The 111306-nt window shown below is 67.7% G+C and carries 111 protein-coding genes, 3 tRNA genes and 4 pseudogenes (1 of these 118 running past the window's edge); 46 read left to right on the top strand and 72 right to left on the bottom strand.

Annotated features, from left to right (window positions below):
* From ACZYX4_RS00590 to ACZYX4_RS00570, 5 genes are all read right to left on the bottom strand, one after another.
* Window positions 1-289, bottom strand: partial view of an ankyrin repeat domain-containing protein gene (locus ACZYX4_RS00590; RefSeq protein WP_463872940.1) — the 5' portion only. It extends 107 nt beyond the left edge of the window; only the first 289 of its 396 coding nucleotides appear in the window; its start codon is at window positions 287-289; its stop codon lies off the left edge, out of view.
* Window positions 286-1368, bottom strand: a complete 1083-nt coding sequence (gene ygfZ, locus ACZYX4_RS00585; protein ID WP_463872938.1) for a CAF17-like 4Fe-4S cluster assembly/insertion protein YgfZ — start codon at window positions 1366-1368, stop codon at window positions 286-288. Before ygfZ ends, ACZYX4_RS00590 begins: the two co-directional genes overlap by 4 nt.
* Window positions 1369-1390: 22 nt before the next feature.
* Entirely contained in the window at window positions 1391-2107 is a 717-nt protein-coding gene (locus tag ACZYX4_RS00580; protein WP_463873190.1) for a flavodoxin family protein, read from the bottom strand.
* A 101-nt stretch (window positions 2108-2208) separates the two neighbouring features.
* Window positions 2209-2823 carry a nitrobindin family protein gene (locus ACZYX4_RS00575; RefSeq protein ID WP_463872936.1) on the bottom strand — a complete coding sequence of 205 codons (615 nt, stop codon included), beginning with the start codon at window positions 2821-2823 and terminating at the stop codon, window positions 2209-2211.
* 175 nt (window positions 2824-2998) lie between these two features.
* Window positions 2999-3733 (bottom strand): permease, encoded by a 735-nt coding sequence (locus ACZYX4_RS00570; RefSeq protein WP_463872935.1) that lies wholly within the window; start codon window positions 3731-3733, stop codon window positions 2999-3001.
* Window positions 3734-3998: 265 nt separating this feature from the next.
* On the opposite strand from ACZYX4_RS00570, the gene ACZYX4_RS00565 reads away from it, so the two are divergent.
* The 13 genes from ACZYX4_RS00565 to asd all read left to right on the top strand — a co-directional run bounded on the left by ACZYX4_RS00565 (window position 3999) and on the right by asd (window position 15487).
* Window positions 3999-4697 carry a winged helix-turn-helix transcriptional regulator gene (locus ACZYX4_RS00565; protein WP_463872934.1) on the top strand — a complete coding sequence of 233 codons (699 nt, stop codon included), beginning with the start codon at window positions 3999-4001 and terminating at the stop codon, window positions 4695-4697.
* Between the two features lie 287 nt (window positions 4698-4984).
* Window positions 4985-5968, top strand: a complete 984-nt coding sequence (gene mshD, locus ACZYX4_RS00560) for a mycothiol synthase (protein ID WP_463872933.1) — start codon at window positions 4985-4987, stop codon at window positions 5966-5968.
* Between the two features lie 114 nt (window positions 5969-6082).
* Complete coding sequence (locus ACZYX4_RS00555) at window positions 6083-8347, top strand: RNA degradosome polyphosphate kinase (protein WP_463872931.1); 2265 nt, start codon at window positions 6083-6085, stop codon at window positions 8345-8347.
* An 11-nt stretch (window positions 8348-8358) separates the two neighbouring features.
* Window positions 8359-9336 carry an NUDIX hydrolase gene (locus tag ACZYX4_RS00550; RefSeq protein WP_463872929.1) on the top strand — a complete coding sequence of 326 codons (978 nt, stop codon included), beginning with the start codon at window positions 8359-8361 and terminating at the stop codon, window positions 9334-9336.
* A 30-nt stretch (window positions 9337-9366) separates the two neighbouring features.
* Window positions 9367-10170 carry a thymidylate synthase gene (locus ACZYX4_RS00545; protein WP_463872928.1) on the top strand — a complete coding sequence of 268 codons (804 nt, stop codon included), beginning with the start codon at window positions 9367-9369 and terminating at the stop codon, window positions 10168-10170.
* Entirely contained in the window at window positions 10167-10754 is a 588-nt protein-coding gene (locus ACZYX4_RS00540; protein ID WP_463872926.1) for a dihydrofolate reductase, read from the top strand. The genes ACZYX4_RS00545 and ACZYX4_RS00540 overlap by 4 nt, the downstream gene beginning before the upstream one ends.
* 5 nt (window positions 10755-10759) lie before the next feature.
* A complete protein-coding gene (locus ACZYX4_RS00535; RefSeq protein WP_463872925.1) occupies window positions 10760-10987 on the top strand; it encodes an NF038396 family protein in 228 nt (75 codons plus the stop codon).
* 301 nt (window positions 10988-11288) lie between these two features.
* Complete coding sequence (locus tag ACZYX4_RS00530) at window positions 11289-12374, top strand: WXG100 family type VII secretion target (RefSeq protein WP_463872924.1); 1086 nt, start codon at window positions 11289-11291, stop codon at window positions 12372-12374.
* A gap of 9 nt (window positions 12375-12383) precedes the next feature.
* Window positions 12384-13037: a hypothetical protein gene (locus tag ACZYX4_RS00525; protein ID WP_463872923.1), complete on the top strand. Its 654-nt coding sequence runs from the start codon at window positions 12384-12386 to the stop codon at window positions 13035-13037.
* On the top strand, window positions 13024-13425 hold the full coding sequence (locus ACZYX4_RS00520; protein ID WP_463872922.1) for a hypothetical protein: 402 nt from the start codon (window positions 13024-13026) through the stop codon (window positions 13423-13425). The genes ACZYX4_RS00525 and ACZYX4_RS00520 overlap by 14 nt, the downstream gene beginning before the upstream one ends.
* Window positions 13426-13469: 44 nt before the next feature.
* On the top strand, window positions 13470-13874 hold the full coding sequence (locus ACZYX4_RS00515) for a hypothetical protein (protein ID WP_463872920.1): 405 nt from the start codon (window positions 13470-13472) through the stop codon (window positions 13872-13874).
* Window positions 13875-14065: 191 nt separating this feature from the next.
* Window positions 14066-14293 carry a hypothetical protein gene (locus ACZYX4_RS00510; RefSeq protein WP_463872918.1) on the top strand — a complete coding sequence of 76 codons (228 nt, stop codon included), beginning with the start codon at window positions 14066-14068 and terminating at the stop codon, window positions 14291-14293.
* 51 nt (window positions 14294-14344) lie between these two features.
* A complete protein-coding gene (asd, locus tag ACZYX4_RS00505; RefSeq protein ID WP_463872917.1) occupies window positions 14345-15487 on the top strand; it encodes an aspartate-semialdehyde dehydrogenase in 1143 nt (380 codons plus the stop codon).
* Between the two features lie 19 nt (window positions 15488-15506).
* On the opposite strand, the gene ACZYX4_RS00500 is transcribed toward asd, so the two are convergent.
* The gene (locus tag ACZYX4_RS00500; protein WP_463872915.1) at window positions 15507-16613 is read right to left on the bottom strand and encodes a winged helix DNA-binding domain-containing protein; all 1107 of its coding nucleotides are present in this window, start codon (window positions 16611-16613) and stop codon (window positions 15507-15509) included.
* 69 nt (window positions 16614-16682) lie between these two features.
* Between ACZYX4_RS00500 and ACZYX4_RS00495 the strand changes: the two genes are divergently transcribed.
* Window positions 16683-17171, top strand: coding sequence for a hypothetical protein (locus tag ACZYX4_RS00495; protein WP_463872913.1), 489 nt, complete (start codon window positions 16683-16685; stop codon window positions 17169-17171).
* A 13-nt stretch (window positions 17172-17184) separates the two neighbouring features.
* Here the strand turns inward: ACZYX4_RS00495 and ACZYX4_RS00490 are convergent, their stop codons facing one another.
* From ACZYX4_RS00490 to ACZYX4_RS00475, 4 genes are all read right to left on the bottom strand, one after another.
* Complete coding sequence (locus tag ACZYX4_RS00490; protein ID WP_463872912.1) at window positions 17185-18252, bottom strand: UDP-N-acetylmuramate dehydrogenase; 1068 nt, start codon at window positions 18250-18252, stop codon at window positions 17185-17187.
* Between the two features lie 50 nt (window positions 18253-18302).
* The gene (locus ACZYX4_RS00485) at window positions 18303-18440 is read right to left on the bottom strand and encodes a hypothetical protein (RefSeq protein ID WP_463872910.1); all 138 of its coding nucleotides are present in this window, start codon (window positions 18438-18440) and stop codon (window positions 18303-18305) included.
* A gap of 80 nt (window positions 18441-18520) precedes the next feature.
* Window positions 18521-18958 (bottom strand): MaoC family dehydratase, encoded by a 438-nt coding sequence (locus tag ACZYX4_RS00480; RefSeq protein WP_463872909.1) that lies wholly within the window; start codon window positions 18956-18958, stop codon window positions 18521-18523.
* Between the two features lie 2 nt (window positions 18959-18960).
* The gene (locus ACZYX4_RS00475; protein WP_463872907.1) at window positions 18961-19434 is read right to left on the bottom strand and encodes an FAS1-like dehydratase domain-containing protein; all 474 of its coding nucleotides are present in this window, start codon (window positions 19432-19434) and stop codon (window positions 18961-18963) included.
* A 144-nt stretch (window positions 19435-19578) separates the two neighbouring features.
* On the opposite strand from ACZYX4_RS00475, the gene ACZYX4_RS00470 reads away from it, so the two are divergent.
* A complete protein-coding gene (locus ACZYX4_RS00470; protein ID WP_463872906.1) occupies window positions 19579-19956 on the top strand; it encodes an ArsR/SmtB family transcription factor in 378 nt (125 codons plus the stop codon).
* Window positions 19953-21614: a SulP family inorganic anion transporter gene (locus tag ACZYX4_RS00465; protein WP_463872905.1), complete on the top strand. Its 1662-nt coding sequence runs from the start codon at window positions 19953-19955 to the stop codon at window positions 21612-21614. Before ACZYX4_RS00470 ends, ACZYX4_RS00465 begins: the two co-directional genes overlap by 4 nt.
* Here the strand turns inward: ACZYX4_RS00465 and ACZYX4_RS00460 are convergent.
* The 5 genes from ACZYX4_RS00460 to ACZYX4_RS00440 all read right to left on the bottom strand — a co-directional run bounded on the left by ACZYX4_RS00460 (window position 21604) and on the right by ACZYX4_RS00440 (window position 26637).
* Complete coding sequence (locus ACZYX4_RS00460; protein WP_463872904.1) at window positions 21604-21828, bottom strand: DUF3188 domain-containing protein; 225 nt, start codon at window positions 21826-21828, stop codon at window positions 21604-21606. The two genes, ACZYX4_RS00465 and ACZYX4_RS00460, sit on opposite strands and share 11 nt — an antisense overlap.
* 128 nt (window positions 21829-21956) lie before the next feature.
* Window positions 21957-22907, bottom strand: coding sequence for a DUF2797 domain-containing protein (locus tag ACZYX4_RS00455; protein ID WP_463872903.1), 951 nt, complete (start codon window positions 22905-22907; stop codon window positions 21957-21959).
* A 23-nt stretch (window positions 22908-22930) separates the two neighbouring features.
* The gene (locus ACZYX4_RS00450) at window positions 22931-23794 is read right to left on the bottom strand and encodes an HpcH/HpaI aldolase/citrate lyase family protein (protein WP_463872901.1); all 864 of its coding nucleotides are present in this window, start codon (window positions 23792-23794) and stop codon (window positions 22931-22933) included.
* Between the two features lie 171 nt (window positions 23795-23965).
* Window positions 23966-24934 carry an aldo/keto reductase gene (locus ACZYX4_RS00445; RefSeq protein ID WP_463872899.1) on the bottom strand — a complete coding sequence of 323 codons (969 nt, stop codon included), beginning with the start codon at window positions 24932-24934 and terminating at the stop codon, window positions 23966-23968.
* A complete protein-coding gene (locus tag ACZYX4_RS00440) occupies window positions 24931-26637 on the bottom strand; it encodes a glycoside hydrolase family 13 protein (protein ID WP_463872898.1) in 1707 nt (568 codons plus the stop codon). Before ACZYX4_RS00440 ends, ACZYX4_RS00445 begins: the two co-directional genes overlap by 4 nt.
* A gap of 107 nt (window positions 26638-26744) precedes the next feature.
* Here ACZYX4_RS00440 and ACZYX4_RS00435 point away from each other — a divergent pair, with 107 nt between their 5' ends.
* The 3 genes from ACZYX4_RS00435 (at window position 26745) to ACZYX4_RS00425 (ending at window position 31389) form a co-directional block, all read left to right on the top strand.
* Window positions 26745-27923 (top strand): ROK family protein, encoded by a 1179-nt coding sequence (locus tag ACZYX4_RS00435; RefSeq protein ID WP_463872896.1) that lies wholly within the window; start codon window positions 26745-26747, stop codon window positions 27921-27923.
* 273 nt (window positions 27924-28196) lie between these two features.
* Window positions 28197-30659 (top strand): LGFP repeat-containing protein, encoded by a 2463-nt coding sequence (locus ACZYX4_RS00430; RefSeq protein ID WP_463872894.1) that lies wholly within the window; start codon window positions 28197-28199, stop codon window positions 30657-30659.
* Window positions 30660-30990: 331 nt separating this feature from the next.
* On the top strand, window positions 30991-31389 hold the full coding sequence (locus ACZYX4_RS00425) for a hypothetical protein (RefSeq protein ID WP_463872893.1): 399 nt from the start codon (window positions 30991-30993) through the stop codon (window positions 31387-31389).
* 15 nt (window positions 31390-31404) lie between these two features.
* Here the strand turns inward: ACZYX4_RS00425 and ACZYX4_RS00420 are convergent, their stop codons facing one another.
* From ACZYX4_RS00420 to ACZYX4_RS00400, 5 genes are all read right to left on the bottom strand, one after another.
* The gene (locus ACZYX4_RS00420; protein ID WP_463872892.1) at window positions 31405-32067 is read right to left on the bottom strand and encodes an NAD(P)-binding oxidoreductase; all 663 of its coding nucleotides are present in this window, start codon (window positions 32065-32067) and stop codon (window positions 31405-31407) included.
* Window positions 32068-32214: 147 nt separating this feature from the next.
* Window positions 32215-32288, bottom strand: a tRNA-Met gene (locus ACZYX4_RS00415).
* A gap of 62 nt (window positions 32289-32350) precedes the next feature.
* A tRNA-Thr gene (locus ACZYX4_RS00410) sits at window positions 32351-32422 on the bottom strand.
* A 233-nt stretch (window positions 32423-32655) separates the two neighbouring features.
* Complete coding sequence (locus ACZYX4_RS00405; protein ID WP_463872890.1) at window positions 32656-34776, bottom strand: DEAD/DEAH box helicase; 2121 nt, start codon at window positions 34774-34776, stop codon at window positions 32656-32658.
* Window positions 34777-35168: 392 nt separating this feature from the next.
* Entirely contained in the window at window positions 35169-35822 is a 654-nt protein-coding gene (locus ACZYX4_RS00400; protein WP_463872889.1) for an MOSC domain-containing protein, read from the bottom strand.
* Window positions 35823-36127: 305 nt separating this feature from the next.
* Here ACZYX4_RS00400 and ACZYX4_RS00395 point away from each other — a divergent pair, with 305 nt between their 5' ends.
* Window positions 36128-37336 (top strand): acyl-CoA dehydrogenase family protein, encoded by a 1209-nt coding sequence (locus tag ACZYX4_RS00395; protein WP_463872887.1) that lies wholly within the window; start codon window positions 36128-36130, stop codon window positions 37334-37336.
* A 9-nt stretch (window positions 37337-37345) separates the two neighbouring features.
* Here the strand turns inward: ACZYX4_RS00395 and ACZYX4_RS00390 are convergent.
* From ACZYX4_RS00390 to ACZYX4_RS00365, 6 genes and pseudogenes are all read right to left on the bottom strand, one after another.
* Window positions 37346-37465 (bottom strand): annotated as a pseudogene (locus ACZYX4_RS00390) (SDR family oxidoreductase); the annotation flags it as partial.
* A gap of 197 nt (window positions 37466-37662) precedes the next feature.
* Complete coding sequence (locus tag ACZYX4_RS00385) at window positions 37663-38940, bottom strand: glycosyltransferase 87 family protein (RefSeq protein ID WP_463872886.1); 1278 nt, start codon at window positions 38938-38940, stop codon at window positions 37663-37665.
* Window positions 38941-38946: 6 nt separating this feature from the next.
* On the bottom strand, window positions 38947-40164 hold the full coding sequence (locus ACZYX4_RS00380) for a cystathionine gamma-synthase (protein ID WP_463872885.1): 1218 nt from the start codon (window positions 40162-40164) through the stop codon (window positions 38947-38949).
* A 92-nt stretch (window positions 40165-40256) separates the two neighbouring features.
* Window positions 40257-41642 (bottom strand): cystathionine beta-synthase, encoded by a 1386-nt coding sequence (locus tag ACZYX4_RS00375; protein WP_463872883.1) that lies wholly within the window; start codon window positions 41640-41642, stop codon window positions 40257-40259.
* A gap of 104 nt (window positions 41643-41746) precedes the next feature.
* The gene (locus tag ACZYX4_RS00370; protein WP_463873205.1) at window positions 41747-41881 is read right to left on the bottom strand and encodes a VOC family protein; all 135 of its coding nucleotides are present in this window, start codon (window positions 41879-41881) and stop codon (window positions 41747-41749) included.
* Window positions 41882-41934: 53 nt separating this feature from the next.
* Window positions 41935-42177: pseudogene (locus ACZYX4_RS00365) on the bottom strand (VOC family protein); the annotation flags it as partial.
* Window positions 42178-42284: 107 nt separating this feature from the next.
* On the opposite strand from ACZYX4_RS00365, the gene ACZYX4_RS00360 reads away from it, so the two are divergent.
* Window positions 42285-43277, top strand: a complete 993-nt coding sequence (locus ACZYX4_RS00360) for a DNA-3-methyladenine glycosylase family protein (RefSeq protein ID WP_463872881.1) — start codon at window positions 42285-42287, stop codon at window positions 43275-43277.
* A 94-nt stretch (window positions 43278-43371) separates the two neighbouring features.
* On the opposite strand, the gene ACZYX4_RS00355 is transcribed toward ACZYX4_RS00360, so the two are convergent.
* Window positions 43372-44292 (bottom strand): endonuclease domain-containing protein, encoded by a 921-nt coding sequence (locus ACZYX4_RS00355; RefSeq protein ID WP_463872879.1) that lies wholly within the window; start codon window positions 44290-44292, stop codon window positions 43372-43374.
* A gap of 132 nt (window positions 44293-44424) precedes the next feature.
* Window positions 44425-46101: an AMP-binding protein gene (locus ACZYX4_RS00350; RefSeq protein WP_463872878.1), complete on the bottom strand. Its 1677-nt coding sequence runs from the start codon at window positions 46099-46101 to the stop codon at window positions 44425-44427.
* 101 nt (window positions 46102-46202) lie between these two features.
* On the opposite strand from ACZYX4_RS00350, the gene ACZYX4_RS00345 reads away from it, so the two are divergent.
* The gene (locus tag ACZYX4_RS00345; RefSeq protein ID WP_463872877.1) at window positions 46203-46481 is read left to right on the top strand and encodes a putative quinol monooxygenase; all 279 of its coding nucleotides are present in this window, start codon (window positions 46203-46205) and stop codon (window positions 46479-46481) included.
* A 120-nt stretch (window positions 46482-46601) separates the two neighbouring features.
* On the opposite strand, the gene trxA is transcribed toward ACZYX4_RS00345, so the two are convergent.
* On the bottom strand, window positions 46602-47015 hold the full coding sequence (trxA, locus tag ACZYX4_RS00340; protein ID WP_463872876.1) for a thioredoxin: 414 nt from the start codon (window positions 47013-47015) through the stop codon (window positions 46602-46604).
* Between the two features lie 147 nt (window positions 47016-47162).
* Here trxA and ACZYX4_RS00335 point away from each other — a divergent pair, with 147 nt between their 5' ends.
* On the top strand, window positions 47163-48149 hold the full coding sequence (locus ACZYX4_RS00335; RefSeq protein WP_463872874.1) for an ABC transporter ATP-binding protein: 987 nt from the start codon (window positions 47163-47165) through the stop codon (window positions 48147-48149).
* Window positions 48146-48946, top strand: coding sequence for an ABC transporter permease subunit (locus tag ACZYX4_RS00330; RefSeq protein ID WP_463872872.1), 801 nt, complete (start codon window positions 48146-48148; stop codon window positions 48944-48946). The genes ACZYX4_RS00335 and ACZYX4_RS00330 overlap by 4 nt, the downstream gene beginning before the upstream one ends.
* Before the next feature lie 12 nt (window positions 48947-48958).
* Here ACZYX4_RS00330 and ACZYX4_RS00325 read toward each other — a convergent pair whose 3' ends face one another.
* Window positions 48959-49504 (bottom strand): acyl-CoA thioesterase, encoded by a 546-nt coding sequence (locus ACZYX4_RS00325; protein WP_463872871.1) that lies wholly within the window; start codon window positions 49502-49504, stop codon window positions 48959-48961.
* Between the two features lie 93 nt (window positions 49505-49597).
* Here ACZYX4_RS00325 and ACZYX4_RS00320 point away from each other — a divergent pair, with 93 nt between their 5' ends.
* Window positions 49598-49798 (top strand): hypothetical protein, encoded by a 201-nt coding sequence (locus ACZYX4_RS00320; protein WP_463872870.1) that lies wholly within the window; start codon window positions 49598-49600, stop codon window positions 49796-49798.
* Complete coding sequence (locus tag ACZYX4_RS00315) at window positions 49780-50154, top strand: N-acetyltransferase family protein (protein WP_463872869.1); 375 nt, start codon at window positions 49780-49782, stop codon at window positions 50152-50154. The genes ACZYX4_RS00320 and ACZYX4_RS00315 overlap by 19 nt, the downstream gene beginning before the upstream one ends.
* Before the next feature lie 22 nt (window positions 50155-50176).
* Here ACZYX4_RS00315 and ACZYX4_RS00310 read toward each other — a convergent pair whose 3' ends face one another.
* The 6 genes and pseudogenes from ACZYX4_RS00310 to ACZYX4_RS00285 form a co-directional block, all read right to left on the bottom strand.
* Entirely contained in the window at window positions 50177-50581 is a 405-nt protein-coding gene (locus tag ACZYX4_RS00310) for a VOC family protein (protein ID WP_463872868.1), read from the bottom strand.
* 62 nt (window positions 50582-50643) lie between these two features.
* The gene (locus ACZYX4_RS00305; protein ID WP_463872866.1) at window positions 50644-51186 is read right to left on the bottom strand and encodes a GNAT family N-acetyltransferase; all 543 of its coding nucleotides are present in this window, start codon (window positions 51184-51186) and stop codon (window positions 50644-50646) included.
* Window positions 51187-51207: 21 nt separating this feature from the next.
* Window positions 51208-51345, bottom strand: coding sequence for a hypothetical protein (locus ACZYX4_RS00300; RefSeq protein ID WP_463872865.1), 138 nt, complete (start codon window positions 51343-51345; stop codon window positions 51208-51210).
* A 51-nt stretch (window positions 51346-51396) separates the two neighbouring features.
* Window positions 51397-51486, bottom strand: a pseudogene (locus ACZYX4_RS00295) (MgtC/SapB family protein); the annotation flags it as partial.
* 42 nt (window positions 51487-51528) lie between these two features.
* Window positions 51529-51849: a hypothetical protein gene (locus ACZYX4_RS00290; protein ID WP_463872864.1), complete on the bottom strand. Its 321-nt coding sequence runs from the start codon at window positions 51847-51849 to the stop codon at window positions 51529-51531.
* A 14-nt stretch (window positions 51850-51863) separates the two neighbouring features.
* A complete protein-coding gene (locus ACZYX4_RS00285) occupies window positions 51864-52586 on the bottom strand; it encodes a GAF and ANTAR domain-containing protein (protein WP_463872863.1) in 723 nt (240 codons plus the stop codon).
* Between the two features lie 245 nt (window positions 52587-52831).
* Here ACZYX4_RS00285 and ACZYX4_RS00280 point away from each other — a divergent pair, with 245 nt between their 5' ends.
* The 6 genes from ACZYX4_RS00280 (at window position 52832) to ACZYX4_RS00255 (ending at window position 56103) form a co-directional block, all read left to right on the top strand.
* Window positions 52832-53617: a GAF and ANTAR domain-containing protein gene (locus ACZYX4_RS00280; RefSeq protein ID WP_463872861.1), complete on the top strand. Its 786-nt coding sequence runs from the start codon at window positions 52832-52834 to the stop codon at window positions 53615-53617.
* Window positions 53610-54239: an ANTAR domain-containing protein gene (locus ACZYX4_RS00275; protein WP_463872860.1), complete on the top strand. Its 630-nt coding sequence runs from the start codon at window positions 53610-53612 to the stop codon at window positions 54237-54239. Before ACZYX4_RS00280 ends, ACZYX4_RS00275 begins: the two co-directional genes overlap by 8 nt.
* Entirely contained in the window at window positions 54239-54700 is a 462-nt protein-coding gene (locus tag ACZYX4_RS00270; protein ID WP_463872859.1) for a DUF1810 domain-containing protein, read from the top strand. The genes ACZYX4_RS00275 and ACZYX4_RS00270 overlap by 1 nt, the downstream gene beginning before the upstream one ends.
* A 243-nt stretch (window positions 54701-54943) precedes the next feature.
* On the top strand, window positions 54944-55216 hold the full coding sequence (locus tag ACZYX4_RS00265) for a hypothetical protein (RefSeq protein WP_463872858.1): 273 nt from the start codon (window positions 54944-54946) through the stop codon (window positions 55214-55216).
* Between the two features lie 41 nt (window positions 55217-55257).
* Window positions 55258-55590 carry an ArsR/SmtB family transcription factor gene (locus ACZYX4_RS00260; protein ID WP_354169160.1) on the top strand — a complete coding sequence of 111 codons (333 nt, stop codon included), beginning with the start codon at window positions 55258-55260 and terminating at the stop codon, window positions 55588-55590.
* 15 nt (window positions 55591-55605) lie between these two features.
* Window positions 55606-56103 carry an SRPBCC family protein gene (locus ACZYX4_RS00255; protein ID WP_463872857.1) on the top strand — a complete coding sequence of 166 codons (498 nt, stop codon included), beginning with the start codon at window positions 55606-55608 and terminating at the stop codon, window positions 56101-56103.
* Between the two features lie 104 nt (window positions 56104-56207).
* On the opposite strand, the gene ACZYX4_RS00250 is transcribed toward ACZYX4_RS00255, so the two are convergent.
* The 4 genes from ACZYX4_RS00250 to ACZYX4_RS00235 form a co-directional block, all read right to left on the bottom strand.
* Window positions 56208-56510: an SHOCT domain-containing protein gene (locus ACZYX4_RS00250; protein WP_463872856.1), complete on the bottom strand. Its 303-nt coding sequence runs from the start codon at window positions 56508-56510 to the stop codon at window positions 56208-56210.
* 52 nt (window positions 56511-56562) lie between these two features.
* Window positions 56563-57018: a DUF6325 family protein gene (locus tag ACZYX4_RS00245; protein WP_463872854.1), complete on the bottom strand. Its 456-nt coding sequence runs from the start codon at window positions 57016-57018 to the stop codon at window positions 56563-56565.
* 508 nt (window positions 57019-57526) lie between these two features.
* Window positions 57527-57608: transfer RNA gene (locus ACZYX4_RS00240), tRNA-Tyr, on the bottom strand.
* A 150-nt stretch (window positions 57609-57758) separates the two neighbouring features.
* On the bottom strand, window positions 57759-57977 hold the full coding sequence (locus ACZYX4_RS00235; RefSeq protein WP_463872853.1) for a hypothetical protein: 219 nt from the start codon (window positions 57975-57977) through the stop codon (window positions 57759-57761).
* Window positions 57978-58188: 211 nt separating this feature from the next.
* Here ACZYX4_RS00235 and ACZYX4_RS00230 point away from each other — a divergent pair, with 211 nt between their 5' ends.
* On the top strand, window positions 58189-58680 hold the full coding sequence (locus ACZYX4_RS00230; protein WP_463872851.1) for a YajQ family cyclic di-GMP-binding protein: 492 nt from the start codon (window positions 58189-58191) through the stop codon (window positions 58678-58680).
* Between the two features lie 174 nt (window positions 58681-58854).
* Here ACZYX4_RS00230 and htpX read toward each other — a convergent pair whose 3' ends face one another.
* Both htpX and ACZYX4_RS00220 read right to left on the bottom strand, forming a co-directional pair.
* On the bottom strand, window positions 58855-59724 hold the full coding sequence (gene htpX, locus ACZYX4_RS00225) for a zinc metalloprotease HtpX (protein WP_463872849.1): 870 nt from the start codon (window positions 59722-59724) through the stop codon (window positions 58855-58857).
* A gap of 48 nt (window positions 59725-59772) precedes the next feature.
* Window positions 59773-61044, bottom strand: a complete 1272-nt coding sequence (locus ACZYX4_RS00220; protein WP_463872847.1) for an MFS transporter — start codon at window positions 61042-61044, stop codon at window positions 59773-59775.
* Between the two features lie 180 nt (window positions 61045-61224).
* Between ACZYX4_RS00220 and ACZYX4_RS00215 the strand changes: the two genes are divergently transcribed.
* Window positions 61225-61716: a Fur family transcriptional regulator gene (locus ACZYX4_RS00215; protein ID WP_463872846.1), complete on the top strand. Its 492-nt coding sequence runs from the start codon at window positions 61225-61227 to the stop codon at window positions 61714-61716.
* Window positions 61716-63224, top strand: coding sequence for a catalase (locus ACZYX4_RS00210; RefSeq protein ID WP_463872843.1), 1509 nt, complete (start codon window positions 61716-61718; stop codon window positions 63222-63224). Before ACZYX4_RS00215 ends, ACZYX4_RS00210 begins: the two co-directional genes overlap by 1 nt.
* A gap of 63 nt (window positions 63225-63287) precedes the next feature.
* Here the strand turns inward: ACZYX4_RS00210 and ACZYX4_RS00205 are convergent, their stop codons facing one another.
* The 10 genes from ACZYX4_RS00205 to ACZYX4_RS00160 form a co-directional block, all read right to left on the bottom strand.
* On the bottom strand, window positions 63288-64136 hold the full coding sequence (locus tag ACZYX4_RS00205; RefSeq protein ID WP_463872841.1) for an ABC transporter ATP-binding protein: 849 nt from the start codon (window positions 64134-64136) through the stop codon (window positions 63288-63290).
* A complete protein-coding gene (locus tag ACZYX4_RS00200; RefSeq protein ID WP_463872839.1) occupies window positions 64126-64899 on the bottom strand; it encodes an ABC transporter permease in 774 nt (257 codons plus the stop codon). The genes ACZYX4_RS00205 and ACZYX4_RS00200 overlap by 11 nt, the downstream gene beginning before the upstream one ends.
* Entirely contained in the window at window positions 64896-65738 is an 843-nt protein-coding gene (locus ACZYX4_RS00195; protein WP_463872838.1) for an ABC transporter permease, read from the bottom strand. Before ACZYX4_RS00195 ends, ACZYX4_RS00200 begins: the two co-directional genes overlap by 4 nt.
* On the bottom strand, window positions 65735-66721 hold the full coding sequence (locus tag ACZYX4_RS00190) for an ABC transporter substrate-binding protein (protein ID WP_463872837.1): 987 nt from the start codon (window positions 66719-66721) through the stop codon (window positions 65735-65737). The genes ACZYX4_RS00195 and ACZYX4_RS00190 overlap by 4 nt, the downstream gene beginning before the upstream one ends.
* Before the next feature lie 267 nt (window positions 66722-66988).
* The gene (locus ACZYX4_RS00185) at window positions 66989-68548 is read right to left on the bottom strand and encodes an APC family permease (RefSeq protein WP_463872835.1); all 1560 of its coding nucleotides are present in this window, start codon (window positions 68546-68548) and stop codon (window positions 66989-66991) included.
* A 154-nt stretch (window positions 68549-68702) separates the two neighbouring features.
* Window positions 68703-69110, bottom strand: coding sequence for a DUF779 domain-containing protein (locus ACZYX4_RS00180; RefSeq protein WP_463872833.1), 408 nt, complete (start codon window positions 69108-69110; stop codon window positions 68703-68705).
* Window positions 69111-69126: 16 nt separating this feature from the next.
* A complete protein-coding gene (gene adhP / locus ACZYX4_RS00175; protein WP_463873189.1) occupies window positions 69127-70137 on the bottom strand; it encodes an alcohol dehydrogenase AdhP in 1011 nt (336 codons plus the stop codon).
* Between the two features lie 172 nt (window positions 70138-70309).
* A complete protein-coding gene (gene exaC, locus ACZYX4_RS00170; protein ID WP_463872832.1) occupies window positions 70310-71833 on the bottom strand; it encodes an acetaldehyde dehydrogenase ExaC in 1524 nt (507 codons plus the stop codon).
* Between the two features lie 155 nt (window positions 71834-71988).
* Window positions 71989-73386, bottom strand: a complete 1398-nt coding sequence (locus tag ACZYX4_RS00165) for a GAF domain-containing protein (protein WP_463872830.1) — start codon at window positions 73384-73386, stop codon at window positions 71989-71991.
* A gap of 480 nt (window positions 73387-73866) precedes the next feature.
* Entirely contained in the window at window positions 73867-75336 is a 1470-nt protein-coding gene (locus ACZYX4_RS00160) for an FAD-dependent oxidoreductase (protein WP_463872828.1), read from the bottom strand.
* 288 nt (window positions 75337-75624) lie between these two features.
* Here ACZYX4_RS00160 and rarD point away from each other — a divergent pair, with 288 nt between their 5' ends.
* The gene (rarD, locus tag ACZYX4_RS00155) at window positions 75625-76545 is read left to right on the top strand and encodes an EamA family transporter RarD (protein WP_463873187.1); all 921 of its coding nucleotides are present in this window, start codon (window positions 75625-75627) and stop codon (window positions 76543-76545) included.
* 34 nt (window positions 76546-76579) lie between these two features.
* On the opposite strand, the gene ACZYX4_RS00150 is transcribed toward rarD, so the two are convergent.
* Window positions 76580-77452, bottom strand: coding sequence for a universal stress protein (locus ACZYX4_RS00150; RefSeq protein ID WP_463872826.1), 873 nt, complete (start codon window positions 77450-77452; stop codon window positions 76580-76582).
* Between the two features lie 201 nt (window positions 77453-77653).
* Here ACZYX4_RS00150 and ACZYX4_RS00145 point away from each other — a divergent pair, with 201 nt between their 5' ends.
* On the top strand, window positions 77654-78439 hold the full coding sequence (locus tag ACZYX4_RS00145; protein ID WP_463872824.1) for an AMIN-like domain-containing (lipo)protein: 786 nt from the start codon (window positions 77654-77656) through the stop codon (window positions 78437-78439).
* Between the two features lie 134 nt (window positions 78440-78573).
* Here ACZYX4_RS00145 and gabT read toward each other — a convergent pair whose 3' ends face one another.
* Both gabT and ACZYX4_RS00135 read right to left on the bottom strand, forming a co-directional pair.
* Window positions 78574-79929 (bottom strand): 4-aminobutyrate--2-oxoglutarate transaminase, encoded by a 1356-nt coding sequence (gene gabT / locus ACZYX4_RS00140; RefSeq protein ID WP_463872823.1) that lies wholly within the window; start codon window positions 79927-79929, stop codon window positions 78574-78576.
* Between the two features lie 76 nt (window positions 79930-80005).
* Complete coding sequence (locus tag ACZYX4_RS00135; protein WP_463872821.1) at window positions 80006-81436, bottom strand: gamma-aminobutyraldehyde dehydrogenase; 1431 nt, start codon at window positions 81434-81436, stop codon at window positions 80006-80008.
* 144 nt (window positions 81437-81580) lie between these two features.
* Here ACZYX4_RS00135 and ACZYX4_RS00130 point away from each other — a divergent pair, with 144 nt between their 5' ends.
* The 3 genes from ACZYX4_RS00130 to ACZYX4_RS00120 all read left to right on the top strand — a co-directional run bounded on the left by ACZYX4_RS00130 (window position 81581) and on the right by ACZYX4_RS00120 (window position 85233).
* On the top strand, window positions 81581-83023 hold the full coding sequence (locus tag ACZYX4_RS00130; protein ID WP_463872820.1) for a PucR family transcriptional regulator: 1443 nt from the start codon (window positions 81581-81583) through the stop codon (window positions 83021-83023).
* Between the two features lie 186 nt (window positions 83024-83209).
* Complete coding sequence (locus ACZYX4_RS00125) at window positions 83210-84556, top strand: MFS transporter (RefSeq protein WP_463872818.1); 1347 nt, start codon at window positions 83210-83212, stop codon at window positions 84554-84556.
* Complete coding sequence (locus ACZYX4_RS00120) at window positions 84553-85233, top strand: FadR/GntR family transcriptional regulator (RefSeq protein WP_463872816.1); 681 nt, start codon at window positions 84553-84555, stop codon at window positions 85231-85233. Before ACZYX4_RS00125 ends, ACZYX4_RS00120 begins: the two co-directional genes overlap by 4 nt.
* A gap of 105 nt (window positions 85234-85338) precedes the next feature.
* On the opposite strand, the gene ACZYX4_RS00115 is transcribed toward ACZYX4_RS00120, so the two are convergent.
* The 13 genes and pseudogenes from ACZYX4_RS00115 to ACZYX4_RS00055 form a co-directional block, all read right to left on the bottom strand.
* The gene (locus tag ACZYX4_RS00115; RefSeq protein WP_463872813.1) at window positions 85339-85875 is read right to left on the bottom strand and encodes a hypothetical protein; all 537 of its coding nucleotides are present in this window, start codon (window positions 85873-85875) and stop codon (window positions 85339-85341) included.
* A gap of 141 nt (window positions 85876-86016) precedes the next feature.
* The gene (locus tag ACZYX4_RS00110) at window positions 86017-87018 is read right to left on the bottom strand and encodes a DNA topoisomerase IB (protein WP_463872811.1); all 1002 of its coding nucleotides are present in this window, start codon (window positions 87016-87018) and stop codon (window positions 86017-86019) included.
* A gap of 199 nt (window positions 87019-87217) precedes the next feature.
* Window positions 87218-88690, bottom strand: a complete 1473-nt coding sequence (locus ACZYX4_RS00105) for an FAD-dependent oxidoreductase (RefSeq protein WP_463872809.1) — start codon at window positions 88688-88690, stop codon at window positions 87218-87220.
* Between the two features lie 36 nt (window positions 88691-88726).
* Complete coding sequence (gene cobA / locus ACZYX4_RS00100) at window positions 88727-90010, bottom strand: uroporphyrinogen-III C-methyltransferase (protein ID WP_463872808.1); 1284 nt, start codon at window positions 90008-90010, stop codon at window positions 88727-88729.
* A gap of 474 nt (window positions 90011-90484) precedes the next feature.
* A complete protein-coding gene (locus tag ACZYX4_RS00095; protein WP_463872806.1) occupies window positions 90485-91420 on the bottom strand; it encodes an ABC transporter permease in 936 nt (311 codons plus the stop codon).
* On the bottom strand, window positions 91410-92135 hold the full coding sequence (locus ACZYX4_RS00090; RefSeq protein ID WP_463872804.1) for an ABC transporter ATP-binding protein: 726 nt from the start codon (window positions 92133-92135) through the stop codon (window positions 91410-91412). Before ACZYX4_RS00090 ends, ACZYX4_RS00095 begins: the two co-directional genes overlap by 11 nt.
* A gap of 54 nt (window positions 92136-92189) precedes the next feature.
* Complete coding sequence (locus ACZYX4_RS00085; protein ID WP_463872802.1) at window positions 92190-93365, bottom strand: ABC transporter substrate-binding protein; 1176 nt, start codon at window positions 93363-93365, stop codon at window positions 92190-92192.
* A gap of 250 nt (window positions 93366-93615) precedes the next feature.
* Window positions 93616-94598: pseudogene (locus ACZYX4_RS00080) on the bottom strand (RtcB family protein).
* Window positions 94599-94859: 261 nt separating this feature from the next.
* The gene (locus tag ACZYX4_RS00075) at window positions 94860-96353 is read right to left on the bottom strand and encodes a sulfate adenylyltransferase subunit 1 (protein ID WP_463872800.1); all 1494 of its coding nucleotides are present in this window, start codon (window positions 96351-96353) and stop codon (window positions 94860-94862) included.
* A complete protein-coding gene (gene cysD, locus ACZYX4_RS00070) occupies window positions 96353-97294 on the bottom strand; it encodes a sulfate adenylyltransferase subunit CysD (protein ID WP_463872798.1) in 942 nt (313 codons plus the stop codon). The genes ACZYX4_RS00075 and cysD overlap by 1 nt, the downstream gene beginning before the upstream one ends.
* Window positions 97291-98022: a phosphoadenylyl-sulfate reductase gene (locus ACZYX4_RS00065; RefSeq protein ID WP_463872796.1), complete on the bottom strand. Its 732-nt coding sequence runs from the start codon at window positions 98020-98022 to the stop codon at window positions 97291-97293. The genes cysD and ACZYX4_RS00065 overlap by 4 nt, the downstream gene beginning before the upstream one ends.
* Window positions 98019-99767 (bottom strand): nitrite/sulfite reductase, encoded by a 1749-nt coding sequence (locus ACZYX4_RS00060; protein WP_463872794.1) that lies wholly within the window; start codon window positions 99765-99767, stop codon window positions 98019-98021. The genes ACZYX4_RS00065 and ACZYX4_RS00060 overlap by 4 nt, the downstream gene beginning before the upstream one ends.
* A 187-nt stretch (window positions 99768-99954) precedes the next feature.
* Entirely contained in the window at window positions 99955-100689 is a 735-nt protein-coding gene (locus ACZYX4_RS00055) for a sirohydrochlorin chelatase (protein WP_463872792.1), read from the bottom strand.
* 61 nt (window positions 100690-100750) lie between these two features.
* On the opposite strand from ACZYX4_RS00055, the gene ACZYX4_RS00050 reads away from it, so the two are divergent.
* Together ACZYX4_RS00050 and ACZYX4_RS00045 are read left to right on the top strand one after the other, a co-directional pair.
* Window positions 100751-101422 carry a trimeric intracellular cation channel family protein gene (locus tag ACZYX4_RS00050; RefSeq protein WP_463872791.1) on the top strand — a complete coding sequence of 224 codons (672 nt, stop codon included), beginning with the start codon at window positions 100751-100753 and terminating at the stop codon, window positions 101420-101422.
* 14 nt (window positions 101423-101436) lie between these two features.
* Complete coding sequence (locus ACZYX4_RS00045) at window positions 101437-101865, top strand: hypothetical protein (protein ID WP_463872789.1); 429 nt, start codon at window positions 101437-101439, stop codon at window positions 101863-101865.
* Window positions 101866-101969: 104 nt separating this feature from the next.
* Here ACZYX4_RS00045 and ACZYX4_RS00040 read toward each other — a convergent pair whose 3' ends face one another.
* The 4 genes from ACZYX4_RS00040 to ACZYX4_RS00025 all read right to left on the bottom strand — a co-directional run bounded on the left by ACZYX4_RS00040 (window position 101970) and on the right by ACZYX4_RS00025 (window position 106520).
* Complete coding sequence (locus ACZYX4_RS00040) at window positions 101970-102791, bottom strand: endonuclease domain-containing protein (RefSeq protein ID WP_463872786.1); 822 nt, start codon at window positions 102789-102791, stop codon at window positions 101970-101972.
* 458 nt (window positions 102792-103249) lie between these two features.
* Window positions 103250-104350, bottom strand: a complete 1101-nt coding sequence (locus tag ACZYX4_RS00035; RefSeq protein WP_463872784.1) for a polyprenyl synthetase family protein — start codon at window positions 104348-104350, stop codon at window positions 103250-103252.
* On the bottom strand, window positions 104347-105693 hold the full coding sequence (locus ACZYX4_RS00030) for a geranylgeranyl reductase family protein (protein ID WP_463872783.1): 1347 nt from the start codon (window positions 105691-105693) through the stop codon (window positions 104347-104349). Before ACZYX4_RS00030 ends, ACZYX4_RS00035 begins: the two co-directional genes overlap by 4 nt.
* A 26-nt stretch (window positions 105694-105719) precedes the next feature.
* Window positions 105720-106520, bottom strand: coding sequence for a demethylmenaquinone methyltransferase (locus tag ACZYX4_RS00025; RefSeq protein ID WP_463872782.1), 801 nt, complete (start codon window positions 106518-106520; stop codon window positions 105720-105722).
* Window positions 106521-106659: 139 nt separating this feature from the next.
* On the opposite strand from ACZYX4_RS00025, the gene ACZYX4_RS00020 reads away from it, so the two are divergent.
* From ACZYX4_RS00020 to ACZYX4_RS00005, 4 genes are all read left to right on the top strand, one after another.
* Window positions 106660-108120: an isochorismate synthase gene (locus tag ACZYX4_RS00020; RefSeq protein ID WP_463872781.1), complete on the top strand. Its 1461-nt coding sequence runs from the start codon at window positions 106660-106662 to the stop codon at window positions 108118-108120.
* A 185-nt stretch (window positions 108121-108305) separates the two neighbouring features.
* Entirely contained in the window at window positions 108306-109259 is a 954-nt protein-coding gene (locus tag ACZYX4_RS00015; protein WP_463872779.1) for an ABC transporter substrate-binding protein, read from the top strand.
* Window positions 109260-109294: 35 nt separating this feature from the next.
* Complete coding sequence (locus tag ACZYX4_RS00010) at window positions 109295-110269, top strand: amino acid ABC transporter permease (RefSeq protein ID WP_463872777.1); 975 nt, start codon at window positions 109295-109297, stop codon at window positions 110267-110269.
* A complete protein-coding gene (locus ACZYX4_RS00005; protein WP_463872776.1) occupies window positions 110266-111042 on the top strand; it encodes an amino acid ABC transporter ATP-binding protein in 777 nt (258 codons plus the stop codon). Before ACZYX4_RS00010 ends, ACZYX4_RS00005 begins: the two co-directional genes overlap by 4 nt.
* Window positions 111043-111306: the final 264 nt, after the last annotated feature.

Raw genomic sequence — 111306 nt, 5'->3', positions numbered from 1 at the left:
CCACCTCCGTGTAGCCCTTGAACACAGCGCCGGCGAGTGGCGTCTGGCCCCGGTCGTTGGCACCGTTGGCGTCTCCGCCGTGCTGCAGGATCAGCCGGACGGTGTCGGTGTGGCCATGGTAGGCCGCGAGCATGAGCAGGGTGTCCCCCGCCGCGTTGGTCAGGGTGGCCGGGGCCCCGGCCGCGAGGTAGCTGGCGAGCAGCCCGGAGTCCCCCTGTCGGGCAGCGTCGAAGAGCTTGTGCGCCAGGGCAAGTGTCTCCTCGTCCGGCGCGGTGCCGTCCCGGGTCACCGGGTCCCCCGCAGGAAGCCGGTCTGGCGGCCCACGACCTGGCCGGCGTCGGGAGCCACAATAAGTTCCTGTGCCGCGGTGTAGGGCTCCTCGCCGTCGACAACGGTCAGGACCTGCTCCGGAGCGACCGATCGTTTGACCACGGCCAGGGCCACCGGCCCCATCTCGTAGTGCTGCGCCACCGACGTCACGGTGCCGACTTTCCGGTCGCCGGAACGGACCTCGCTGCCGACGGCGGGCATGGTGTGCTGCGAGCCGTCGAGCTGCAGGAACACCAGCCGGCGCGGCGGGTGGCCCAGGTTGTGGACCCGGGCGACGGTTTCCTGGCCCTTGTAACAGCCCTTGTTCAGGTGCACGGCGGTGCGGAGCAGGTCCAGTTCGTGCGGGATGGTCTTGTCGTCGGTTTCGGCGCCCCAGCGCGGCCGCCAGGCTGCGATGCGCAGCGCCTCGGCGGCCCAGATCCCGGCGAGCGGGCGGTCGCCAACCGTGGCTTCCAGCTCGGCGGCCGGGACGAGGTATTCGAACCAGGGCCGTTCCAGACCGGGGTGGGAGTCCTCCGCGACCACCGCGTAGGAGTAGCCGCCGGCACCGACATGCGGCCACGGGTCTTCCCAGACGAGCAGGCCGGAGAATTCCGGCACCCGGCGGGTGGTTCCCAGCACGGCCCAGTCCGCCGAGGCGTCGGCGATCTCGACGCGGAGCATGAACTTCATCCTGTCGAGCCATTCGGCCAGCGGAGCGGCCTCGGCCGCCTCGACGATCAGCCAGGTCCTGGAGCCGTCGTCCACCACCCGCGCATCGAATTCGATCCGGCCCTGCACGCTCAGCAGCAACAGTTCGCTGGACTGCCCGGGCGCCAGGTTGGTGAGCTGCTGGGAGGAGAGGGTGTTGAGCCAGCTCAGCCGGTCCGGCCCGGTGACGGTGACGATGCCGCGGTGGGACAGATCCACGACGGCGGTGCCGGCGGCCAGCGCCCGCTGTTCACGAAGCGGTTCACCGTAGTGGGATGCGACGCCGGCGTCAGCGCCGCCGGCCTCGACGGCGCCAGGGCGCGCCAGCAGGGGGCTCTTAGTAGTCATATGAAGTAGAAGTCCTAACGGGCTATCGGTATTCCGGATTCTCGAAGTCAAACCGTGTACCGGCTTTCCAGGCGCCGGGCAGGTTTCCGAAGGCAGGGATGCCGCCGGCGTCCTTGAGCAACCGGGCCAGGTGCAGCAGGTTCCACGTCATAAACGTGGTGTTGCGGTTGGTGAAGTCGCTTTCCGGACCGCCGGAGCCTTCATCGAGGTAGCTCGGGCCCGGCCCGACGGCGCCGATCCAGCCGGCGTCGGCCTGCGGCGGGATAGTGAAGCCGATGTGCTGGAGGCTGTAGAGGACGTTCATGGCGCAATGCTTGATGCCGTCCTCGTTGCCGGTGATGAGGCAGCCGCCCACCTTGGGGTAGAACGCCCATTGGCCCTTGTCGTTGAGTTCGCCGGAGTGCGCGTAGAGGCGTTCGATCAGCTTCTTGGTCTGCGAGGAGTTGTCGCCCAGCCAGATCGGTCCGGCGACGATGACGATGTCGGCTTCCCGGACGGCAGGGTACAGTTCCGGCCACTCATCGCTCGCCCAGCCGTGCTCGCGCATGTCCGGGTAGACACCGCTGGCGACGTCATGGTCCACCGTCCGGATGACCCGGGTGCTGACGCCGTGTTTGTCCATGATCCGGCGGCTGACCTCGATCAGGCCCTGCGTGTTGGAGGTTTCCGGGGACTTCTTGAGGGTGCCGTTGAAATACACGGCCTTGAGGTCGCTGAAATCAGCAGTCTTCCCGGACATAGCAGCTGTGGCGTTCACTGTGGTACTCCCTGCGGTCGCTACGGACAAAGGAAAATCAGTGATACCTCACCATGGGCGGTGCGGCGGCGCAGCGTTGCGCCTCAGGTGAGTTTATGGAGGATGGCGGACGCGTGGGCTTCCAGGCCGCCGCTTCCCCCAGGAGCCTTGCCCGTGGCCACGTCCCAGCGCCAGAGCAGATTGCCGTCCACGAGTCCGAAGATCCGGGTGGCGGCGGTGTACTCCTTGGAATGGCTGCCGCGCATCACCATGTCGGTGCTGAGCTGGATCTGCGGGCCCTTGATCTGGCCGTAGTACAGCTCGGAGATCCCGCCGGGGTGGGAGATCGAGACGGAGATGTCGAAGCCGCCGTCCTTGTTGCGCAGGGCCTCGACTTCGTCGGCGCTCTTGAGCACGGGAACGATGTCCGCCGGGATCAGCCCGGGGCCGCCGTCTTCCTCGCGCTGCTTGCGCTCCAGGGCCCAAAAACCGGTTTCCACCGTCAACGGACGCAGCCTGGTGCCGTCGTCGTCGGCCAGCCAGCTCTCGGCACGGTACTGCAGGTACGGCAGACCGTTGTGTGTGAAGGACACGTGTTGCAGAAAGTGCTCGGAATCCTCTTCCCCGGTCCCCAGCCGGCCTCGGCCCTCCCACTCACCAATGAGCCAGGACAGCGGAACGATTTCCGGGGTCAGATCTGTAGGTATTTCAATCGGCACAGCAGCTACCTCTGGAAACGAAGACGGCTAGTGAATTCTGGCTGTTACTTCTGGCCTTTGAAGAGGCGGTAGAGCACGAAGACGGCAAACCACGCCATGGCCAGGCTGGCAACGCCAAGGAGGACAAGGAAGAAGATTTCATATGCAAGTACGGACATGATGCCATCCTAGCGCTTTAGAAGATGAGTAGTTTGTCTATGAAGTAAGCCAGCGAACCGACGGCGGCCACCGGGCCCAGCCCGATTCCCAGGGCTGCCGCAAAGCTTAGCGATTCACCCCGGAGAATGACCAACCGGCGGAAACTCGCCAGCACGGCCCCCACCACCACCCCGACGATCGCGGCCGGGATCACCGCGATGTCGGAGAAGACGAGGCCGGCGAGCGGTCCGGCCAGCCCGGCAGCGACAACACCCAGCGGCGCCACGACCCGGTCGGGCCAGCGGATCAGGCCCGCCAGCAGCGCGACCGCTGCGCTGATCGCGGCGACCAGGACCATCTCACGGACGCCGTTGAAGCGGGCGCACGCGATCCACCCGGCGCCGAGGCAGGACAACATCACACCGGCGGAGGAACCAAGCATGGACTCCAGGCGCTGCGACTGGCCGGTGCCGCGGATCAGCTGCATCACGAAAACCGCCATCACCCCTGCCGCCATAAACGATGGCGTCCAGTCCATAAACCCCGGGGCGGGAAGGTACGTGGCGGCGACGGCGGCGCCCACGCCCGGCAGGCCGATCAGGACGGCGAGGGTTTTCCTGGCGGGGATGCCCAGGAAGTGCGGCCAGCCGATTCCGACGGCGGCGGCGGTCAGCACCCCCACCGCCAGGAGAGCCGACGGCGAGGTGTAGGACGCGCCGACGATCGCGGCGAGTCCGGCCAGGCCGATCACCCCGACGGACCAAGCCCTCACTTGTTAACAGACATGTGTAGTTCCGTCATCCGTCTTCCGTCTTCCGGCCATCGTTGTACTTTCGCTCACTGCAGACCCCAATTCGACCTGATCTTTCGTCATGGGGGCGGCAGGCCCCGACGGATCAATCCTGCCCTATGAGACCGTTTTGTGTCGCAAAAGAACCGGACGCAGGTGACGGAGGCATGTCCGGCAAGGGGCCTTTCGGTATACTCGGACTCAGCTACAGACGCCCAACGATGCGCGGACACCCCCTGGAGGAAACATGTCGCACATCCTGCTACTGACGAACACCACCGGCTCATCGGTGGACGTCCTGCCTGCGCTGGAACTGCTGAACCACCGGGTCCATATTCTCCCCGCCGAGCCGACGGCTCTGCTGGAGACAGACCCCTGCGACATCGTGCTCCTGGACGCCCGCAAAGACCTCGTCGGGGCCCGCTCCCTGACCCAGCTGCTCAAGGCCACCGGCCTGAGCGCCCCCCTCATCCTGATCCTGACCGAGGGCGGCATGGCCGCCGTGTCCTCGGCGTGGGCGGTTGAGGACATCCTGCTGGAGTCCGCCGGACCCGCCGAGGTCGAGGCCCGCATCCGCCTGGGCGTCGCCCGGGCCGCGCCCGACCAGAACGACGCCCCGACCGAGATCCGGGCCGCCGGCGTCGTCATCGATGAGGCCAGCTACACCGCCCGGGTCAACGGGGCACCGCTGAACCTGACCTTCAAGGAATTTGAACTGCTCAAGTACCTGGCGCAGCACCCCGGCCGGGTCTTCACCCGGCAGCAACTGCTGACCGAGGTCTGGGGCTACGACTACTACGGCGGCACCCGCACGGTGGACGTCCACGTCCGGCGCCTGCGGGCCAAACTCGGCGCCGACCACGAGAACCTGATCAGCACGGTCCGCAACGTGGGTTACCGCCTGACCCTGGCCCGGCATCCGGAGGAAGAACTCACCGAGGCCTGACGGGCCGCGGGCACCCGCCGGCCCCGTCCCGCCCGGCCTCCCACATCAACCGCAAGGAACACGCAGGAAGCCCCGGACATCAGTCCGGGGCTTCCTGTTTCTTCAGTGGAGGACATACGGGTCGAACGTATCGAGGCCACCCCAGTGGTGGATCCCCCTCGTGTGCCGGCCAGCGGTTCCAGAAACAAGCTCTGAACCGAACAGTCCAACGAGTTAACGACTATACGTAACAGTTCCGGAAACAACAAAACCGGCCCCGCCCACGCGGCACCGTATAGCCTTGCACCATGAGTCCCGCGCACCCTGAGAACTGGCCCGTCTTCGCCGCCAAGGGAGCCGCGGATCCGCAGCTCCTGATGGACGTCAAAGCCCTCGCGGCCGCCGCCGAGGAATCCGATGGCAATCCGCCGCTGTCCGAGCAGACGCTCGTGACGCTCCGGACCGCGGACACCGGCGGGGCCACAGGCACCCATGCAGCGCTGACCCTCGCCCTGTACTGCCCCGACGAGACCTCCGACCCGGCGACGGCGCAGGATCTGGCCGGCGTCGCCGTCGTGATCGAGGAACCGGACGGCACGGGCGTGCTGGAAATTGCCGTCCACCCCCACTACCGCAACCAGGGCGTGGCGGACCGGCTGGTCGGCGAACTCAAAGCCACCCGCGGCTTCGCCGGCCTGTTGGCCTGGTCCCACGGCAACCACGAGGCCGCGGCCGACCTCGCCGCGCGCTACGGCTACGGCCCGGTCCGCGAGCTGTGGAAGATGCGGCTCGCCGGCTCGACGGCGGAACTGCCCGACGTCCCGCTGCCGGACGGAGTGAGGTTACGCGCCTTCGTCCCGGGCCAGGATGAGGACGCCTGGCTCGCCGCGAACCGGGCTGCCTTCGCGCACCATGCCGAGCAGGGGAACATGACCCGAAGCGATCTGGACGCCAGGATGGCCGAGCCGTGGTTCGATCCCGCCGGTTTCCTGCTCGCCGTCGATTCCTCGAACCGGATCCTCGGCTTCCACTGGACCAAGGTGCACCCCCGGCACGGAGACCACCCGGCGATCGGCGAGGTCTACGTCGTGGGCGTAACTCCCCAGGCGCAGGGCACCGGGCTGGGGAAGGCGCTGACCGTGGCCGGCATCCGGCACCTGCAGCTCCAGGGACTGCACGCCGTCATGCTCTACGTCGATGCGGACAACGTCCCGGCCGTTTCGCTGTACCGGAAGCTGGGCTTCACCCGCTGGGACGTCGACGTCATGTACGCCCCGCTGGAGGGGCGTTAATCCAGTCGTCGGACTTCTTAGCCCCTCCCGGGGAACTTTGGGCTCCGCGAAAGCTGATCCCGGGATGATTGCTTGTAAGGTTGAAGCAAAATCGAGCCAGCATTAGGAGAGACCATGCAACCGGATTCTGCCCGGACAGCCACGTCTGAGGCCGCCACGTCGGACAAAAAAGTCCGGCCCGCGCGTGCCCAGTTCGGCTCCTCCGAAGTGCCTGCCTCACGTGCCACCCAGGACCGGATCGACATTCCGGAATTCGCGCCCAACCTGGAGCCGGAGGGCGACTTCAGCCCGGACCGCTTCCTGGACCGCGAACTGAGCTGGCTCTCCTTCAACGCCCGGGTGCTGGAACTCGCCGAAGACCCGGACCTGCATCTGCTGGAACGCGTCAGTTTCCTGTCCATCTTCGCGTCCAACCTGGACGAATTCTTTATGGTCCGTGTCGCCGGGCTGAAGCGACGGATCGCCACCGGCCTGGCCGTCCCCTCCCCCGCCGGGCTCAGCCCGGTGCAGGTCCTGGAGCAGATCGGCGAGGAGGCCCACCGGCTGCAGCAGCGCCACGCCCGCGCCTATGCCGAGCAGATCCGGCCGGCACTGGCCTACGAACACATCCACCTCATGCACTGGGAGGAACTCGATTCCCAGGCCAAAGACCAGCTCAGCGCCATGTTCGCCGAGAAGGTCTTCCCGATCCTGACCCCGCTGGCCGTGGACCCGGCCCACCCCTTCCCCTACATCTCGGGTCTCTCACTGAACCTCGCCGTCGTCGTCCGCAACCCGATCAGCGACAAGGAACTCTTCGCCCGCCTCAAGGTCCCGGACCAGCTCCCCCGGCTGATCTCGGTTGACGGCCCGCGCGCCGGCTCCGTGCCGGGCCGGGTGGCACGCTTCATCGCCCTCGAGGAAGTCATCGCCGTCCACCTGGACCAGCTCTTTGCCGGGATGGAGGTGCTGGAGCACCACATCTTCCGCGTCACCCGCAATGAAGACCTCGAAGTCGAAGAAGACGACGCCGAGAACCTGCTGCAGGCCCTCGAAAAGGAACTGCTGCGGCGCCGCTTCGGCCCGCCGGTCCGGCTCGAAGTCACGAACGACATCAACCCGAACATCCGGGCGCTGCTGATCCGCGAGCTCGGCGTCGAGGAATCCGAGGTCTACTCGGTCCCGGCCCCGCTGGATCTCCGCGGGCTCTCGGTCATCGCCGGAATCGACCGGGCCGACCTGCACTACCCCAAGCATGTCCCGCACACCTCCCGGCACCTCAACGAATCGGAAACGTCCAAGCCGGCAAACGTCTTTGCGGCCATGCGGCGTCGGGACATCCTGCTGCACCACCCCTACGACTCGTTCTCCACCTCGGTGCAGGCGTTCCTGGAGCAGGCGGCCTCCGACCCGAAGGTCCAGGCCATCAAGCAGACGCTTTACCGCACCTCGGGCGACTCCCCGATCGTCGACGCCCTGATCGACGCCGCTGAGGCCGGCAAGCAGGTCCTGGCCCTGGTCGAAATCAAGGCCCGCTTCGACGAGCAGGCCAACATCTCCTGGGCCCGGAAGCTGGAGCAGGCCGGCGTCCACGTGGTCTACGGCATCGTGGGCCTCAAGACCCACTGCAAGCTCTCCCTCGTGGTGCGCCAGGAAGTGGACGGCCTCCGCCGCTACTGCCACATCGGCACCGGCAACTACCACCCGCGCACGGCCCGCTACTACGAGGACCTGGGCCTCCTCACGGCCAATGAGCAGGTGGGCGAGGACCTCTCCAAACTCTTCAACCAGCTTTCCGGCTACGCTCCGAAGTCGACCTTCAAGCGGCTCCTCGTGGCCCCCCGGTCGGTGCGTTCAGGACTCATCGACCGGATCGAAACCGAGATCCGCAACGCCCGGGCAGGCCTCACCGCCCGGGTCCAGATCAAGGTCAACTCGATGGTGGACGAAGCCATCATCGATTCCCTGTACCGGGCGTCCCAGGCCGGCGTTCCCGTGGACATCATCGTCCGGGGCATCTGTTCGCTGAGGCCGGGTGTGCCCGGCCTCAGCGAGAACATCACCGTCCGCTCCGTGCTGGGCCGGTTCCTGGAGCACTCCCGCGTCTTCGCCTTCGCCAATGCCGGGGACCCGGTGGTCTACATCGGTTCGGCGGACATGATGCACCGGAACCTTGACCGGCGGGTGGAAGCCCTCGTCCAACTCACCAGCGGAGACGACACGACGTATGTCATGGACCTGCTGCGCCGCTACATGGATCCAGGCACCTCCAGCTGGCACCTGGACAACCAGGCGGAATGGACCCGCCACCACGTCACAGAAGACGGGCAGGATCTCGAAGACATCCAGTCCTGGCTGCTCAACTCCCGCTCGCGGCAGCGTTCGTCCGGGCTGAGGTAGGGGCTCTGTCATTGAGTAGCGATTCACTGGTTGCCGACCAGACAGACCGTCCCGGCGAAGCAATCGTGGTGGTGGCTGCCGGCGCCGTGCCGTGGCGCGTCGTCCCGGGCAACAAGGACCACATCGAGGTCCTGCTGATCCACCGCCCCCGGTATGACGACTGGTCCTGGCCCAAGGGCAAGATCGACCCCGGTGAGACGGTGCCCGAGTGCGCCGCACGCGAGGTCGACGAGGAAATCGGTCTGAGGGCGCCCCTGGGCATCCCGCTGCCCGCCATCCACTACCACGTCCCCGCCGGGCTCAAGGTCGTCCATTACTGGGCGGTCGACGTCGGCGGTGCCGCCATCCAGCCGGATGGCAAGGAAGTGGACACCGTCATGTGGTGCCCGCCGGAGAAGGCGGCCCGCCTGCTGAGCAACCCCAGCGACGTGGTCCCGCTGGAGCACCTGACGGCCGCCCACGCCCGTAACGAACTGAAAACATGGCCGCTCATGATCGTCCGCCATGCCAAGGCCAAGCCGCGCTCCTCATGGTCCAAGGCCGAAGGGGACCGGCCCCTGGCTGTCACCGGGTTGCGGCAGGCGCAGGCAGTGGGGCGGCTGTTGCAGGTCTGGAAACCCATGCGCGTCATCTCCAGCCCGTGGCTGAGGTGTGTCGCCACCATCGCCCCCTACGCCAAGGCGTCCGATGCGAAGATCAAGCTCAATGATGCCCTCACAGAGCACCGGCACGGCCGCCATCCGCACAAGACGGCCGGCGCCGTCGAGGGCCTCTTCGACAAGCAGCAGGCCGTGGCTCTTTGCACACACCGCCCCGCCCTCCCCACCGTGTTCGCCCAGCTCGGAAAACACATGGGTTCCCGGCTGCGCGCCCTGCTCCCGGACTCCGACCCGTTCCTTGCCCCCGGTGAGATCGTTGTGTGCCATGTGGCGCACCACAGCAAAAACAAGGTGGTCGCGGTCGAACGGTTCAGGCCCTTCGACGACTGAGGCCACTGTTTCTCTCAGTAGACTGGGACCGTGAGCATACCTACGCCCTATGAAGACCTGCTGCGCGATGTGCTGGATCACGGCACGCACAAATCGGACCGGACCGGGACGGGCACCCTGAGTGTTTTCGGCCGCCAAATGCGTTTCGATCTGAGCAAGAGCTTCCCCCTGATCACCACCAAACGCGTGCACTTCAAGTCCGTCGCCGTGGAACTGCTCTGGTTCCTCCGCGGGGACACGAACGTGAAATGGATGCAGGACCAGGGCGTCACCATCTGGAACGAATGGGCCGACGCCGACGGCGAACTCGGCCCGGTCTACGGGGTCCAGTGGCGCTCCTGGCCGACCCCCGACGGCGGCCACATAGACCAGATCGCCGAACTCGTCGAGAACCTCAAGTCCAACCCGGATTCCCGCCGTCACATCGTTTCGGCCTGGAACGTCGCCGAGCTCAAGAACATGGCCCTCCCGCCGTGCCACGCGTTCTTCCAGTTCTACGTGGCCGACGGCAAACTCTCCTGCCAGCTCTACCAGCGCTCCGCGGACACCTTCCTGGGCGTGCCGTTCAACATCGCCTCCTACGCCCTGCTGACCTGCATGATCGCCCAGCAGACCGGCCTGGAACCCGGCGAATTCGTCTGGACCGGCGGCGACGTCCACATCTATGACAACCACATGGACCAGGTCCTCAAGCAGCTCGCCCGCGAGCCCTACGATTACCCGCAGCTGCGGATCACCCGCAAGCCTGCCTCCATCTTCGACTACACCCTCGATGACTTCGAGGTGGCCGGATACCAGCACCACCCGACGATTAAGGCCCCGATAGCCGTATGAGCAACGACAACATCCCGGGCGCGCAGCCCGCCGGCTTCACCGACACGCTGGAGGCCCTCACCGGCCTCGGCGTCGTCTGGGTCCAGACCAGCACCGGTGTCATCGGCAGGGACGGTGGCATGCCGTGGCGCCTGCCCGAGGATATGCGGCACTTCACCGGGCTCACTACGGGCCACCCGGTCATCATGGGCCGCAAGACCTGGGAATCTTTCCCCGACCAGTACCGCCCCCTGCCCGGGCGGACGAACATCGTCATTACCCGGCAGGAAGAGTGGGGCGGGACGCCGGCGGCGGAAGGTGCCATCGTGGTCAAATCCCTGGACGACGCGCTTCTGGAGTCCCAGTTCGCACCGGGCAGCGACATGGTCTGGATCATCGGCGGCGGCAACATCTATGCGCAGTCCATGGACCTCGCCAATGTTGCTGTCATCACCACGATCGACGCCACGACGGAGGGCGATACGTTCGCCCCGGACCTGGGTTACGACTGGACCATGGGCGCAAGCCTGCCGGACGACGGCTGGGAAACCGCCGGGAACGGCACCCCCTACCGCATCAACGTGTGGCGCCGGACGGAGCACTGAAGAAAATGTTGAAGAAACCCGAAACCCTCTTTGTCCTTGGCTACATGCTGCTTCCGCTGCTGGCGCTGCTCTCTGCAATCGTGGGGCTGACCATGATCCTGGGCGGCAACAAGATCCCCGGAGCAATCGTCCTCGTGGTGGTCACCCAGGCCTTTGCCTTCGGGGCCTTCTACGCCCTCCGCAGGCGCAAGCACGCGCTGCTCGCAGAGCGCAGCGGCGACCGCGCCTCATGAGCGACGCTCCGGAGAACGGACGCCGCTCCCGGCGGAAGGGCTACTACAAGCGCCAGGTCGAGCAGGAAGCGGCGAAGCAGTGACTCACCGTTGAGGAGTATGGCGTCTACAAAGGCAGCACCCCACCCGCCGCTCGATGGTCCGGGACTAGGCGGGCCGGCTGGGGGCGGATGGGGAGATCACCCCATCGCCGGCATTCACGGTTGCGGCTAGATTGGTGGCCGTTCGGCATTTTCGCCGGAATGCACGGGGTCTGCGCCGCAGCCGGTTAGGCTGATGCACGTACAAGGGGGATGCCGCTATGGCAGGAAATTTGTGGGGCGCCGACGTCGCCCAGCTGCGCACACTCGCACAACAGTTCGGCAAGACGTCCGAGTCACTGCTGCAGCAGTCCACCACACTGACGTCGGCCATCAACGGCAACACGGCGTGGAAGGGGGCCGACGGCGCCAGGTTCACGTCCGAGTGGAACAGCAGCCACCGCGCCCTGATCCAGAAGACCGCGTTCGCCCTCAAGGCAGAGTCGAAGCGGCTGCTGACCCACGCCGAACAGCAGGAGAAAGCCAGCAACGCGGCCGCCGGTGCCGGCGGCGGGCCCGGCGCCCTCGGAGCCGCGGGCGGCAACTGGGCTGTTGTCGGCGGGGCGGCCGTCGTGGGCGGGGTCCGGGCCGCGATGGGAGTCCAGAAGAACATCAAGGCCCCGCTGACGCTGGCCAAGCATGTCGGCCAATACGGCTGGGTCCTGAAGAACCAGCGTGCGGAACTGGCCCAGACCATGCTCACCAAGGGGCGCCACCGCCTGGGCGGACCGGCTTTCGACAGCCGGCACCTGGGGCAGACCACCGCCGGGAACCGCGCCCTCGAGGTGCTGCTCAAGGACACCGGCAAGTCAAACCGCATCCTCGCGCGGATCGACAAAGCCTCTGACATCGTCTCCCTGAAGAACCTGAACAAGTACATCGGTCCGCTGTCCAAGTTCGGACCGCTGCTGGAGGAAAAAGCCTGGATAGGAGCCGGAAGCAAGCTCGAATGGCTCGGGAAATCAGGACTCGCGCGCGGGCTCGGCTGGGCCGGCGTGGGATTCAGCGCCGCCGACTCGGTGCGGAGCTTTGCAGACGGGGACATCAAGGGCGGTGTCGGCAGCGCACTTAAAGCCGGGCTCGGCGTCGGCTGCTTCCTGCCGCCTCCGGCCGGAACCGTCTGCCAGGTGGCCAGCGTCGGGGTCGCCATCTACGAAAACTGGGAGACCATCAGCAGTGTGGGCAAGAACGTCGGCGAGGGTATCGCCAACGCCGTCAAGGATCCGGGAAAATTCGTCAGCGACGCCCAGGATACCGTCAAAGATGCTGGGACGTCCGTGGCCAAGTTCTTCGGCTTCGGGGATTAGGAGACTCGTATGACTGTTCAGGATGAGACACGGCAGGAGCCGCGGCTGGGCGTCGACGTGATCGGCTTCGGGGTAGGCGAATTCGCCTATCTGCTCAACGTGTTCGAGGGCCCCGCGAGGGACCGGTCCGTCAGCGTCTTCCGCGCCGAGGAACTGGTCGATGATGTCACGCTTTCCACGGCCGGGGCGTCATCGCTGATGGCACGGGACATGGCTACCGTCGACGAGGACGGGGACCTCGGCGTGAAGGGGGTGGCTGCGGCCGTCGCCACGGCCCTTGGGCAATCGTCGCGCTGGACCGAACTTTCCTTGCTGACGGAGGACAGCATGGACAACGTGGTGCTGGTCGAGGCGCCCGGCGTCGCTCTGATGCTGCAGCCGCGGCTGCTGGGAACCTGGTTCGTCTTCGCCCAGGATCCCGCCATCAGTTCGGCTGAGGCAACCCTCCGCGTGGTCCGCCAGCACGTCGAGCAGAATCCCGGCGGCACCGCCTACCTCGTCTTCAAGACCCTTGACGCGGAGAAGCACCTGCTAATCCGCCGCGGCGAGGACACCTGGGCCACCGGCATCCCCAATTTCGCCACCGACGAAGTCGCAGAAACCGAAGGACTGGACGACGCCGCCCTGCTGCGCGGCATCCGGGAGTCCCGTGGCGAGGCGTAGCCGGGACATTCCCCAGGAGCCCGGATACGTGCCGTACCAGCCGACTGAAGCGCGGGTCATCCACCGTCTGGCGGAGAACGGCGAGGTGGTCGCGTACACGGCTGAGGAATACGGTGTCCGCAAGGACGACGGCCTTGGCATCATCAAACCCACGAACTCATCAGCCGGTCTGCTGGTCCTGGCAGTCCTGATCACCATCGCATTCGGCGGGATGCTGTACGGCCTGGTCCAAATGGGAATCACCGACCAATGGGAAATTCTGGGCGAGATCTGGTGGATGTACCTGTTGATCCTCTATCCGCTGATCTTCGCCTGGTCCAGTTATTTCGCTGAGCGCAAGGCCGAGAAATTGCGCAAGGCCCGCAACCTGCCACGCCCCGTTGAATAGCGTGCACGCCCTCGTGGAGTCCCGTTGCCAGGCGTACCCGGGACGTGCCCCAGACGCCTGGCTACATCCCATACCAGCCGACCGAAGCGCGGGTAGTCCACCGCATGGCGGAGAACGGCGAGATGGTCGCCTACACGGAGGAGGAGCACGGGGTCCGCAAGGACGACGGCAGCGGACTGGTCAAGCCTGTCAATTCGGCCCGCGGCCTACTTTTGATGGCTATTGTCGTGTCCGCTCTTGATTGCCTGGTGCTCTACGGTCTGATCAGAATCGTGCTCGACGGAACCTGGGAGATACTCGCGGAAACCTGGTGGGTGCTCATTGTCGGCATCTTTGTGCCCTGGGCGTGCTGGAGCTACCACTTCAAGGAACGCAAGGCCGCGAAGCTGCGCATAACTCGCAACCTCCCCGCCCCGTGGGCCCCGCAGGCGGTGTCCGGTGACAGTTGAGTCGTCACAGCGCCGTACCGCGCTCTTCCGTCCGTGGTACTACGGCACCGGACTGGACAGCACGATCCATGCGTACACCCGGGAGGAGTGGGGCGTCGGCGGCTCGCAGCCCTACGGGAACTACTCGGTCCATACCGTCACCGGCCTGGTCACCGTAACAGCCCTGATGCATCGTCACCACCGCAGCCGGCATGCGGGCCCTCGGCGTCTTTTTCGCCGCGGTGGCGGCATTCTCACTTTTCCTTATTGCCGCTCCCGCGGCCAACGGCCAGGACCCGCTGTGGGGAGCACTGCTGCTGACCATCGGCGGGATCGCCGGCCTGGTCTACGCCGTGCGGCTGGAGCTCTCCGAATTCCGGGCGCGCAGGATCCGCCGGGAACGGGGCATCGCAGATCCCAGCCCGCGGCAACTGAACTGAGCAGGACGTAACCGGCTGCGTCCCGCCGCCAACACTGTCTAAACTGGCTCAATGACTACAGCAGCTACTCCGTCCGTTGGACTGGTCGGTTGGCGTGGCATGGTCGGCTCCGTCCTGATGCAGCGCATGCAGGACGAGGGCGACTTCGCCAACATCAACCCGGTATTTTTCTCCACCTCGAACGCGGGAGGCGCCTCCCCCTCGTTCGCAGGTTCTGCCGGGGGCAACGCCGGCAAGCTCGAGGACGCGTTCGACGTCGAGACGCTCGCCAAGCTGCCGATCATCATGACCGCCCAGGGCGGGGACTACACCCAACAGGTCCACGGCGAGCTGCGCAGCCGCGGCTGGGACGGTCTCTGGATCGATGCCGCCTCCACCCTGCGGATGAACGACGATTCGATCATCGTGCTGGACCCGATCAACCGCGACGTGATCGACAAGGGCCTTGCCAACGGCACCAAGGATTTCATTGGCGGCAACTGCACCGTCTCCTGCATGCTGATGGGCCTCGGCGGGCTGTTCAAGAACAACCTCGTCGAATGGGGCACCTCGATGACCTACCAGGCGGCCTCCGGCGGCGGTGCCCGGCACATGCGCGAGCTGCTGAGCCAGTTCGGCACGCTCAACGCCCAGGTCAGCACAGAACTGGACGACCCGGCGTCGGCCATCCTGGAGATCGACCGCAAGGTCCTCGCCCACCAGCGCACCGACATCGACGCCACCCAGTTCGGCGTGCCGCTGGCCGGGTCGCTGATCCCCTGGATCGACGCGGACCTCGGCAACGGCCAGTCAAAGGAAGAGTGGAAGGCCGGGGTGGAAACCAACAAAATCCTCGGCACCTCCGGCGATGAGCACATCATCATGGACGGGCTGTGCATCCGGATCGGCGCCATGCGCTCGCACTCCCAGGCGCTCACGCTCAAGCTCCGCGAAGACCTCTCCGTCGCCGAGATCGAGACGCTCCTGGACGCGGACAACGAGTGGGCCACGGTGGTGCCCAACACCAAGGAAGCCTCCATGGCGAACCTCACGCCCGTGGCGGCCTCCGGCACCCTGGACATCCCGGTGGGCCGCATCCGCAAGCTGGAGATGGGGCCGCAGTACATCAGCGCCTTCACCGTGGGCGACCAGCTCCTGTGGGGTGCGGCCGAACCGCTGCGCCGCATGCTCAACATTGCGACCGGGAACCTTTAGGGGCTCCTCCAACCCCCGTTCAGGTGCCGAGGAATCTCCGGTACTTCGCGGCCTGCAGCTCAAAGGATCGTTGGGCGGCAGGCCGCAGCCCGTTAACCTCATCGAAGGGCTCAGGAACCACCACTGCGGTCTTTCCGCTGCGGGACACGTCCCAGGTGCCGACGATTTGGCCGCCGGCGACAATCGTCTTCCGGAAGACCCCATTGCCGCCCGGCACGATCTTGTCCGCGTGTTCCGGGGGCAGCACGAGCGACCGGTCCGTGTAGCCGAGCAGGAACTCGTCGAATCCGGGCAGCGCCAGCACCAGACGCCCCGCGGGGACGCCTTCGTCAAGCAGCGCCGCCGTCTCCGGGGACATCCAGTAGCTGGTCCCCTCGAATGCCACCTCCGCCAACTGGTCCCTCACCCGGGCCAGGGCCGCGCGGACCTCCGTCAGGGGAATGCCGGACCACCAGGCAAAGTCCCGCTCTGTCGCTGGCCCGTGGCTGCGCAGGTACCGCAGCAGCCACTCGGCCGTGCCCTCCGCACGGTCCAGGACCCGCGACTCCGTGATCCAGTCGTCGAAGGCCACCACCAGCTGCTGGTTGCCGGCCAGCGGGCCCTGCACCAGGAGTCCCCGCTGGCACAGGATCCCGAGCAGGTGGATGCCGCGCTGGCCGGTTGTGGACTGGCCTGCCCGCTCGAAAGCCTGGAACAGCTCGGCCCGGCTGGCGGCTGCCCCGCCGGAGACCAGCCGCAGCGCGGTTCCCATCGCGGTGTCGACGTCCGCGGGAGTGATGCCGAGTTCCCGGTGGCGCCCGGCCAGGCCCCGGATCAGCCGCTCGGAGGTGATGGCCAGCATCCACTTGAGATCTTCGGGCGCCAGCAGGTTCAGGGTGCCGCGCATCGGCCAGGAGCGGACTATTTCGCCCCGGTCCAGGGCGCTGCGGACATCACCGGCGCGGGATCCCGGCACACGCAGGCCCACAGCCCAGAGGGCGGACTGCAGATCCTGCGCCTGCATGGCCGTCATCCAGCGCACCGCCGCCGGGACGCCGTGGAATCCGGACCCGGCCAGCCCCTGCGAGGCCAGCCGCAACCGTCCCAGGATCCCCCGGCTCAGCCGGGCACGCGCCATTGCTGCCATGCACCCATGCTAGGACTCCTGGCGGGTGGTTCCCAGCCTCCGTCCAGCCGGACTCCCTACCCTTGATGGATGACCCTGAGTGAGATGTGGCCGCTGCTGCGGCCCCTGAGCCGGAGGCTGGCCCTGCTGGGCTGGGCGTCCAGCGCTGCCGGCATGGCCGCCGGGCTCGCCGTTGCCATTGCGAGCGGGACACGGCTGTCGCCCGTGATGAGCACCCTGCAGCTCGTGGCGGTGGTGTCCATGACCGTGGCAGTGACCAGTTTCGTCACGGCCGCCTCGGTGCAGCCGCGTCCTCCCGTTCAGGGCGCCGTTGAATCATCTGTTGCACCGGACAGCCCGGAATTCAGCGGATTCCCGGACACCGTGCAGAGTTTCCTGCTCGGCTCGATGACACTGCTGGCCGGGGCGGTCGCCTTCGCCCTCGCCGGCCTGGTGCTCCGCAGCGGGCCCAGCGCCCAGTCCGTGGCGTTTTGCCAGGTTTTCTTTATGGGCGCCGCCGCGTCCGGCTTCACCTTTATGCTGTTCAGCAGGGTCGCCGGACACCGCCGCGGGAACTGAGGACGGCCGCTTCCTAGAGCTCGACGCCGATCAGCAGCGGTTCCGGGTGTAGTTCAATCCCAAAGCGTTCGACGACGCCGCGGCGCACTTCGCGCGCGACCGCCAGCAGGTCCGCGGCGCTGGCCGTTCCCCTGTTGGTGATGGCCAGGGTGTGTTTGGTGGACAGCGAGGCCCGGCCGCCGGAGACGCTGTCCGGCTCGAGCCCGAATCCCTTGCCGTAGCCGGCCTGGTCGATCAGCCAGGCCGCCGAGAGTTTGGTCAGCCCGTCCGCGCCGCCCGGGTAGCGCGGCGCGTCCTCGGGCAGCCCGGCGGCGACGGCTGCCGGGACGATCGGGTTCGTGAAGAAGGAACCGGTGGAATAGGTGTCAGGGTCCGCGGCGTCCCACACCATTCCCTTGGATGCCCGGAGCCGGAGCACTTCACGCCGGACGTCGTTCGAATAGGCCCGCTGGCCGGCGTCGACGCCCAGCGCCCGGGCCAGCTCGGCGTAGCGGATGGGCGCGCTCATCCGGCCCAGCGGCAGCTGGAACTCGACCGTGAGCACGACGTAGCGCGGGGAGCCGTTGACGGTGGTCTGCTTGAGGATCGAGTCGCGGTAGCCGAACTTCAGCCCGGAACTGGTGAAGGTGTGCACGGCGTTGCGCTGCCGGTCCCAGGTCCGCACGGCGGCGATGGTCTGGGAAACGTCACAGCCGTACGCACCGACGTTTTGGACCGGGGTGGCGCCCGTGGCGCCCGGAATGCCCGAGAGCGCCTCGATGCCCGACCAGGCGTGCCGCACGGCGTGCTCAACCAGGGCGTCCCAGTTGTGCCCGGCCTGGACCACAACGGAGACGCCGCCGCAGGAGTCCTCCGAGGTGACAGCGAAACCCTCCGAGGCGATTTTCAGCACGGTGCCGGGGAACCCGTCGTCGGACACCAGCAGGTTGGAGCCGCCGCCGATGATCAGCAGGGGTTCACCGGCAGCGTCCGCTGAGCGGACGGCCTCGATGATCTCTGCCTCGGTGCGGGCTTCGATGAAGCTGCCGGCGGGGCCGCCGACGGCGGCCGTGGTCAGGGCGGAAAGCAGTGTCTGGGTCACCCGACCAGCCTAGCCGGGCAACGCCGGACTCCCCTAAGCGGGGCCGTGCGCTACCCGGTCTTCCGGGCCACCGGGGAGAGCAGGAAGCTGACCACGAGCATCGCCATCACGGCCGGCAGGGAGTGCAGGGTTCCGACGTGCTCCGCCAGCAGGCCCAGCAGGAGATGGAGGAGCCCAGGGTCATGCACAGCAGCAGCCCGACATTGCCCGGCGTGAGGTCCAGCCCGTCAGGATGGCCCGTGGCCACGCTCACGGCATCGCCATGCGGCTAGGCCAGCCTGACGACGGCCTGGGCCTTCATGAGCACCTTCTGCCCGGCGCAGGTGACGGTCAGGTCCACCCGGGCAGTGCCCGCCTCGGCGTCGATCGCTCCGATGGCGCCGCTGACCTCGACCACGGCCCCGGCCCCGGCCGTTCCCGTGGTGTCTGACACCGGGACCGGTTTCGTGAAGCGGGTCTGGAAATCGACGACGGCGGCAGGATCGCCGGCCCAGTCGGTGACGAGCTGGACGACGGAGCCCATGGTGAACATGCCGTGCGCGATCACGCCGGGCAGTCCCACGCTGGTGGCGAAGGCTTCGTTCCAGTGGATGGGGTTGAAGTCGCCGGAGGCACCGGCGTACTTGACGAGGTCCGTGCGGGTGACGTCGATGCTGCGGCTGCCGACGTCCTGGCCGACGATGAGTTCCGAAAGTATGGGTGTCATGGTTACTGTCCCTCTCCGCGGACCAGAATGGACGAGGTGGCGGTGGCGACGGGCACGCGTGCGGCGTCGTCGGCGGCACCGGCGGCCAGCGCGAAAATCTCCGAGCGCGTGGTGATCATGGCTCCCCCGCCCATGGCCCGGACGCCGTCGACGTGCAGTTCGGCAACCAGCCGGTCCCCGGCGACGATGGGCCGGTGGTGGATGAACCGCTGGTCGGCGTGGACCACACGGGTGAAGTCGATGCCGGAGTCCGGATCCTCGATCAACTGGGCGTCCGCCCGCTGCGCGACGATGATGGCGAAGGTCGGTGGTGCCACAAGGTCGCTGTGCCCCAGTGCGGCGGCCGCATCCAGTTCGAAGTGGGCGGGGTGGGTGGCCTTGACTGCGCGGGCGAACTCGCGGATTTTCTCGTGGCCGACGTCGTACACCTCTTTGGCAGGGTAGCTGCGCCCCTGCAGGTCCGGATTGATAGTCATGGGGTCCAGCCTAGCGGCAGGCTTCCGGCCACACGCGCCGCTGACGGGGACGGGACAGGGTGACAGCTCTGCGGTATGATGAAAACATAAATTCATCAATTCGCGGCCGTTCCCGGCCCCGCCGACGAGAAAGCCCAGGCAGCGATGATTTCCCCAGCGCAAACCCCCCTGTACGAGATCAAGGCGAACCTGTTCAAGGCCCTCGCCCACCCGGCGCGGATCCGCGTGCTCGAACTGCTGTCCACCGCGCCGGATAACTCGGCGCCCGTCAGCTACCTGCTGGCCGAGACGGGCCTGGAGGCCTCCCACCTGTCCCAGCACCTCGCCACGCTGCGCCGGCATGGGGTGGTGACCTCGTCCCGGTCCGCCAATGCCGTGACCTACCGGCTGTCCCATCCGAAGATCGCCGAATTGCTGGCCATCGCCCGGACCTTCCTCCTCGACACCCTGGCCGATTCCAGCGAACAGTTCATCCTCGCGCAGGGACTTCCCAGCGGCCATCTGCAGGGTTCCGCTTCATGAATGCCGCGTTGGGTCAGCTCAGCCGGTTCCTGCCGTCCCGCCGTGACTACGACGGGCTGCGCTCATCCTGGAAAACGGATCTCCTGGCGGGAATCACGGTAGGAATTGTGGCCCTGCCCCTGGCACTGGCCTTCGGCGTGAGTTCCGGCGTCGGCGCCGAAGCCGGGCTCATCACCGCCGTCGTGGCCGGTCTGGTCGCCGCGGTTATGGGCGGCTCGCACGTCCAGGTTTCCGGCCCCACCGGCGCGATGGTCGTGGTGCTTGCTCCGGTCGTCGCCGTCCACGGGATCGGCAGCATCGCGCTGTTGTCCCTGATGGCCGGGCTGATGGTGGTTATCCTCGGCATCAGCGGCCTGGGCCGTGCGGTGGCCTTCATCCCCTGGCCGGTAGTGGAGGGCTTCACCCTCGGCATCGCCGCGATCATCTTCCTCCAGCAGGTTCCCCTGGCCACCGGCACCGAGGCAGTGCCGGGACACAACACACTCCTGGCCGCCTTCGAGAGCGCTTCCCAGGCCACCCTGCCCACCGTTCTTCAGACGCTCGGCATCGTCGCGGGGGTGGCTGCCGTGATGTTGCTGCTCCCGAAGCTGAACAAGGCCCTGCCCGCGAGCCTGATCGCGGTGCTGCTGGCCACCGTGGCCGCTGAGCTGCTGCAGCTGGACATTCCACGGATTGGCACCCTGCCGCAGTCCCTGTCCGCACCGTCGGTCCCGTCCCTGGATCCGGCTCTGTTGGGCGCGTTGCTGATGCCGGCGGTGTCCATCGCGATGCTGGCCGCCATCGAGTCCCTGCTCTCCGCGCGGGTGGCCGCCGGCATGGTGGGCCCTGACGGGAGGCCCTCCGGGGCCTACAGCCCGGACCGGGAGCTGATGGGGCAGGGACTCGCCTCGGTCGCCTCGGGGTTCTTCGGCGGCATGCCGGCCACGGGCGCGATCGCCCGGACCGCGGTCAACGTCCGCTCGGGCGCCAAGACCCGGCTCTCCGCGATTGTGCACGCCCTGGTCCTGCTGGCCATCATCTATCTCGCGGCGGGCCTGGTCGGGAAGATCCCGCTGGCCGTCCTGGCCGGGATCCTGATGGTCACGGCCACGCGCATGGTGTCCAAGCGCACGGTCACCGCCATTATGCGTTCCACCCGCGCCGACGCGTTCGTGTTTGTCCTGACGGCCCTGATCACCGTGGCCTTCGACCTGATTGTGGCCATCGAGATCGGTCTGGTCGCCGCGGCCATCTTCACGCTGCGGAAGTTCGCCTCGCTCAGCGGGGTCAAGCGCGAGGAGATTCCGGGACCGCGCGAGGAGGGCGACGAGCACATCGCGATCTTCCGGCTGGACGGGGCCATGTTCTTCGGTGCCGCGGAACGGGTCCTGCAGGAAATCAGCCAGGTCAAGGACATCCAGGTGGCCGTCATCCGGCTCTCACAGGTGCGGATGCTCGATGCCACCGGCGCCCATACGCTGGTGGAGGTCATCTCGGCGCTGGAGCTGCGCGGTGTGACGGTCCTGTTGAAGGGCGTCCAGCCGCAGCACCTTGAGCTGGTGACTAACGTCGGGGTGATCCGCTCGCTGCGGCACCACAAACACCTGTTCACGTCCCTGCCCGAGGCAGTGGCGCACGCCAGGAGCCACGTGCGGCGGAACGCTGCCGCTAGCGCTTGAAGTTTCTGCGGATCGTCTGGCCGCGGACCACGATCCCGGCGATGTGCAGGACCAGGCCGAGTCCGATCACGGCCAGGGAGGCGACGGCCAGGTCCTGGTTGCCGGAGCTGTTGCCCACGACGTTCAGGACGACGCCGACGCCGAGCAGGCCCATGGCAGTGAAAACGAGCACCTTGTAGGTGGTTGGCGCGGAGTCCCAGAATTCTTTCAACACCGTGCCAGTCTACTGGGGACCGCCGGCAAGGCCGCGAGCCGCAAGATTCCTGGCGACACTCAAAATGCCTGCCGACGCGGGACTACCGGCGCGTCCGGCATTTTGCGCGTCGCGGGGCACTTTCAGCGTCAGAACAGGGATTCCTGGACCGCCGGGACGCCGGAGCCGTGGTCGCCGAGCGCAATGGTCCGCGCCTTGAGCTGGCCGAGGTTGACGACAAATTCAAGATCGGCGCCGTCGAGCCGGGCCAGCGCGACGCTCCCGCTCAGCGAGTCGATCCGGAACCCGTGGGCACCGGTGCTGAGCTCATGCGGGTAGGCGTGCCGGGCGGCCGGCGCGCAGACCGCATCCGAGACGCCCGGCCGCAGCCAGCGCTCGTCCACGACGTCGAAGCCGCCGCCCCCGGCGCCCGCGAGCAGCCCGCGGACCTCGGCGGCCAGCCGGCTGTTCCGGGCATCCAGTTCGGCGGCGGGCGCCGGGCCGGCCAGGGCCGCGGCTTTGGCGGCGGCGCGGATCTGCTGCGGGATGCCGGCGTCGCGGGTCACCAGGTCCTCGAGGTTCCTGACCACCCTGCCGTCGTCGGCGCGGGCGACGTAGCGGGCGGCGACGGCGCCCTGCTCGGCGAGTCTCTTCCATTTCCGCAGGTTCGCGGCGGTGCCCACCTTGCTGGCGCCGTTGGCGAAGGTGGCGATGTACAGCCAGTGCGGCTGCATCAGGTAGGCCCGCAGGCCGGGCGGTACGCGCCCGCCGCGGTGGAAATCGTGGATGAGCCGGGAATCGTCCACGACGAAGCACCGCACACACTGGCTGCCCTTCACGGCCGGTGCACGGTCCGGGCACAGGACGTGATCGCGCTCGGCGGGCCCGTGAACCACGTGGTGCCCGAGGCAGCGCTTCCCCGGTGCGGCCAGCCTGAAGCCGAGCCGGGTGCCGGCGTCGAGCGGCAGGTCGGTGAAGCCGCCCCCAGGGTCCTGCAGCCGCATCGCCGGGCGCCCGCCACCGGGGTCCTGCGCTGCTGCCGGTCCGTCCGGTTCGGCATCCCAAAAGACCCCGTGGACCAGATAACAGGTATCGGTCACGGGGTCTCCCTGGTTCGGGCTGGCTACAGGGCCGGCTGCACCCCAAAGGCTACCGCGAGCTTCATGATCTTCTCGGCGCGGCCCAGGCGGGGCAGGTCGGAGCCGTCGCGGATGACACGGCCGTTGGCCTCGAAGTCGGCCATGAAGTCGGTGGCCCAGGCGACGTCGGACGGCGTCGGGCTGATGACCTCGTTGATGATGTGGGTCTGGTCGATGGCGAGGCAGAGCTTGCCGGTCATGCCCATCATGACGGTGATCCCGGTCTGCTCGCGCAGGATCGGGTGGTTGGTGCCGACGGTGGGGCCGTCGATGGGGCCGGGCAGGTTCCCGACGCGGCTGGCCACGACGAGCTTGGCGCGCGGGTAGGCCATGGCTTCCGGGGTGGCCGCCATGCCGGTGTCGCGGCGGAAGTCCCCCGAGCCGAAGGCCAGCCGGAAGGCGCCCTGGGCCTTGGCAATGTTGTTGGCTTCCTCGATGCCGACGGCGGATTCGACCAGCGCAATGACGGGCGTCTTGCCGTCCATGCGGTGGAAGCTTTCGGTGACCTGGTCCGCGGACTCGGTCTTGGCCAGCATCACACCGAGCAGGCCCGGAGTGCCGCGCAGCCCGGCGAGGTCGTCCGCCCAGAAGGGGCTCGTGGCGTCGTTAATCCGGACCCAGGCGCTGCCGCCGGCAGTCAGCCAGTCCACCACGTGCCCGCGGGCGGCATCCTTCTGCGAGGGGTCCACCGCGTCCTCGATGTCCAGGACGATGGCATCCGCGCGGGAGGCGGCCGACTGGTCGAAGAGCTCGGTTTTCATGGCATTGACCAGCAGCCAGGAGCGGGCGATTTCAGCGGGGATGTTGCGTTGGGGCCGGAGGGTCCCGGCGGTGGTGGTGGAAGTCATGTATCTACGCTATCCGCCCGGGGGCGTTTGCGGCTAAGCGATCCGGCCCTCCGGGGCGACCATTACGACCAAAATCACGTCCCCGCCCAAGTAGCTGGCAGCAGAAGCCCTTTTCAGCGCTCACAACGGCCCCTGCCGCGGGCTACTTGGGCGGGGTATGACGGCGGGCGTCTACGGGATGTTGCTGCCGCGTGCCGTCACCCAGAGCCGGTACCACTCGGCCCGGGTCATGGCCGCGGCGACCGCGGCCGCGTCCGCGCAGGCACGGATACGGTCCGGGTTGGCGGTGCCGATCACCGGGGCGATTCCAGCCGGGTGCTTCATCAGCCAGCCCAGCAGGACCGATTCCCCCGTCGTCTTTTTCTCCGCAGCCAGCTGCGCCACGAGCCTGGCCGTCGCTTCCTCCGCGGCCGACGGCGTCGCGGCCGGGGCCCCGGTGTAGAGCCCCCGTGCCAGGGAGCCGTAGGCCTGCAAAGTGATTCCGTGCCGGACACAGTGCTCCACGGTGCCGTGCGGGAAGCTGTAGTCCGTGCCCTCGGCATGGTTGACGAGCACCGTGCTCTCCAGCCAGGCGCGTTTGAACAGGCTCATCTCCAGCTGGTTGGCGACCACCGGCGTCTCGAGCCGGTCCTGCAGCACCTCGATCTGCGCCCCGGACATGTTGGACACCCCCAGCGCCCGGACCTTGCCTTCGGCCATCAGCTGCCCGACGGCGGAGGCCACCTCGGCGGGGTCCATCAGCGGATCGGGGCGGTGCAGCATCAGCACGTCCACGTGGTCGGTGCGGAGCCGGCCGAGGCTTTCGTTGACCCGGGCCAGGATGGCGTCCCGGCTCAGGTCGTAATACGTCTCCAGTCCGTGTTCGTTGAGCCGGATGCCGCACTTGGTCTGCAGCCTGATGCGGTCCCGCAGCCCCGGGGTCTGCGCGAGCACCTCGCCGAACACGGCTTCGGACTTGCCGCCACGGTAGATGTCGGCATGGTCGAACAGGGTGATGCCAGCGTCCAGGGCGGCGTCGACGGCGGCAGCCGCCTCGTCCACGTGCGCGGGCGAGTGCGGCTCCGGCGACCAGCTGCCGCCCAGGCCCATGCAGCCGTACACCAGTTCCCGGCCTGGCTCTTTGGCCTCCGGCCAGTTCACCGCAGCCAGACGGTGGTGCTGCCCGGCAGGAGGTTCTTCTCCAGCGGCCCGCTGCTGAGCAGCACCGTTCCGGCGGGCAGCGGGGCAGGCTCGTTCCCGAAGTTGGTCACGGTCTGCCAGCCACCGGGGCGGCTGAAGTGCAGCACCTCGGGGCTGGCCGTGGTGTGCCATTGGAGTTCTTCCGAGGTCTGCAGTTCCCGGCGCAGCTTCAGCGCCCGGCGGTAGAACTCCAGCGTGGAACCCTCCGCGCCGTCCTCGGCTGCGACGGCGTAACGGCCGAACCACTCCGGCTGCGGCAGGTGCGCCCCGCCGTCGCCGAAGCCAAAGGAGCTGCCCTCGGCGGCCCAGGGCAGCGGCACGCGGCAGCCGTCCCGGCCGATCTCCACGCCCTTGTTCCGGAAGAAGGTCGGGTCCTGCCGCTCGGCGTCGGGGATGTCCGTGACTTCCTGGAGCCCCAACTCCTCGCCCTGATACAGGTACGCGGACCCCGGCAGCGCCAGCATCAGCTGGGTGGCCGCGCGGGCACGGCGCAATCCGAGGTCGACGTTGAGTTCCTCGGGCGGGGCGCCGGCCAGCAGCCAGCCCTTCCCGTCCTGGCCCTTGGCGTGCTTGCCGCCGCCCTTGGGCAGCCCGTAGCGCGTGGCGTGGCGGACGACGTCGTGGTTGGAGAACACCCAGGTGGAGGAGGCGCCGGACTCGGTGGCCTCGGCGAGGTTCCGGGTGATGATTTCGCGGAACTCGTCGGCGTCGAAGTCGGCCTGCAGGAGGTCGAAGTTGAACGCCTGGCCCAGGCCCTCCGGGCTCGCGTAGCGGCCGCGGCGGCTGGCGTGGACCCAGGCTTCGGCGACCGCGGTGCGCGGCGGGTTGTATTCGTTGAAGACCTCGCGCCACTCAACGTAGATCTCGTGGACCTCGTCGCGGTCCCAGAACGGGTGCGAGCCGTCGTCGAAGCCGTCGGTGCCGCTGTTGGCCTCGCTGAGTTCGACCCTGGACTGCAGCGGCTCGGTGAGATCCTTGGTCAGGGCGTGCGCGACGTCGACGCGGAAGCCGTCCACGCCGCGGTCGGACCAGAAGCGCAGGGTCTTGAGGAAGTCGTCGCGGATTTCCCGGTTGGACCAGTTCAGGTCGGGCTGTTCCTTGGCGAAGATGTGCATGTACCACTGGCCGGGGGTGCCGTCCGGTTCGGTGATGCGCTCCCAGGCCGGGCCGCCGAACACGGACTCCCAGTCCGACGGCGGGATCTCACCGTTCCCGCCTTTGCCGTCGCGGAAAATGTAGCGTTCCCGCGCGTCGGAGCCGCGGGGGGACGCGAGTGCCTCCTGGAACCAGGCGTGCCGGTTCGAGGAGTGGTTGGGCACGATGTCGGCGATCAGCTTGATGCCGGCGGCGTGCAGGGCCGCGGACATCCCGGCGAAGTCCTCCAGCGTTCCCAGCTTGGGGTCGACGTCGCGGTAGTCATCGACGTCGTAGCCGCCGTCCGCGAGGGCTGAGGGGTAGAACGGGCTCAGCCAGACGGCGTCGATCCCCAGGTCCTTCAGGTAGGGGACCTTCGCCGTGATGCCCTTGATGTCCCCGATTCCGTCGCCGTTGGAGTCGGAGAAGCTGCGCGGGTAGATCTGGTACACGGAAGCCTGGCGCCACCAGTTGGCGTCGGCGGCGAGATCGGAACCGGACAGGGTTGCCAGCGTGGCGGTGTTGGACAAGAGATGATCCTTCGGGTTCGGAGCGGTGCTTCTGATAATTTAGATACAAGCTAAATATATTGCCGGGTCAATTATGGGTCCGGACTTCCGGGGAGGTCAAGATTCTGATGCCGCACGCAGCCGCCGCCACGCCCCAGCTGCTGCGCCGGGTCAACGCCCGCTCCGTGCTCGCCGCCATCCGGACCACGGAGGTGGCCACCGGGACCGAGCTGATGGCCCGGACCGGGCTGACGCGGGCATCGGTCATCGCCGTCTGCGAGGACCTGATCCGGCGCGGCTGGATCCGGGAACTGGAGGCGCGCGATGAGGAACAGCCCGGAAATCCGCGCAAGGGGCGCCCGGCCCGGCGCTTCGAGCTCAACAGCGGCGCGGGATTTGTGCTGGGCCTCGACATCGGTGCCGCCACCACCACCGCGGCGGTCGCGGACCTCCGCGGCACCATCCTCGGCCGTTCCAGCGAGCTCTTCCGGGCCGCCGACATCCCCGCGGAGGAGCGGATCGACGTCGTCGACCGTGCCTGCCGCCGGGCACTGTCCGCCGCCGGGACCGGCCCGGACAGGGTCCTGGCCGTTGGCGCGGGCATCGCCGCCCCCGTGGACCGTGACGGGAATGTGCTCGTTGCCCAGCATTTCTGGAGCCTGTTCGACGTCGGGCTCCGCGCGGCGCTGAAGGATCTGCACGGCTGGACGGTGCTGCTGGAGAACGACGCGAACCTCGCCGCCCTGGGCGAACGCTGGCGGGGTTCCGGCGCCGGCGTCGACGATCTTGTGGTGCTCCTGGCCGGCGAACGGCTGGGCGCCGGGGTGATGGAGTCGGGGCGGCTGCTGCACGGCCGTGGCGGCGCCGCAGGCGAAATGGGGTACCTGGACCTCGTGGAGGGCGTCGGCTCCAGCGACGGCATCGCCAGCCTCGCCCGGCAGTGGTCTGCCGCCGGGGGCGGGCCTTCCGCGGGAGGCGAGGCGAGCGCCCGCCGTGTCTTTGAGGATGCCGCTGCCGGGGATCCCGCCGCGCTGGCCATCCTGGCGCGCATCTCGGACCGGATGGCCCGGGTCATCGCTTCCGTGGCGAGCTTCGTGAACCCGGAGCTGGTCGTGATCGGCGGGGCGGTGGCAGAATCCGCCGGTGCGCTGCTGCCGGGCATCACGGCCCTGCTCCCCCGGTTCACGGCAACTCCCCCGCGCGTGGCCGTTTCTCCCCTGGGCGATGCGATTGTCACCGTCGGTGCCGTCCGGCATGCCCTGGACTACGTCGAGGCGAACGCGCCGGAGCTGGAGCTCGGGCGGTAGGCAGTCCCACTGTTCGGCGGGACACACGGTTCGGCGGGACACACGGTTTGGCGGGGCGCCGGGTGCGGCGGGGCGCAGGGTGCGGCGGGGCGCATTCTTTGGCGAGGCGCCGGGTATTGCTCAGGATTAAGCAATGATTCGCTGCTGAAGACGCAGGTTTGGTGCAGGTTCCCGTTTCTGGCGATGCGCCGTTCCTAGACTGGCCTCACTTCCCGGTCTCCCGGCCGTTCTGCTGAGTGTTCAGTGGGGCGGCGGTCTCATGAAAGACGAAACGTGAACTCAGTACGGAAGACGACGGCGCTGCTGGCAGCGTTCGTTGTTACTCTTGCCTCACTCACCGCGGTGACGCTCTCGCCGGCTCTCGCTGATCCGGCGCCGACGCCTGCGTCGACAGCCTCAATCACTGCCACACCACTTCCCACGTCGACGGCGTCAGCCACCCCGGCGCCCGCGCCAACAGCAGCCACGGCACCCCCGGCCACGGTGGAGTCGGAGACTCTGACGGGTCCGGAGCCGCTGTTCACGGAGGTCATCGGCGGCAGCAATCCCACCTCCAGCCGCGGCACGGAGGGACACGGGTCCAAGGGCGCCGAGCAGCACACGGCAGCGACCGAGGCCTACTCCCTCGCCCGGAGCGGTGATATCAAGGTGAAGCTCGTCATGGTCCAGTTGGCGGACAAGAAAGCGACCATCCCGGAGGGGGACGCCCGGGCCGCCATCCAGACCAGCAGCGAGTACTGGCAGGCCGTATCGAACGGCCGGCTGTCCATGAGCGTCGCCACCGTCGAAAACAGGTCGAGCAAGGCAACCTCCACCCAGAGCTATTCCTCCATGATGAACACGATCGCCGGCGAAATCGGGTGGGTCCCCAGTCCCTACACGGCGCTTGTGGTGTTCGTATCCACGCAGACGCTGTCCGATGGGGCCTATGGTGCGGGCTGGAGCTACAACGGCACCAGCGGACGCGTCCTCATGCCGCTCCCGGCACCGCTGACCAAGAGCGTCCTGACCCACGAATTCGGGCACGTCCTGGGGCTGATGCATGCCAGCCGGCTCAAGTGTGCGAACGGAGCCGTGGACAGCGCCAGTAACCCGGACGGATCGTTCACCAACGGCACATGCAGCATCGAGGAATACAAGGACAACCTTGACCTGATGGGGGTATCACAGACCAGCCAGCCGGTGATCAGCTCCCCCATTTATGAGTTTGGCGGATTCGGTTCCGGAAACGAGGTGAGGAACATTGGAAAAGCCGCGGGCAAGAACTCCTACCAGTTGAAGGCTTGGGGAAGCGCGGACGACTACCGTGCCCTTAGGTTCGCGGATCCCATCAGCGGCGAGGACTACTACCTGGAACTTCGCCTTCCGGTGGGCAACGACGCGGCCACGGCCGTGAACGGCAACCGCGGGGTCAAAGTTGTCCAGGGTTACGGCGCAGGCTCCATCGCGTTGCAGCCCAGCACCACCACTTTCAGCGGCTACTACAGCTCCAACCAGGCATGGCAGGCCGGTCAGACGTTTACCACCCACGCCGGCACCCGGGTGACGATCGACTGGATCTCGAGTTCGGCTGCCGGGGTCACGATTGAATCAATGGCCGCAACGGCGGCGAAAGCCATCGAGTCTGTCGCGTCCACCACAACATCGCTGGGAAGCGCCACGTCTGGCGTCATCTGTGGCTTGCGGGATGGCGGCTGCTATCAGTCGTTCCAGTCCGGCAGTATCCACTACGCTCCGGGCACCGGCGCTTACGCCACACTGGCGGGAATCCACACCGCGTGGGGCGCCCTCGGCTACGAAAACGGCAAACTCGGCTACCCGACCACTAACGAAATCTGCGGACTCGCCAGCGGCGGCTGCTACCAGGGGTTCCAGGGCGGCACCATCCACTTCACCACCGCCACCGGCGCCTACGCCACCTGGGGCGGCATCCGCACAGCGTGGGGAGCCCTTGGCTACGAAAGGGGCAAACTCGGCTACCCGACCACCAACGAAATCTGCGGACTCCCCGACGGCGGGTGCTACCAGTCCTTCCAGGGCGGCGACATCCACTACTCCCCCGCCACCGGCGCCCACGGCACCTCCGGACCGGTCCGGGCCACGTGGGGGTCCCTCGGCTACGAAAGGGGCAAACTCGGCTACCCGACCACCAACGAAATCTGCGGGCTCTCCAACGGCGGGTGCTACCAGTCCTTCCAGGGCGGCGACATCCACTACTCCCCCGCCACCGGTGCCCGCGCCACGTGGGGCGGTATCCGCGCCACCTGGGGCACCCTGGGCTACGAGAACGGCAAGCTCGGTTACCCCATTACCAACGAAATCTGCGGACTCGCCAACGGCGGCTGCTACCAGGGGTTCCAGGGCGGCACCATCCACTACTCCCCCGGTGTCGGCGCCTACGCCACCTGGGGCGGCATCCGCGCCAGCTGGGGCACCCTGGGCTACGAAAACGGCAAGCTCGGCTACCCGACCACGAATGAAATCTGCGGACTCGTCAACGGCGGCTGCTACCAGGGGTTCCAGGGCGGCACCATCCACTACGCCCCCGGCATCGGCGCCTACGCCACCTCAGGGCCCATCCGCGCCACCTGGGGAACCCTCGGCTACGAAAACGGCAAACTCGGCTACCCCACCACCAATGAGACCTGCGGCCTCGCCGACGGCGGGTGCACCCAGAGGTTCCAGAATGGGGCCATCAACTGGTCCCCTCAGCGAGGCAGCGTGGTCGTTCCCTAGTCCATGCGAACAAGTTTCGCCTTGGCTTAGAGGATTCGGGGTTTTACCGAATCCCCTTGATCTGCAGGCTCGCTTGAGCTGTGATTGCGGGACAGCCCGCGCAGGCGCAGGTGTTTGAAATGCCGCGGGTTCAGATAGCCGGCCGCAAGTAAGAAGGAGTCCGCTCCCGCCACATTCGCTGGCGGGGGCGGACTCAACCGTTTCAGGGTCTGGCGGCGCCGCCCTGTCCTCAGGGCAACCGCGTCGGGGTTACAACAACCCGCGAAGAAGCGAGGAGCAGTTGCTCGGAATAATCAGGCCGCCCTCCTTTTAAACGCTTGGTCCGCCGGCAGTGGCGGCCCGGCGGGCCGGGGCCTGTCCCGGCTCCGACGAATCCGCCAGCCGGATCACATCCGCGCACATCCTGCCCGGCAACAAATACCTCAAAGCCGCCCTGGGCACGGCGGCGCTCTCCGCGTCCCGGAGCAAGGACACCTACCTGTCCGCCAAATACCGGCGCAGCGCTGCCCGCCGCGGACCAATGAAAGCCATAGTCGCCATCGAACACGCGATCCTCACCGCAGCCCGGCACCTGCTCGCCGACGGCGAAGGCAACGCCGACCCCCGCGCCGGACTACTTCGCCAAACGCCAACCCGCCCGAACCCGGGCACGGGCCGTGCAACGGTTCGAGTAACCCGGCTTCACCGTCACCCTGGAACCCCTCAGCCAAGCCGGCTAAGACCGTGGTGAGGCCCTGTTTTCACGCTAGCTCACGGGCTCCAGGGCGGCCGCCAGAGGCAGGGTGCCGTCCCGGAATTCAATGGTGCGCCCGGCCGTGGAGGGCAGCCCCAGCACTGCCGCGGCGACGAGGGCCACGTTGGCGCGGGCCGTCTCCGAGCCGTCGGAAGTGTCCGCAGGGTTCACCTCGATCAGGCCGTTGCCGGGACCGTCAGTGAGGGCTCCGGGACCCAGGATGGTCCAGTCCAGGTCCGTTCCGCGCAGGTACGCGTCCGCGGCGGCCTTGGCCTCGGCATACACGAAGAAGCCGTTGTCCTCGGGGACACCGTGATCCGGCCCCGCGCCCAGGTAGGAGACCATGATGTACCGCCCGACGCCGGCCGCGGCCGCCGCGTCCATCGACCGGATGGCGGCATCCCGGTCCACGGCGTAGGTCCGCTCGGGGCTTCCGCCGCCGCCGGCGCCGGCCGACCAGACCACGGCGTCGTGGTTCCCGAACGCCTCGGCGATCTCCGCCGTCGTCGAATGTTCAACATCCAGAACAACGGCAGTGGCGCCCGTTGCCGCGACGTCCTCCCGGTGGTCCGGGTTGCGGATGAAGGACGTCACGTCCATTCCCTCCCCGGAGAGGATGCGGGACAGTTCCAGAGCCACCTTGCCGTGGCCGCCAATGATTGCGATTCGTGTCATGGACCTATTCTGTCCCACAAACCCGAAGCTGCAACCGTTGCGCTACCACTTATCGCGGCCAAGAAGCCCGTTAGGGCACCCGGAGTGATAGGGCAACGGGGGTTAAAACAAAAGGACCCCGCAGGCTGGGCCTGAAGGGTCTTTCTGTAGCGGCGGGGAGGCTCGATCTCCCGACCTCACGATTATGAGTCGTGCGCTCTAACCAACTGAGCTACGCCGCCATAAATGAGGAAAACCTGCGCTAAGCCGGTCAAAAACCGCCTTGACACAGGCCCTCATTCAGAGCCCCCCACCGGAATCGATCCGGTGACCTCGTTCTTACCAAGAACGCGCTCTACCACTGAGCTAGGGGGGCAACGAGTAAATACTTTACCGGAAGATTCCGCTCCCAACAAATCGGGGCCTCGACGGTCCCTGCTGCGTCACAATCGGCGGAAATCCGGGGTCACGGAGGCCCGTCGGGGACGCGCGGGGCAGCCCGGCGCCACCGCCGGACGTGCCGATGTGACCAAGGGAACTTAACGAGGAACGGGCCGGCTGGTGGGCCGGCCCGTTCCTCAGGGTGCTGCAGAGCCTAGCGGCTGATGGTTACCACTTGGTGCGGGGCTTGAAGCCGCCCTCGGTGCGCGGCTTGCGGGCCGCGTCGGTGCCTACTCCGCGTTCGTTGCGGTCGCTGAAGGAGCGTCCGCCACGGTCAGCGGAGGACCGCTCGCCGTCGCTCTTGCGGAATTCCCGCTTGAAGCCGCCGTTGCCCTTGAAGTTTCCTCCACGGTCGCCGCCAGCGGCGTAACCGCCACGGTCGCCGCCGCGGCTGCCGCCCTGGCCGCCACCCTGGTAGCTGCCGCGCTCCCCGGAGGGCTTGCGGCCGTTGTCCAGCTCGAGGTGGATCAGCTCGCCGCCGATCCGGGTGCGGGACAGGGCCTTCAGCTGGTCGGCGCTCAGGTCCGCCGGGAGCTCCACGAGGGAGTGGTCGGCGCGGATGTCGATGCCGCCGATCTGGGCCGAGGAGATGCCGCCTTCGTTGGCAATGGCGCCAACGATGGAACCCGGCATGACGCGCTGGCGGCGTCCGACGGCGATCCGGTAGGTGGCGTTGCCCTCGGTCAGGGTGCGGGTCGGGCCGCGGGAGCCGAAGCCGTCCTTGGCGCGTTCGCGCTTCTGGAATTCAGGAGCAGCAGGCAGTTCCTTCACCAGCAGCGGCTGGCCGCCCTGGGCCATCACTGCCAGTGCGGCAGCGATTTCCGCGGCCGGCACGTTGTGCTCTTCCTCGTAGGAGGCGATGAGGTCGCGGAACGACGAAACATCCTCGGAGGCGAGGGTCTCGGTGATCTTCTCCGCGAACTTGCCCAGGCGCAGGGTGTTGACCGACTCGGCGGTGGGCAGGTGCATCTGCTCCACCGGCTGGCGGGTCGCCTTCTCGATGGACCGCAGCAGGTACTTCTCCCGCGGCGTCATGAACAGGATCGCGTCGCCGGAACGGCCTGCACGGCCGGTGCGGCCGATGCGGTGCACGTAGGACTCGGTGTCGTGCGGGATGTCGTAGTTGACCACGTGGCTGACGCGCTCAACGTCAAGGCCGCGGGCCGCGACGTCGGTGGCGACCAGGATGTCGATCTTGCCGTCACGCAGGGCCTCGACCGTGCGTTCGCGCTGCTGCTGCGGGATGTCGCCGTTGATGGCGGCGGCCTGGAAGCCCCGTGCACGCAGCTTGTCGGCGAGGTCCTCGGTGGCCATCTTGGTCCGGACGAAGGCGATGACGCCTTCGAACGGCTCGACCTCGAGGATGCGGGTCAGTGCGTCGAGCTTGTGCGGGCCCATGACCTGCAGGTAGCGCTGGCGGGTGTTGGCGCCCGTGGTGGTCTTGGACTTGACCTGCACCTCGGCCGGGTTGTTCAGGTACTGCTTGGACAGCCGGCGGATCTGGCTCGGCATCGTGGCGGAGAACAGTGCAACCTGGCGGCCTGCGGGGGTCTGCTGGAAGATCTGCTCCACGTCTTCGGCGAAGCCCATGCGGAGCATCTCGTCAGCCTCGTCCAGCACCAGGTACTGGAGTTCGGACAGGTCGAGGGAACCCTTGGAGATGTGGTCGATCACGCGGCCGGGGGTACCGACGACAACCTGGGCACCGCGGCGCAGGCCGTTGAGCTGGGGGCCGTAGGCGGAGCCGCCGTACACCGGGAGGACGGTGAAGTCGTCGATGTGCTTGGCGTAGGAGGTGAAGGCCTCGGCGACCTGAAGGGCCAGCTCACGGGTCGGAGCGAGCACCAGGGCCTGGGTCTTGCGGGACGGGCCATTGAGGTCGTGGAGCTCGGCCAGACGGGACAGCGCCGGTACTGCGAATGCTGCAGTCTTACCGGTGCCGGTCTGGGCCAGGCCCACGACGTCGCGGCCTTCGAGCAGCAGCGGGATGGTTGCTGCCTGGATCGGGGACGGCTTCTCGTAGCCAACGTCCTGCAGGGCTGCAAGGACGCGGGCGTCGATGCCGAGGTCCGCGAACTTGACGCCTTCATCTTCGGCGTCGTCTTCCTTCGCGGGGGCAGCCGGGGCTTCGGCCTGCGGAGCAGCTTCGGCAGCAGCCGGAGCGTCGGTGTTCGCAGGAGCCTCGGTGAATACCGGGGCGGAGCCGGCTGCGGGGGCAGCCGTTTCAGAAGTCTCGACGTCGGTCTGGACAGTTTCGGTTTCGACGGAGTTGTTCTGATTTTCGGGCATAGGTGAAATATCCTCATCCATAGGGGCCAAGCGGCACAACCCGAGGTGAGCGGAGCCGCAGTACGCGTGACCGAAATCGCCGGACATATTTTGACCGGCCGGTCACATAGAAGCCCGGCGCTTTCGCAATCCCGTGGCAGGACTTCCCGCTGCATCTCTTGGCTGCTATCCCAGCAGTCTGTACAGCGTTTTCTTTAGCCGGCTCTCCCTATGAAAATGCCCGCATCTCAATTGCGCGGGCCCCAACACTTACCAGTCTTGCCTCAAGAATCGGGCAGGAAATAAGGGATTTCCGGAGTGGGGGATAGTTCAATTGTAGGGCATGGATCCGCCCATGGGTAATGCAGGGGCCCACAACGGCGGTGAGCTTGCGCACACGGGCACCCGGTCCGCTACACCCCGAGGCGGCGCTGAAGCTTCGCGAACTCCCCCTGGTACTCGGGCTGGAGGCGGATCTCCCCGTCGGCGTCGGCGTCCCGCAGGGCCTCCATGGCTCCCACCGTGGGGTCGCTGAACCATGTGCCGATGGTCACCCCGTGGGTGGGAAGGAAGATCTGGTGGATGTGGTCGCCCGCCTGGATACTGCCCACCCGAACCACCCGCAGATACGTCCCCACCCGGCCGGCGTCGCCGAATCGCTTGACCCAGTGCGGCTCATGCATCCGGCGCTGGAATGTCGCGCAGGGCGTGCGGGGGGAAGTCACCTCGACTTCGACGTCAAGTCCGATCTTCCAGCGTTCGCCGATGATGGCGTTGGTGGCGCTGATGCCGGCCAGGCGCAGGTTCTCCCCGAAGATCCCCGGCGGCAGTTCACGGCCAAGCTCCGCGGCCCAGTAGTCCGCGTCGTCCTGGGAGTAAGCGTAGAGCGCCTGGTCCTCCCCGCTGTGGTCGACCCGGCTGGCCTGGACGTCCCCGCGCAGCCCGAGCCTGTGCACCCTGACCGGCCCGGCCACGGGCCGTTTGTCGATCGCTGTCACGCCCACGCTTCCGGGGTCGGCCAGCAACTGGTGTACGCGGCAGACGGCAAGCACAGAAGCGGTGTCCATGGCACCAGTGTAGGCCTGGGCCCCGGGACCGCCCATGGGGCATGTCCCCCGCGCCGCGGAGACCGTGCGCCACCGAGACCATGTGCCGCCGAACCGTGCGCCACCGAGACCATGTGCCGCCGAACCGTGCGCCACCGAGACCATGTGCCGCCGAACCAGCGCGACGCTCCTGCCCAGTTACTTTCCCGCCCGGACACCGAATGCCCTGCGACACCGGCGTGTTGGCCAGGATCCGGGCACGTGTCCGGAAGTAACTGGGCGGGAAGGCCGGGCGGGCAGTTGCGCCAAGACCGTAGGATGCTGGAATGAGCAACGAAGCTGGTTTTCCCCATGGTTCTGAAGGAACAGACGTGTCCGACGTCCTGGCGATCGATTCCCTGCTGAGCGCCGGGGAACTCGCCGTCCGGGAGCGGGTCCGCGATTTCACCGAGCAGCGGATCCGTCCCGGCATCGCGGGCTGGTACGACGAGGGGGTCTTCCCGCTGGAGCTGGCCCCCGAACTGGGGGAACTCGGCGTCCTCGGAATGCATCTGGAGGGCTATGGCTGCCCGGGCCGTTCCGCCGTCGAATACGGCCTGGCCGCGATGGAACTGGAAGCCGGCGATTCCGGGATCCGGACTTTCGTCTCCGTGCAGGGTTCGCTGGCCATGACAGCCATCCACAAGTGGGGCTCCGAGGAGCAGAAACTTCAGTGGCTCCCCCGGATGGCCGCCGGCGAAGTGATCGGCTGCTTCGCGCTGACCGAACCAACTGCCGGCTCGGACCCTGCCGCCATGAAGACCTTCGCCCGCCGCGACGGCACCGGCGACGACGCCGGCTGGATCCTGGACGGCACCAAACGCTGGATCGGGCTCGCCTCGGTGGCCGACGTGCTGGTGGTGTGGGCGATGACCGAGGATGGCGTCCGCGGCTTCGTGGTCCCCGCCGGCACCCCCGGGGTCACCGCGACGCCGATCGGACAGAAGCTCTCAATGCGCGCCTCGATCCAGTGTGATGTCGCGTTCGACGGCGTCCGGCTGGGTCCGGAGGCCCTGCTTCCGGCAGCCCGGGGGCTGCGTGGCCCGTTCAGCTGCCTCAACGAGGCCCGATACGGGATCGCGTGGGGTGCGATGGGTGCGGCCCGGGACTCCTACGAGGCCGCGCTGAAGTACTCGCAGGAGCGGCTGCAGTTCGGCAAGCCGCTGGCGGGATACCAGCTGACGCAGGAGAAACTCGTGAACATGCTGCTCGAGATCCAGAAGGGCACGCTCCTGGCGCTGCAGCTGGGACGGCTCAAGGATGCCGGCAAGCTGCGGCCCGAGCAGATCTCGCTGGGCAAGCTGAACAACGTGCGTGAGGCGATCGCGATCGCCCGCGAGGCCCGGACCATCCTGGGCGGGAACGGGATCACCCTGGACTATTCGCCGCTCCGGCACGCCGCCAACCTTGAGTCCGTGCGCACCTACGAGGGCACCGACGAGGTCCATACCCTGGTCCTGGGCCAGCACATCACCGGACTGGCCGCCTTCCGGTAGCCCTGGCGCTCAGGCGGAGAAGCCGCCGTCGGCCTTGACCAGCTGGCCCGACACCCAGCGGCCATCGGGCGAAAACAGGAACGCCACCCTACCGGCCACATCCGCCGGGGTTCCGAGCCGGCCCCGGCCGGCGCGCGATGCCCGCCCCGCTTCCCGCCAGCCCGCCGACGCCGGTTACGATGACCGTGTTGCGGTGCGCCGGGGCCCGGCAGACGGGGCGGCGGACGGGGCGGCGGACGGGGCGGCTTCCATGCGGACCGGCCTGGCGGCGGGCAGGGTGGCTTCCATGCGGACCGGCCTGGCGGCGGGCAGGAAAGACGGAGTCGCTAGGACCCCTGGCGGAGCGCGGCGCGGGAAGGGCGGTAGGCCAGCGCCCAGTACACCAGCATGGCCATCCCGCAGAGCACGCCAAGGCTCGCCACGATGAGCTGCCACTGGGTCTGCGGATCCTTGCCCCACTCGGCCGCCCCGCCCATGACCGAAAGGTACTTGGGCGTCAGGTAGAAGGCCAGGGCCGAGAACGCCACGATGATCCACCCGGCGAGGCGCATCCGTCCGTTCCGGGACGGCACCCGGTGGATCGCGAAGCCCATGCAGGGCAGTGCCACGGCCATCCACACCCAGTGGTGGGACCAGGACACCGGGCTGATCAGCAGCATCAGCACGGCAGTGGCCGAGACCGCGACGAAGTTCTCGTCAGCGTCCACCGCCCACTTGATCACGAGCGCGGCCACCGCGGCCAGGGCCAGGGAGAGCACCAGCCACAGCATGCTGGTCAGGCCGGAGTCCGGGAGTCCCAGGTGCAGCAGCAGGCCTTTGACCGAGAGGTTGTCCACGTACGCCGGCCCGCCGATCCGTCCGGTGTCCGGCAGGATCTTGGTCCAGAAGGTGAGCGAGGCGTGGGGCAGCAGGGCCCAGGCCAGTCCGATCGAGCCGAAGAACCCCGCTGCCATCCAGCCGAGGGCCTTGAAATCGCGGCGGACCAGGAAATACAGCCCGAACGCCAGCGGGGTCAGCTTGATCCCGGCCGCGATGCCGATCAGCAGCCCCGCGGGCCAGCGGATCTGCCCGGCCCGGGCTTTCCCGTAAAGCGCGAAGTCAGCAAGGATCAGGCCCATCAGGATGATGTTGATCTGGCCGAAGTCGAAGGTGTCCCGCCACGGACCCAGGAGCAGGATCGCTGCCGTGCCGGCCAGGGCCACGGCCCGGAAGCGCCAGTCGGCGAACGCATTCCGCCAGCTTCCAAGGCGGAAGTAGTGCCGCGCAAGCCAGGCGGACACGGTCGCGGCGCCCAGCAGCGCCGTGCTGATGAACACCAGGCTGCCACCGCCCTGGCCCAGCGTCGCCATCGCCGCGAACAGCAGCGCCGCGAACGGCGGATAGGTGAACGGCAGCCCGTCCCGCGGCGCGTAGAGCTCGTTGACGCCGGCCTCTCCGGTCTGCAGCACCCGGCTGCCGCCGTAGTAATACACCTCGAAGTCGTTCATCAGCGGGATGTAGGCCGAATACAGCACCACCAGGGCGGCGACGACGGCGAGCGCGCCGGCCGCCGTCGCGAGCCGGCCGCGCATGGTGGAGGGTGTGGCCCTGACGGTGGTGGTCACGGGTGCTTAACTGCCTGACGTGCCGGCGGCAGAATCAAGCTGCGCGAAGGCCTGCTCAAGGTCGGCGATGAGGTCCTCGACGTCCTCGATGCCGCAGGAGAGCCGGATGAGGTTGACCGGGACGGCGAGTTCGGTGCCCTTGACCGAGGCATGCGTCATTTCCGAGGGGTAGTTCATCAGGGATTCGATCCCGCCGAGGGACTCCGCCAGGGTGAACACGGAGGTGGACTCGGCCACCTTGCGTGCTGCCGCCTCGCCGCCCTTGAACTGCACGGAGATCATGCCGCCGAACTTCTTCATCTGCTTTTTGGCCAGCTCGTGCCCGGGGTGGGAGGGCAGTCCCGGGTACAGCACGGCCTCGACCTCGGGGCGCTGCAGCAGCCATTCGGCCACGGCCTGCGCGTTGTCGCTGTGCCGGTCCATCCGCACGCCCAGGGTCTTGAGGCCGCGGGTGGTCAGGAACGCGTCCATCGGGCCCGAGATCGCACCGACGGCGAACTGCACGAAGCCGACCTTCTCGGCCAGCTCCGCGTCGTTGACGATGATGGCGCCGCCGACGACGTCGGAGTGCCCGCCGATGTACTTGGTGGTGGAGTGCACCACGACGTCGGCGCCGAGGGCCAGCGGGTTCTGCAGGTACGGCGAGGCGAAGGTGTTGTCCACCACGAGGAGGGCGCCGGCGTCGTGCGCCAGCGTGGCGAGGGCCGCGATGTCGGTGATCTTCATCATCGGGTTCGACGGCGTCTCCACCCACACGAGGCGGGTGTTGCCCCCGTTCGATCCACCAGCCGCCACGGCCTTCGCGACGGCGTCGAGGTTGGACATGTCCACCGGGGTGTTGCCGATGCCCCACTCCCCCAGCACCCGGCTGATCAGCCGGTAGGTGCCGCCGTAGGCGTCGTTGCCGAGCACGATGTGGTCACCGGGGCGGGTGAGCGCACGGATCATGGAGTCCTCGGCGGCGAGCCCGGAGCTGAAGGAGAACGCGGCGGTCCCGCCCTCCAGCGCGGCGAGCTGTTCCTGCAGCGAGTCGCGGGTGGGGTTGGTGCCGCGGCCGTACTCGTAGCCGGCGCGCAGCACGCCGATCGCTTCCTGGGCGTAGGTGGTGGAGAAGTGCACGGGCGGCACGACGGCGCCGGTGCGCGGCTCGAACTCCTGGCCGGCATGCACGGCGCGGGTGTTGAAACCGGGGGTTGGTGCGGAGGAGCTTTCTGGCAAAGACATGTGCGTTCCTTTCGGCCGGCGGACGGGCACCCCGGGGGCGGTCCGGCTGCCGGGTCAGTGGCTGTTGCAGATACTGAGGTCGGTTGCGGAGCTCAGTTGCTCAGGTAGGCGAGGAGGTCGTGCCGGGTCAGGATCCCCACCGGAGCGCCGACAAACGTCACCATGAGGGTGTCGGTGTCGGAGAGGAGTTCACGGGCCGTGGTGATCGATTCGAGCGAACCGATCACCGGCAGCCGGGCCTCCATGTGTTCGGAGATCTTGTCCGAGAGGGTGGCCTCGCCGCGGAAGAGCTTGGCGGTCAGGGTGCGTTCGTCAACGGCGCCGAGGACCTCGCCCATCACCACGGGAGGTTCCTGGGACAGCACCGGGATGTGGGAGACGCCGTACTCGTTCATGATGTTGATGACGTCGCGGACGCTCTCGTTCGGGTGGATGTGCACGAGATCGGGCAGTTCCCCGGTCTTGGCCTTGAGGATCTCGCCCACGGAGGCTTCGTCGCCGCTGGCCAGGAAGCCGTAGGAGCGCATCCACTGGTCGTTGAAGATCTTGGCCAGGTAACCGCGGCCGGAGTCCGGCAGGATTACGACGACGACGGCGTCCTCGGGCAGGTCCCTGGCAACCTTCAGGGCGGCGACGACGGCCATGCCGGAGGAGCCGCCAACGAGCAGGCCTTCCTCGCGGGCCAGACGCCGGGTCATCTCGAAAGAGTCGGCGTCACTGACGGCGATGACGTTGTCCGGAATGGACTTGTCGTAGTTGGAGGGCCACATGTCCTCCCCGACACCCTCGACGAAGTACGGCCGGCCGGTCCCCCCGGAGTAGACCGAACCGGCCGGGTCGGCGCCGATGATCTTGACCACGCCGCCGTCGGCCTCCGCGCGGTGGGCGGAGACTTCCTTGAGGTACCGGCCGGTACCGGTGATGGTGCCGCCGGTGCCGGCGCCGATCACGCAGTGCGTGATCCGGCCGTCCGTGTCGCGCCAGATTTCCGGGCCGGTGGATTCGTAGTGGCTGGTCGGGGCGGCCGGGTTGGAAAACTGGTCGGGCTTGTAGGCGCCGGGAATCTCGGTGACCAGCCGGTCCGAGACGCCGTAGTAGCTTTGCGGGCTGTCGGGGGGTACGGCGGTGGGCGTCACCACGACCTCGGCGCCGTAGGCCCGGAGCACGGCGCGCTTGTCCTCGCCGACCTTGTCCGGCACCACGAAGACGCAGCGGTAGCCCTTCTGCTGGGCCACGAGGGCCAGGCCGACGCCGGTGTTGCCGGAGGTGGGTTCCACGATGGTGCCGCCGGGCAGGAGCTTGCCTGTGCGTTCGGCCTCCTCGATCATCTTCACCGCGATGCGGTCCTTGATGGAACCGCCGGGGTTCAGGTACTCCAGCTTCACCAGGACCGTGGCCCCGATGCCTGCGGTGACGTGGTGCAGCTTGACGAGCGGCGTATTTCCGATGAGGTCCAGAACGGACTGGGCGTACTTCATACGTACAAAGTTACCGTCTCCGCCCGCTAGACGCGGCCCCGGGGCACGGCGGAGCCCTGGCCGGGGCGCTGGCGGAGCCGCCCACCGGGGCCGCCCGCCAGGGCCTAAGCCCCGATGTCGTCCCCTCCTGCAGACGCGCCGGCCGCCTCCCCTGCCGGCGCCGCGTCCTGCCACAGGCCCACAATGTTGCCCTCGGAGTCCTTGAAGTAGGCGTTCCAGCCAGACCCCGGAACCTCCATTTTTCCCGGTGGACGGAACCGCCCCGCGCCACGATTTGCTCCAGGGCGGCGCCAATGTCCTCCACATCCACCGTCACGACCGGGGCGGTGAGTTGGCCGGTGCGCAGGAACAGTCCGCTGTTGATGGATCCGGACACCGCGGGCCGGCCGTGTTCATCCACCGGTGTGGTCATCGCGAGGCTGTAGTCCATCTCCGGCAGCACCTGGAACTCCCAGCCGAAAATCGAACTGTAGAACTCCCGGGCGCGGTTCTCGTCGTCCGCGGGGATCTCGAAATGCACTACTCCACCAGCCATCACATGCTCCTAAGAACCCAGGGAATCGGGCCCGTGCGGCGGGCGCGGCCGGTGCATCGGGTGCCGCCGGTGCAGCCGCTGTCAGGCGTTCGTGGAATCATGGTCGGGTGACCATTGCAGAGCTCCCGGCCGGCGTCGCCGCTGCGGCGGACGCCTCCCTGCGGTGGCTCCCGGGCGGTCCCTATGACTTGATGCAGACCATCGGTACGCTGCTGCGGGGGCGCGGCGATCCGTCCATTCGCACCGCACCGGACGGCCTCTGGATGGCGTTCACCACGCCGTCGGGTCCGGCCTCGCTCCGGCTGACGGTGGCTTATCCGTCGGACTGTCCGCCGGCGGATCCCGCCGTCGAGGTCCGGGCGTGGGGGCCGGGTGCCCTCGATGCCGTCGCTTCCGCGCCGCGGATGCTGGGCCGCGACGACGACTGGTCCGCCTTTGATGAGCCCGCGTTCCACGCCACCCTCCCGCGGATGGTTGTTCAGGCCCGGCGCCGGAACCCCGCCGTGCGGCTGCCCGCCACCGGCCGCCTGGTCGACGCCCTCGTGCCCACGATCCTGGAGCAGAAGGTCACCGTGATCGAGGCCCGGCGCGGCTACCGCTACCTGATGTACCGCTTCGGAACCCCCGCCCCCGGCGCCGGCACCGTTGCCCCGGCGAATCTGATGGTGCAGCCCACTCCCGGGCAGTGGCTGCGTATCCCGTCCTGGGAATGGCACCAGGCCGGGGTGGGTCCGCAGCGTTCGGCGGCCGTTATGCGCGCGCTGCGCTCCGCCGACGCGCTGGAACGGCTTGCCGTGCTCCCGGCCGCGGAGGCCTCCGCGAAGCTGCAGACCATTCCCGGAATCGGCGCGTGGACCGCCGCGGAGGTCGTGCAGCGCACGCACGGCTGCCCGGACTCGGTTGCGGTGGGCGACTACCATCTTGCGGCGTACGTGGGGGCGGCGCTGACCGGACGCCGCACAGACGACGCCGGGATGCTCCGGCTGCTGGCCCCGTGGGCCGGGCACCGGCAGCGCGTGGTCCGGATGATCGGCCTCAGCGGCTTCCGCAAACCGACCTTCGGCCCGCGGATGACCATCCAGGACCACCGCAGCCACTAAGCGCGCCCCCCTCCGAAAAGCAACGCGGGGTCACATAGCGCCCGTCCGGGGCCCCCTTTTGGGCGCTACGTGACCCCGCGTTGCTGTGGGCTGGTCAGCCGCGGCGGAGCCGGGCCCTCTTGATCCGGGCGACGACTCCTTCGAAGTCCTCGGCCAGGTCGTCGGCGTTGACTTTGAAGTACGCCCAACCGGCGCTGCGGAACGCCTCGTCCCGCCGGTTGTCCCGGGACTGCTGTTCGCGAGAGAGGTGGTGCGCGCCGTCGTACTGCAGGGCGATCCGGTACCTCCGGTAACCCAGGTCAGCGGCCGGCGAGCGCTTGTCGTCCGGGTCGAGCTGCAGTTGCAGCTCAGGCTCCGGCAGCCGAGCATCGACCAACGCCAGCCGGAGGAAGGTCTCCGGGAAGGAGTCTGCCCCCACGCGCATCCCGTCCAGGGCAAGCCGGGCCTTCTCCACGCCCTTCATATTGGGATGCTGGCGAATGAGCAGCCGCAACCCTTCCTTCTGTGCGTACGGTTCGGACCTCTGCTCGAGCCCCGGCCGGGGTATCCGGATGATCTGGTCACCAAGGGCGATCAGGTAGTTGAGCGGCAGGACCGCGGCCAGATCCAGCCAGGTCCGGGGCGGGGCCGTCACAGGGACGCCGTCGACGTCGGTCAGCTCGCCCGGTATGCACCGCACGCGGTGGCCGGTGACCCCGGCCCGCCGGACCCGGGGCAGTTCATGCGGCTTGCTGAGGTGGATGCTGGCACAGCCGCCCAGCCACGGGGGCAGGCCCAGCAGGGTCAGGACGGCGGCGGATTCGTGCGACACCCAGGCGCCGGGTGTGGCGGCGGTCAGCACGCGGGCACGTTCGATGATCTCCAGATGCCGGCCGGCGGGAAGGTAGATGAGCCGGCCGCCGTCGGACAGGTCCTTCGCCCGCAGCCGCTTGGGCGGGATGCCCAGCACGCGGGACTCATAGACGGTGAACGGCGTCTGGGCGAGGCTTTCGGGGAGCGGCGCGATGCGGACCATGTGCCCCATTGTGGCCGCCTCCCGGCCCCGGCGCAGAGGTTATCCACAGGCCCCCCGGCATCACTACAACGCGGGGTCACATCCGGCCCATCCCGGAGGCTTTTATGGGCCGGATGTGACCCCGCGTTGTGGTTAGAGGCTCAGCCGGGCCATTGCTTCCTGCCGCATGTCCACCTTGCGGATCTTGCCGGAGACGGTCATGGGGAAGTCCTCGCGCACGTCCACGTAGCGCGGGATCTTGTAGTGCGCCAGCTTCCCGCGGCAGAAGTCCGCCAGGCTGCCGGCATCCAGCAGTGCGGCGCCGGGCTTGAGGATGACGCAGGCCATCAGCTCCTCGCCGTACTTGGCGTCCGGCACGCCGATCACCTGGACGTCCTGGATGTCCGGGTGGGTGTACAGGAACTCCTCGATTTCTCGGGGGTAGACGTTCTCGCCGCCGCGGATCACCATGTCCTTGATCCGGCCCTCGATCACGATATAGCCGTCCTCGTCCATCCGGGCGAGGTCCCCGGTATGCATCCAGCCGTCGGCGTCGACTGCCTCGGCGGTCTTGTCCGGCTGGTTCCAGTAGCCCTTCATGACGGAGTACCCGCGGGTGCACAGTTCGCCGATCTCGCCGCGCTGCATCACGTCACCGGTCATCGGGTCCACCACCTGGCTCTCCAGGTGCGGCATGGTCCGCCCCACGCTTTGGGTGCGCTGGGCCATGGTGTCCACGCTGCGGGTCATGGTGGACACCGGCGAGGTCTCCGTCATGCCGTAGCAGATGGCCACATCCGCCATGTTCATCTCCGAGATGACACGGTTCATCACCTCGATGGGGCACAGCGAGCCCGCCATCACCCCGGTGCGCAGGGTGGAGAGGTCGTAGGAGGCAAAATCCGGCAGCGCGAGTTCGGCGATGAACATCGTCGGCACGCCGTACAGCGAGGTTCCGCCGAAGTCCTGCACGGCTTCCAGCGCCGCGGCGGGAGTGAACCCCCGGCCCGGGATGATGGTGGCGCAACCGTGGCTGAGAGCGGCCAGGTTTCCGATCACCATGCCGAAGCAGTGGTAGAAAGGCACCGGAAGCACCACCCGGTCGTGTTCGGTGTACTCCAGCAGCTCTCCGATCGAGTAGCCGTTGTTCAGGATGTTGTAGTGCGAGAGCGTGGCCCCCTTGGGGAAGCCGGTGGTGCCGGAGGTGTACTGCAGGTTGATCGCGTCGTGGGGGTCCAGTTCGGCCATGCGCGCCTTCAACGCGGCATGGGCGACGTCGTCGGCGCGCTTGAGCAGCTCCGCGAACGTCCGCTCCGCCGGGGCATCTGGGACGCCGGCGGTGAGGCTGGGCAGGCCGCCGTCGGGCAGGAACACGAGTTCGCTCAGCTCCGGACATTCGGCCAGCGCCTGCCGCGCCATGCCGGTGTAGTCGCTGTTGCGGTCCGACGGCGCCGCGACGAGCATCCGCATGCCGTTCTGCTTGACCACAAATTCCAGCTCATGGCTGCGGTACGCGGGATTGACGTTGACCAGGACCGCCCCGACCTTGGCGGTGGCGTACTGCAGGATGGTCCACTCGGCACAGTTCGGGCTCCAGATGCCGATCCGGTCACCCTTGGCCACGCCCAGGGCGAGCAGCGCGCGCCCCAAACGGTCGACGTCGTCGTTCAGCTTGGTGTAGCTCCAGCGCCGGGCTTCTTCCCCCGGCACGGCAGCGGCCTCGACCAGGGCGTCGTGAAAGGGGAACCGGGCCACGATCCGTTCGAAATTGTCGCCGATGGTTTCCTGGAGCAGCGGGACGTCAGTGTCCCCGGCTGTGTATGCAAGCATGATGTGACGCTACCAACACTCCGCCCGCAAAAGAAGAGTTAAGCTTGGATGTCCTACAAAATTTTCGGGAGACGATGCCGCGGCCCGGTATTGTGACAACCATGAGCGCACCCATTGACCTGCAGGCCATCTTCATTCCCAACGACGGCGAGTTCTTCCGTGTGAAGCTCGCGCTGGAGATCGCGATTGACGAGGTGGTCAACGAACCCGGCTGCATCCGGTACGAGCTCACCGAGGCCAGCGAGGACAAGCTGGTCCTGACCGAACAGTGGGCCACGCAGGAGGACCTGGACAAGCACTCGAAAGGCACCGCCGTCCAGGACCTCAATGAATCCCTCAGCGCCCTGCTGGCCGAGCCGGTCCAGCTTGTAAAGCCCTAGCCGAGCCCCAGCACAAGCAACGCGGGGTCACTCCGCGCCCATTAATCCTGGGATTATGGGCGCGGAGTGACCTCGCGTTGCTGTCTGCCGGGGGTTGGTGTCTGACGGCCAGGGAGGCGCCTAGGCCTCGGGGATCTGGCTGCCGTCCTGCTTGCCGTCCGTCGCGGCGGCCTCGGCCTGGGACCGGGCCACGTGCGCGTGGACTTCTTCCATGTCGAGGGCCTTGACGGCGTCCACGACCTGCTCCAGCTGCTGGGCATTCAGCGCGCCCGGCTGGGAGAACACGAGCACCTTCTCGCGGAACGCCATCAACGTCGGGATGGACGTAATGCCGGCCTCGGCGGCGAGCTGCTGCTCGGCCTCGGTGTCCACCTTGGAGAAGACCACGTCCTGGTGCTTCTCGGAAACTGCGGCGTACGTGGGTCCGAACTGCTTGCACGGGCCGCACCATTCGGCCCAGAAATCAACGAGGACAATGTCATTGTCCTCGACGGTAGATGCGAACTGTTCACCTGTAATGTTTACGGTAGCCATGGCTCAACGGTACGCGAGCAGCCCCTGATTGTCCCCTGCATTTCGCTGTTGGCACATCCAGATGACGGCCCTCCGGCGCACCCTGCCATTCGGCCCGGGGCCCTCAGACCCTAGCCCGCACGGCGGCCACCGCCTAGCATCGGCGCCATGCCCCCCGACGAGGTAAAAACCCCCGGCCAGGCCATCACGGTCGACTCCCTGACCAAGAAGTTCGGCCGCCGCGAAGTCCTGCACGGGGTCAGCTTCGGCATCGAGAGGGGCTCCGTCTTTGGCGTGATCGGGCCCAACGGTGCGGGCAAGACCACAGTCATGAGGTGCCTGCTGGACATCATCCGGCCCACCGCCGGCACCTCGGCGGTGCTCGGCGAGAACCCCCGGACCGCGGGCCCGGCGCTCCGCCGCCGGATCGGATACCTGCCCGGTGAACTGTTCCTGGAGGGGCGGATCACCGGCCGCAAGCTCTTGTCCCATTACGCGGACATCAGCGGACCCGTCAGGCCGGGCCGGGTCGATGACCTGGCCGAACGGCTGGGCCTGGACCTGGACCGGCACACCCGCAAGCTTTCCAAGGGCAACAAGCAGAAACTGGGGCTCGTCCAGGCCTTTATGCATGATCCCGAGCTGCTCGTGCTGGACGAACCGACGAGCGGACTGGACCCCCTCGTCCAGCAGGAATTCCTCACCATGGTCCGCGAGGCCCAGGCCAACGGGCAGACGGTCTTCCTCAGTTCCCATGTGCTCAGCGAAGTCCAGCACGCCGCCGACACGGTCGCGATCCTGCGCGACGGCCGCATCATCACGGTCGCCACCGTGGACAGCCTGCGGGAAGGCGCGGTCCGGCACGTGCGGTTCACCGCCACCGGGATTTCGGCGGCCGACGCCGGCGCGCTGCTGGCAGCGGTGCCCGGGATCGGTCACCTTGAGGTGCTGCCGGCGGGCGACGGCGTCGAGCTCTCCGCCACGCTGGGCGGCGCGATCCAGCCGCTGCTTCAGGTCCTGGCCACCCTCAAGCTCACCGAACTGGTGCTGGAGGACCCGGACCTTGAGGAATCGGTTCTCGAGCTCTACGGCACCATCCGCGGCAGCGGGACCGGCGGCAACGGACGCCGCAGGCGCAAAGGACACGGCGCATGAGGAAGCCACTGCCGCTGTTCACGCGGGCGTTCGTGGACTCCTGGCGTTCCACCCTCGGGTGGGCGGCAGGGCTCGCAGCCACGATCTTCATCTACCTGCCGCTCTATCCCTCGATCGGCGGAAGCCCGGAGATGCAGGGCGTGATGGATGCCTTCCCGCCGGAAATGATCAAGGCCCTCAACTACGACCAGATCACCTCGGGACCCGGCTACACCCAGGCCACCATGTTCGGGCTGATCGGCTTCCTGCTGATGACCATCGCCTCGGTGGTGTGGGGAGCGGCGGCGGTCGGCGGGGACGAGGAATCGGGCCAGCTGGAACTCACCCTGGCACACGGTGTGACCCGCGCGCAGGTGGTCCTGGAACGGGCGCTGGCCATCCTGCTGCGCGTGCTGCTGCTCGTGGCCCTTGTGTTCGTGCTGATCCGGCTGCTGACCGATTCCGCCCAGCTGAACATCAGGCCGGAGAACCTTTTTGGCGCCTCGGTGCTGTTCGCGGGGCTGACCATGCTCTCGGGCAGCACGGCACTTTTCGCCGGTGCCGTGTCGGGGCGGAAGACCTACGGGCTGGCCGCCGGCGCCGGCGTCGGCGTCCTGGGCTATGTGTTCAACGCCGTGGGCCGGCAAAGCAAGGACGTCGACTGGCTCCTGAACCTCTCACCCTACAGCTGGGCGTACGGCAACAACCCGGTGGCCAACGGGGCGGACTGGGGGGCCGCGGGCTTGCTGTGGGGAATTTCGGCCGTTCTCGTGGCGCTCAGCGCGGTGGCACTAAGCCGGCGCGACGTCGGAACCTAGGTCCGGACCGGCTCAGGCCCAGACGTGGGGCGCCGGGCGCCGCGCGCCGGGCAGGGCATTGGTTTCGCGCCATTCGTGGATCCATTCGGGCAGTTCCAGGTCCGCCGGCGGCGCCCCGAACTCGCGGATTATGTCCTCCTGGCTGACCGGCTTGCCCTTGCTGACCATGCGGGTGGCGATGAAGGCGCGGGCGTAGATTTCCCCGTCCGCCACCATGCGCTGCTCGAAGTAGACGGCTTTCTCGTCGAGGCCGATGATCTTCGTTTCGATCGTGTAGCGCTGCCACAGGTGGAGCGACCGGCGGAAGGCGATGGTCTCCCCGGCCGACACGGGGCTCCATCCCCGGCGGCGCATGGCCTTCCAGATTCCGCTCCGGGCCATCAGGTCGAACCGGCCCAGGTCCATCAGGGAAAAATACATGCCGTTGTTGACATGCATCGCGATGTCAATGTCCGTCGGCAGGACCTTCAACGGCAAGGACGAAGTCTCCCAGATGCTCAGCGGGGAGCGGCGGGAGGACGTGAACAGCAGGACAAGCGTGCGGAGAAGCAGATGCATGGGGACTATGTTACCCGCGAGTAACAACACTGCCAAGAACCGAGACCGTGGCTTTCTGTCCGGGACCGCGGATCACCCAGCAGCCTGCGCGGCGTGGACATCGACAGCGAACGATACAAGGCCCAGACCCTCACGGAGCTCCACCTCCTCAAGCCCCTCGGACGCTTCCTCGGGGCACACCTCGACCCCGCGGACCCGGTAGCCGCCGAACGCCCGGGATCCACGGTTCCGCCGCTGCGGAGCAGGACCGTGGTCACCTCGCTCTGCGTCCGGCGGTGCAGGGGATCCAGATAGGCCGGCGGGAGAAACGGTGGCGCGGGATCATCACCGCCGCCGTCTCGGACATCCGGGTGGCCTGCGCCGGGATGGACATTGTCGGCTGGGCGAGTGCGGGTGCCGGCCGCGATGACGGCGGGCCCCGGCACAGGGAATTGGAGGGCATCTACGTGCTCGCCAGCCACTACGGTTCGGGGGCGGGTCAGATGCTGCTGGACGCGGCCGTGGGCGACGGCGGCGCGTACCTCTGGATTGCGGAGGACAACCCCCGCGCCTTCGCCTTTTACCGGCGCAACGGCTTCGTCCCCGACGGGGCCACCACGGTGCACGAGCTGGCCGGGACCCCGGTCCGGATTCTGCGGATGGTGCGCTGAGCGGAGCCGTGCGGGCGCGGCGTCAGTCCGTGGCGATCAGCTCGGCTTCGAAGCCGTCCGAGTTCACCAGGTACGCGGCAAAGTGGTCCGGACCTCCGGCATGCGGATACTTCTCCGGGAACAGCTCACGCCAGCCGTGCCCGACGGCGGCCGTGGCCAGGGCGTCGACCTGCCGCCGGGTCCCGGCGCTGAAAGCCAAATGGTTGAGGCCGGGAGCGGTGCGTTCGTGCTTCCGGCTGCTGAGGGCCGGGGATTCCTCGACAACGATGTACGTCGGCCCCCGCCGCCAGCTGCACCCGTCCGGCCAGTCCTGGCAGTCCTGGTAGCCCAGCCGGGCCAGGAGCCAGCCCCATTCGTCCCTGGCGCGGCCAAGGTGCGGCACCCACAGTTCAACATGGTGCAGGGCCCCGAGCGATTCATCAGTCACCCAGAAAGTCTCGCACGCCCGCGGCCGCCGGCTTCCGCCGGCTTCCGCCGGACTCCGGCACCTCAGTAGAGGATGCGCTGGAAGAGGATGTGGTCCCGCCAGCCGCCGGCAATGTTGAGGTAGGCCGGCGCCACGCCGATTTCCGTGAAGCCCGAGCGTTTGAGGATCGTCTGTGAGGCGGCATTGTGCTGGAGGGTGGCGGCCTGCAGCCGGTGCAGGCCCAGCTCGTCCCGCGCCGCGTCGACGGCAAAGGCGACGGCCGCAGAGCCGATCCCCCGCCCGTTGTAGTCCTTGTCCACCCAGTACCCGAGGTGGGCGCTGAGGAACGGCCCGCGGACGATGCCGCTGAGGGTCATCAGTCCCACAATCTTTTCCCCGTCGGTCAGCACCCACGGAACGTCAGATCCCGCGATGAACAGGGCCAGCTTGGACTGGACACCCATCATCTGGCCGTCAACGGTGAAGAACTCCTCGGCCCGCAGCGGTTCCCAGGGCGCGAGGTGTTCGCGGTTGCGCAGGTAGGCGTCGCACAGGGGTTCTGCGTCGGAGGATCTCAACACCCGGATCCGGACGCTGCCGGCCAGGGCCGTGCTGGTCCCTGTCATCCGGGAGCCCCGCTAAGCGCCTCAGTGTTCATCGTCGTCGTCCTCGCTCGGATCGGCACCCCGGACAATCACGTTTGCGACGCCGTTCAGGTCCATCAGGGGAAGGACGAGAGTGCGCAGCGGATGGCGGCCGTAGAACCGTACCTCCATCGGGACCATCGGCTTCTGTCCACGGTGGGAATTCTACGGACTGTAGGGGCAATCACGAAAGGCGAAGCCGTAAGCGGACACGAGGGTGAAGGCATACGAGCCGAGTCCCCCGGGCATATGGGTCCGGCAGCCCGCATTTTTCTGCCGGACCGGCCCGGATCACTTCCCATTGCTGACTCCAGCAAGCGGCAGTCAGCCGTCGTCGGACTCATATCGGGACCCGTCGACTGGCCCGTCGTCTGGCGCTTTGTCGGGGGAATCGACGCTGTACGGGGCCCGCGGCGCCTCGGAGTACAGCTCGTCCAGGCGTTCGTTCAGTGCGTGGGCGAGGATGTCGCGCTGCAACGCGGGCAGAGCCATGGCGCCGTGGATGTAGGCCTCCGTCTCGAACTGTCCGGCGTGGCCGCCGAGGGTGAAATACCTCAGCCACAACTCTTCAATGCTGACGTCGGCATGGCGCAGCGATTCGCCAAAGCGTCGCCGCTGTTCGCTCTCCTCGTCGCCCAAGGCCATGGCGTCGTCCTGCGCTAGTTTTCCAAGGGTCTGGCCGCAGCCAGCAGTTCTGCCGCGACAAGGGCCAGTGTCTTCCCTGTCTGCCGCGACAGCATCATCAAGTCCCGGAGTGCCATGTCATCATTGGTGCCGTTCCGGGCCATCAGCAGGCCCTTTGCCATGCTGATCGTGTCCCTTTGCGCCAGGGAGTCCTGCAAACGGTCGCTCAGCGTCCGGGCAGCCTCACGGGCGTGGGAGTGGATGACAAAGAGCGTTGCCTGTTCGGCAAAGAGCTCGGCCAAACGGACCGTGCCATTGCCGGCGAACTGTCCGCCGTCGGAGTAGACCTTGACTGCACCCAGCGCAAGACCGCCGGACAACAGGGGGCAGCTCACCGCGGACGAAATTCCCAGGGCGGCCGCGGCGGGAGACCAGTGCCTCCAGCGCCGGTCCGAGGCCAGATCCTCGACCAGGACCGTTTCCCCGCTCGCCCAGGCCGTGATGCACGGGCCCTCCCCCAGCTCGTACTGGAGTGCGTCTGCTTCAGCCACGACGGCGTCGGACGCGGCAGTCGTGTGCCGCAAACCCGAACGGTTGATCAGGGATACGCCGGCGCCGATCGCACCGGGAATCGCCACAGTCGCGGCGTCGGTGATGAGCCGGAGGGCGTGGGCAACCGTCTCTTCGGTCAGCAAGAGCTTCGTGGCTCGCGCGAAAACAGCGGTGATCTCGTCAGCCAGCGGCAGTTCCACGCTCATTGTCACCTCAGAAGTCCATACCGGCAGGAGGCCAGCCGGCGCGCATCGCCGCAGGATTCAAGCATACGGCGGGCTGGCCGGGGCGCCCACATTCATCGTCCCCCGCACGGCGTAGTGTCGGTGGTAGCTGGATGTTGGCCTTGACAGGTCCGGGTTTCGCTATTTGGGTGGCGGGCGATCAAGAGTCCGCCACCGCTAAGCCGGCGCGTCACAAACGTTCAGGCGTTCGTAGGATTGAGGCCGGCATGCTTTCCGGTACCGGCGCATCTCCGACACCCGAGCAACTGCAGGATCTTCTGCTGGAAAGCCCGGGGTTCACCGATTTTCTTCTGGGCCTGACCACTATCTCCGCGACCCGCCTTGGCGGTCCGGAGCCCATGCTCTGTGCGATCACGGTGGAACGGAACGGTTCCCCGGCCACTGTCGCCAGCAGCGGCAAGGAAGCGAAACGGCTGGACGAGAAGCAGTACGCGTTCGGCGACGGCCCCTGCCTGACGGCCCTGCGGCACGGAACCACCATCCTGGTTCCTGACGTGGCGGCTGACGACCGCTGGGCGCACTACGCCTTGGAGGTCTCCGGCGAGGGCATCCGGTCGGTGCTGGCCGTGCCGATCGCCACGGATCCGGGTTCAGCCGCTGCCCTGAACTGCTATTCCCGCACGAGCGGCGTTTTTGACAGCGCCACAGTCGCGGAGGTGGAGCGCCACGCTGTCTCTATGTCCCGGATATTACGGCTGGCCGTCAAAGTCCATCCTGCGGAGATTTACCCGGAGCATCTCCGGTCCGCTTTGAAGTCCCGCGCCGTCGTTGACGCCGCCGTCGCCCTCATTATGGTTCAGAACAGGTCCAGCAGGGAGCAGTCCCTGGAGCTGCTAAATCTGGCCGCCAGGGCGACCGACACGAAGCTTCACACCATTGCTGCGGATATACTGCAAAGCGTTTCCCTACCTTCCGCGGATCCTCCGCAAGAGGATGGGAGCAGCCGCCGCTTTGTCAGCGTGCGGCTGGGAACTGGGGGCAACCATGCGTGAGAACCGTGCCGGTTCGTCTACGGCGCACGGCACCAGAGGCGGCGCCAGCGCACTGCTGGGTCTTTTGCTGGAGAGCACCCGGCCGGGGTCCGGCATCGATGATTTCCTGGCCGAACTGGCCCGTCTGGCGGCGGCGGAACTCTCGCACCCGGGAACCGGGGTGTCCTGCGGCATCACTGTCGACCGGCGGAAGCAGGCTTCCATCGACGCGGGCAGCACCGGCGAGGGATCCGCCAGTACGCTTCGGATCCCGCTCGTTCTCGACGGTGATAGCTCGGCCGTCGTCACCTTCTATTCGCCGCGGACTGAGGCATTCTCCACCGAGGATGTCGAGCACGCACGTGAGTTTACCGTCGAAGCCTCCCGGGCCCTCCTGCTGGCCTTGAGGATCTCCCAGCTCAGCGACTCCCGGGATGACCTTGCCGCCGCCATGCAGTCGAGGACCATCATCGACTTGGCGATCGGGGCGATCATGGCCCAGAACCGGTGCGGGCGGGAAGCCGCCTTCAAGGTCCTTCGGAATACCTCCAACAACAGGAACCTGAAGATCCGCGACGTCGCGGCGGCCGTCGTGGCCTCCATCGCCGGCGATACCGATCTGACGGCCCGGTTCGAGGAGTGATGTCACCCGGCACCGGGGAGGACGCCGTGGCGGATCCTTTCGATCTGGAACGGTTCGTTACAGCCCAGGACGCGGGCGGCACGTACCGGCACGCCCTCGACGAACTCCGCGCGGGATCCAAGCGCAGCCACTGGATGTGGTTTGTGTTCCCGCAGATCGCCGGGCTCGGGCAGAGCCCGACCGCCCGTAAGTATGCCGTGACCTCGCTCGATGAAGCGACGTCTTATCTGGGGCACCCCGTGCTTGGTCCACGGCTGGCCGAATGCGCCGGTGCTGTGGCAGGCCTCGAAGGCCGTACCGCGAGGCAGATCTTCGGCGGCACCGATGAGCGGAAGCTGCACTCCTCGATGACCCTCTTCCACCGGGCGGACCCCGGGCAGGGCATCTTCCAGGAGGTCCTGGCGAAATATTTCGACGGGCTGCCCGATGCCGCCACAGACCGGCTCCTCGGCAGGGATTAGGGCGCCGCGTACAGCAGCGTCCGGAGCATTAAAGGCAGCCACGGTGAGGAGGTCAGCGATGTGCTGCCAGTACAACAGGGTGCTCCGGCGGGACATCACGAAGGATGAATCAAAGGACACTCAGGTACTCCCGGAGCGGAAGACTCCTCCCGAGGGGTCTTCCGCTCCGTCAGGCCCCGCCGTGCGAGCGTTCCGAAGAACGTGCGGGACACTGGAAGTCCCCCCTACGAAGGCAGGACCGCATTGATCAATCTCCAGCAGGACGCCGAAGGCTTCATCCGCATGAAGAGGCACTTTCCCGGCAGCACCGTCGTTTCCGTCACTTTCAATGATGGCTCCTCGGAGCAGTTCACGGGCCAGCAGCTCAACACCCTCTATGACCAGGCCCTGGCCGTGTACCGGGCAGAGAACCACCTGGACGCGAAGGGATACTCCCGGGCACCGAAAAAGACGGTCCAGCCCGCCAACGCGATCGAGTTTGTCGCGGTGCACCCCGGCATGGCCAAGCAGCCCTGACCCGTTGACACCGCACTACGGGCGGACTATTCTACAACCAAATGGTTGTAGATGAGCTGAGGGATGCTGACCTTGACCGCCTGTTCCAGGCGTTCGCCGATGCCACCCGCCGGGACATCGTCACCCGTGTGACGGCCGGCGAGTATTCAGTATCAGGGCTGGCGGAGCACTACGCCATGAGTTTCGCCGCCGTACAGAAACACGTGGCGGTATTGGAGCGCGCCTCCCTCGTGACAAAGGAACGGCGCGGACGGGAGCAGATCGTGCGGGCCCACCACGATGGCCTACAGCGGGCTCGACGGCTGCTCGATGAGTACGAATCGATCTGGCGGCAGCGGGCTGACCGGATCGCAGACATTCTCGCAGAGGGATAGGAAGAGAGTTCCGTCATGACCGTAATCAGTTCGCACAAGAATGCCGACACCCTGAGCTTCACCGTCGTCGCCGAGTTCGATGCCGGCGTCGAGCGGGTCTGGCAAGTCTGGGAAGACCCGCGCAAGCTCGAACGCTGGTGGGGCCCGCCCACCTGGCCGGCGACCTTCGACAGCCACGACTTCGTCTCCGGTGGGAAGGCCAGCTACTACATGACCGGGCCTGAGGGCGAGAAGAGCCGGGGCTGGTGGCGGTTCACCGCCATTGAGGCCCCACACCGCCTGGAGTTCGACGACGGTTTCGCCGACGAGAACGGCGACCCTGTCCCCGCGATGGGCACGAGCCACGCCGTCATGAAGCTTGAGGCAATCGACAACCGCACGCGGATGACCATGGTCTCGACCTTCGACTCCGCAGATGCGCTGGAGAAGGTAATCGCCATGGGCATGGAAGAGGGCATGAAGCAGGCCCTCGCCCAGATCGACGCCATCCTCGCCGAGACCAGGGTCAGCTGACCGGGACGGGTCTGCACCAAACCAAGTCCGCAAGAGAACACCCCCGCAGCTGCCTGCTCAGGCAGCGCGGGGGCGTTTCATCGGGTCAAGCGAGCTGGCCGGCGTCAGCCGCCGAGAATCTTCGCCTTCTGCACCCCGAACTCCTGTTCCGTGAGAATCCCCTGCTCCTTCAGCGCCGCGAGCTCCTTGAGCTGGTTGATGGCTTCCTCGGAGATTCCGCCGGAGGCGGCCGGGGGTGGAGCCGGTTGCTGGTACTCAGCTTGCTGCTGGCCCATTTGCGCATCGTAGGCCTCCTGCTGCTTCGCCGCGGTCGCGGCGTCCTTTTCGGCGAACTTCGAAGCCTGCCTGCGCTGGACGCGGCCGTTGACCGCAGATGCCGTCCCGGCGACGACCGCCGTCCGAGCCATACCCCTAAGCAATCCCATTGTTATTTGTCCTCTCGCATCGCGTTCTTGTGTGTCAGCCCACGGGCGGCATGGCATCGAGCGCTTCGAGCGCAGCCATGACGTCCGGGGCAGGGATTCTTGTACTCGCGACGAGCTCGCCCCCGCCGTCGCGGACGGCCGCCACGAAGGGTGCCGCCCAGACATTTTCGTAGACAATCAGCGCGGCAAGGGCCCCTGGCAGAATCGCGTCTGCCGCTTCGGCGATTTCCTCTTCGCCGAGCATCCCGGAATGCGCGCCGTCGAAATACGAGAAAGCCGCCGCGGGACCTCCTGGATCCGTGAGCTCGAGCACCTCGACCGTGCCGTCCTCGTTTTTCATGATGATGAGGAGGTCGAAGAGCCGGATCACACCCTGCTCGACGAGCCTTACGAGCTCTTCACTCGCCCGTCCGGTCAGTCCTGCCATGGGGAACTCGAGGAGCACAAAGTCGACCGGCCCGTGGGCCTCAGTCTCCGGTGTGGTTGTCACTGGCTTCCTCCGATCTGGTTCAAGCGCACTGTCCGGCACGCTCGTCTAAGTGTGGGCGTCGCCTTCCGGGGCGTCGCCACCCGCATCGGGTGATCCCGGGGGGGCGGGTCCTACAGTCCACTACACCGCCCGCGGCGGGGTGGCCGCATCATCCCTTTCGGGTGAGCCCACACGAACGGGCGGGACGCCCGCAGCGAAGGAAAGAGCGCGGTACGTTTCCCGGACACGACGACGGCCGGCTGAGACGTGAGGGACCCCGCGGAGACAACGGAGTGCAACTCGCAGTACCCGCGGGCCGGTCATTCAGGCGGCGAGGGGGTCGGCCGTTGGCGGCAGCCGGCCAGGCCGTCATCATCGGAGCCGTCGCCGGCCTCTGGACAGCCGCGACCATTCTGGTCTGAAGCCGGAACGCTGGGGCAGGTACCCGCTGACGGCGCGGCGGGACGGTTTCCCCCGGGGCAAAGAAAAAGCCTCCGGAACCTGGTGGTTCCGGAGGCTTTTCCAAGGGTGGCAGATGAGGGATTCGAACCCCCGTAGGCGTTGCCAGCTGATTTACAGTCAGCCCCCTTTGGCCGCTCGGGTAATCTGCCGAACTTCAAAAGAAGATCACTCGCGGCCTCCATCGCCAGAACGCCTGTTTCCAGTCCGTTCCGCTTCCAGTAACCGCGGGCAAGACAACTTTACAGAACTTCTGCCGAAGAATCGAATCGGCGCCTTGAGACCGGAAAAACCCCGGAAAATCAGGCTTCTCCGAGGATGCGGCCGGCGAGTTTGGACTCAAACCTCGCCGCTTGCTCCTCCGTGATCTGGTTCAGCTGGACGGCACGTGCCAGATCGGCGTGGACGCCGTCCAGCCGCGACGAGGCATCCGCGGCCGGGCTGAAGATGATGGAGGCCGCCAGCGTCGCGGCGGCTGCTGCCGTGGAGCGGATAACGTACCGGCCAGGCTTGTCCTGCATGAGCTGTACCTTTCGAGCGACTCTTCCAACTCCGGCAACCCTGCCGCCCGAACCTCCATTCCCGCCGTGACCCAGCTTTGAGCGGGCTGTGAAGGGTGTCTGTGAAGGCCACGACGCCCCGCCGGACTTCACATCCGGGGCATCCGTATTAGGCTGGATTGCAGACACCACGGCCTTTCACCGGGCACCCCCAACCACCAGGAGGACAGTCATGGCAGGCGAATCCACATTCGACGTCGTCAGCAAGGTCGACAAGCAGGAGGTCGCCAACGCACTGCACCAGGCGCAGAAGGAACTGGTCCAGCGCTACGACTTCAAGGGCGTCGGCGCCGAGGTCGATTTCAGCGGCGAGACGATCCTGATGAAGGCCAACTCCGAAGAGCGTGTCCTCGCGGTCCTGGATGTGCTGCAGTCCAAGCTCATCCGCCGCGGTATTTCCTTGAAGTCCCTCGACACGGGCGAACCCTACCCGTCCGGCAAGGAGTTCCGCCTCGAGACGACCATCAAGGAGGGCATCGCCCAGGACCTGGCGAAGAAAATCAACAAGCTCATCCGCGACGAGGGCCCCAAGTCCGTCAAGTCGCAGATCCAGGGCGATGAGCTTCGCGTGACCTCCAAGTCCCGCGATGACCTGCAGGAGACCATGAACCTGCTGAAGGGCTTCGACGAGGCCGACCTGCAGTTCGTGAACTTCCGCAGCTAGCCTCGCCTTCGCGGCGCAAAATTTCTGACGCTGCGCTAAAGGGCTGTCGCGCCGGTATCCCGGTGTCGACAGCCCTTTGGCGTGTCATGGAGGCGTTGGCGCGTCGCGGGGCCGTGGGCGCGTCGCCACCCCGGAACTGAGGGCCTGTCGCGGAGCCATCGCCGACCCGGCGGATCAGCCCGGCTGCCGGCCCGCCATCCGCTCCAGCCGGCCGATCCGATCGCTCATCGGAGGGTGCGTCGAGAACAACTTCGAGGCTCCCCCGCCGCGGAACGGGTTCGCGATCATCAGGTGCGAGGCGTTGACCAGCCGCTGGTCCTGTGGGAGCGGCGCGAGCTGCACGCCCTGCTCGATCTTGCGCAGGGCTGAGGCGAGCGCCAGCGGGTCTCCGGTCAGCCTGGAACCGTCCTCGTCGGCGTCGAACTCCCGGGTGCGGGAGATGGCCATCCGGATCAGTGAGGCAGCAAACGGGGCCAGCAGCGCCATCGCGATCGCGGCGATCGGATTGGCGTTGCGCCGGTCCCCGCCGCCGAACAGCAGGAACATCTGCGCCACCGAAGTGATGACGCCGGCGACGGCGGCGGCCACCGAGGAGGTCAGGATGTCCCGGTTGTAGACGTGCATCAGCTCGTGGCCCAGCACGCCGCGCAGTTCCCGGGCGTCGAGCAGCCGGAGGATCCCTTCGGTACAGCACACCGCGGCGTTCTGCGGGTTCCGTCCGGTCGCGAACGCGTTCGGTGCCATCGTCGGCGAGAGGTAGATCCGCGGCATCGGCTGCTGCGCCGTGGCGGAGAGCTCCCGGACGATCTGGTGGAGCTGGGGCGCCTGGGCCTCCGTCACGGGGTAGGCGTGCATGGCCCGGATGGCAATTTTGTCACTGTTCCAGTAGCCGTAGGCCGTCGTGGCGACCCCGATCAGGGCCATGATCCAGATCGGCGCGGCACTGCGCATACTGGAGGCCATCAGCGCGCCGGGGGCCAGCAGCACGGCCCACAGCACACCGAAAAGGGCCGCGGTCTTCAGTCCGTTGTAATGCCGATGCACTGTTCCTCCTGAAGTCGCCCTGTGGACACTCACCCGGAAAACGTCCCGCTACGGCACCGGGTTCCGCGCGTCGTACGCCAGGAAGCCCGACTGCCAGTGCGCCACGGCCCAGGCCACCGCGATGCTCAACAGGCCACCCAAAAGCAGGACCCAGCCTTCACTCAGAATTTTAGTCCCACCGCCCGCGAGCATGTCCCCCACCCGGGGTCCGCCAGCCACCACCACAATGAAGACGCCCTGCAGCCGGCCGCGCAGGTGGTCCGGCGTGGAGGCCTGCAGGATCGTGGTGCGGAAGACGGCGCTGACGGAGTCGGCGATGCCGGCCAGCCCGCAGCACAGGGCCGCGGGCAGCAGCCACCACGTCACGCCGCCGGCGCCGGAGTCCCCGGCGAGGACGACGACGAGGCCGAAGCCGGCAATCGAGGCGCCCCAGCCCATGACGGACCAGACGACGGCGGCCCCCTGCCGCCGCACCGCCCCGAGCGGGCCGGAGAAGAGGCCGGCCAGGAACGCCCCGACGGCGGTGGAGGCCAGCAGGATTCCCACCGTGGTTTCGCCGCCGCCGATCATCACGGCGCCGATCGCGGGCAGCAGCGCCCGGGGCTGGGCGAAGATCATGGCGACAAGGTCGATGAGGAAGGTCATCCGCAGGTTGGGGCGTGTGCCCAGGAAACGGAAGCCCTCGACGACGGAGCGCAGCCCCGCGGGCCGCGCATGTTCCCCCGGAGGCATGGCGGGCAGCTTCAGCAGCGCCCACAAAGCGAAGGCAAAAGTGGCGACGTCGATCGTGTAGGTCCAGGCGAAGCCGACCGTGGCCACCAGCAGCCCGGCCAGCAGGGGCCCGGCGGTCAGGGTAAGGCCGAAACTGATCATGCTCAGCGCGTTGGCGGCCGGCAGGAGCTCCTTGCGCACCAGCAGCGGGATAATGGCGCTGCGGGCCGGCTGGTTGATGGCCTGCGCGCCGCTCTGCACCGCCACCAGGACGTACAGCACCCAGATATTCCCCAGCTGCAGCCAGGCCTGCAGGGCCAGGCAGGCGGTGGTCAGCCACAGTACCGAGGAGGCCAGCAGTGCCACCGTGCGGCGGTCGTGGGCGTCCGCGATCGAGCCGCCCAGCAACCCGCCGAAAACCAGCGGGACAAGGGCAAAGATGCTCAGCAGTCCCACGTAGAGGCTGTCCTGGGTGAGCCGGTAGACCTCAAGGCTCACGGCAACCAGGGTCAGCTGGCTGCCCAGGGCTGCGACGGCGGATCCCAGCCACAGGCGGCGGAACGCCGGACTCTCGCGCAAGGGCGTGATGTCCGCCAGATATTTTCCCACCCGGATACTCTAGTGGCGCCTGGCCGCCGGCCGGCGCACCCGGTGCCCGGCGCGCATCCTGTTGTCGGCCTCCCATGAAGGCGTCAGAGGCGCGCCTTGTTATGACGGGCCTTATTAAGACGGGCCTTACTATGACGAGCCTTATTATGATCGCCTCATAATAGATGCTTGAATGGGGGCATGACGGTTACAACGGGCACCCACGAGGCATGGGCTGCGGCCCTGCGTGCCCACGGCCGCCGGGTGACCAAGCAACGGCTGGCCGTGCTCACCGCCGTCGAACATCACCCGCATTCCCCCGCCGAGCACATCCTCGCCGCCGCCCGCCAGGATCTCCCCGAGCTGACCGCACAGTCCGTCTACGTGGTCCTGGGCGATTTGACCGACCTGCAGATGCTGCGCCGCTTTGAGCCCCCGCACTCCCCCGCCCTGTACGAGACGCGGGTGGGCGACAACCACCACCACGCCGTCTGCATCAGCTGCGGCCGGGTGGAGGACGTCGAATGCGCCGTCGGCCACGCACCGTGCCTGACGCCGAGCTGGGACGGGAACGCCCGGCCGATGACAATCCAGATCGCCGACGTCATGTACCAGGGCATCTGCCAGGACTGCCAGCGCACCCAAAAACTTCCCTCCACATCTGAACAGCAAGAAATCAACAAAGGAGAATGATGACTGCGAACCTTTCCGCGCCCATCTCGCATACCGCGACCACGACCCAGACCGGCGCCCCCGTGGCGTCCGACGAGCACTCGCTGACCACCGGTGCCGACGGAGCCACCGCGCTGCACGACCGCTACCTGCTCGAGAAGCTCGCACAGTTCAACCGCGAGCGGATCCCGGAGCGCATTGTCCACGCCAAGGGCGGCGGGGCCTTCGGCACCTTCACGGTGACCGGCGACGTTTCCCGCTACACCCGCGTGGCTGCCTTCCAGCCGGGCGCCCAGGTCGGCACGGCCACCCGCTTCTCCTCCGTGGCCGGCGAGCAGGGCTCCCCCGACACCTGGCGCGACGTCCGCGGTTTCGCGACCCGTTTCTACACCCCTGAGGGCAACCTGGACATCGTGGGCAACAACACCCCCGTGTTCTTCATCAAGGACGGCATCAAGTTCCCGGACTTCATCCACTCCCAGAAGCGCCTCCCGGGCTCCGGCCTGCGTGACGCCGACATGCAGTGGGACTTCTGGACCCTCTCCCCCGAGTCCGCGCACCAGGTCACCTACCTCATGGGCGACCGCGGCCTGCCCCGCTCCTGGCGCGAGATGCACGGCTTCTCCTCGCACACCTACCTGTGGACCAACGCCGAAGGCGCCCGCTTCTGGGTCAAGTACCACTTCCGCTCCAACCAGGGCGAGCACAACATCACCGGCGAGCAGGCTGAGCAGCTGGCCGGCGCCGACGCCGACTACTACCGCCGCGACCTGTACGAGGCCATTGCCGGGGGCAACTTCCCCAGCTGGGACCTGCACGTCCAGATCATGCCGTACGAGGACGCCAAGACCTACCGTTTCAACCCGTTCGACCTGACCAAGGTCTGGCCGCACGCGGACTACCCGCTGGTCGAGGTTGGCCGCTTCGAGCTGAACCGCAACCCGGAGAACTTCTACGGCGAGATCGAGCAGATCGCCCTGTCTCCCGCGAACGTCGTTCCGGGCCACGACATCTCCCCGGACAAGATGCTGACGGCACGGGTGTTCTCCTACCCGGATGCTCAGCGTTACCGCGTCGGCACCAACTACAACGAGCTGCCGGTCAACCGCCCGGTCTCACCGGTGAACAACTACTCGCAGGACGGCTCGCTGCGCCACGGCTACAAGCCGGCAACGGCCCCGGTCTACGCACCGAACTCCTTCGGCGGCCCCGTGGCCGACCCGGCCCGCGCCGGTGAGGGTTCCTGGGAGTTCGACGGCGCGCTGGTCCGCACCGCCGCGACCCTGCACTCCGAGGACAGCGACTTCGGCCAGGCCGGCACGCTGTACCGCGATGTCTTTGACGAAGCAGCCAAGGCCCGCTTCCTCGACACCATCACCGGTGCCGTGGGCGGCGTGCAGAACGCCCAGATCAAGGAACGCGCCATCCAGTACTGGACCAACGTCGACGCCGAACTCGGCGCCAAGCTGCGGGCCAACCTGGGCGCAGCCCCTGCCGTCTCCGACGCCGAGGCAGCCAACAAGTTCTGATCAGCCTCAAACGAAATCACCCCGCCACGGAGCATCCGTGGCGGGGTGTTTTGTCTGGTGCTGTTAGTGCGGTGAGACTGCGGCCTGGCCGCCGGCAGCGGCCGGGCGGTGGCCCTTTTTGGCGAGCTGGATCTGCTCGTAGACGTGGTGGCGCAGTTCGGTGAAGCGCGGCAGGGACCGGGTCTCGAGCTGGTCGCGTTCCTCCGGCAGGTCGATGGTGATGTCTTCCTGGATCACTGTCGGGGAGCTGGAGAGGATAATGACCCGCTCGCCAAGGTACACGGATTCGTCGATGTCGTGGGTGACGAAGAGGACGGTGATGCCCAGCTTCTTCCACACGGTGCGGATCAGGTCCTCCAGGTCCGCCCGGGTCTGGGCGTCCACGGCGGCGAACGGCTCATCCATCAGCAGGACCTCGGGCTGGTACGCGATGGCGCGGGCAATGGCCACGCGCTGCTGCATGCCGCCGGAGAGCTGCCAGGGGTAGGAGCGCGGGACGTGGGACAGGCCCACGGCCTCCAGCGCCTCGTCCACGAGCCGGTCCCGTTCCGCCTTCGGGACACCCTGGTTTTTCAGCGGCAGTTCGACGTTGTCCCGGACCCGCATCCAGGGGAACAGCGAGCGGCCGTATTCCTGGAAGACGACCGCCATCTTCTTCGGCGGGCCCACGACGCGTTTGCCGTCCAGGAGCACCTCGCCCTCGGTCGGGGCCATCAGCCCGGAGATGCACTTGAGCAGCGTGGTCTTGCCGGAGCCGGAGGGCCCCACCAGGCAGGCCAGTTCGCCCGCGCGCAGGTCGAAGGTGAGGTTGCGCACCGCCTCGACGTCGCCGCCGTCGCTCTGGTACACCTTCTTCAGCCCGCGGACGGACAGCATCGCCGCCGGGGCCGCTTGCGTTGAGTCAGGCTGCATTTTCTACCTCTTTCTGGCCGTGGTACCAGCGCAGGATATTCCGCTCGGCCCACTGGAAGATGAATGACATGCCCACACCCAGCAGGCCGAGCACCACGATGCCGGACCACATCTCCGGGATGGAGAAGGAACGCTGGAACTGGACGATGGTGAAGCCAAGCCCCGAGGACGAGGCGAACATTTCGGAAATCACCATCAGGATCAGCCCGAGGGACATGGACTGTCGGACGCCGGCCATGATCTGCGGGCTGGCCGAAGGCAGCACCAGGTACCGGACCCGGGCCCAGCCGTCGATGCCGTAGGTGTGGGTGGAATCGGAGAGCACGGGATCGACGGCGCGGACGCCTTCGATCGTATTCAGCAGCACCGGCCAGACACAGCCGGAGATGATCACCGCGACCTTCATGGAGTCGGTGATGCCCATCAGCAGGATCAGCACCGGCACCAGGACGGGCGGCGGGATGGCGCGGAAAAACTCCAGCGTCGGTTCCAGCAGTGACCGCAGCCACCGGATCGATCCGATCAGGACACCGCCGACGACGCCGATCACGATCGCCACGGCGACGCCCACCACGAGCCGCCCGACACTGGGCAGCACATCCGTGAAGAAACGCTCACTGAACCAGACCTCGCCGAACGTTTCGACCAGGCTGGCGGGCGTGGGGACGAAGAAGTTGACCTTCCCCAGCGTGGCGACCCACCAGATCAGGATCAGCAACACCGGCAGGCCGAGGAGGTAGCCGAGATTCTTCAGGGTCTTCATACGATCACCTCGGAACGGACCGACGAGTGCCAGGACAGGGTCTTCTTTTCGATCAAACGCATCAGCATATTGATCAGCACACCGATCAGGCCGGTGGCGAGCACCAGGGCGTACATGCCGGAGATGGCGCCGCCGGACTGGGCCAGGGCGATTTCGCGGCCGAGCCCCGGGGAACCGATCACGAGTTCCGCGGTGATCGCCAGGACCAGCGCCACCGCGCCGGCGAGCCGGACACCGGTCATCAGGTAGGGCAGGGCGGTGGGAAAGACGACGTAGCGGATCCGGGCCATCCTGCCCAGGCCGTAGGTCTTGGCCGTGTTGTTGGCGACCATGTCGACGTCGGCCACTCCGTAGAGCACCTGGATCAGGATCTGCCAGAAAGAGGCGTACACGATCAGCAGCAGCGAGGATTCGATTTTCACGCCGAAGAGCAGCACGGCCAGCGGGATCAGGGCCACGGACGGGATCGGGCGCAGGAATTCAATCGTGGAGTTGGTGGCCTTGCGCAGGAAGGTGCTGGAGCCGATGATGAAGCCCACCAGCACGGCAGCCACCACGGCGATCAGCAGGCCCAGGAACCAGGCCTTCATCGTCTCGCCCACCGACACCCAGAAGGCCGTGAGTCCGAAGTCGGCCACGAGCGCGGCGATGACCTCACTGGCGGGCGGCAGATAGCGTGCGTCGATGATGCCAAGCCGGGGAATGAGCTCCCAGGTGAGCAGGAACCCGAGGATCCCGGCGAGGCCGAGCAGCTGTTTGGTGGGTAACTTGCGGACCTGCCGGCGGTGCTGCTCCACGCTGGGAGCGGCACCGCCGGAGGTCAGGGTCTTCGAACTCACGGGAGGAGTTCGTCCGCGTTCGGTGCCTTGGTCAGCGTGCCGTACTTGGCGGCGGCTTCGCCGAGGGTGCTGAATGCGTCCTGGTTGAACTCGACGCGGTACCGCGGCAGCACGATCTTGGCGCGGGCTGCCTCGTCGATTTTGGTGTAGGTGCCCACGATGTCGCGGACTGCCTGCGGGTTCGCCTGCGCGTATTCAAGCGACTTGTTCATGGCGCGGGTGAACTTCTGCGTGAGTTCGGCCTTGCCCTGGATGGTGTCTGCCTTGGTGAAGTAGCCCGCAATGTCCAGCTCCGGGTGCATCTCGACGAAGTTCCACGACACCACCTTGCCGCCTTCAGCCACCGCCTTGGACAGGAAGGGCTCGAGGATCCATGCCGCGTCCACCTGCTTGTTGGCCAGTGCCGCCGGGGCGTCCGGGAAGGCGACCTCCACGAACTTGACGCTCTGCGGGTCTCCACCGTCCTTTTCGATGACCGATTTGATGGTGGTGTCGCCGATGTTGGAGAGGTTGTTGACCGACACGGTCTTGCCGGCGAGGTCCTTCGCGGACTGGATGTCCGAGCCTGCCGGAACGACGACGCCGCCGATGTCCTTGCCGACCTCACCCGTGGTGGACGCACCATTGGCGACGAACTTCAGGTCAAGGCCCTTGTCTTTGGCGACCATGACGGAGATCAGGTTCGAGAAGGCGAAGTCGAAGCTGCCGCTGACGATGCCGGGAACGATCGCCGCGCCGCCCGTTGCGGTCTGGATGTCCAGCTGGAGTCCCTCTTCCTTGAAGAAGCCCTGCTTGTCACCGAGGTAAATGGGTGCGCAGTCGACGATCGGGATGACGCCGACGCTGACCTTGGTGAGATTCGCGCCGTCGGCGGCTCCGCCCGAGGCCGTACCGCCGCCGGTGGAACTCGGCGAGCCGCTGCCGCAGGCCGAGAGTCCGAGAACGGAGGCGGCTGCCAGGACGGCAATAATACGTCGTTTCATGTTCACTCCTATGTGCCCATTGGCAGGGGAGTGACAAGCCCCCAAGCCTGTAAATGTTCGCTCTTCGAACTAAGGTTCATTTTAAGTCTTATCTAAACGTAGTGTGAGGTCAACCACAGCTGGTGCATTGTTACAGCTCTGAGACTGGCCGTCCAGAGGTGCCCTCTAACGCCGAAGTCGCCGGAGCCATGCCAATTCGCGGGAAGGTTCCAGCGAATTCGCACGGCTCCGGCGACTTCGGTATTCGGTTGCCGGAAAGGCTCCCGGTTAGGGGCGGGTGAGGGTGGCTTCCTCGTCCCTGGCGGCTCCGGCGCGGGCAGCCCCGGCGGGACCCTGGACGGAAGCCCTGGCCTCGGCGAACTTCTCGTTCAGCCGGGAGTGGCGCTGGCCGTAGGAGAAGTAGATGACGACGCCGATCACGAGCCAGACGGCGAAGAAGATCCAGGTCTCCACGGCCAGGTTGGTCATGAGGTACAGGCACAGCACGGCCGAGACGATCGGGAGCACCTTGCCGAACGGCACCCGGAACGCGGGCTTGAGGTCCGGGCGCTTCTTGCGCAGCACCAGGACGCCGATGCTGACCGTCACGAACGCGGACAGCGTGCCGATGTTGATCATTTCCTCGAGCAGGTCCACGTTGGTGAGTCCGGCGACAACGGCCACGCCGGCGCCGCAGATGATCTGGAGCCGGACCGGCGTCGCACGGATGGTGCTGGTCTTGGACAGCGAGCGCGGCAGCAGGCCGTCGCGGCTCATCGCCAGCACCACGCGGGAGAGGCCCATAAGCAGCACCATGATCACGGTGGTCAGGCCCACGAGGGAGCCGAAGGCGATGATCTTGGCGGCATCGGTGTTGCCCACGGCCTCGAACGCCGTGGTCAGGGTGGGGTTCTCGGCCTTGGCCAGCTCGGTGTAGGGCACCATGCCGGTCAGCGCCAGGGACACCAGGATGTAGAGCACCGTGACGACGGCGAGGCCGCCGAAGATGCCGCGGGGCAGCGTTTTCTGCGGGTCCTTGACCTCCTCGGCCGAGGTGGCGACGACGTCGAACCCGATGAAGGCGAAGAAGACCAGGGCGGCGCCGGCGAAGATGCCCAGCGTGCCGTACTGCGCCGGGGCGGCACCGGTGAGGAAGCCGAAGAAGGACTGCTTCATGATGTCCGCGGCGCCGGTGCCCCCGGTGGGTTCGGACGCGGGGACGAACGGGGCGTAGTTCTCGAACTTCACGTAGCTGAAGCCCACCACAATCACAAAGAGCACGACGCCGATTTTGACCAGCGTGAAGATGTTGCCGACGCGGGCGGACAGCTTCGTCCCCAGCACCAGCAGCACGGTGAACACGGCGACGATCAGGAAGGCGCCCCAGTACAGGTCCACGCCGCCCAGGGAGATCGACGGCGGAATGTCGACGCCCATGAGCGCGAAGACCTTGCTGAGGTAGATGCCCCAGTACTTGGCGATCACGGCGCCGGCGGTGAACAGCTCCAGGATGAGGTTCCAGCCGATGATCCAGGCCAGCAGCTCACCCATGGTGGCGTAGGTGAAGACATAGGCGGAGCCGGCCACGGGGATGGCCGTGGCGAACTCGGCGTAGCACATGATCGCCAGCGCACAGGTGACGGCGGCGATGGCGAACGAAAGGGTCACGGCCGGGCCGGCGAAGTTTGCTGCGGCTTTGGCGCCCACCGAGAAGATGCCGGCGCCGACGGCAACGGCGACGCCCATGATCATCAGGTCCCAGGAGCTCAGCGAGCGCTTGAGCTGGCGTCCGGGTTCATCGGCGTCCGACAGGGACTGCTCGATCGATTTGGTCCGGAAGAGGTTCATAGGAAAATCCACAATCTGGGTAGCTTGTTGGAAACAGACCTATCCATAGTAGTGTCCATCCACCGGACGGCCATTTTTATCCCACACTGTGAGACGCAAAAGCGGGCCGTGCAGGTCTCCCTGCACGGCCCGCCCGCGTGTGGTGCGCTCCGTTTTAGACCGGCCAGTCCATCAGCGTTGACCGGATCAGGAACCGCTTGCCCTCGGGCGCCTCCACCGAGAAACCGCTCCCCCTGCCCGGAACCACATCCACGGTCAGGTGGGTGTGGCTCCAGTAGTTGAACTGTTCCTTCGACATCCAGAACCCAATCGGCTGCGGCTGCAGACCGTCGGAAATGTCGAACAGGCCCAACTGCACGTCCGAGTCCCCGGTGATGAACTCCCCCGCGGGGTAACACATTGGCGAAGACCCGTCACAGCACCCGCCGGACTGATGGAACATCAGCGGTCCGTGCTGGAGCCACAGCTTGCGCAGCAGTTCCACCGCAACGGGGGTGAGTGCCACCCGGGAGAAGTCCTCCCCGGGAAGGGTGGCGGCGGCGTCGAGCTTTGTCGGTGGCATCAGAGTCCTTTCTTGTTCAGTACTTGATGACCACGCGGCCGTCGATCTTGGCGTGCTTCATTTCGTCGAGGACGGCATTCACCTCGGAGAGCTCCCGGGTGGAGACCGTCGGGTGGATCTTGCCCTCGGCGTAGAACTCCAGCGCCTCCTCCAGGTCCTGCCGGGTGCCCACGATGGAGCCGCGGACGGTCAGGCCCTTGAGCACAATGTCGAAGATCGGCGCCGGAAAGTCACCCGGCGGCAGGCCGTTGAACACAATCGTTCCGCCGCGGCGGGCCATCCCGATCGCCTGCCCGAATGCTGACGGGTGCACCGCCGTGACCAGGACTCCATGGCAACCTCCGGTTTCGCGCTGAATGACTTCAACGGGATCTTCGTGCAGGGCATTGACGGTCAGTTCCGCACCGTGCTTCTTGGCCAGGGCGAGCTTGTCATCGGCGATATCCACGGCAACAACACGCAGGCCCATGGCCACCGCGTACTGGACCGCGATATGGCCGAGCCCGCCAATACCCGAAATGGCGACCCACTGGCCGGGGCGAGCCTCGGTCATTTTGAGGCCCTTGTAGACGGTCACTCCGGCGCAGAGCACCGGGGCGACCTCTACGGGGTCGGAGCCGGCGGGGATCCGGGCCGCGAAGCGTGTGTTCACCAGCATGTACTCGCCGAAGGAGCCGTCAACGCTGTAGCCGGCGTTCTGCTGCGCTTCGCACAGGGTTTCCCAGCCGGTGCGGCAGTACTGGCACTCGCCGCAGGCGGACCAGAGCCAGGCATTGCCGACGAGGTCGCCGACGGCCAGGTCGGTGACGCCCTCGCCGAGTGCAACCACTTCGCCGACACCTTCATGGCCGGGAATGAACGGCGGGGTCGGCTTCACCGGCCAGTCGCCTACCGCGGCGTGGAGGTCGGTGTGGCAGACGCCGGTGGTCAGCACCTTGACGAGGGCCTCGCCCCGACCCGGCACGGGAACGGGGACGGTCTGGATCTGAAGGTCCTTGCCGAATTCGGTTACTACTGCGGCCTGCATGGTCGTCGTCGTCGTTGTCGTTGTCGTCGTCATCATAGCGAAATCCTTGCTTCATCAAGCGTGGGTGGGGCTAAAGGGCGTGTGCAGTGAGGCGGCGTCCTCCCCGTAGGTGCACAGGTGGGGCGGGCGGGGCGGATCTTTTCTGATCCGCCCCGCCCTGGTGTGCTGCGGCTTAGAAGAAGCCGAGCTTGTTCTCGTTGTAGCTGACCAGGAGGTTCTTGGTCTGCTGGTAGTGGTCCAGCATCATCGAGTGGTTCTCGCGTCCGATGCCGGAGGACTTGTAGCCGCCGAACGCAGCGCCCGCCGGGTAGGCGTGGTAGTTGTTCACCCACACCCGGCCGGCCTGGATCTCGCGGCCGGCGCGGTAGGCGACGTTGCCGTTGCGGGACCAGACGCCTGCGCCGAGGCCGTACAGGGTGTCGTTGGCGATGCCCATGGCGTCGTTGTAGTCGCTGAAGCGGGTCACGGACACCACCGGGCCGAAGATTTCCTCCTGGAAGATCCGCATCTTGTTGTGGCCTTCGAAGATGGTCGGCTGCATGTAGTAGCCGCCGGCCAGGTCGCCGGGCATTTCGGCCCGGGCGCCGCCGGTGAGGATCTTGGCGCCCTCCTGCTTTCCGATGTCGATGTAGGAGAGGATCTTTTCGAGCTGGTCGTTGGAGGCCTGGGCGCCGAGCTGGGTGTCGGTGTCCAGCGGGTTGCCCTGGATGATCTTCTGGACCCGGGCCACGGCGTCGGCCATGAAGGAATCGTAGATGTCTTCCTGGACCAGGGCACGGGAGGGGCAGGTGCAGACTTCGCCCTGGTTGAAGGCGAAGAGCGTAAAGCCTTCCTGTGCCTTGTCGTAGAACGCGTCGTTGGTGTCGGCAACGTCGTTGAAGAAGATGTTCGGGCTCTTGCCGCCCAGTTCCAGGGTGACCGGGATCAGGTTCTGGCTGGCGTACTGGCTGATCAGCCGGCCGGTGGAGGTTTCGCCGGTGAACGCAATCTTACGGATCCGGGGGCTGGAGGCCAGCGGCTTGCCGGCCTCGACGCCGAAGCCGTTCACGACGTTGAGGACGCCCGCCGGCAGCAGGTCGCCGATGAGTTCCATCAGGACCAGGATCGAGGACGGCGTCTGCTCGGCCGGCTTGAGGACGACGGCGTTGCCGGCGGCGAGGGCCGGGGCGAGCTTCCAGACCGCCATCAGGATCGGGAAGTTCCAGGGGATGATCTGGCCGACGACGCCGAGCGGCTCGTGGTAGTGGTACGCGGTGGTGTCCTCATCAAGCTGGGACAGCCGGCCTTCCTGGGCGCGGACGGCGGAGGCGAAGTAGCGGAAGTGGTCGGCTGCAAGCGGAATGTCCGCGTTGAGGGTTTCGCGGATCGGCTTGCCGTTGTCCCAGGATTCGGCGACCGCAAGCATCTCGAGGTTCTCGTCGATCCGGTCGGCGATCTTGTTCAGGATGGCGGCGCGCTCGGCGACGGATGTCTTGCCCCAGGAGGGTGCAACCTTGTGGGCGGCGTCCAGCGCCAGTTCAATGTCCTCGGCGGTGCCGCGGGCGACCTCACAGAAGACCTTGCCCGTGACGGGGGTGATGTTCTCGAAGTACTGGCCCTTGACCGGGGCGACCCATTCGCCGCCGATCCAGTTCTCGTAGCGGTCCTTGAAGGTGACCTTCGAGCCCTCGGTGCCGGGCTGTGCGTAAACAGTCATTGCTAGCTCCTTTGCTGTGCAAGATAGGTGGCGGACAGATGCCGGCGCCACCGTTGCGTTCAGCCTAGGAGCAAGGAGGTTGCAGTTAGGTTGCAACCGAGTGACCCGGGTCACTATTTAGGTCACCCCCTGCGGTAGCTCCTGCGGGGGGCGGGTCAGGCGCTGAGTTCCGCCTCGAGCCGTTCCAGGTCAGCGACGATGGCGGCCCGCTTGGGCGAACGCGGCGGCAGCAGTTTCAGCGCCGCGATCCGGACCTCGACGTCGTCCCTCGCCTCGGGAAGCTCGGCGTACCTCAGGAGCGACTCGGCACTGCCGTCGGTCAGCACCGCGTCGCGGAGCAGGGAGGAGACCCGGCTGCGCAGCTCGGCGACGCCGGGTGCCTCGGAGCGGGGCAGGACGGCGCCGCGGTAGATCTCCAGGGCGATCCGGTGGGCGCCGCGCTGCAGGCAGTTCAGCACCTGGCCGGAGTCCGGCACCAAATCCAGCGGCAGCCGGTAGGGCCGCGACTCCGGAACAGCGGCCGGGTTGAGCTGCTGGAGGACCTTGCGCAGGCGGACCATCTCGGCCCGCAGCGTCATGGTCGAAGCATTCCCGGGGTACAGCAGGGCACACAGTTCCTCGGCGTTGAGCCCCTCGGGGTGGGTGCTGAGCAGGGACAGGATCTCGCTGTGCCGGGCGGACAACGCCACGGTGCGGCCGTCGATGCTGAGCAGCGCCTGGTCCCGGCCCAGGATCTGGAGGCTGTTGCGGTAGAGGCTGCCGGCCGTCCCGCCCCCGTCCCGCCCCGCCCCGGACGTGGAGGACGTGGCGGTGCCCCGGCGTCGGGCCGGCGAGGACTGCTTGGCGGCCGCGAGCTGGAGCCGCTCCACGCGGAGGTGCGCCTGGGCGGCGGCCACGGTGGCCTCGACCAGGGACAGCGTGTGCGGCGCGACGGCGGACTCGGTCCCGGTGATGTCCACAACGCCCAGCACGGCGCCGGAATCCGGATCATGGAACGGAACGGCAGTGCAGCTCCACGGGTGGACGGAGCGCTTGTAGTGTTCGGCGCCGGAGATCTGGATACCGCGGCCCAGGGCCAGGGCGGTGCCGGGGGCGCTGGTGCCCACGGTGGCCTCGGACCAGTCGGCCCCGGGAACGAACATCATGCCCTCGGCCCGGCGGCGCATTTCGGCATCTCCTTCGACCCAGAGCAGGCGGCCCACCTCGTCCCCTACGGCCACCAGCATGCCGCTGTCGTGGCTGGGCAGGACCAGGAGTTTGTGAATGACCGGCATGATGGCGGCAAGCGGGTGCTGCCGCCGGTACTCTTCGAGTTCTTCGCTGTCCATCGCCAGCGGGGCCTCGGGGTTGTCCGGGTTGGCCTGCATCTGGGCCGAGCGCCGCCAGGACTCCTGGATCAGGCTGCTGAGGCCGGGCAGCTGCAGATCGGCCGGGAACACGAGTCCCCGGGAGTCCAGCAGCTCATGGCCGGCGCTGGCATACTGCTGGCGCAACGCTGCGGGGACCCCGCCGGCTGGCGGGAACAGCGTTGCCGGATGGATCGGATTCCTCATTGAACTCCCACCGGACGGGCCCGACGGCGTGCCGGAGGCAGCCATGTGTGGGTAAGTCTAGTGCGCGTGACGAGAGCCCGCCAGAGCTCGCGCCGGTCGGAAATCTCCAGGCTTGCCGGGGCTGGCGCGCGCCGCGTGCGGGCAGGGTTTGTGCCGGCCGCGCACGGGCAGCGACGCGCAAAAGGTCCTGCGATGCGCCGACTGTTCCGCGATGCGCCAGTTGTCCCGCGCTGCATCATGACGCTGTCGATGCCGGAATACGGGCGCGCCAGCGTTTTTGCGCGTCGCAAGAAAAGCTGCGCCGCCGATGTAGGAGGCGGGCCGGCTCCACGATGCGCGAACGGTCCTGCGCTGCACCGACTGTTCCGCGATGCGCCAGGTATCCCGCGACGCACCATGGCGCTGTCGATGCCGGAATACGGGCGCGCCAGTGTTTTCGCGCATCGCGGGACAATCCGCGCCGCGCGATCGGTCCGGCACTCAGCCGCGGGAGATCTGCACCATGTCCCCGCGGGGAACCACCTTGATGCGTTCGCGCACAATCCCGTTGGCGTCCCCGGAGGCGGACCACTCCGCGCCGAGGGCCAGCTCGTGGGCGTCGAGCCTGTTCCAGCCTTCCCAGGTGGTGTATTCGACCCCGCGCTCCGCGAGGAGGTCGATGATCGCCTGCGGGTCCGGGTTCTGCGCCGGGGGCAGGCTCAGCCGGTCCTCGAGGAGGAAGCCGATGGTCTCCAGCGCGTCGCCCTTGGTGTGGCCGATCAGGCCGACGGGGCCGCGCTTGATCCAGCCGGTCGCGTAGATGCCGGGGACGGGGTTGCCCTCGGCGTCGAGCACCCGGCCGCCCTCGTTGGGGATGACGCCGCGGCGGGCATCGTATTCCAGTTCGTCCAGCGGGGAGCCGTGGTAGCCGATCGCGCGGTAGACGGCCTGGACCGGGTAGTCGAGGTACTCCCCCGTGCCTTTGACGCTGCCGGTGCCGTCCAGCTGCATGCGCTCGAACCTGATGCCGGTGACCTGGCCGGGGTGGGCGGCGTCGCCCGTTGTGCCAAAGATTTCCACCGGACTGTGCAGGAAGTGCAGGTGCAGCCGGCGGGAGGACGGTTCCTCGGCCTCAGCGTGCTCTTCGACGAGCCAGTTCGTCAGGGTGTTGACCATGGTGCGGATCTGGTTGTTGCTGCGGATCGCCTCATCCGAGGCCTCGTCGAACTCGAAGTCCTCCGGGTACAGGACGATGTCGACGTCCCGGGCGTGGGAGAGTTCGCGCAGTTCCAGCGGCGTGAACTTGACCTGGGCGGGGCCGCGGCGGCCGAACACGTGGACGTCCGTGACCGGGGAATTCTTGAGCGCCCGGTAGACGTTGTCCGGGATCTCCGTGACCAGCAGGTCGTCGGCGTGCTTGACCAGCATCCGGGCCACGTCGAGGGCGACGTTGCCGTTGCCGATCACCGCGATCTCCTTGGCCTCCAGCGGCCAGTCGCGCGGAACGTCGGGGTGCCCGTCGTACCAGGAGACGAAGTCGGCCCCGCCAAAGGACCCCTCCAGCCCGACGCCGGGAATGTCCAGGTCCGCGTCCTTGATGGCACCGGTGGAAAAGATCACGGCGTCGTAGAAGGCGCGGAAATCGTGCAGTGTCAGGTCACGACCGTAGGTGACGTTGCCAAGGAAGCGGATGTCGCCGCGGTCCAGGACTTTGTGCAGCGCATTCACGATCCCCTTAATCCGGGGGTGGTCCGGGGCTACGCCGTAACGGATCAGGCCGTACGGGGCCGGGTATGCCTCGAAAAGGTCGATGCTGACCTCGAAGTCGCCGTCCTTGACTTCGTTGGACTTGGTCAGGATGTCCGCGGCGTAGACGCCGGCCGGTCCGGCGCCAACAATCGCAACGCGGAGCGGACGGTTGGACGAGCTGTTGGACGTGCTCTTGGACGTGGATTCGGCCGAGTTGGACACCGGAAGCCCTTCTGAGTCTTAGCGACGGCGCCGGCTCATGCAGCGCATAAACCCCCATTCTAAATGTCCGCCGGAGAGTATGGGCGCCCCGGTGACCGACATCGCAGGGATCCGCGGCCGGCGCCGGGCGTCCCGGAGCCGAAAGGCTGGAATAGGGGTCCCGCAGGTGGTGTTATTGATCTTGTGCCTACCTCTGACCGTTCCCCCTCCCCCGCCGCTCTGAGCACTCCGGGCACCGCAGCTCCCGGCGGAAGCCCGTCGAAGCGCCCGCCGGCCGTCCTCAAGGCCGTGGACGCGGACACGACGGCGGGAATCATCTTCGGGATCGGCGCTTACGGCCTGTGGGGGCTGATGCCCCTCTACTTCTTCCTGCTGCAACCGGCCGGTGCGGTGGAAATCGTGGCCAACCGCGTGCTCTGGTCGCTGCTGTTCTGCACCTTGCTGATCACCATCACCCGCTCCTGGCGGGTCCTGGGCGCCGCATTCCGGAACCGCACGCTGATCCTCCCGCTGTCCATCGCCGCGGTCCTGATCGCGGTCAACTGGCTGACCTATGTGTACGGCGTGACCACCGGGCAGGCCGTCGAAGCCTCGCTGGGCTACTTCATCAACCCGCTCGTCTCGGTCCTGCTGGGCGTGGTGGTGCTGAAGGAAAGGCTGCGTCCGCTGCAGTGGGCCGCCGTCGGAATCGGCTTCATTGCCGTGGGCGTCCTGACCGTTTCCTACGGCAAGCCGCCGTGGATCGCCTTGACCCTGGCGCTGAGCTTCGGCCTCTACGGCTTCGTCAAGAAGCGCGTCGGCCCGCGCGCCGATGCGATCACCAGCCTCACCGTCGAGACGATCGTGCTGGCGCCGGTGGCGGCCGCCGCGATGGTCATCCTGGCGCTCACCGGGGCCGCGACACTGGTTGCCTACGGCACCGCGCACTTCTGGCTCCTCGCGGCGTCGGGCATCATCACCGCCGTGCCGTTGCTGTTCTTCGGCGCCTCTGCCCGGCGGCTGCCGATGACCACGATCGGCCTGCTGCAGTACTTCGCCCCCGTGCTGCAGTTCATCGTGGCCCTGGCCGTATTCCACGAGCCAATGACGACGGACCGCTGGATCGGCTTCAGCATCGTCTGGTTGGCGCTGCTGGTGCTCACCGTGGACATGCTGCTGATCACCCGGAAGAACTCCGTCACCCGGAAACTGGCCCGCGCCGCCGCCTGAGGCTGACCCAGGCGGCGGGCGCAGCGCCCGGCGGTCAGTCCTTCGGGCTGGTGTCAATCCGCACGTAGTCGCGCGGGACCACCACCATGGGTACCGGCAGGGCCAGGAGCACCTTGTGGGCCGTGCTGCCGATGAACATTTTGTTCTTTTCCGCGAGACGCGACGAGCCCACAATCAGGACCTCGCCTTCGTCCCAGTCGAGGTCGTCGATCGCTTCCTCGATGGTGCGCCCGTGGGCAACTTCGACGGTGACGTGGTGCCCGGCCGGGAGCCGGTGCGCGGCTGCCGTCAGGACGGTATTGGCGTGGACGTGTGCAGCGTTGATGTTCTCGCCGCTCTCCCCGTGGGCGTCGAGTTCCACGAGGGAGACCAGCCGCAGCGGTACCCCGCGGCGTTCAGACGATTCGATCGCGACGTCGATCGCCGCCTCCGAGCCGGCGCGCTGGCCCACCGCGAGGGTCAGCCGCGTAATCGGCTCCGTGCGGTGGTAGCCCCGGGGGGCCAGCGCCACCGGAACGGGCGAGGCATGGAGCAGGGCGTTGGCCGCGCTGCCAATCGTGTACCGCTTGAACAGCCCGGCGCTGGCGGCACCCACAACGATCAGGCCGGCCTTGTATTCCAGGGCCGCCTCGATGAGGCCAGCGGCGTGCGAGTCGGCCTGGCGGACATGGAACCGGGCCTCGAGGTCCTTGGGGATGAGGGACAGGCCCTCGCGTTCGGCGGTGAGAACTTCCTGCTCCGCGGCGCTGACCCGGTTTCCCTCCGGATTCATCGCGACGTAGGGGGTTTTCCGGTCCACGACGTAGACAAGGTCAAGGTGCGCGCCCTGGGCGCGGGCCATCGCGGAAGCCAGGGCGACGGCGTCGGCGCCGCGGTCGCTGGGGGTGTAGCCAACTACGTATCGCATGTATGAACCCCTTATGGGTCTGTGGCAGAAGCCAGCTTTGCTCCGGGGGCTCCGGGCGACGTCGGCCGGTCTGCGTTCCTGCAGTGGTAGGAACGACTCTAGCCCAGCGGGACCCGGAATTGGCGGTGCCGGTTCGTGACTTTCGGCCCTGCGCAGGGCAACCACCCGCGCCTATGCTGGCGGGGTCGAGGGGAACTCATCATGGGTGCGAATAATCCCGGGAAGAACCACAGCAGTGCACGGAGCGCCGGGGTCGGGATGCTGGCACTGTTGCTGGCCCTCACCGCCTGTTCGCCGCCCGCACCACCATCCGGCGGAACCAGCCCGCCCGCTGCCACGTCCACCACTTCCTCTTCCACCCCTGCCACGTCGATGCCGGCTCCCTCCGCGTCCGCCACCGTTCCGGCTGATACTGACGCAACCGCCCCGCCGCAATCGGGTGACAAGGTGATCTCCTCGAGGATCACCCACGACTGGGCCTGGCCCGGACCGGGCCGGCCTTTCACCGTCACCCATGACGATCCGCCAACCCCAGGCTCCAAGAGCCTGGTCGCCATTGGCGCCGGGCAGCACCCTTCGGAATCGCCGGCCTATGACCAGCTCAGCTTCCGGTTCGAAGGGACGTTCCCCAGCTACACCATTGCATTCGTGCCCGAGCTGATCCAGGACGCGAGCGGCTTCCGGCTCCCGATGCCCGGCACCGGAGCAATTCTGCAGGTGGTGTTCCAGGGAACGGGCGCCCACACCTCCGACGGCGCAGCGAGCACCATCAAGACCCAGCCGCCGGAATACCTCGGCTACACGGCCTTGACGAGTTACGTTCCGGCCGGGGACTACGAGGGGTTCCTCAGCTACGGGATCGGCGTCGGCCAGCCCAGGGAGACAGTTCCGGAGACCAAGGTGCGGGTCTACGAAGTGGAGAAGATCGAGCAGGGCCAGCACGTCTACGTCGTTGCGGTCCAGCTCGACGCCACCTACTGGAAGTAGCTCCCGGGAGACAGCGCGGGTAGCGCAGCAGGGCAGCTTAACGCAGTAAAGCCGCGGACGGTTTCGTCCGCGGCTTTACTGCGTTCTTACATGTCGGGCGGCCGGCTGGCCGGGTGCCAGGCCCGCCGGCTATGTCAGGCGTTCGCCTTGATGGCCGCGGCCAGAACCTGGAGGCCGTCCAGCAGCAGCTCGTCGCTGATGACCAGCGGCGGCAGAAGCCGGATGACGTTGCCGTAGGTGCCGCAGGTGAGGATGATGACGCCCTCCTTGAGGCATGCCGCGGCGACAGCCTTGGTCAGGTCCGGGTTCGGTTCCTTCGAGCCGGCCTGGACCAGTTCGATCGCCAGCATCGCGCCGCGGCCGCGGACATCGCCGATCACGGTCTGTTCGGAGGCCAGCTCGCGCAGCTTGCCGAGGGCAACCTCCTCGATGTGCCTGGCACGGGCGTTGAGGCCGTACTGCTCCATGGAGCCGATGGATGCCAGCGCCGCGGCGCACGCCACCGGGTTGCCGCCGTAGGTGCCGCCGAGGCCGCCCGGGTGGACGGCGTCGAGCAGCTCCGCGCGGCCGGTGATGGCGGAGAGCGGCATGCCGCCGGCGATGCCCTTGGCCATCGTGATGATGTCCGGGACGACGCCCTCGTGGTTCACGGCAAACCATTCGCCGGTGCGGCAGAAGCCGGACTGGACCTCGTCGGCGATGAAGACGATGCCCTTGTCCTTGGCCCACGCGGCCAGCGCGGGGAGGAAGCCCTCGGCGGGGACGATGAAGCCGCCCTCGCCCTGGATGGGTTCGATGATGATCGCGGCCACCTGCTCGCCGCCGATCTGCTTCTCGATCATGGTGATGGCGCGCTTGGCGGCCTCGGCACCGGTGATCGCCGGGTTTTCCTCGCGGTAGGGGTAGCTCATCGGCATGCGGTAGACCTCGGGCGCGAAGGGGCCGAAGTTGGTTTTGTAGGGCATGGCCTTGGCGGTCAGCGCCATGGTCAGGTTGGTGCGGCCGTGGTAGGCGTGGTCGAAGGCGACGACGGCGTCCCGGCCGGTGGCCAGGCGGGCCACCTTGACGGCGTTCTCGACGGCTTCGGCGCCGGAGTTGAACAGTACGGTGCGCTTCTCGTGGTCGCCCGGGGTGATCCGGTTCAGCTGCTCGGCGACGGCGACGTAGCCCTCGTAGGGCGTGACCATAAAGCAGGTGTGGGTGAAGTGCTCCACGGCTTCCTTCACCGCGCCGACGACGGCGGGGTCGGAGGCGCCGACGCTGGTCACGGCAATGCCGGAGCCGAGGTCGATGAAGGAGTTGCCGTCGACGTCCTGGATGATGCCGCCGTCGGCGTCGGCGACGAACACCGGGACGCTGGACGCGACGCCGGCGGCGACAACGGCCTTGCGGCGCGCGGTCAGGGCAACGGACTTCGGGCCCGGGAAATCGGCCTGGACGCGGCGCTTCTGCTCAAGACGGTAGGTGATGTCATTCGCGGTGGTGGTCATGGAAAAGCCTTTCTAGCGTGCTGGTTAGGCGGCGGAGCTGTGCATTTGTGCGGTGCCAGCGGGTGATGCGTTGGCGTTAGGCGTCCAGCGCACTCATCACGTGCTTAATGCGGGTGTAGTCCTCCACGCCGTACATGGAGAGGTCCTTGCCGTAGCCGGACTGCTTGAATCCTCCGTGCGGCATTTCGGCGGTGAGGAGGATGTGCGTGTTGATCCAGACGGCGCCGAAGTCCAGGTCACGGCTCAGGCGCATGGCCCTGCCGTGGTTGGCGGTCCAGACGCTGGAGGCGAGGGCGTAGTCGACGTCGTTCGCCATCTCCACGGCTTCCTCCTCGGTGCTGAACTTCTGCACCGTGATGACCGGGCCGAACGCTTCCTTCTGCACGATGTCGTCGCTCTGCTTGGCGCCGCTGACGATGGTGGGCTCGAAGAAGAACCCCTTGTCCCCGGCCTGGTGGCCGCCGGTCTCGATCCGGCAGTTGTCCGGGAGGGACTCCACCAGGGTCTTGACCGTGTTGAAGTGGTTGACGTTGTTCAGCGGGCCGAAGTAGTTGTCTTCGTCGTTCTGCGAGCCGGTGCGGAGGGTCTTGGTGTGCTCCACCAGGGCCGCCACGAGATCGTCGTAGGCGGTGTCCTGGACCAGCACCCGGGCGATCGCGGTGCAGTCCTGGCCGGCGTTGAAGAAGGCGAACTCGGCGATGGCTGCGGCGCTCTTGGTGATGTCGGCGTCGGCGAACACCACGGCGGGGGCCTTGCCGCCGAGCTCGAGGTGGGCGCGCTTGAGGCCCTTCGCGGCGCCGGAGGCGACGGCGATGCCGGCCCGGACGGAGCCGGTGATGGAGACCAGGCCGGGGACCTTGTGGTCCACCATCAGGGCGCCGGTCTCGCCGGTGCCCAGGACGACGTTGAACACGCCGGCCGGGAAAATCCCGCCGGCGAGCCGGGCCAGGACGAGGGTGGATTCCGGGGTGGTGTCCGAGGGCTTGAGGACCACGGTGTTGCCCGCGGCCAGGGCGGGGCCGATCTTCCAGATGGCCATCAGGAACGGGTAGTTCCAGGGCGCGACCTGGGCGACGACGCCGATCGGTTCGCGCCGGACGTAGGAGGTGTGGCCCTCGAAGTACTCTCCGGCGGACTTTCCCTCCAGAATGCGGGCGGCGCCGGCGAAGAAGCGCAACTGGTCCGCTCCGGCGGCAACTTCCTCGGAGGCGATCAGGGACCGGACCTGGCCGGTGTTCCGGTGCTGGGCCTGGACGAGTTCGTCGCTGTTCGCCTCGACGGCGTCGGCGAGCTTGAGCAGCATCAGCTGGCGCTGCCCCGGCGTCGTGTGCTTCCAGCTCTTGAAGGCGTCCTTCGCGGCGGTCATGGCGGCGTCGACGTCGGCCTGACCCGAGACCGGCGACTTCGCCACGACCTCGCCGTTGGTGGGGTTGACGATGTCCAGCATCCCGGTTCCGGCAGGGGTGACGAACTCGCCGTTGATGAAGTTCTGCAAGGTTTGAACCACGGTGTACAACCTCTTTCGCGCTGAAAAGGACCCAATGAGACTGCTCCGAGCCTATGCCAGCCGGTCAACCCCGGGGAATAGTCACCTGCACACCGTTGCCGCCAATTTTTAGTGCGCTTGCCCAGCGCCCGGTATCCTGACTCCATGGCCATTTCACTTGCCGCCCTGCTGGCGGTGCCATCCCTCAAACTCGCGAAGGCCGGCCTCGCTGAGACCACCTGGCACCAGGACATTGCCTGGGTGGCCGTCACCGAGCAGGAGGACCCGCAGCGCTTCCTCAACGGCGGCGAACTGGTACTCACCACCGGCATGCGGCTCAGGAGCGCCCCGGAGCAGCGCCGCTTCGTCCGCCAGGTCCAGCGCGCCGGGGCGGTGGGCATCGGCTTCGGGATCGGCCTCACGCACGACGCCGTGCCGCCGGCCCTGATTGCCGAGGCCAACCGCTGGGGGCTGCCGGTGGTGGAGGTGCCGTATGAGACGCCGTTCATCGCGATCGGCAAGCTCGTCTCCGACGCCCAGGCCGCGGACCACTTCACCAAGCTGGAGCGGCTCATCGCCGGCCACCAGGTCCTGGCCCGCGCCCTGCTCACCGGCGGCGGCCTCGCCGAACTCCTCAAGCACCTCGGGTCCATGCTGCGGACCGAGATCGTGCTGACCCAGTTCACCGCCCAGCTCTACAACAGCGGGCCCGACCATCCCGCGCCGGGCGCCGGGGGCTGGGCATCCTTCCCGATTCCCACCGGCCGCCGCGACGCGTGCACGCTGTGGGTGAAGCAGCCCTTCGAGGACTCGGGGATCGTGGGCTACGCCCAGAACCTGATCAGCGTCGAGCTCAACAACATGGTCAAGCAGCGCCAGTCCCAGCGCGCCCTGGCCGGGCAGGTTCTCGATGACGTGATCCACGGGACCCTGGAGCCGAGCGAGGCCACCCGTCGGCTCGCCGGCATCGGCGTCACCAGCACCCGCAGGAACGTCGTCCTGCTGGCCGAGTCCGCCGCGCACGCCAAGCAGCTGGGCACGTCCTCGCTGCCGCAGCCGCTGGAAGAGTCGGTGAGCGCCGTCGTCGGCAAGGACCTGGTGGTGGTGATCCCCGACGACGGCAGCGGCGCCGGCGCGCTGGCCAGGAGCCTCAGCGACCATCTGGCCGAAGCCGGGATCCACGCCACGATCGGGATCGGCGGCGCCTACACGAAACCCAACGGGCTGCGCTGGAGCTATTTTGAGGCCCGCGACGCGGCGAGCCACGGCCTGCCCGTGAACGCGCCGGAGCGGCTGAGCCTGACTTCGCTGCTGCTGGCCAGCGAGGATGTGCCGCTGGCGGACATGGCGAACGAGTCCCTCAATCCGCTGCGGAGCTTCGATGCCGCCCACGGCGCGGAGCTGCTGGCGACGCTGGAGAGCTACCTGAACAACAACGGTTCGGTGGCGGCCGTGGCCGAGGAGCTCACGCTGCACCGGAACACGGTCCGCTACCGGCTGGCCCAGATCACCGAGCTCACCGGCTACGACCCGGCCCAGACCGCGGACCGGGTGCAGCTGTGGCTCGCACTGGCCGTGCAGCGCCTCGGCGCCCGTAACCCGCACTGACCCCATCCCACCCAAAGCAACGCGGGGTCACATCGCGCCCATCCCGGGCCCCATCTTGGGCGCGATGTGACCCCGCGTTGCTTGTTGGAGGGCGCCGCAGCCACGCCCGCGCCACGTCCGCGTCGCGTGCCGAGATGTTCGCCACTAAAGGTGAAAGCGCAAACATCAAACGTCTAACCTTTAGGGATGGCTAGCAGCACGGCGGCGTCCGCCCCACCCCAGACAGCACCTCCCGCCGTCACAGCACCTCCCGCCGTCGTGCGCGCACCGCGCGGCGTGGTCATCGCCGGAGTCGTCGCGATTGTGCTGATCGGCCTCAACCTGCGCGCCGGAATCACCGGCGCCGCCGCGCTCCTGCACGACCTGCAGGCGGTCCTGGGCTACGGGCCGCTGATCGCCGCCATCATCCCCTCGATTCCCACACTGTCCTTCGCCGTCGCCGGTGCCGCAACCTCGTGGCTCACCCGGCGTCTGGGGCTCGAGAAGGCGATCCTGCTCTCCCTCGTGCTGCTCGCGGCCGGGCTGCTGCTCCGCGGGATTCCTTCCACCGGCATGTTGATGGCGGGCACCGTCGTCGGGATGTCCGGGCTGGCGGTCTGCAACGTGGCGATGCCATCCTTCATCCGGGTCTATTTCGCGCACCGGACGTCGCTGATGACAGCCCTGTATACCGTGACCATGACCACGGGAGCGACCGTCGTGGCCGTGCTGATCGTCCCGGTCGCGCAGCAGCTCGGCTCGCCCTCCGCCGGTGTCGGAGCGATCGGCTTCCTGGCGCTGGGCGCCTGCCTCGGCTTCCTGCCGATCGCGCTGCATGCCCACCGCAATGCGCCCGCCGTCAAGGCCGGCCGGGTGTCCCCCTGGCCCCTGCTGCGGACCCGCACGGGCGTGCTGATCACACTCGGCTTCACGGTCCAGGCCTTGCTGGCCTACGCCGTGCTGAGCTGGTTCCCCTACATGCTGGTCACCCTGGGCCTGACGGCTTCCGAGGGCGGGCTGATGTTCGGCCTGATGCAGCTCGTCTCCGTCCCGGCCGGCATGGTGCTGGTCGCGATCGGTTCACGCCCCCGGATGCTGCGCACCGCTTTCTACCTGGCCACGGTCACGATGGCCGCGGGCGTTTCCTCCATGCTGGTCCTGCCGGTCTCCTGGGCGCCGCTGACCGCGGTGCTGCTCGGCTTCGGCTTGGGCATCTTCCCGCTCGTGATGGTCATGATCAGCCGCAGCGGCCGCACCACCGCCGAAACCACCGCCCTGTCCACGGTCGCGCAGTCTGCGGGCTACCTGCTGGCGACGCTCGGCCCCTTCGGCATGGGACTGCTGCACAGCGCCACCGGCTCCTGGACGCTGCCGCTGATCCTGCTGCTCGCCGTGGCCCTGGGCCAGATCGCCGTCGGGCACCTCCTGACGGCCAGGCCCAAGGTCCCCCGCCGCCCGGAGCCGGGGGAACCGAGTACTGGAGAGCCGGGGCCCGCGAAGCCGCAGACTGCCGGGGCGGCCACCCTGGTCTCCGCCCGGGAGGGACAGTCATGACACTCACCACGTCGCACCGGGCGCCGCTGGTGGAGGAGATCACCGCCAAGCTGCGGGAGCTGATCCATTCGGGCGAATGGCCGCTGCAGCAGCGGATTCCGGCCGAACCCGAGCTCATGGCCGCCCTCGGGATCTCGCGGGGCACCCTGCGCGAGGCCATCAAGGCGCTCGCGCACAGCGGCATGCTCGAGGTCCGGCGCGGCGACGGCACCTACGTCCGCGCCACCAGCGAGATTTCCGGCGCCGCCCAGCGTATGTACCGGGACCACTCGCAGGTACACATCCTGGAGGTCCGGGTCGGGCTGGACACGCAGGCCGCCCGGCTCGCCGCCCGCCACGGCACCGCCGACGACGTCGAGGTGATGCGCGGACTGCTGGAGGCGCGCCGCCTCGCCTGGCTGGCCGAGGACTACGCCGGCTGGGCCCGGGCCGACTGGGACTTCCATGTCCACGTGGCGCAGGCCTCGGGCAATCCGCTGCTGCACGAGCTGTACGTCAGCTTCGGCGTCGTCTTCCACGCCGACCTGCTCCGGCAGCAGGGCCGCGCCGGCTTCAACGGCCTCCCGCACGAAGGCCACGGCGAACTCGTCGACGCCATCGCCGCGCACGACGAGACGGCCGCCGTCGAGAGCGTCCACCGGAACCTGAACTCCTGCGCGGAGTGGATCCAGCAGTAGCTGCAGCGGGCAACGCAAAGGCCTCCGCGCCGGAATACCGTTCCGGCGCGGAGGCCTTTGTGTTGCCGCTGACGGCCGCGCGGCTAATCCGCGGCTAGCGTTCGGCTAGCGTGCGAGGCCCGCGAAAACGTTCTTGGGACGCTGCATTTCGCCGTGCTTGGCGCCCATGACAATCACCGCGCCGGCAAAAACGGGGATGGCCCACTGGAGGATCTTCAGCTGCTGCTGTGCGGAGCGGAGTTCCTCGGAGGCGCCAGGCTTGGGCTCGGTGGCGCCCTTGGCACCTTCGCTGGCCAGCTTGTCCACCTTGGCGCCCTGAAGCCCGGCGTACAGGCTCACGCCGGCACCGGCGAGGGTGACGACGGACTTGATGACGCTGAGGCGTGTGACGCCGTCCTGCTTGGCCATCCGGTCCTTGTTTTCCCACATGATCGCGAGGCCGGAGAGGAAGTGCGCGCCGAAGGCCGCTGTCTGGACCGGGGCCCACTTCTTCCAGCCCAGGCTCGACAGCCGGGTGCGTTCGGCGGGGTCCTTGGCTTCCGCCGCCGCCCCGTTCAGCCCGATGGCGCCCATCAGCGAACCGCCGAACCAGGCACCCGCCGTCAGGTCGTGGATGGATCGGGCAACGAGATTTCCTGCCATGTTGAGCTTCCTATCGTTTGCGTTCGAATCCGGAAAAGTCGTGGCCCACGAATGGCCACGTCCCGGCTATAGTAAGCACACTTAGGAAAAAGTTGATAGTCCGGGCGCCGGAGTTGTAGCCCTCCGCACGCTGCCCGGCAGCTACCCCCGGGCCTTCCGCAGCGGAACGACGGCGCCTTCCTGGTACAGCAGGGCGCGGACCTCGGATTCGGCGGAGTCCGGCCGCTTCGGGTCGATGGTCTCCCCCGCGGCGAAATGGTCCAGGAGCCGCGGATCCACATAGCTCTTCCGGGTGATCGAAGGTGTGTTGCCGAGGACGCCGGAGGCGTCCAGCATGGCCCGGCTCACCGCGCGCTTGCGGGCCGACACCTTGGGCTGCGGGCCGCTCCGCGCCAGGCTGGCGGCCGCGGCCACGGTCCCGCGCAGGGTGCGGAAGTCCTTGGCGGTGAAGTCCTGGCCGGTGCGCTCCTTGACGTACTGATTGATGTCCGAGCTGGACACCGGCTGCCAGCTCCGGCCGTCCCTGTAGGCCAGCAGCCGGGCGTTGCCGCCGCGGCGCTTGAGCTGGCGGACGACGGCGGCAAGGTCGGCGTCGTCGATCCGTGATTCCCAGTTCTTGCCGCTCTTGGCGGGGAAACTGAGCCGGAGCTCGTCCTTGCGCACGCCGACGTGGGCGCAAAGCAGGGTGGCGAGGCCGTGGCTGCCGTTCTCATTCGTGTAGCGCTCGGACCCGACCCGCAGCGAGCCGCTGTCCAGCATCCTGAAGGCGGCGGCCAGCACCCGCTCCCGGGTGAGGCCTTCGGAGCGCAGGTCCACAGTGACGAGCCGGCGCGCGGCCGGGAGGGTTTCGGCGAGCTGGAGGGCCCGGTCGAACTTGAGCCGGTCCTTTTTCTCGCGCCAGCCCGGGTGGTAGATGTACTGGCGCCGGCCGACGGCGTCGAGCCCGGTGGCCTGGATGTGCCCGTTGTCGTACGGCGCAATCCATACATCCGTCCAGGCCGGCGGGATGCCGATGCGCTCGAGCCGCTCGCGCACCGGCCCGGGCTGCAGGGTGGAGCCGTCCAGGTCCCTGTAGCTGAAGCCGGTCCCGGCCGCGACCCGGCGGTACCCGCGGCCGGACGCGTTGCTGTGCCGGAGCCTCATGGCAGGGCTCCGACTCGGCGGGTTCCCGGTCCGGTCGTTCCTGGCATGTGCTGCTCATCCATAACGGTAAGCCTACTGACTAAACCCCCATTTCCCGCCCCCATGAAACAACGCGGGGTCACTTGCGGCCCATAATCCCCTCCGGGATGGGCGCGAAGTGACCCCGCGTTGCTGGTGGCGGTGGGGATGCGGGGCGGGGTCAGACCTCCGCGGCCACCCCGCCGCGGGAGATTTCCACCATGTCCTCGCGCGGTACCACCTTGATGCGCTCGCGCGGGATGCCGTCGGCACCGGCGTCGGCGCTCGCCTTCTCGCCGAGGGACCGCTCGTGCGCGTCCAGGGCCAGCCAGCCTTCCCAGCTGGTGAACTGCACGCCGCGGTTCTCCAGCAGTTCGACTATCGCCTCCGGGGCAGGTGCCGCGGCGAGCGGCAGGTTTGCGCGGTCCTCGAGCAGGTACGTCACGGTTTCCAGGGCGTCGCCCTTGGTGTGCCCGATCAGGCCGACCGGGCCGCGCTTGATCCAGCCGGTGGCGTAGATGCCCGGCACGTGGGCGCCGGCAGCGTCCAGGACGCGGCCGCCGTCGTTCGGGACCACTCCCTTGCTGTGGTCGAACTCGACCTCGGGCAGGGAGGAACCGAAGTAGCCGATGGCGCGGTACACGGCCTGGACCGGGTAGTCGATGACCTCGCCGGTGCCGCGGGCGCGGCCCGTGCCGTCCAGTTCGGTGCGCTCGAACTTGATGCCGGCGACGCGGCCGGGGGCACCGGCTTCGCCGGTATTGTCCCCGTACACCTCGACCGGGCTGTGCAGGAAGTGCAGGTGCAGGCGGCGGGAGGCGGTGAGCTCGGAGAGGTCCTCGGGCTGCCCGGCGATCCAGTTGGTGAGCGTGCCCACCATGGTTTTGGTCTGGTTGTTGCTCTGGATCTGCCGGTCCGATTCGGCGTCGAACTCGAAGTCCTCGGCGTACAGGATGATGTCCACGTCCTTGGAGTGGGACAGCTCGCGCAGCTCCAGCGGTGTGAACTTCACCTGGGCGGGGCCGCGGCGGCCGAAGACGTGCACATCGGTGACCGGGGAGGACTTCAGTCCGGCGTAGACGTTGTCCGGGATTTCGGAGACCAGGAGGTCATCGGCGTGCTTGGAGAGCATCCGGGCGACGTCGAGGGCGACGTTGCCGTTGCCGATCACCGCGATTTCCCTGGCGTCCAGGGGCCAGTCGCGGGGGACGTCCGGGTGGCCGTCGTACCAGGAGACGAAGTCGGCGCCGCCGTAGGAGCCCTCGAGTTCGATCCCGGGGATGTTCAGGTCCGCGTCCTTGATGGCGCCGGTGGCGAAGATGACGGCGTCGTAGTGCGTGCGGAGGTCCTCGAGAGAGAGGTCCGTGCCGTAGTCGACGTTGCCGAAGAAGCGGATGTCCCCGCGGTCCAGGACCTTGTGCAGGGCGTTGACGATGCCCTTGATGCGGGGGTGGTCCGGGGCGACGCCGTAGCGGATCAGTCCGTAGGGCGCCGGGTAGCGGTCGAAGAGGTCGATGCTGACCGTGAGTTCGCCGCTCCGAACGGCCTCGCTCTTGGTGAGGATGTCCGCGGCGTACACCCCGGCGGGTCCGGAGCCGACGACGGCGATGCGCAGCGGGCGGGCAGCAGTTCCTGCAGGGGTGTTCGTTGACACGGCTGTGTTCCTTTGTTCTGTCACTGGTCTTCGGGGCTACTTGGTCAGGACGCGGGTCTGGGTGGTGCGCGGCGCGTTCGGGGAGGTGGTGCTGTAGTCCGCGGTCCTGAAGTGCGACGGCGCAAACGGGCTGACGCGGACCACGTCACCGATCACGATCACGGCGGGGTTCGCGACGCCTGCAGCCTCCGCCTGGTCCGCGATGGTCCCGAGCGTTCCGATGGTCACCCGCTGGTTCGGCAGATAACCATTCTCTACGATGCCAACAGGCGTCCCCGCTGGCAAACCGGCGCGGCCCAGCGAAGCCGCGGAATCGCGCAACTGGCCCACGCCCATGAGCAGGATCACGGTGTGGTCGGCCCGGGCCGGGACTTCGGAGAGCTCCTCGTGGCCGGTGACCACGCTGAAGCCCTTGGCCAGGCCGCGGTGCGTGACCGGGATCCCGGCGGCGGCCGGGACGGAGATGGCTGAGGTGACGCCAGACACCACCTCGACCTCGACGCCGTGCTGCCGGCAGAACTCGGCTTCCTCGCCGCCGCGGCCCAGGACATACGGGTCGCCGCCCTTGAGCCGGACCACGCGGTGTCCCTGCAGGGCCTCGTCGACGAGGATCCGGTTGATCCCGGACTGCGGGACGGGGTGGTGGCCGGGGGTCTTGCCGACCTCGATCACGCGGACGTCGGGGGCGAGTTCGCTGAGGAGCTCGCGCGGGCCCAGGCGGTCCGCGACGACGACGTCGGCCTGGCCCAGCAGCCGCCGGCCGCGGACGGTGATGAGCCCGGAGTCCCCGGGTCCTCCGCCGACGAGCGCGACGGTGCCGGGGGTTGGATCGGCCGGGCTCCGGCGCCGGCGCAGCGGCAGGTCCCCGGTTTCCAGGGCGGTGGCGACGGCGTCCCGCAGGGCCATGGCGCGGCGCGGGTCTCCCCCGGCGTTCACGGCGATCTTGACGTCGTCCACGACGGCGACGGCGGGCGTCCAGGCGGCGGAGGCCTCGTGGTCGGAGGCGTTGACGCACCAGATCCGCTGCGCCTCGGCATCGGCCGATACCTGTGCGTCCACCGCGGCGTTGCCGGTGGCGGTCTGGACGAACCAGACGCCGTCGACGTCGGCCGTGCGGTAGGTGCGCGGCTCCCAGGCGAGCAGGCCGGCGTCGGCGAGGCCGGTCAGGGCCGGGCAGGCCAGAGGCGCGACGACGGAGACTTGGGCGCCGGCGTCGAGCAGTCCCTTGGCGCGGCGTGCGGCGACCGGGCCGCCGCCGACGACCAGCACGGGGCGGCCGAGGAGGCGCAGCGCCGTGGGGTAAATGTCCTGAATTGCCATGCATCGACGATAGGGCGGCGTCATATGGCGGGACAACGGTCCGGAAACACCCGTTCACGCGGGGTAATGCCACGTCACACAGTTGTGGCGGTTGCACGACACGGGGGGATGCCCTGGATGCCGAGGATTCCTTCATCACCCCGGCAAGCGTCCCGGATTCGGTGGCGATTTTCGCCGTGGGTGATCCCGTTCTGAAGCGGCACGGATTCCCTGCCTTCGAGGGCACGGACGCAGTACCCGCGGGCTGGGTGGTTACCCGAAGCACGGACGCCGCCGGTGCCACGCTGACCATCGAATCAAAGAGCCCGGCCTATCTGCGCATCAGCGTCCCGGTGGACTTCCCCATGTGCAGCGCGAACGAGATCCCGCCAAGCTGGCGGCGGTATCTCTGCCAAGAACGCGGGGTCACCTATCGCCCATAAACCAGTCAATTATGGGCCGTAAGTGACCCCGCGTTGCTTGGTGGGGGTGGGGTTAGCGGGTGCTGCCGGCGAGGAGGCCCCGACGGCGGAGCAGGCGTTTCTCGATCGGGCCAAAGACGAGCAGTTCAATCAGGATGCCAACAGCGAGGATCAGCAGGATCGCGGACATGACGATGGTCATGTCGGACAGGTCGCGGCCCTGGTTCAGCATGGAGCCCAGGCCGAATCCGATGGACCCGCCGACGGCGATGATCTCCGCGGCCATCAGCGAGCGCCAGGAGAACGCCCAGCCCTGCTTGAGTCCGCCCAGGTACCCCGGCAATGCGGCGGGAAGGATGATCTGCAGGGCCAGCTGGAGCCGGGACGCGCCCAGGACTTTCCCAACGCTGCGGTACTGCGGCGGGATCTGGTCGACGCCGGAGATCAGCCCGTTGATGATCGAGGGGATGGCGCCCATGAACACCACGAAGTACACGGTGGCGTCGGTGAGGCCGAACCAGATGATCGCCGCTGGCACCCAGGCCACGGAGGGAAGCACCTGGAGCCCGGAAATCAGCGGTCCGAAGGCGCGGCGCAGCGGGGCAACCTGGGCCAAGAGCAGCCCGACCGGGGTGGCGATGGCCACGCTGATCAGGAACCCGATGAGTCCGCGCTGCAGCGAGGTCCAGACCGCATCCTGCAGTTTGCCGTCGGCCCAGAGGTTGCCGAACTGGCCCAGCACATCCAGCGGGCCGGGGACCAGGTCCTGCCGTTTGAAGCCCATCGACACGTAGAGCTGCCAGATGATCAGCAGCACCACAATTGCGGCCACCGGCAGCAGGACCCGGCTCCAGTCGACGCGGGCCGTGCGCACGGCGTCGGACTGCAGTGAATCCAGCCCGGCCTTGAGCTCGCGCAGGTCAGCCGGGCCGGTCGGGGACCGGGTCAAGGCCGCGGTGATGTGGCGGGTCCCGGCGGGCTCCACCAGCGATGTTGGTTTATTTGGCATGGCGGCGGATCTCCTCGCGTAGCCGGGCGGTGATTTCGCCGGTGAGCTGGCCGGCCAGTCCGGCGTCGGTGCGGTGCTCTTCGCTGACGTGCCATTCGCGCACCACGCGGCCGGGCCGGGAGGAGAGCAGCAGCACGCGCTGGCCCAGCCGGACAGCTTCGCGCACGTTGTGGGTGACGAAGACGATGGTGCGCCCGGTTTCCTTCCAGATCCGCTCCAGCTCGTCGTGCAGCAGGTCGCGGGTGATCGCGTCCAGCGCCGCGAACGGCTCGTCCATCAGGAGCAGCTGCCGGTCCTGCGCCAGGGAGCGGGCCAGGGCGACGCGCTGGCGCATCCCGCCGGAGAGCTCGTGCGGGCGTTTGTCCCCCGCACCGCCCAGGTGCACGAGGTCCAGCAGCTCGCCGGCCTTGACCCGGCGCTCGGCCCTCCCGACGCCGCGCAGCTTCAGGGCCAGCTCGATGTTCTCCCGCGCGGTCAGCCAGGGGAACAGCGCAGCGTCCTGGAACATAAACGCGGCTCCGTCGCTCGGCACCTCCAGGGCGCCCGACGTCGGCACCTCCAGGCCCGCCATGATGTTCAGCAGGGTGGACTTGCCGCAGCCGGAGGCGCCGAGCAGGGCGACGAACTCGCCCTGCCCGATGGTGGCGTTGACGTCGTCCAGCACCGGAGCGCCGTCGCCGAAACGCTTGCCCAGGTTTTCCAGTACGACTGGCATGGTCACGTCCTTACTTCTGTTGGCACTTCTGTTGCCGGGCTGGGAAGGAACTGGTTAGTCCTCGCCCAGTCCCTGCGCTGAAATCTTTGTGCCGGTGGCGCCCTCGCCGAGGACGCTGTTCAGGGCCGCCAGGTCGAAGATGCCGGTGATGTCGGCCTGTCTGGTGGTGCCGGCGTCGACGCCGTCCTGGAGCAGTTTCGTGTACGTTCCGGCGAGCGGGTCGACGGTGAAGGCGATGTTCGTCAGCGAACGGTCCATCACGTCAGCGGGCAGGGCCGCGCCGGCGGAGTCCTGGAGCGCGGCGTTGAGGACCGTGGACTTCTCCGCCGCGGGGGCGGCGTTGAGCCAGTCCACGGATTCGACGTGGCCCTTCAGCAGCGCCTTGACCGTGTCCGGGTGCGCGGCGGCGAACTTCTTGTTGACGATCAGGACGGTGGTGATGAACTCACCCTTCTCCCACAGGTCGTTTTCGTCGACCAGGACCTTCGCGCCGGCCTCGAGCACCAGGCGGGAGGCCCAGGGCTCCGGCAGCCACGCGCCGTCGAGCTTTCCGTCCTGGAAGAGCTTCAGGGTCTGGGCGTTCTCGGTGGGGTTGATGGCGACGTCGCCGCTGCCGTCGGTGCTGGTTCGGTAGCCCTGCTGCCCGAGCCAGGCGCGGAGTGCCACGTCCTGGGTGCCGCCGAGCTGCGGCGTCGCGAGCTTCTTGCCTGCCAGGTCAGCGGCTGAGCTGATCCCGGGTTTGACCACCAGCTGCGCCCCGCCGGACGCGGCGCCGGCGATGATGCTGACCGATTCGCCCCTGCTCTTGACGTATGAGTTGAGAGCGGGGTTGGGGCCGATGTAGGTGGCGTCGAGGGCGCCGGCGTTGAGGGCCTCGATCGCGGCGGGGCCGGCGTTGAAGACCTGGGTGCTGAGCCTGGTGTCGCCGAGGCTCTTCGCTATCAGGCCCTGGCTGACCCCGATGAGGGCCGGGGCGTGGGTGATGTTGCCGAAGTAGCCGAGCTTGAGTTCGGCAGCCGGGGTGGCTGCAGGGGCGGCGTCGTTGGTGCGGGACACCGTGGACGCGACGGCGGCGCCGGTGCCGATCAGCAGCACGAGGCCGGCAGCCAGGCCGATCTCCAGGATGCGCCTGCGCCCGGGCGTGGCCGATTCACCGGCGACGATCCTGGTGGTTCCGGGGGTCTGGCCGGGGGTGGTTCCGGGGGTGGGGCTGTTCGGGCGGCGTGACATGCGGAAAGTCCTGTTCCTGGGGGTGCGGGGAGGCCGGGCGGGTAGTCAGCGCCGCCGACATCGCCCCGACGGTGCCCGGCTGCCGGGGCCATGGGAGAGCCGTTCCGTGGGTGTCATTGCTTCACCATAGGGAGTGTGTGGAGCCCGGTTCAACGGCCCGGAAACCCGGGGTCACGGGAGTTCATGCAGCGTCACATGCGGGCCCGCCGTCCGGGCCGCCATCCGGGCTTTGCCTCGGATTCAGGGCGGATTAATCGCCTTTAACGTTGACGAGCTGCCGGAGCTTGTGCCGTATCTTGACCAGGTCCGCGGAGTCGCGCATCACCTGGTCAATGGGTTTGTACGCCGCCGGGATCTCGTCGATGAAGGCCTTGCTGGGCCGGAATTCGATGCCCTGCATGGCGGTCTTCAGCTCGGCCAGGGTGAAGATCTTCTGCGCGGCGTGCCTGGAGTATTCCCGCCCGGCGCCGTGCGGCGAGGAGTTCAGGGACTCGCGGTTTCCCAGGCCCACCACAACGTAGGACGCGGTGCCCATGGAACCGGGAATCAGCCCGGGGTCCCCCGCCTCGGCCCGGATCGCTCCCTTGCGCGAGACCCAGACGGACTTGCCGTAGTGGTGTTCCTTCGCGGTGAAGTTGTGGTGGCAGTTGATCCGTTCGGCCTCCCGGACGGAGCCGCCGGTCCAGGATTCAAACTCCCGGACCACCCGGTCCATCATCTCCTCGCGGTTCAGCAGAGCCACACGGCGTTCGTCTCGTCCGCGCACACCTCGATGAAGTGGTTGCCCGAGCCCAGTGAGCCCAGCTGCAGTGTCCAGTTCGCGGCGTACTGGGCGGGGTCGAAGTGCGCCAGGGCTGCCAGCCGCCGCAGCTGGTCAATCCGGGGTGCGGCGGTGGCGCTGATCGCATGGTTGTAGTGGCCTGCGGACAGCGGAACGGCGTGCTCAATGCCCTCGCGCAGCCGTTTGCGGTCCTTGGGGAGATCCTTCACGGCGTACTGCGTGCGGACGGCGATCATGCCGCAGCCGATGTCAACGCCCACGGCCGCCGGGATGACGGCGCCGAGGGTGGGGATGACGGATCCCACGGTGGCGCCCAGGCCCAGGTGGGCGTCCGGCATCAGCGCCAGGTGCGGATAGATGATGGACAGCTGCGCGGTGGCCAGGGCCTGTTCGCGGGTCTTGTCATCCAGGATCGATGCCCAGTTGAACAGCTTGTTGTTGATGACTTCCACGGCGCCTCCCAGAACGATGATCGTGGCGCACCGGCCGGCTGGCAAGGGTCCTGGACGGCGACTTCGCCGCAAACGCGCGGGATCGCCGTAAGTTTTCCCCGCGAGCCCGCACGTGTCCGGCGACCCGGAGGCGATGAGGGGGCTTCCAGCGCATGACGCCCGCTCCCGCTCCCGAGATACCCCCTGGGAACGGCTACGCCCCGCATTACCGGCGTGGGACAAGGCCGGTACTGCGGGGCGGGGCAGTGCCAGCCACGAAGCTCAGATCGAGTAGCGCTCGTCCTCGTGGTCACCGGGGTGGTCCTTGACGAGGCCGGCGGCGAGGGTGTTGCCGTCCTGCGGGTCGATCACCAGGAACGCCCCGGTGCGGCGGTGGTGCAGGTAGTTCTCCACCGGCAGCGGTGCGGCCAGCCGCAGCTGGGCATGCCCAATGTCGTTGAGCTCCAGCGTGGTGGTGGGCTCGAGCTGGAAGGTGGCGAGGTCCAGCTTCCCGGTCACGTTCCGGACCAGCGCCTGGACCGTGCGGGTGCCGTGCTTGACCAGCACCTTGGCGCCCTCGCGAAGCGGTTTCGGTGAAAGCCAGCACAGCGCGGCGTACAGGTCGGCCGAGGCTTCCGGTATTCCGCCACCGGCAGGCCCGGCCGCCGCGATCGTGTCCCCGCGTGCGACGTCGAACTCGTCCGCCAGGCGCAGGGCCACGGACTGCGGGGCCATGGCCTCGGTGAGCCGCCGTCCCGCGAAGTCGATGCCGGTCACCGTGGTGGTGCGCGGCGCCTGGCCCGGAGTGAGGACGCTGACCTGGTCCCCCAGTTTCACAGAGCCCTCGGTGATCTGGCCGGCGTAGGCGCGGTAGTCGCGGTAGGCCTCGACGTCGAGTCCGCCGGCGACGGCGTCGGGAGCCAGCGCCCCCTGCGGCCGGACCACGAGCTGCACCGGGAAACGGAAGCTCTCCAGGTGGCTTTCGAGTTCGTCCGCGGCCGGCAGGGTCTCCAGGACCTCGAGCAGGGCCGGCCCGCCGTACCAGGGTGTGCGGTCCGAGCGGTCCACGACGTTGTCGCCGTCGAGCGCGGACACTGGAACCACGAAAAGATCGGTAATACCGCCTGTATTTGATTCGTCACGGCCGAGTCCGAGCTCGCGTCCCACCTTCTGCACGTCGGCCTCGATCCCGCGGAATATGGCCTCGCTGAAGTCCACCAGGTCGATCTTGTTCACGGCGACAATCACGTGCGCCACGCGCAGCAGCTGCAGCACGGACAGGTGCCGGCGGGTCTGTTCGAGGACACCCTTGCGGGCGTCGATGAGCACGACGACGGCGTCCGCGGTGGACGCACCGGTCACCGTGTTCTTGGTGTACTGCACGTGCCCGGGGCAGTCCGCGAGGATGAAGCTGCGGCGGTCCGTGGCGAAGTAGCGGTAGGCGACGTCGATGGTGATGCCCTGTTCCCGCTCGGCGCGCAGGCCGTCGGTGAGCAGCGCCAGGTCAATCCGCTGTTTCCCGCTGGGGTCCCCGGCCGCGCCGGCCCCGCCGAAACCGCGCTCCGCGGAGGTGCGGGCGACGGCGTCGAGCTGGTCAGCGAGGATCGCCTTGGAGTCGTGCAGGAGCCGGCCCACCAGGGTGGACTTGCCGTCGTCGACCGATCCGGCGGTGGCGAAGCGGAACAGGGTCCCCACCGGCTCCCTAACCTCGCTTCGCTCGGCCAGGGAACCCTGCCGGCGTGGGCCCACGCCCGATGCCGTGATTGAAGTGCTCATTAGAAATAGCCGTCCTTCTTGCGGTCTTCCATGGCGGCCTCGGAGATGCGGTCATCCGCGCGGGTGGCGCCACGTTCGGTGATGGTGGAGGCGGCAACTTCGATCACGACGTCGCGCACGGTGGCGGCGGCCGATTCCACGGCGCCGGTGCAGGACATGTCGCCGACGGTCCGGTAGCGGACGGTTTTGGTGATGACGCGTTCGGTGTCGCGGGGCTGGGAGACCTCGCCGACCGCGCGCCACATGCCATCGCGGGCGAAGACCTCGCGGTCGTGGGCGTAGTAGAGGTGCGGGAGGTCGATGTTTTCGCGCTCGATGTAGCGCCAGACGTCGAGTTCGGTCCAGTTGCTGATCGGGAACGCGCGGACGTGCTGGCCCACGGTGTGCCGGCCGTTGTAGAGGTTCCACAGCTCGGGACGCTGGTTGCGCGGGTCCCACTGGCCGAACTCGTCGCGCAGGCTCAGGATCCGTTCCTTGGCCCGGGCCTTGTCCTCGTCGCGGCGGCCGCCGCCGAACACGGCGTCGAACTTGTTGCGCTGGATCGCGTCCAGCAGCGGGACGGTCTGCAGCGGGTTGCGGGTGCCGTCGGCACGCTCGGCCAGCTCGCCGGAATCGATGAACTCCTGCACACTGCCGACGACGAGCCTGAGCCCCAGCCGCTCCACGGTCCGGTCCCGGAACTCGAGGACCTCGGGAAAGTTGTGCCCGGTGTCCACGTGCAGCACGGGAAACGGCACCCTGCCCGGCCAGAACGCCTTGGTGGCCAGGTGCAGCATCACCACGGAATCCTTGCCGCCGGAGAACAGCAGCGCAGGCTTCTCAAACTCGGCAACAACCTCGCGGATGATGTGGATCGCCTCGGACTCGAGCGTGTCCAGGCTGGAGAGGCGCGCCGGTGATGCGACGCCGATTGCCCGGTCCTCGATAATTTGTGTGCTCATACGTGAAGTCCGCATTCTGTCTTGTCGGTTCCTGCCCAGCGTCCGGCGCGGGGGTCATCGCCCGGCGCTACCTTGCGGGTGCAGGGCTGGCAGCCAATCGACGGGTAGCCCTGTGACAGCAGCGGGTTGACGGGGAGGAGGAAGTCGTTCGAGTACTGGACCAGCTGGTCAAAGCTCCAGGCCGCAACCGGGTTGACCTTGACCAGGGCGTTGGTCTCGTCCCACGTCACCAGCGGGGTGTTGGTGCGGGTGGGGGCCTCGTCGCGGCGGACGCCGGTGAACCAGAGTTCGTAGCCGGCCAGGGTGCGGCGCAGCGGGGCCACCTTGCGCAGCGCGCAGCACCGGGCGGGGTCGCTGGCGAAGAGGTCCTTGCCGAGCAGCCGGTCCTGCTGCTCCACGGTGCTCTCCGGCAGCACGTCGACGACGGTGACGCGCAGGTTCGCCGCGACCTCGTTGCGGGTCGCGAAGGTTTCCGGGAAGTGGTAGCCGGTCTCCAGGAAGAGCACGTCGACGCCGGGCAGCTGGTCGGCGACGAGCGCCGGCAGGACGGCGTCGGCCATGGAGCAGGCGACGGCGACGGCGGGCAGCTCGAAGTTGCGCGCCACCCAGGCGATCACCTCGCGGGCCGGGGCGTCCCAGCCGAGCTCGGCGGCGCCGGATTCGGCGACGGCCTTGAGTTCGTCGTGGGTGCGGAGCACGGGGTCCGCGCCCAGGGCGTGCCTGCTCACAGCAGGTCATCCTCGTCCGCCGCGAAGGCCCACTCGGCGAAGGTCTGGCCCTCGGAGTGGCTGGCCACGAACTTCCGGACCACGCGCTCCACGTAGTCGGGAAGGTCATCCGCCGTGACCTTGAGGCCGCGGACGGTGCGTCCGAGGCCCGCTTCCTCGCGGCTGTCGGAGGCCAGCCCGCCGCCAAGGTGGACCTGGAACCCCGGGGTGGGGCCGCCGTCGGGCGTGGGAAGCATCATGCCCTTGAGGCCGATGTCCGCGGTCTGGATCCGGGCGCAGGAGTTGGGGCACCCGTTGATGTGCAACGACAGTGCCTGCGGGAGCTGCCGGGTCTCGACCAGGTCGGCGAGGCGGCGTTCCAGCTCGGCGACGGCGGTGGCGGCCGTGAGCTTGGTTTCGACGATGGCGAGCTTGCAGTATTCGATCCCGGTGCAGGCGATGGTGCCGCGGCGGAACACCGACGGGCGGGCGGAGAGGCCCAGGGCGTCGAGTTCGGCGACGAGGGGTTCCACCTGGTCTTTGGGCACGTCGAGGACGACGAGCTTCTGGTGCGGGGTGGTGCGCAGCCGGTGCGAGCCGCGGGCTTCCAGGGTGTCGGCGAGCTTCACGAGCTGGCCGCCGGAGAGGCGTCCGGCCAGCGGGGTGGCGCCGATGAAGAACCTGCCGTCCTTCTGCTCGTGCACGCCGATGTGGTCGCCCGGGGTGGAGGGCTTGGGCGCGGCCGGGCCGTCGTCGAGCTTGTAGCCGAGGTATTCGTCCTCGAGGACCCGGCGGAACTTCACCGGGCCCCAGTCGGCCAGCAGGAACTTCAGCCGGGCCTTGGTGCGCATGCGCCGGTAGCCGTAGTCGCGGAAGATGCTGGTGACGCCGAGCCAGACGTCGGCGGCCTGGTCCGGTCGGACGAAGGCGCCGAGGCGCTTGCCCAGCATCGGGTTGGTGGAGAGCGCGCCGCCCACCCAGAGGTCGTAGCCGACGCCGAGCTCGGGATGGACCAGGCCCACCAGGGCGACGTCGTTGATCTCGTGTACGACGTCCTGGCTGGGGTGGCCGGTGATGGCGGTCTTGAACTTGCGCGGCAGGTTGGCCAGTTCCGGGTCGCCGATGAACCGCTCGGCGAGCTCGTGGATCAGCGGCGTCGGGTCAATGATCTCGTCCCTGGCGATGCCGGCGACCGGGGAGCCGAGGATGACGCGGGGCACGTCGCCGCAGGCTTCCGTGGTGGACAGGTCCACCGCTTCGAGGCGGCGCCAGATTTCCGGGACGTCCTCGACCCGGATCCAGTGCAGCTGGATGTTCTGGCGGTCGGTGAGGTCGGCGGAGTCGCGGCCGAAGTCGACGGAGATCTGGCCGATGACGCGCAGCTGCCCGGTGGTGAGGGCGCCGCCGTCGATCCGGACCCGCAGCATAAAGTATTTGTCCTCGAGCTCGTGCGGTTCGAGCGTGGCGGTCTTGCCGCCGTCGATCCCGGGCTTGCGCTGGGTGTAGAGACCCCACCAGCGGAAGCGGCCGTGCAGGTCCGTGCCGTCGATCGAATCGAAGCCGTGCTTGGAGTAGACGGACTCGATCCGCTCGCGGACGTTGAGGCCGCTGTCCTCCTGCTTCCAGGTTTCGTTGGCGTTCAGCGGCGCGGTGCCGTCCACTTTCCACTGCCCGTGCGGCTTGGCGGCGGGGCGGGAGGTGGGGCGCTTGGTGCGGGCCGGGGACCCCTGGTCCGCGGGCGCTCCGGCTAGAGCTGTATCAGTCATGGATCGACTGTAGGGGTGGCCGTAATGCCGTTTCAAAGGTCCGGAAACGCGGGGTCACCCTGGGCAACAAATCGTCACGAAGCGTCGGCGGGCCTTGAAGTGGCGGGGGCCGTGTGCATGGCGCGGGGTGCGGTTCAGGCGCCGGCCGCGCCCCAGGCGGATCAGGCGCCGGCGGCGAGGGCGCGCGTCAGGCGCCGGCGGCGAGGGCGGCGTCGTAGCGTTCCAGCGCGATTTCGGCGAGCACCGGGGACGGCAGCAGCGCCGCGGTGACGAGGTCCGCGCCGGCCTTGTGGAGCTGGTCGTGGAAGAAGCCCGGGGCCAGCAGGTAGGCCGCGATGACCACACGGCCGCCCGGGTCCACTGCCCCGGCGGGCTCCCCCGCGCCGGCGCCGCCGGCGGCCTCCTCGCGGAGCATGGCCACGGCCTCGGGCACCGACGGCTTCGCGGACGCCCCGTACGCGGCGACGATGCGGTTGGACCGCAGGGCACGCAGCTGGCCCGTGAGTTCCTCGACATTCTGCGCGGCGGTGGGGTCGGAGGACCCGGCAGCGGCGAGGATCACGGCGTCGTTGTCGGTCACGCCGGCCTCCCGGAGCCGGACGTCCAGCAGCGCCGCGAGCCGCGGATCGGGCCCCAGCGGGGCGGCCGCGCGGGTGTCCGGGCGGCTCGTGACGGCCCGGGCGATGTCCACCTTGACGTGGTACCCGACGCTGAGCAGCAGCGGGACCACGACGGCGGCCTCCCCCGCCGGCAGGCCCGCGACGACGTCCGGCAGCCCGGGGTCCTGGACGTCGACGTGGGCCGCGCGGACGTCGAGTCCGGGCCGCAGCGCGGCGATCCCGTCCCGGAGGGCGTTGACTTCGGCGGCACCCTCGGTGCTGGAGGTGCCGTGGGCGCAGGCGATCAGGATGGGGCTATTCATAGCCGTTAGCGTAGCCTTGGAGCCGCCCCATCCGCCCCCTGATATCCCACCGGGACCCTCCATGACTTTTTCCTTCAGCGCTGTCCTGCTCTGGCTGGACCTGGCCGGTGTCTTCTTCTTCGCGGTCTCCGGATCCCTGCTCGCGGCGCGGAAACAGTTCGACATCATCGGCTCCCTGCTGCTGGCCTCGGTGGTGAGCCTGGGCGGCGGCGTCATCCGCGACATCATCATCAACGCCGGACCGCCAGCGGCCTTCACCAACCCGGCCTACCTGGCGCCGCCACTGCTGGCCGCGGCGCTGGTCTACTTCCTGTTCTCCAGTGTCCAGCGCTACACCTCGCTGCTCATCCTGTTCGACGCCGGCGGCCTGGCCCTCTTCTGCATCACCGGAACCCTCAAGGCGATGGCCGCCGGGATGAACCCGATTTCTGCGGTGCTCCTTGGGGTCACAACGGCGGTGGGCGGCGGACTGCTGCGCGACATCACCGCCAATGAGGTGCCGCAGCTGTTCGACCCGAAGGACATCTACGCGCTGCCGGCGTTTGCGGGGGCGGCACTGACCATGGCCCTGTCCGTCACCGGCACCTTCAATGCGGTCACCGCGGGGGCCGTTGCGGCCCTCGTTTTCGCCTTCCGCGTCACGGCCTGGCGGCGCCAGTGGCACGTTCCGCTGGCGGTCCACGGCTGGCACCGGTTCGGCCTGGGCGCGGCGAATGGCGGGCCCCGGGATTAGCTAGGATAAGTACTATGACTGACATGTTCCTCGAGAAGTTCCGCGCGCTTGTTCCAAAGTATCTCGAAGACGAATGGCAGGAAGAGGATGGCCTCCAGACCGGGGAGCTGGACGAGGCTCTCGCCGAGCACCAGTTCCAGGTGCCGATGGTGCTGCGGGAGTTCTACCTCGCGGTCGGCGGCTGCGAGGACATCATGGAGGCGTACCACTACTTCTGGGACCCCGAAGAGCTGGAAGTCGATGACGAAGGCTTCCTCATGTTCCTCGAGGACGAGGAAGAACAGTTCACCTGGGGATTCCGGGTCGGCGACCTCAGCGTCCCGGACCCGATCGTGTACCGCCGCAACAACGCCCGCGGCCAGTGGAAGAGCGAAGAAGGCACGTTCTCCGAGTTCGTCTTCGACATGTTCGAGTGGGCGTTCAACGGCGAGGACGAGGACTAGGCTCCTCTGGCCGGCGGATTCTCCCCACCTTTGACTGGCGCAACCCGCGTGTTGCCCCGAACCGCCGGGGATTCCCGGCGTCGGGAAGCCACAAGTGGGGAATCTCAGCGCACCACCCGGCCCCGCAGAACCTGCCACACTTCCCGGACGATCTTCTGCGGGTTGTAGACAACGTCCTGGTACCCGTACCGGAGTACGGCGTAGCCGGTGAGTGTGCTGGCATTGTTCCTCAGGCGGTCTTTCTTGACCTGCCGGGCTTCCAGGTGTGTGCTTCCATCGATCTCCACGATAAGGAAGCCTTCCAGCAGGAAATCCACGATGCCGATTCCCGGCAGGTCCATCTGCGTCTGGGTGAAGATCCCTTCACTCCGGAACAGCAGCCTGGCCACAACTTCTATCGCGGAGTCCGCGGTTCCGTCGACCAGCCCCAGGACCCTGCGTGCCCCTCCGTTTCGGTTTCCCGGAAGACGTTCCCCGAGATAGCCGAGCGTGGTGCGGCCCTGAACCAGGGCGCTTTCGACCATGACCGCGGCTTCCACGGCTGGCAGGCATCGCACGGCATGCAGCAACGAGTCGGTCAACCCGGCCACCGGGCGGGGGAAATCCGGCGGCACCACACTGCCACGATGAACCACGACGCCGACAGCCGAGCCATGCCGGCACAGCAGATGCGGCCGCTCCGGGGCAAAAAGTCTCCAGAGCCCGTGGTGCGGGGCCGCCGAGGCGCAGCACAGCAGGCCGTTGGCCAGCACGGCGGCAACGAGGTCCGGCTGCGCACCGTGCAGCGCCACTACTCCGTGCCGCAACCGCACCGCCTGCCCGGCAGCCAGGGTGCTCCTGATGGTCCGTTCGGTGAATCCGGCCTGCAACAGCGTCGCCGTCCGGGCCACCGAGCCGGCGTATTTCAAGTACTCGGTGAGGTCCATGACTCCAGCAGACCCGGCGGTGACCACGTCCTAGACCCGGCGGTTGGACTATGTGGACAAACTCCCCGCCGGATTTCCCCACTTATCAGACACCCCCACGGCGTGCCGCAGCGACAGGCCAGGGGTTCGGTCATTGAAACGTTGATACGTGGGGAAAGTCCGCCGGGAATCACCCAACAATCCTGTGACAAGCAATTTACACAGACCATAGACAGCGTGACATTTCTGTCATATGCTCATTCATGGGTTCACCAAATGCCTCCGGTGGATCTGATGCGAACGGAGAAATGGCCCCGGTTCGACACAACGGATGACTGGAAACGTTGTAACGAACCGGGGCCATTCCGTTTAAGCCGGAGAACCCGCTATGGGGGAAGCGCCGGGAGTGCCGCCGCCGGCGGCCCGCGCCAGGGCAGCAGCTGCCAGGTGCCCCGCCTACCGAAGAAACCCCGCCAAGCTCAGCTGGCGCGGTCCACCACGGCCAGCGCGAAGTTGCTCAGCGAGGTCTTGACCACACCCTCGGGCAGCGGCGCGAGGGCGGCAATCGCCTCGTCGGCCCAGGCCCGGGCCACCACCCAGGATTCCGCCGTGACGGGGTGTTCCCGCAGGCCGGCGACGGCGGCTGCGAGGGCCTCGTCGGAGCTGAGGTCGCCGTCGATGAGCTTCAGGAGTTCGAAGGCGGACTGGTCGCCGGCCTCGGCCTTTTTGCGCAGCAGCAGCACGGGCAGCGTCGGCACACCTTCGCGCAGGTCGGTGCCCGGGGACTTGCCGGACTTGACCTTAACGCCGGTGACGTCGATGACGTCGTCGGCGAGCTGGAAGGCCACTCCCACCTTCTCGCCGTACTCGACCAGCATCGGCTCGTAGGCTTCGTCGGCGCCGGAGAAGATCGCGCCGAGCTGACCGGAGGCCGCCACGAGCGAACCGGTCTTGTCCGCGATGACCGAGAGGTAATGCTCCACCGGGTCCTCGTCCGGGCGCGGGCCCACGGTTTCGTGCAGCTGGCCCAGGCAGAGCCGTTCAAAGGTGCGGGCCTGGATGCCCAGCGCGCGGGACCCGAGTTCGGAGACCAGGATGGACGCGCGGGCAAAGATCAGGTCGCCGGTCAGGACCGCGACGGAGTTGCCCCAGACCTCGTGGGCCGTGGGGGCGCCGCGGCGGAACGGCGCGGAGTCCATCACGTCGTCGTGGTAGAGCGTCGCCAGGTGGGTCAGTTCAACGACGACGGCGGCCTGCACCACGGCGGGCCGGGAGGCATCACCGAGGTGGGCGCAGAGCAGCGTCAACAAAGGCCGGATGCGCTTGCCGCCGGCTTCCACGAGGTGGCGCGACGTCGCGTCAGCCAGCGGATCGGAGTTGGCAATGGCTTCGCGCAGCTTCTTCTCCACGCGGGCCAGGTTGGTGGTGATCGCAGGCCCCAGTTCGGGGTCCCCGGCGATCGCGGCAAAGCCGGCCGGCAGCTGCAATCCGGTGGCGATCGCGGTGGTGTTGAGGCTGGGCTCGGAGCTCGGCAGGCCGTGTCCGGCGTGCGTCCAGCTTTGGTCTGCAGAGTTGGTCACGGGTTAACCCTAACTTTTGTTGCGGAAACCGGGGAGTTGGTGCTGGTGTGAGAAGGGGCGCCCTGGTTGGACGTCGCCGGGACCAGCGATTCCAGCACCCGGATGACGCGGTCCTCGAAGCCCTTGGCCGCGGGATCGGTCAGGTTGGCCAGCAGCCGGACCACGAAGCGCATCAGGACAGGAATGGGCATGCCCGTCCGGAGGGCCAGTTTCATCACGGCCGGCTTGCCGATCAGGGCCGCGAAGGCCCGGCCCAGGGTGAAGTGCGACCCCCACTGGTCCCGCACGTAGTCCGCGTACCGGGCGAGGTGCGCGTCGGCGTCGGCCTCGCTCCAGCCGGCCGAGGCCGAGCGGGCGGCGCCGTCGATGATGAACTCGGCCGCGAACCGGGCGGACTCCATGGCGTAGGAGATGCCCTCGCCGTTGAACGGGGAGACCATGCCGCCGGCGTCGCCGAGCAGCAGCAGGCCGGGCGAGTAGTGCGGGGTGCGGTTGAAGCCCATCGGCAGCGCGGCGCCGCGGATCTCGCCGACCTGGTTCTCCGGGGTGAAGCCCCACTCGGCGGGCATGCCGGCGGTCCATTCGCGCAGGACCTGCTTGTAGTCCAGCTTGCCGAATTCCTTGGACGAGTTCAGGATCCCCAGGCCCACGTTGGAGGTGCCGTCGCCGACGCCGAACACCCAGCCGTAGCCGGGCAGCAGCTTTCCGTCGCGGCCGGGGAGTTCCAGCCAGCCTTCCATCCAGTCGTCGTCGTGCCGCGGGGAGGTGAAATAGGTGCGGACGGCGACGCCGAGCGGCCGGTCATCGCGCTTGCCGATGCCCAGCGACACGGCGGTGCGGCTGGAGTTCCCGTCCGCAGCGAGCACAACGTCGGCGGCGAAGTCCCGGGTCTCCCCCGTCTTGCGGCCGGATTCGTCCAGCAGGGCCGCGCGGACCCCGGTGACGCGGCCGTCGTCGGAGCGCAGTGCCTCGGTGACGCTGTGGCGTTCGAGCACGACGGCGCCCGCGGACCGGGCGTGCCGGGCCAGTTCCTCGTCGAAGCCCAGGCGGGTGCGGATCAGGCCGTACTGCGGGAAGTCGGAGACCTCGGGCCAGGGCAGTTCGATGCTGCGGCCGCCGGCCAGCAGTCGCAGGCCCTTGTTGCGGCGCCAGCCCTCAGCTTCGGGGTGCGGCAGGCCGAGCTTCTGGATCTCGCGGACGGCGCGGGGGGTGAGTCCGTCGCCGCAGACCTTTTCGCGGGGGAAGCTGGTTTTTTCCAGCACCGTGACGTCGATGCCCGCCTGCGCCAGGTAATAGGCGGCAGTGGATCCGGCCGGACCGGCTCCGACGATCAGTACTTTCACGGTGTCACTTTCACGGCGGCGACGGGCTAACGCGCGGGCCGGATGATGTTGCGGCGCAGCTTCGCCACCGGTCCGGTGTGGTTCGCCAGCGCCTTCGCGCCCGCGGCAGGGTCCGTTGCGGGGCCGGCCCCGGCGCCGGGCTTGACGGCGCGGTGCACGGCGACGATCCCGCCGCTGAGGTTGCGGTAGGAAACCTTGTCCCAGCCGGATTCCTGCAGCCAGGCGGCGAGGTGGTCCTGGTCCGGCCAGGCGCGGATGGACTCGGCGAGGTAGACGTAGGCGTCCGGGTTGGAGGCGACCTTGACGGCGATCGCGGGCAGGGCGCGCATGAGGTATTCGGTGTACATGGTGCGCCACAGCGGCACCACGGGCTGGGAGAACTCTGCGATGACCAGCTTGCCGCCGGGCTTGGTGACCCGCAGCATCTCGGCCAGGGCCTTCTTCGGTTCGTTGACGTTGCGCAGCCCGAAGGAGATGGTGCTGGCATCGAAGGTGTTGTCCGCGAACGGCAGGCGTGTGGCGTCACCGGCGATGAAGTCGATGTCGGGGCGGCGGCGCTTGCCGACCTTGAGCATGCCGAGGGAGAAGTCGCAGGCGATCACGTCGATGCCGGCGTCGGCATACGGTTCGCTGGAAGTGCCGGTTCCGGCGGCGAGATCGAGCACCCGCTGGCCGCTCTTCACCTCCATGGCTTCGACCACAATCTTGCGCCATCGGCGCGTCTGTCCCATCGACAGGACATCGTTGACGACGTCGTATTTGGGGGCGACGTCGTCAAACATCGTGGCTACTTCGTCCGGACGCTTATCCAAGGATGCTCGGTTCACCCTGTCATTGTCTCAAATGATCAGCACACGCCCTAACCGGCGCCCAACTCGCCCAACCACGCCCTGAACTGGGGCTGAACCGGGCCTCCGCGGCGCCGGGGCGGGTCCTCCGGCGGTGCGGGAGTAGTGTTGTCTCACTATGACGAGCGCGTTCCGAACCTTGACAGTCCCCCTCGATGCAGAATCATTCCCCGGGGGGCTGCCGTCGTTTCTGGTCCGGGACGACCTCCTCTGCTGGACCCGCCGCGAAGCCGGCCTGGTCGGCTTCGGCGAGGTGGCCCGGTTCACCGCCACGGGACCCGAGCGTTTCCTCGAGGCGGACATTTGGTGGCGCCACCTGGTCCTCGAGGCCGAGATCGATGATCCCGTGGGCTGGCCCGGCACCGGCCCCGTCGCGTTCGGCTCCTTCGCCTTCTCCAAAGCCTCCGCGCACGCCTCAAGGCTGATCGTTCCCGAAATCGTCGTCGGCCTGCGTGACGGCAAGGCCTGGCTCACCCAGATGACGTTCGACGACGGCGGCCTCACCGCAGCGGGCGCCCGCGCCGCGCTGGACCGCTGGCTGGCCGGTGGACGTGCTGCCGGCACGCCGGCGGACGGCCCGACGCCGGGATCCGGCACTGCCGCAATCGGCACCGCTGCGGACGGCACCGCCGGCAACGGCACCGCCGGCAACGGCACCGCCGGGAACGGCACCCAGGCCGGCGTCGCCACCCAGCCTGGCGCCGCCGTCGTGCGTCCTGTGCCGCTGGCCGCCGGGGCGACGCTGCACACCGGTTCCCTCAGCGAGGAAGACTGGATGGCGGCTGTGGCCGCGGGCGTGGCGGAAATCCGCACCGGGGCGCTGGAGAAGCTGGTGCTGGCCCGCGACATCGTGGCCACCGTCCCGGCCGGGGTCAATGCCGCCGAGATCCTGCGCCAGCTTGCCGTCCGCTACCGCGAATGCTGGACCTACGGGGTGGACGGGCTCGTGGGCGCGACCCCGGAGATGCTGATCCAGGTGGAGGGCCGCACCGCGCAGGCCCGCGTCCTGGCCGGCACCCTGGACCGCCGCGACGCCGACGGGATGGACGGCTCGCCGCTGGAGTTCGCCGAGCGCGTGCTGGCTGGATCCGAGAAGCAGCGGCATGAACACGACATCGCCATCGCGTCGCTGACCACGCAGCTGGCACCGTTCTCGGAAGCGATGAACGCCCACAGCGAACCCTTCATCCTGGAGCTGCCCAACGTCTGGCACCTCGCCTCGGACGTCAAAGCGGAGCTCGCCGAGGTGGAGGGCCATGTGCCCACCTGCCTCGCGCTGATTAATGCCCTGCATCCCACGGCGGCGGTCTGCGGCACACCGACCACCGTGGCGGGCGCGCTGATCCGCAAGCTGGAGCACCTGGACCGCGGCCCCTACGCCGGACCGGTCGGCTGGCTCGACGCGGCCGGCAACGGCGAATGGGGCATCGCGCTGCGCGGCGCCGTCATCGAGTCCCCGGACACCGTGCGGCTGTACGCCGGCTGTGGCATCGTCGAGGGCTCCGTGCCGGAAGCCGAACTCGCCGAAACCTGGGCGAAGTTCCGGCCCATGCTGGAGTCCCTCGGCATCAGCAGCTAGAGTCCGGGAATTCCGGTTCCTCAATCCGGGATTTCAGACACTCCAGCGTGTGAAAGTCTTGCGTTCAACCCCGAAACAGTTATCCCATAGTGAAACTTAGTTTCCTGTGACGCACATCTCTTGTTCGGCGATACACTATAAACCAACTCAGTTATGCACCCCTCCTGCGACGAAAAGGTAAGAAAATGCAGATCTCCCGTTCGCTCCTGGGCACCTCCACCCTCAAGGCAGCCACCATGCTTGCCATCGGCGCACTGTCTCTGTCCGCCTGCACCAACGCCTCCGAATCCGGAACCCCCGGCGCGGCGACGCCGTCCGGCAGCGCTGCGGCCAGTTTCGACCCCGGCACCGTCCAGAAGGACGACGCCCTGGCGGCCATGGTGCCGGAGGCCATCAAGTCCAAGGGCACCCTGACCGTGGGCTCGGATACCACCTACGCCCCCGCGGAATTCCTCGGCAACGACGGCCAGACCCCCGTGGGCTACGACGTCGACATCGCCAAGGCGATCGGCGCCACCCTGGGCCTGAAGGTCCAGGTCCAGACGTCCGAATTCACCGGCATCCTCCCGGCCCTGGGCCCGAAGTACGATCTCGGCATCTCCTCCTTCACGATCAACCCGGAGCGGCTCGAAGCGGTCAACATGGTCAGCTACTTCAACGCCGGCACCGCCTGGGCCGTGCAGAAGGGCAACCCGAAGAAGATCTCCCTCGATGACCTCTGCGGCAAGTCCGTCGGTGTGCAGACCGGTACCGTCCAGGAAGATCCGGACCTGACGGACCGGAGCAAGAAGTGCGAGGCCGAGGGCAAGCAGCCCATCAACATCGTGACGCTCAAGAACCAGACGGACATCACCACCCGGCTGGTCAACGGCAGCGTCGAAGCGATGGCAGCCGATTCGCCGATCATTGGCTACGGCATCACCCAGACCAACGGCCAGATCGAAAAACTCGGCGACGTCTACGATTCCGCCCCGCAGGGGATCGCTGTGGCCAAGTCGGACATGGCCCTGGCCGAGGTCATCCAGAAGACCGTCAGCAAGCTCATCGAGGACGGCTCGTACAAGAAGATCCTGGAAGGCTGGGGTAACGCCGACGGCGCCATCACCAAGTCCGAGGTCAACCCGGCGGTCGGCTCTTGAGTCTTCCCGCAACCGGCCACACACCAGGTGCACAGATGGACAGTGATCAGGGCAAGGACGAGGCACCGGTAGTACTAAACAAGCCGGTGCCCGTCCGGCACCCGGGCCGCTGGATCAGCGCCATCATCATCCTCGGCGCGCTCGCGCTGTTCCTGCAGAGCCTGTTCACCAACCCCAATTTCCGCTGGGACATCGTCGGGACCTACATCCTTGATACCAAGGTGATTCAGGGTGTCGGCTGGACGCTGCTGCTGACCGTGGCCTCCATGGTCCTGGCCATTGTCCTGGCCGTCCTTCTGGCCTTCATGCGCCAATCGGAGAACCCGGTGCTCCGCTCGTCCAGCTGGGCCTGGGTCTGGTTCTTCCGCGGCACTCCGGTGTACACCCAGTTGGTGTTCTGGGGCCTGATCTCCGTCCTGTACCCCAAGATCACCGCCGGCGTCCCGTTCGGACCCGAGTGGTTCAGCCTGGACACGAGCGCTGTGATCACAACCACGGCCGCGGCCATCCTGGGCCTGGGCCTGAACGAGTCAGCCTACCTGGCGGAAATTTTCCGGGCCGGCCTCAAGTCAGTGGACCGCGGCCAGGAGGAAGCTGCCGAGGCCCTGGGCATGGGCAAGACCAAGATCATGTGGCGGATCGTCCTGCCGCAAGCCATGCGGGTGATCGTGCCGCCTACCGGCAACGAGACCATCGGCATGCTCAAGACCACCTCCCTGGTCCTGGCCGTGCCGTTCACCCTGGACCTGACGTTTGCCACGAACACCCTGGCCAACCGGACCTATCTGCCGGTGCCTCTGCTGATCGTGGCGGCTATCTGGTACCTCGTGATCACCAGCGTGTTGATGGTGGGCCAGCATTACATTGAGGCCTACTACGGCAAGGGAGTGGACAACCTTGCTCCGGCCGCGATCAACCCGGCGGCAGCCAAGGCCGCCCGCGCCGGTGCGCCGAGCGGCACGGCCGGGCCCGCCGTGACGAAGAACTTTCCCGTGGAGGAGGCAAAATGACGATTACCACTGAGACACCGCTGGTGCGGATCGAGGGCCTCCACAAGTTCTACGGCCACCACCACGTGCTGCGCGGCATCGACCTGGAGGTGAACCGGGGCGAGGTGTCCGTGGTCATCGGCCCGTCCGGGTCCGGCAAGTCCACCATGCTGCGGTGCATTAACCTGTTGGAGACCATCAGCGCGGGCCGTATCTCCGTGGGCGGGAAGCTGATCGGCTACCGCGAAGTCAACGGCCGGCTTCATGACCTCACAACCAAGGAGATCGCCTCCCAGCGCCGCGAGATCGGCATGGTGTTCCAGCGCTTCAACCTGTTCCCGCACAAGACAGCCCTCTACAACGTCATGGAGGCACCGGTCCAGGTCAAGGGCCAGTCCCGGGATGCTGCCCGGAAGCGGGCCATGGAACTGCTGGACCGCGTGGGGCTCTCGGACCATTCCGGCCACTACCCGTCGCAGCTTTCCGGCGGGCAGCAGCAGCGGGTGGCCATTGCCCGCGCCCTCGCCATGGATCCGGAGCTGATGCTCTTCGATGAACCCACCTCCGCGCTGGACCCCGAGCTGGTGGGCGATGTCCTGAACGTCATGAAGGACCTCGCCAAGTCAGGCATCACCATGATTGTGGTGACCCACGAGATCGGCTTTGCCCGTGAAGTTGGCGACCGCCTGACGTTCATGGACGACGGCGTCGTGGTGGAATCCGGCGATCCCCAGAAGGTCCTGACCAACCCGCAGCATCCCCGCACCAAGGAGTTCCTCAGCCGGGTGCTGTAGTTCCGGTAACCCGCGCCGATTTCGGACAGCCGCTACGTGGATCCACGTGGCGGCTGTCCGTTTTCATAGCGGATTCACTCAGCCCGCGCCCCGGACCCTGGCCGCCGCCGCGGCACGCCCGCGGTGCGTGTGCACACCCTGACGCACCTCGACATCGCAGAGTAGCCAGCCGCGGGCGTACGCCCCAACCCACGCCGACATAGCAGAGTAGCCAGCCGCGGGCGTACGCCCCAACCCACGCCGACATAGCAGAGTAGCCAGCCG

The sequence above is a fragment of the Pseudarthrobacter leeuwenhoeki genome (assembly GCF_055412885.1).
The sequence above is the reverse complement of the archived record's forward strand: the minus strand, read 5'-3'. Positions and strand labels throughout refer to the sequence as shown.

Bases quoted from the DNA above. Each gene is read 5' to 3' on its own strand.
- ygfZ (WP_463872938.1), bottom strand. From the start codon at position 1,368: ATGACTACTAAGAGCCCCCTGCTGGCGCGCCCTGGCGCCGTCGAGGCC.
- ACZYX4_RS00580 (WP_463873190.1), bottom strand. From the start codon at position 2,107: ATGTCCGGGAAGACTGCTGATTTCAGCGACCTCAAGGCCGTGTATTTC.
- ACZYX4_RS00565 (WP_463872934.1), top strand. From the start codon at position 3,999: ATGTCGCACATCCTGCTACTGACGAACACCACCGGCTCATCGGTGGAC.
- mshD (WP_463872933.1), top strand. From the start codon at position 4,985: ATGAGTCCCGCGCACCCTGAGAACTGGCCCGTCTTCGCCGCCAAGGGA.
- ACZYX4_RS00555 (WP_463872931.1), top strand. From the start codon at position 6,083: ATGCAACCGGATTCTGCCCGGACAGCCACGTCTGAGGCCGCCACGTCG.
- ACZYX4_RS00540 (WP_463872926.1), top strand. From the start codon at position 10,167: ATGAGCAACGACAACATCCCGGGCGCGCAGCCCGCCGGCTTCACCGAC.
- ACZYX4_RS00535 (WP_463872925.1), top strand. From the start codon at position 10,760: ATGTTGAAGAAACCCGAAACCCTCTTTGTCCTTGGCTACATGCTGCTT.
- ACZYX4_RS00530 (WP_463872924.1), top strand. From the start codon at position 11,289: ATGGCAGGAAATTTGTGGGGCGCCGACGTCGCCCAGCTGCGCACACTC.
- ACZYX4_RS00525 (WP_463872923.1), top strand. From the start codon at position 12,384: ATGACTGTTCAGGATGAGACACGGCAGGAGCCGCGGCTGGGCGTCGAC.
- ACZYX4_RS00510 (WP_463872918.1), top strand. From the start codon at position 14,066: ATGCGGGCCCTCGGCGTCTTTTTCGCCGCGGTGGCGGCATTCTCACTT.
- asd (WP_463872917.1), top strand. From the start codon at position 14,345: ATGACTACAGCAGCTACTCCGTCCGTTGGACTGGTCGGTTGGCGTGGC.
- ACZYX4_RS00500 (WP_463872915.1), bottom strand. From the start codon at position 16,613: ATGGCAGCAATGGCGCGTGCCCGGCTGAGCCGGGGGATCCTGGGACGG.
- ACZYX4_RS00495 (WP_463872913.1), top strand. From the start codon at position 16,683: ATGACCCTGAGTGAGATGTGGCCGCTGCTGCGGCCCCTGAGCCGGAGG.
- ACZYX4_RS00480 (WP_463872909.1), bottom strand. From the start codon at position 18,958: ATGACACCCATACTTTCGGAACTCATCGTCGGCCAGGACGTCGGCAGC.
- ACZYX4_RS00475 (WP_463872907.1), bottom strand. From the start codon at position 19,434: ATGACTATCAATCCGGACCTGCAGGGGCGCAGCTACCCTGCCAAAGAG.
- ACZYX4_RS00470 (WP_463872906.1), top strand. From the start codon at position 19,579: ATGATTTCCCCAGCGCAAACCCCCCTGTACGAGATCAAGGCGAACCTG.
- ACZYX4_RS00465 (WP_463872905.1), top strand. From the start codon at position 19,953: ATGAATGCCGCGTTGGGTCAGCTCAGCCGGTTCCTGCCGTCCCGCCGT.
- ACZYX4_RS00450 (WP_463872901.1), bottom strand. From the start codon at position 23,794: ATGACTTCCACCACCACCGCCGGGACCCTCCGGCCCCAACGCAACATC.
- ACZYX4_RS00435 (WP_463872896.1), top strand. From the start codon at position 26,745: ATGCCGCACGCAGCCGCCGCCACGCCCCAGCTGCTGCGCCGGGTCAAC.
- ACZYX4_RS00420 (WP_463872892.1), bottom strand. From the start codon at position 32,067: ATGACACGAATCGCAATCATTGGCGGCCACGGCAAGGTGGCTCTGGAA.
- ACZYX4_RS00405 (WP_463872890.1), bottom strand. From the start codon at position 34,776: ATGCCCGAAAATCAGAACAACTCCGTCGAAACCGAAACTGTCCAGACC.
- ACZYX4_RS00400 (WP_463872889.1), bottom strand. From the start codon at position 35,822: ATGGACACCGCTTCTGTGCTTGCCGTCTGCCGCGTACACCAGTTGCTG.
- ACZYX4_RS00395 (WP_463872887.1), top strand. From the start codon at position 36,128: ATGAGCAACGAAGCTGGTTTTCCCCATGGTTCTGAAGGAACAGACGTG.
- ACZYX4_RS00380 (WP_463872885.1), bottom strand. From the start codon at position 40,164: ATGTCTTTGCCAGAAAGCTCCTCCGCACCAACCCCCGGTTTCAACACC.
- ACZYX4_RS00375 (WP_463872883.1), bottom strand. From the start codon at position 41,642: ATGAAGTACGCCCAGTCCGTTCTGGACCTCATCGGAAATACGCCGCTC.
- ACZYX4_RS00370 (WP_463873205.1), bottom strand. From the start codon at position 41,881: ATGGAGGTTCCGGGGTCTGGCTGGAACGCCTACTTCAAGGACTCCGAG.
- ACZYX4_RS00355 (WP_463872879.1), bottom strand. From the start codon at position 44,292: ATGGTCCGCATCGCGCCGCTCCCCGAAAGCCTCGCCCAGACGCCGTTC.
- ACZYX4_RS00350 (WP_463872878.1), bottom strand. From the start codon at position 46,101: ATGCTTGCATACACAGCCGGGGACACTGACGTCCCGCTGCTCCAGGAA.
- ACZYX4_RS00345 (WP_463872877.1), top strand. From the start codon at position 46,203: ATGAGCGCACCCATTGACCTGCAGGCCATCTTCATTCCCAACGACGGC.
- trxA (WP_463872876.1), bottom strand. From the start codon at position 47,015: ATGGCTACCGTAAACATTACAGGTGAACAGTTCGCATCTACCGTCGAG.
- ACZYX4_RS00335 (WP_463872874.1), top strand. From the start codon at position 47,163: ATGCCCCCCGACGAGGTAAAAACCCCCGGCCAGGCCATCACGGTCGAC.
- ACZYX4_RS00330 (WP_463872872.1), top strand. From the start codon at position 48,146: ATGAGGAAGCCACTGCCGCTGTTCACGCGGGCGTTCGTGGACTCCTGG.
- ACZYX4_RS00325 (WP_463872871.1), bottom strand. From the start codon at position 49,504: ATGCATCTGCTTCTCCGCACGCTTGTCCTGCTGTTCACGTCCTCCCGC.
- ACZYX4_RS00305 (WP_463872866.1), bottom strand. From the start codon at position 51,186: ATGACAGGGACCAGCACGGCCCTGGCCGGCAGCGTCCGGATCCGGGTG.
- ACZYX4_RS00300 (WP_463872865.1), bottom strand. From the start codon at position 51,345: ATGGTCCCGATGGAGGTACGGTTCTACGGCCGCCATCCGCTGCGCACT.
- ACZYX4_RS00290 (WP_463872864.1), bottom strand. From the start codon at position 51,849: ATGGCCTTGGGCGACGAGGAGAGCGAACAGCGGCGACGCTTTGGCGAA.
- ACZYX4_RS00285 (WP_463872863.1), bottom strand. From the start codon at position 52,586: ATGAGCGTGGAACTGCCGCTGGCTGACGAGATCACCGCTGTTTTCGCG.
- ACZYX4_RS00280 (WP_463872861.1), top strand. From the start codon at position 52,832: ATGCTTTCCGGTACCGGCGCATCTCCGACACCCGAGCAACTGCAGGAT.
- ACZYX4_RS00275 (WP_463872860.1), top strand. From the start codon at position 53,610: ATGCGTGAGAACCGTGCCGGTTCGTCTACGGCGCACGGCACCAGAGGC.
- ACZYX4_RS00270 (WP_463872859.1), top strand. From the start codon at position 54,239: ATGTCACCCGGCACCGGGGAGGACGCCGTGGCGGATCCTTTCGATCTG.
- ACZYX4_RS00260 (WP_354169160.1), top strand. From the start codon at position 55,258: ATGGTTGTAGATGAGCTGAGGGATGCTGACCTTGACCGCCTGTTCCAG.
- ACZYX4_RS00255 (WP_463872857.1), top strand. From the start codon at position 55,606: ATGACCGTAATCAGTTCGCACAAGAATGCCGACACCCTGAGCTTCACC.
- ACZYX4_RS00250 (WP_463872856.1), bottom strand. From the start codon at position 56,510: ATGGCTCGGACGGCGGTCGTCGCCGGGACGGCATCTGCGGTCAACGGC.
- ACZYX4_RS00235 (WP_463872853.1), bottom strand. From the start codon at position 57,977: ATGCAGGACAAGCCTGGCCGGTACGTTATCCGCTCCACGGCAGCAGCC.
- ACZYX4_RS00230 (WP_463872851.1), top strand. From the start codon at position 58,189: ATGGCAGGCGAATCCACATTCGACGTCGTCAGCAAGGTCGACAAGCAG.
- ACZYX4_RS00215 (WP_463872846.1), top strand. From the start codon at position 61,225: ATGACGGTTACAACGGGCACCCACGAGGCATGGGCTGCGGCCCTGCGT.
- ACZYX4_RS00210 (WP_463872843.1), top strand. From the start codon at position 61,716: ATGACTGCGAACCTTTCCGCGCCCATCTCGCATACCGCGACCACGACC.
- ACZYX4_RS00205 (WP_463872841.1), bottom strand. From the start codon at position 64,136: ATGCAGCCTGACTCAACGCAAGCGGCCCCGGCGGCGATGCTGTCCGTC.
- ACZYX4_RS00200 (WP_463872839.1), bottom strand. From the start codon at position 64,899: ATGAAGACCCTGAAGAATCTCGGCTACCTCCTCGGCCTGCCGGTGTTG.
- ACZYX4_RS00190 (WP_463872837.1), bottom strand. From the start codon at position 66,721: ATGAAACGACGTATTATTGCCGTCCTGGCAGCCGCCTCCGTTCTCGGA.
- ACZYX4_RS00185 (WP_463872835.1), bottom strand. From the start codon at position 68,548: ATGAACCTCTTCCGGACCAAATCGATCGAGCAGTCCCTGTCGGACGCC.
- ACZYX4_RS00180 (WP_463872833.1), bottom strand. From the start codon at position 69,110: ATGCCACCGACAAAGCTCGACGCCGCCGCCACCCTTCCCGGGGAGGAC.
- adhP (WP_463873189.1), bottom strand. From the start codon at position 70,137: ATGCAGGCCGCAGTAGTAACCGAATTCGGCAAGGACCTTCAGATCCAG.
- exaC (WP_463872832.1), bottom strand. From the start codon at position 71,833: ATGACTGTTTACGCACAGCCCGGCACCGAGGGCTCGAAGGTCACCTTC.
- ACZYX4_RS00165 (WP_463872830.1), bottom strand. From the start codon at position 73,386: ATGAGGAATCCGATCCATCCGGCAACGCTGTTCCCGCCAGCCGGCGGG.
- ACZYX4_RS00150 (WP_463872826.1), bottom strand. From the start codon at position 77,452: ATGCGATACGTAGTTGGCTACACCCCCAGCGACCGCGGCGCCGACGCC.
- ACZYX4_RS00145 (WP_463872824.1), top strand. From the start codon at position 77,654: ATGGGTGCGAATAATCCCGGGAAGAACCACAGCAGTGCACGGAGCGCC.
- gabT (WP_463872823.1), bottom strand. From the start codon at position 79,929: ATGACCACCACCGCGAATGACATCACCTACCGTCTTGAGCAGAAGCGC.
- ACZYX4_RS00130 (WP_463872820.1), top strand. From the start codon at position 81,581: ATGGCCATTTCACTTGCCGCCCTGCTGGCGGTGCCATCCCTCAAACTC.
- ACZYX4_RS00125 (WP_463872818.1), top strand. From the start codon at position 83,210: ATGGCTAGCAGCACGGCGGCGTCCGCCCCACCCCAGACAGCACCTCCC.
- ACZYX4_RS00120 (WP_463872816.1), top strand. From the start codon at position 84,553: ATGACACTCACCACGTCGCACCGGGCGCCGCTGGTGGAGGAGATCACC.
- ACZYX4_RS00115 (WP_463872813.1), bottom strand. From the start codon at position 85,875: ATGGCAGGAAATCTCGTTGCCCGATCCATCCACGACCTGACGGCGGGT.
- ACZYX4_RS00110 (WP_463872811.1), bottom strand. From the start codon at position 87,018: ATGAGGCTCCGGCACAGCAACGCGTCCGGCCGCGGGTACCGCCGGGTC.
- cobA (WP_463872808.1), bottom strand. From the start codon at position 90,010: ATGGCAATTCAGGACATTTACCCCACGGCGCTGCGCCTCCTCGGCCGC.
- ACZYX4_RS00095 (WP_463872806.1), bottom strand. From the start codon at position 91,420: ATGCCAAATAAACCAACATCGCTGGTGGAGCCCGCCGGGACCCGCCAC.
- ACZYX4_RS00090 (WP_463872804.1), bottom strand. From the start codon at position 92,135: ATGCCAGTCGTACTGGAAAACCTGGGCAAGCGTTTCGGCGACGGCGCT.
- ACZYX4_RS00085 (WP_463872802.1), bottom strand. From the start codon at position 93,365: ATGTCACGCCGCCCGAACAGCCCCACCCCCGGAACCACCCCCGGCCAG.
- ACZYX4_RS00075 (WP_463872800.1), bottom strand. From the start codon at position 96,353: ATGAGCACTTCAATCACGGCATCGGGCGTGGGCCCACGCCGGCAGGGT.
- cysD (WP_463872798.1), bottom strand. From the start codon at position 97,294: ATGAGCACACAAATTATCGAGGACCGGGCAATCGGCGTCGCATCACCG.
- ACZYX4_RS00060 (WP_463872794.1), bottom strand. From the start codon at position 99,767: ATGACTGATACAGCTCTAGCCGGAGCGCCCGCGGACCAGGGGTCCCCG.
- ACZYX4_RS00055 (WP_463872792.1), bottom strand. From the start codon at position 100,689: ATGAATAGCCCCATCCTGATCGCCTGCGCCCACGGCACCTCCAGCACC.
- ACZYX4_RS00050 (WP_463872791.1), top strand. From the start codon at position 100,751: ATGACTTTTTCCTTCAGCGCTGTCCTGCTCTGGCTGGACCTGGCCGGT.
- ACZYX4_RS00045 (WP_463872789.1), top strand. From the start codon at position 101,437: ATGACTGACATGTTCCTCGAGAAGTTCCGCGCGCTTGTTCCAAAGTAT.
- ACZYX4_RS00040 (WP_463872786.1), bottom strand. From the start codon at position 102,791: ATGGACCTCACCGAGTACTTGAAATACGCCGGCTCGGTGGCCCGGACG.
- ACZYX4_RS00020 (WP_463872781.1), top strand. From the start codon at position 106,660: ATGACGAGCGCGTTCCGAACCTTGACAGTCCCCCTCGATGCAGAATCA.
- ACZYX4_RS00015 (WP_463872779.1), top strand. From the start codon at position 108,306: ATGCAGATCTCCCGTTCGCTCCTGGGCACCTCCACCCTCAAGGCAGCC.
- ACZYX4_RS00010 (WP_463872777.1), top strand. From the start codon at position 109,295: ATGGACAGTGATCAGGGCAAGGACGAGGCACCGGTAGTACTAAACAAG.
- ACZYX4_RS00005 (WP_463872776.1), top strand. From the start codon at position 110,266: ATGACGATTACCACTGAGACACCGCTGGTGCGGATCGAGGGCCTCCAC.